General features: G+C 30.8%; 76 protein-coding genes. 22 read left to right on the forward strand and 54 right to left on the reverse strand.

The window, feature by feature from the left end:
* The 8 genes from N5D90_RS09485 to N5D90_RS09520 all read right to left on the reverse strand — a co-directional run.
* Positions 1-380, reverse strand: a 380-nt coding sequence (locus tag N5D90_RS09485; protein WP_280062295.1) for a LytTR family DNA-binding domain-containing protein, incomplete at its 3' end; no start/stop codon positions are given.
* 26 nt (positions 381-406) lie between these two features.
* Complete coding sequence (locus tag N5D90_RS09490) at positions 407-1,450, reverse strand: sensor histidine kinase (RefSeq protein ID WP_280062296.1); 1,044 nt, start codon at positions 1,448-1,450, stop codon at positions 407-409.
* Between the two features lie 80 nt (positions 1,451-1,530).
* Positions 1,531-2,121, reverse strand: a complete 591-nt coding sequence (locus N5D90_RS09495; RefSeq protein ID WP_280062297.1) for a porin family protein — start codon at positions 2,119-2,121, stop codon at positions 1,531-1,533.
* 207 nt (positions 2,122-2,328) lie between these two features.
* On the reverse strand, positions 2,329-3,195 hold the full coding sequence (locus N5D90_RS09500) for a DMT family transporter (RefSeq protein ID WP_280062298.1): 867 nt from the start codon (positions 3,193-3,195) through the stop codon (positions 2,329-2,331).
* Between the two features lie 1,060 nt (positions 3,196-4,255).
* A complete protein-coding gene (locus N5D90_RS09505; protein WP_280062299.1) occupies positions 4,256-5,407 on the reverse strand; it encodes a cytochrome-c peroxidase in 1,152 nt (383 codons plus the stop codon).
* Positions 5,408-5,413: 6 nt separating this feature from the next.
* Positions 5,414-6,847, reverse strand: coding sequence for a DUF6850 family outer membrane beta-barrel protein (locus N5D90_RS09510; protein WP_280062300.1), 1,434 nt, complete (start codon positions 6,845-6,847; stop codon positions 5,414-5,416).
* 108 nt (positions 6,848-6,955) lie between these two features.
* On the reverse strand, positions 6,956-8,182 hold the full coding sequence (locus N5D90_RS09515) for a DUF4876 domain-containing protein (protein WP_280062301.1): 1,227 nt from the start codon (positions 8,180-8,182) through the stop codon (positions 6,956-6,958).
* A 20-nt stretch (positions 8,183-8,202) separates the two neighbouring features.
* Positions 8,203-10,977 carry a TonB-dependent siderophore receptor gene (locus N5D90_RS09520; RefSeq protein ID WP_280062302.1) on the reverse strand — a complete coding sequence of 925 codons (2,775 nt, stop codon included), beginning with the start codon at positions 10,975-10,977 and terminating at the stop codon, positions 8,203-8,205.
* Positions 10,978-12,006: 1,029 nt separating this feature from the next.
* On the opposite strand from N5D90_RS09520, the gene N5D90_RS09525 reads away from it, so the two are divergent.
* Positions 12,007-12,396 (forward strand): hypothetical protein, encoded by a 390-nt coding sequence (locus N5D90_RS09525; protein WP_038336715.1) that lies wholly within the window; start codon positions 12,007-12,009, stop codon positions 12,394-12,396.
* Between the two features lie 317 nt (positions 12,397-12,713).
* Entirely contained in the window at positions 12,714-14,210 is a 1,497-nt protein-coding gene (locus N5D90_RS09530) for a hypothetical protein (protein ID WP_038336714.1), read from the forward strand.
* 602 nt (positions 14,211-14,812) lie between these two features.
* Here the strand turns inward: N5D90_RS09530 and N5D90_RS09535 are convergent.
* Positions 14,813-15,817 (reverse strand): hypothetical protein, encoded by a 1,005-nt coding sequence (locus N5D90_RS09535; protein ID WP_280062303.1) that lies wholly within the window; start codon positions 15,815-15,817, stop codon positions 14,813-14,815.
* 131 nt (positions 15,818-15,948) lie between these two features.
* Here N5D90_RS09535 and N5D90_RS09540 point away from each other — a divergent pair, with 131 nt between their 5' ends.
* On the forward strand, positions 15,949-16,761 hold the full coding sequence (locus tag N5D90_RS09540; RefSeq protein WP_280052025.1) for a WG repeat-containing protein: 813 nt from the start codon (positions 15,949-15,951) through the stop codon (positions 16,759-16,761).
* Positions 16,762-16,795: 34 nt separating this feature from the next.
* Here the strand turns inward: N5D90_RS09540 and N5D90_RS09545 are convergent, their stop codons facing one another.
* The 3 genes from N5D90_RS09545 to prmC all read right to left on the reverse strand — a co-directional run bounded on the left by N5D90_RS09545 (position 16,796) and on the right by prmC (position 18,891).
* Complete coding sequence (locus N5D90_RS09545) at positions 16,796-17,362, reverse strand: GNAT family N-acetyltransferase (protein ID WP_280062304.1); 567 nt, start codon at positions 17,360-17,362, stop codon at positions 16,796-16,798.
* 54 nt (positions 17,363-17,416) lie between these two features.
* A complete protein-coding gene (locus tag N5D90_RS09550; protein ID WP_180904616.1) occupies positions 17,417-17,944 on the reverse strand; it encodes a hypothetical protein in 528 nt (175 codons plus the stop codon).
* 122 nt (positions 17,945-18,066) lie between these two features.
* Positions 18,067-18,891 carry a peptide chain release factor N(5)-glutamine methyltransferase gene (gene prmC / locus N5D90_RS09555; protein WP_038336710.1) on the reverse strand — a complete coding sequence of 275 codons (825 nt, stop codon included), beginning with the start codon at positions 18,889-18,891 and terminating at the stop codon, positions 18,067-18,069.
* Positions 18,892-18,983: 92 nt separating this feature from the next.
* Here prmC and N5D90_RS09560 point away from each other — a divergent pair, with 92 nt between their 5' ends.
* Entirely contained in the window at positions 18,984-19,316 is a 333-nt protein-coding gene (locus N5D90_RS09560; protein WP_160279610.1) for a DUF3060 domain-containing protein, read from the forward strand.
* An 88-nt stretch (positions 19,317-19,404) separates the two neighbouring features.
* On the opposite strand, the gene N5D90_RS09565 is transcribed toward N5D90_RS09560, so the two are convergent.
* Positions 19,405-20,421, reverse strand: a complete 1,017-nt coding sequence (locus N5D90_RS09565; RefSeq protein WP_038336707.1) for a PTS transporter subunit IIC — start codon at positions 20,419-20,421, stop codon at positions 19,405-19,407.
* A gap of 80 nt (positions 20,422-20,501) precedes the next feature.
* On the reverse strand, positions 20,502-23,963 hold the full coding sequence (locus N5D90_RS09570; RefSeq protein ID WP_280062305.1) for a methylmalonyl-CoA mutase family protein: 3,462 nt from the start codon (positions 23,961-23,963) through the stop codon (positions 20,502-20,504).
* A 599-nt stretch (positions 23,964-24,562) separates the two neighbouring features.
* Between N5D90_RS09570 and N5D90_RS09575 the strand changes: the two genes are divergently transcribed.
* On the forward strand, positions 24,563-25,048 hold the full coding sequence (locus tag N5D90_RS09575; RefSeq protein ID WP_280062306.1) for a hypothetical protein: 486 nt from the start codon (positions 24,563-24,565) through the stop codon (positions 25,046-25,048).
* Position 25,049: 1 nt separating this feature from the next.
* On the opposite strand, the gene N5D90_RS09580 is transcribed toward N5D90_RS09575, so the two are convergent.
* Positions 25,050-25,727, reverse strand: a complete 678-nt coding sequence (locus N5D90_RS09580) for a uracil-DNA glycosylase (protein ID WP_280062307.1) — start codon at positions 25,725-25,727, stop codon at positions 25,050-25,052.
* Between the two features lie 59 nt (positions 25,728-25,786).
* Positions 25,787-26,368, reverse strand: a complete 582-nt coding sequence (locus N5D90_RS09585) for a TIGR00730 family Rossman fold protein (RefSeq protein ID WP_038336732.1) — start codon at positions 26,366-26,368, stop codon at positions 25,787-25,789.
* 129 nt (positions 26,369-26,497) lie between these two features.
* On the opposite strand from N5D90_RS09585, the gene N5D90_RS09590 reads away from it, so the two are divergent.
* Both N5D90_RS09590 and N5D90_RS09595 read left to right on the forward strand, forming a co-directional pair.
* The gene (locus N5D90_RS09590; RefSeq protein WP_038336702.1) at positions 26,498-28,645 is read left to right on the forward strand and encodes an endonuclease MutS2; all 2,148 of its coding nucleotides are present in this window, start codon (positions 26,498-26,500) and stop codon (positions 28,643-28,645) included.
* Complete coding sequence (locus N5D90_RS09595) at positions 28,620-29,147, forward strand: hypothetical protein (protein ID WP_280062308.1); 528 nt, start codon at positions 28,620-28,622, stop codon at positions 29,145-29,147. Before N5D90_RS09590 ends, N5D90_RS09595 begins: the two co-directional genes overlap by 26 nt.
* A gap of 45 nt (positions 29,148-29,192) precedes the next feature.
* On the opposite strand, the gene N5D90_RS09600 is transcribed toward N5D90_RS09595, so the two are convergent.
* Entirely contained in the window at positions 29,193-29,912 is a 720-nt protein-coding gene (locus tag N5D90_RS09600; RefSeq protein WP_280062309.1) for a GLPGLI family protein, read from the reverse strand.
* A 342-nt stretch (positions 29,913-30,254) separates the two neighbouring features.
* Here N5D90_RS09600 and N5D90_RS09605 point away from each other — a divergent pair, with 342 nt between their 5' ends.
* From N5D90_RS09605 to N5D90_RS09625, 5 genes are all read left to right on the forward strand, one after another.
* A complete protein-coding gene (locus N5D90_RS09605) occupies positions 30,255-30,881 on the forward strand; it encodes a peroxiredoxin (protein ID WP_038336698.1) in 627 nt (208 codons plus the stop codon).
* 158 nt (positions 30,882-31,039) lie between these two features.
* Positions 31,040-31,357 carry a co-chaperone YbbN gene (locus N5D90_RS09610; protein ID WP_280062310.1) on the forward strand — a complete coding sequence of 106 codons (318 nt, stop codon included), beginning with the start codon at positions 31,040-31,042 and terminating at the stop codon, positions 31,355-31,357.
* Complete coding sequence (locus N5D90_RS09615; RefSeq protein ID WP_038336694.1) at positions 31,338-31,589, forward strand: DUF6952 family protein; 252 nt, start codon at positions 31,338-31,340, stop codon at positions 31,587-31,589. The genes N5D90_RS09610 and N5D90_RS09615 overlap by 20 nt, the downstream gene beginning before the upstream one ends.
* Positions 31,590-32,070: 481 nt before the next feature.
* Positions 32,071-32,502: a hypothetical protein gene (locus N5D90_RS09620; RefSeq protein WP_280062311.1), complete on the forward strand. Its 432-nt coding sequence runs from the start codon at positions 32,071-32,073 to the stop codon at positions 32,500-32,502.
* Between the two features lie 326 nt (positions 32,503-32,828).
* Positions 32,829-34,268: an NAD(P)/FAD-dependent oxidoreductase gene (locus N5D90_RS09625; RefSeq protein WP_280062312.1), complete on the forward strand. Its 1,440-nt coding sequence runs from the start codon at positions 32,829-32,831 to the stop codon at positions 34,266-34,268.
* A gap of 48 nt (positions 34,269-34,316) precedes the next feature.
* Here the strand turns inward: N5D90_RS09625 and N5D90_RS09630 are convergent, their stop codons facing one another.
* The 16 genes from N5D90_RS09630 to N5D90_RS09705 form a co-directional block, all read right to left on the reverse strand.
* Positions 34,317-34,949: a hypothetical protein gene (locus tag N5D90_RS09630; protein ID WP_038336689.1), complete on the reverse strand. Its 633-nt coding sequence runs from the start codon at positions 34,947-34,949 to the stop codon at positions 34,317-34,319.
* A 191-nt stretch (positions 34,950-35,140) separates the two neighbouring features.
* Positions 35,141-36,874 carry a DUF262 domain-containing HNH endonuclease family protein gene (locus tag N5D90_RS09635; protein WP_280062313.1) on the reverse strand — a complete coding sequence of 578 codons (1,734 nt, stop codon included), beginning with the start codon at positions 36,872-36,874 and terminating at the stop codon, positions 35,141-35,143.
* A gap of 168 nt (positions 36,875-37,042) precedes the next feature.
* Positions 37,043-37,906: an aminoglycoside 6-adenylyltransferase AadS gene (locus N5D90_RS09640; protein ID WP_003013318.1), complete on the reverse strand. Its 864-nt coding sequence runs from the start codon at positions 37,904-37,906 to the stop codon at positions 37,043-37,045.
* A 174-nt stretch (positions 37,907-38,080) separates the two neighbouring features.
* Positions 38,081-38,827, reverse strand: coding sequence for a hypothetical protein (locus N5D90_RS09645; protein WP_280062314.1), 747 nt, complete (start codon positions 38,825-38,827; stop codon positions 38,081-38,083).
* Between the two features lie 6 nt (positions 38,828-38,833).
* Positions 38,834-39,271 (reverse strand): aminoglycoside 6'-N-acetyltransferase, encoded by a 438-nt coding sequence (gene aac(6'), locus N5D90_RS09650; RefSeq protein ID WP_280062315.1) that lies wholly within the window; start codon positions 39,269-39,271, stop codon positions 38,834-38,836.
* Between the two features lie 907 nt (positions 39,272-40,178).
* Entirely contained in the window at positions 40,179-40,874 is a 696-nt protein-coding gene (locus N5D90_RS09655; RefSeq protein ID WP_115000071.1) for a hypothetical protein, read from the reverse strand.
* Positions 40,875-41,181: 307 nt separating this feature from the next.
* Positions 41,182-44,289, reverse strand: coding sequence for a CusA/CzcA family heavy metal efflux RND transporter (locus N5D90_RS09660; protein ID WP_280062316.1), 3,108 nt, complete (start codon positions 44,287-44,289; stop codon positions 41,182-41,184).
* A 3-nt stretch (positions 44,290-44,292) separates the two neighbouring features.
* Complete coding sequence (locus N5D90_RS09665; RefSeq protein ID WP_280050932.1) at positions 44,293-45,384, reverse strand: efflux RND transporter periplasmic adaptor subunit; 1,092 nt, start codon at positions 45,382-45,384, stop codon at positions 44,293-44,295.
* Positions 45,385-45,388: 4 nt separating this feature from the next.
* On the reverse strand, positions 45,389-46,639 hold the full coding sequence (locus N5D90_RS09670) for a TolC family protein (RefSeq protein ID WP_280062317.1): 1,251 nt from the start codon (positions 46,637-46,639) through the stop codon (positions 45,389-45,391).
* Positions 46,640-46,711: 72 nt separating this feature from the next.
* Positions 46,712-48,049, reverse strand: coding sequence for a HAMP domain-containing sensor histidine kinase (locus tag N5D90_RS09675; RefSeq protein WP_280062318.1), 1,338 nt, complete (start codon positions 48,047-48,049; stop codon positions 46,712-46,714).
* A 3-nt stretch (positions 48,050-48,052) separates the two neighbouring features.
* A complete protein-coding gene (locus N5D90_RS09680; protein WP_280062319.1) occupies positions 48,053-48,730 on the reverse strand; it encodes a response regulator transcription factor in 678 nt (225 codons plus the stop codon).
* Between the two features lie 144 nt (positions 48,731-48,874).
* A complete protein-coding gene (locus N5D90_RS09685; protein WP_280062320.1) occupies positions 48,875-49,702 on the reverse strand; it encodes a 5'-nucleotidase, lipoprotein e(P4) family in 828 nt (275 codons plus the stop codon).
* 56 nt (positions 49,703-49,758) lie between these two features.
* Positions 49,759-50,310 carry a hypothetical protein gene (locus N5D90_RS09690; protein ID WP_280062321.1) on the reverse strand — a complete coding sequence of 184 codons (552 nt, stop codon included), beginning with the start codon at positions 50,308-50,310 and terminating at the stop codon, positions 49,759-49,761.
* 58 nt (positions 50,311-50,368) lie between these two features.
* A complete protein-coding gene (locus N5D90_RS09695) occupies positions 50,369-50,545 on the reverse strand; it encodes a hypothetical protein (RefSeq protein WP_280062322.1) in 177 nt (58 codons plus the stop codon).
* A 249-nt stretch (positions 50,546-50,794) separates the two neighbouring features.
* Complete coding sequence (locus N5D90_RS09700; protein ID WP_181816338.1) at positions 50,795-51,343, reverse strand: acyl-CoA thioesterase; 549 nt, start codon at positions 51,341-51,343, stop codon at positions 50,795-50,797.
* A 23-nt stretch (positions 51,344-51,366) separates the two neighbouring features.
* Entirely contained in the window at positions 51,367-52,869 is a 1,503-nt protein-coding gene (locus N5D90_RS09705; RefSeq protein ID WP_280062323.1) for a GH3 auxin-responsive promoter family protein, read from the reverse strand.
* Positions 52,870-53,218: 349 nt separating this feature from the next.
* Here N5D90_RS09705 and N5D90_RS09710 point away from each other — a divergent pair, with 349 nt between their 5' ends.
* A complete protein-coding gene (locus N5D90_RS09710) occupies positions 53,219-55,465 on the forward strand; it encodes a tetratricopeptide repeat protein (protein WP_280062324.1) in 2,247 nt (748 codons plus the stop codon).
* Between the two features lie 83 nt (positions 55,466-55,548).
* Here N5D90_RS09710 and N5D90_RS09715 read toward each other — a convergent pair whose 3' ends face one another.
* From N5D90_RS09715 to N5D90_RS09810, 20 genes are all read right to left on the reverse strand, one after another.
* Positions 55,549-56,448 carry an AraC family transcriptional regulator gene (locus N5D90_RS09715; RefSeq protein WP_280062325.1) on the reverse strand — a complete coding sequence of 300 codons (900 nt, stop codon included), beginning with the start codon at positions 56,446-56,448 and terminating at the stop codon, positions 55,549-55,551.
* Positions 56,449-56,506: 58 nt separating this feature from the next.
* Positions 56,507-57,394: an urea transporter gene (locus N5D90_RS09720; protein ID WP_280062326.1), complete on the reverse strand. Its 888-nt coding sequence runs from the start codon at positions 57,392-57,394 to the stop codon at positions 56,507-56,509.
* A 16-nt stretch (positions 57,395-57,410) separates the two neighbouring features.
* On the reverse strand, positions 57,411-58,193 hold the full coding sequence (locus N5D90_RS09725) for an urease accessory protein UreD (RefSeq protein ID WP_280062327.1): 783 nt from the start codon (positions 58,191-58,193) through the stop codon (positions 57,411-57,413).
* A 1-nt stretch (position 58,194) separates the two neighbouring features.
* The gene (ureG, locus tag N5D90_RS09730) at positions 58,195-58,833 is read right to left on the reverse strand and encodes an urease accessory protein UreG (protein ID WP_038336646.1); all 639 of its coding nucleotides are present in this window, start codon (positions 58,831-58,833) and stop codon (positions 58,195-58,197) included.
* A 21-nt stretch (positions 58,834-58,854) separates the two neighbouring features.
* On the reverse strand, positions 58,855-59,544 hold the full coding sequence (locus N5D90_RS09735) for an urease accessory protein UreF (RefSeq protein ID WP_280062328.1): 690 nt from the start codon (positions 59,542-59,544) through the stop codon (positions 58,855-58,857).
* An 11-nt stretch (positions 59,545-59,555) separates the two neighbouring features.
* Positions 59,556-60,056 carry an urease accessory protein UreE gene (locus N5D90_RS09740; RefSeq protein ID WP_280062329.1) on the reverse strand — a complete coding sequence of 167 codons (501 nt, stop codon included), beginning with the start codon at positions 60,054-60,056 and terminating at the stop codon, positions 59,556-59,558.
* A 5-nt stretch (positions 60,057-60,061) separates the two neighbouring features.
* Positions 60,062-60,694, reverse strand: coding sequence for a hypothetical protein (locus N5D90_RS09745; protein WP_280062330.1), 633 nt, complete (start codon positions 60,692-60,694; stop codon positions 60,062-60,064).
* A gap of 82 nt (positions 60,695-60,776) precedes the next feature.
* On the reverse strand, positions 60,777-62,498 hold the full coding sequence (ureC, locus tag N5D90_RS09750; protein WP_280062331.1) for an urease subunit alpha: 1,722 nt from the start codon (positions 62,496-62,498) through the stop codon (positions 60,777-60,779).
* Positions 62,479-62,868: an urease subunit beta gene (gene ureB / locus N5D90_RS09755; protein WP_280062332.1), complete on the reverse strand. Its 390-nt coding sequence runs from the start codon at positions 62,866-62,868 to the stop codon at positions 62,479-62,481. Before ureB ends, ureC begins: the two co-directional genes overlap by 20 nt.
* 18 nt (positions 62,869-62,886) lie before the next feature.
* Complete coding sequence (ureA, locus tag N5D90_RS09760; RefSeq protein WP_038336653.1) at positions 62,887-63,189, reverse strand: urease subunit gamma; 303 nt, start codon at positions 63,187-63,189, stop codon at positions 62,887-62,889.
* 712 nt (positions 63,190-63,901) lie between these two features.
* The gene (locus N5D90_RS09765; RefSeq protein WP_280062333.1) at positions 63,902-64,684 is read right to left on the reverse strand and encodes a DUF2490 domain-containing protein; all 783 of its coding nucleotides are present in this window, start codon (positions 64,682-64,684) and stop codon (positions 63,902-63,904) included.
* Positions 64,685-64,711: 27 nt separating this feature from the next.
* Positions 64,712-67,141, reverse strand: a complete 2,430-nt coding sequence (locus N5D90_RS09770; RefSeq protein WP_280062334.1) for a TonB-dependent receptor — start codon at positions 67,139-67,141, stop codon at positions 64,712-64,714.
* Positions 67,119-67,673 (reverse strand): GNAT family N-acetyltransferase, encoded by a 555-nt coding sequence (locus tag N5D90_RS09775; RefSeq protein ID WP_280062335.1) that lies wholly within the window; start codon positions 67,671-67,673, stop codon positions 67,119-67,121. Before N5D90_RS09775 ends, N5D90_RS09770 begins: the two co-directional genes overlap by 23 nt.
* 7 nt (positions 67,674-67,680) lie before the next feature.
* Positions 67,681-68,448 carry an ABC transporter ATP-binding protein gene (locus N5D90_RS09780; RefSeq protein WP_280062336.1) on the reverse strand — a complete coding sequence of 256 codons (768 nt, stop codon included), beginning with the start codon at positions 68,446-68,448 and terminating at the stop codon, positions 67,681-67,683.
* A complete protein-coding gene (locus N5D90_RS09785) occupies positions 68,448-69,461 on the reverse strand; it encodes an iron ABC transporter permease (RefSeq protein ID WP_038336659.1) in 1,014 nt (337 codons plus the stop codon). The genes N5D90_RS09780 and N5D90_RS09785 overlap by 1 nt, the downstream gene beginning before the upstream one ends.
* Positions 69,451-70,473 carry an ABC transporter substrate-binding protein gene (locus N5D90_RS09790; RefSeq protein WP_280062337.1) on the reverse strand — a complete coding sequence of 341 codons (1,023 nt, stop codon included), beginning with the start codon at positions 70,471-70,473 and terminating at the stop codon, positions 69,451-69,453. Before N5D90_RS09790 ends, N5D90_RS09785 begins: the two co-directional genes overlap by 11 nt.
* Positions 70,474-70,476: 3 nt before the next feature.
* Entirely contained in the window at positions 70,477-70,941 is a 465-nt protein-coding gene (locus N5D90_RS09795) for an urease accessory protein UreE (RefSeq protein WP_280062338.1), read from the reverse strand.
* Between the two features lie 12 nt (positions 70,942-70,953).
* Positions 70,954-71,673, reverse strand: coding sequence for a hydrogenase nickel incorporation protein HypB (gene hypB / locus N5D90_RS09800; protein ID WP_052217937.1), 720 nt, complete (start codon positions 71,671-71,673; stop codon positions 70,954-70,956).
* A 24-nt stretch (positions 71,674-71,697) separates the two neighbouring features.
* Positions 71,698-72,045, reverse strand: coding sequence for a hydrogenase maturation nickel metallochaperone HypA (locus N5D90_RS09805; protein ID WP_038336663.1), 348 nt, complete (start codon positions 72,043-72,045; stop codon positions 71,698-71,700).
* A gap of 87 nt (positions 72,046-72,132) precedes the next feature.
* Positions 72,133-72,459: a hypothetical protein gene (locus N5D90_RS09810; protein ID WP_280062339.1), complete on the reverse strand. Its 327-nt coding sequence runs from the start codon at positions 72,457-72,459 to the stop codon at positions 72,133-72,135.
* A gap of 281 nt (positions 72,460-72,740) precedes the next feature.
* Here N5D90_RS09810 and N5D90_RS09815 point away from each other — a divergent pair, with 281 nt between their 5' ends.
* The 7 genes from N5D90_RS09815 (at position 72,741) to ribD (ending at position 79,690) form a co-directional block, all read left to right on the forward strand.
* Positions 72,741-72,947 carry a helix-turn-helix transcriptional regulator gene (locus N5D90_RS09815; RefSeq protein WP_115000022.1) on the forward strand — a complete coding sequence of 69 codons (207 nt, stop codon included), beginning with the start codon at positions 72,741-72,743 and terminating at the stop codon, positions 72,945-72,947.
* Positions 72,948-73,216: 269 nt separating this feature from the next.
* The gene (locus tag N5D90_RS09820; protein ID WP_280062340.1) at positions 73,217-73,954 is read left to right on the forward strand and encodes a DUF4290 domain-containing protein; all 738 of its coding nucleotides are present in this window, start codon (positions 73,217-73,219) and stop codon (positions 73,952-73,954) included.
* A 24-nt stretch (positions 73,955-73,978) separates the two neighbouring features.
* Complete coding sequence (gene murA, locus N5D90_RS09825) at positions 73,979-75,289, forward strand: UDP-N-acetylglucosamine 1-carboxyvinyltransferase (protein ID WP_280062341.1); 1,311 nt, start codon at positions 73,979-73,981, stop codon at positions 75,287-75,289.
* Positions 75,290-75,299: 10 nt separating this feature from the next.
* Positions 75,300-75,977 (forward strand): DedA family protein, encoded by a 678-nt coding sequence (locus N5D90_RS09830; protein WP_038336669.1) that lies wholly within the window; start codon positions 75,300-75,302, stop codon positions 75,975-75,977.
* A complete protein-coding gene (locus tag N5D90_RS09835) occupies positions 75,974-76,711 on the forward strand; it encodes a shikimate dehydrogenase (RefSeq protein ID WP_038336671.1) in 738 nt (245 codons plus the stop codon). The genes N5D90_RS09830 and N5D90_RS09835 overlap by 4 nt, the downstream gene beginning before the upstream one ends.
* A gap of 54 nt (positions 76,712-76,765) precedes the next feature.
* Entirely contained in the window at positions 76,766-78,628 is a 1,863-nt protein-coding gene (locus tag N5D90_RS09840) for a DUF349 domain-containing protein (RefSeq protein ID WP_038336673.1), read from the forward strand.
* Between the two features lie 9 nt (positions 78,629-78,637).
* Positions 78,638-79,690 (forward strand): bifunctional diaminohydroxyphosphoribosylaminopyrimidine deaminase/5-amino-6-(5-phosphoribosylamino)uracil reductase RibD, encoded by a 1,053-nt coding sequence (gene ribD, locus N5D90_RS09845; RefSeq protein ID WP_280036294.1) that lies wholly within the window; start codon positions 78,638-78,640, stop codon positions 79,688-79,690.
* A 16-nt stretch (positions 79,691-79,706) separates the two neighbouring features.
* On the opposite strand, the gene N5D90_RS09850 is transcribed toward ribD, so the two are convergent.
* Positions 79,707-79,961, reverse strand: coding sequence for a hypothetical protein (locus N5D90_RS09850; RefSeq protein ID WP_038336677.1), 255 nt, complete (start codon positions 79,959-79,961; stop codon positions 79,707-79,709).
* An 89-nt stretch (positions 79,962-80,050) separates the two neighbouring features.
* On the opposite strand from N5D90_RS09850, the gene N5D90_RS09855 reads away from it, so the two are divergent.
* Entirely contained in the window at positions 80,051-80,656 is a 606-nt protein-coding gene (locus N5D90_RS09855) for a YigZ family protein (RefSeq protein ID WP_038336679.1), read from the forward strand.
* Positions 80,656-81,485 (forward strand): acyltransferase (locus tag N5D90_RS09860; RefSeq protein WP_280062342.1); only part of this gene is annotated, 830 nt, incomplete at its 3' end. The genes N5D90_RS09855 and N5D90_RS09860, both read left to right, overlap by 1 nt.

Below are 81,485 nucleotides of genomic sequence, written 5' to 3' on the forward strand. Positions count from 1 at the left end.
ATAGTCCCATGTTTTATTTTTTCGTTAAGTACAAATGTTTGATAAGCTTTATTAATCGCTTGATAAAATCGGTTGAATGCAATTGGTTTGAGTAAATAATCAACGACTTGCAATCGAAATCCTTCAAGCGCATATTCGGAATAAGCGGTAGTGAAAATACAAAGTGGTGGATTTTCGATTTGTTCCAAAAATTCGAGACCAGAAAGATAAGGCATATTAATATCCAAGAAAATTAGATCAATTGTGCTTTCTGTAACATATGTAGTTGCTTCTAGAGCTGTTGAACATGTTTGTATAATTTCTAGAAAATCAATTTGCTCCGCCATATCTTTGATATGCTGACGAGCCAAAGGTTCATCATCAATAATCAAACATTTCATTTTTCTTGAAATTAGAGGTGTTGTAGTCATGTTGAAGATAAATTAATCGTTAAATCGACTTTATATAATTGTCCATTTTCTGTAATATTTAATTGATGAGCAGCAGGATAAATTAAATTTAGTCTCTTTTTTACATTTTGTAATCCAATTCCACCTACATGTTTAGATTGAATAGGAATTTTAGCATATGTATTTTCGATACTCAAATGAACTTGATTGTTATTTTCGCTGCAATTTATTTTGATAAATCCTTTATAATCAAGAACTCTACTTACATATTTAAAAGCATTTTCTATAAAAGGCACCAATAACAAAGGAGCAATCATCGCTTTTTTATTCATTATTGCGAATGAAGTGAAAACATCAATTTCATTTCCCCAACGTAATTTTTCTACATCTATCAAATCTTTTAAATACTGAATTTCATTCTCTAATATGACTTCGTTTTTGTTGCATTCATAAAGTTGATAACGTAAAATATCCGAGAATTTGAGTAGTAAGAATGATGCCAATTCGGTATCTTTTTTTAATAAAATATGAATATGATTCAATATATTAAACATCACATGAGGATTGACTTGATCTTGTAATAATTTGAGTTGATTTTCTAAATGATCTTGTTGAAGTAATATATGATCACGCTCAATTTTTCCATGTTCTTGATAGAAACGAATTCCACAAGCTGTACCAATTATTAATAAAGATGCAGGTATAGAAAGATAAAATCCTTTCCACAATATAGGAATGTGATCAGAAAAATGAATTGGTAAAGGTTCTTTTGAGCTAACACTGATATAGGTAAAAACAAAAGAGTTAAAAATAGACAATGTCAAAATAAAGAAAATTGAAAGAATCAAAAACTGTTTCATTTCCTTCTTTTGCAATGCTTTTGGAAGTAATTTTTCTGTAAGATAATAGGTTAATATAATCGAATAAAATAATATTGCAATCGTTTGTAGTAAGGCATCGTATTTTGAATCATTTGCTTGGAAGTTAAGCCAAAGTGTAATGCCCAATACAATCCAGAAAATGGTAATGAAAAGATGCTTTTTAAAGAATTTAAAATTCATTGTATTTAAAGTAAATTAAAAAAAATAAAAGAAACCACAATAGGTATTGCAGTTTCTAAAATTAAGTATTGTTATTCGAATTAAAACAAAAAGTAGCCAATTCCAATCGAAAAACTTTTAGGTTTTGATTTGAAATTTTTACTCACATTGGATAAACTATTTTCATAGCTAAAGTCAATCGATAATCGCTGAATATCGAATCCTAATCCTGCGATTAAACTAATCGATGATTTATCAAATTTAGAAAAAGCTTGTTTGATGTCATCTGCTCCAGTAATTTCTTTTCCGAAAGAATAACTATAAAGTCCACCTGTAAAAGCACGTAAATTAAATTCGTTTGTATTTACAATTTTATATCCTATTGTGACAGGAATATCAATAGAATTCCAACTTAGTTTCGAGCTTTCAGTCTCTCCTTCAAAACTAGTTTTTCTTTTATTAAACAACGTTTCTCCTTGTAAATAAGCACTTCCTAAATCTAATCTAGCCATTGCACCAGCTTGATATCCGAAACTGTATTTTCCTTCAAAACTTTCTGTAGAAGAGATATTGGTTAAATTTCCACCAGCCTTTATACCCAAATGGATTGGTAATGATGTCTGAGCTTTTACATGTATTGAACATGAGATACAAGACAATAATAAACCGAATAGAACAATTTGTTTTTTCATTATACGAATTTTTATATTTCTGAGACAAAACAACGAGGAAGTTTTTGATGTAAAAATTCAATTTGATGAATGGTAGATTACCATAGATATATGGATGATGTAAGCTTATAAAAGTAAATACTGAATCCTTAAATTGACTGAATTAAAACAAAATTTATTTCCTTTAAAATCTTATTATTCTAAATTGAACTGCAAGAGGTTTTAAAATTATTTGTTTCTAAGTGAAATAAATGTTTGTAGAACTACAGAGAGTATCACAAAAAATAATCCAACATAAAACGAAATATTCACTTGTTTTCCTTCGTCAAAGAACCAAAATGCTATTATTATCGCATATATAGGTTCTAGATTAAGACTTAGATTAATCGTAAAAGCAGACAACTTTTTTAATATTTCAGTGATTGAAACATACACTCCTACTGTGCAAAAAAGAGCCAGTATAATTAAATAGAATGTATCTTTTTTTACAGGAAAAATATTTTCTACAGGAAAGAAATACAAATAGGCAGGCAATAAAACGCCTAGTCCAATTGTTCCTCCAATCATTTGGTAATAATTGATAAGCTTAGTATCGTAGCAAATTGTCAACTTTTCATTATAAATGGTATAAAGCGAAGCAAACAAAGGCGAAATAATACCCAATACTATTCCTATCCGATAAGAGGCATCAAAACTAAAAATCAAGCTAATTCCAAATAAAGTCAATAAACTTAAGAGTAATTCTGATAATTTGAATTTCTTTTTATTGATAATAGGTTCAAGAATAGCTGTAAAAAAACTTGCCATACAATAACATACAACGCCAATTGAGATGTTGGAATATTTGATACTTCCATAAAATAAAACCCAAGAGAACGTAATGAATATACCAACTTTGGCTATTTTAAATTTTTCTTTTAGGCTAAATTTGGTATTAATCTTAAACAGTTTTACAATAAAAAATAAGATGATTGCAGAGAAAAATACTCTGTACCATGTTAACAAACCTTCGTTCAAAGAAATAAGCTTTCCGAATACACCTGAAAAGCCGAGTAATATCACACTAAGATGTAATAATAAATATGAATTTTTCATAAAGAATTGTCTCTCCATTCCTTTTTTCGAGAAATGAGAATTTATAATATTAATTGAGAATTTGAGGCACAGCGAAACAACCGACTAAATTAGCCAGCGCTGTACTTCTTTAAAATCTTGAAGTAATATTAAGCTCTTGGAGGAGGAAGACAACCTAGTCTGTTCATATCTTGTTATTGTAGTTGTAAATATACTAAATCATTTATAGGAAAGCGAAACTATTTATTGCCATTGGCTGCTGTTTTATATTTCGTTATTTATCGTCTAAGTCTTTGATACAATGTTTTGCAAATGCCATTCTATACATCTAAAATTGTAAATCAAAAATCTGTAATGTTCACTTTATCCTCAATCTTAGACTTAATACATTTTACAACCCTCTCAATACTAATATCTCATATCTAACACTCATCTCTACACTCCCCTTGCCTCTCTCGAGAGGGGAATTATCCCCTTGAGAGGATTATAGGGGCGGTTTTTTTTACGTTTTATGGTCTATGCTTAACGTTTTATGTATTTTTTAGTTTTACGTGATACGTATTAAGTTTTACGTTTTTATTCTTATAAACATTCTAATTCATTTTTAATAACGAATTTTATCATTCTAGAGCTGTCGAAGAATCGCATCCAACATGTTATCTTAAGGTATTGAGGAATTTTCTTTCATTTTTTGAGCGCAAAAAACGAAACAAAAAACGCTTGTCTTTGATTTTCGACGGTCAAAATTAGTTTCAGTCATTCAATGTTTTAAATCATTTGCTACGCAAACAGTAAAACATTTTAATCATGACTTGCAACTTTTTGACACTCGCCTCCAAATCATATGACATTTTCTTCATCCTTTTTCAATATTCAAATTCGCTTTTAACAACGGGTTTTGTCATTCTGAGCCTGTCGAAGAACCGCATCCAAATTTGTTATTCTTAAGACTTATAATACAACGTTTTGCAAACGTCACTCGACTTAAAAAAAGAGAAACTGAAATGATTACATTGTTTCATTGCTTTTCATTCATAAGTTTTGTTACAACTTATTACTTAAAACTACTTAGAAAAAATATTTATTCAAGAGGAAATTTCGGACGATCCATTTTAAATTTAGAACCATTTAAGGCTTCTAAAAAAGATTTCAAGGCAGTTTTTTCCTCTTTTGTCAAGTTCAAAGGTTGCAGTAGTTGGTCTGTATATGGATATAAAGGATCAGCCGCTTTTTTTTCTGGAGTAGGATCTATCATGTGCATTCCGCTGTTGTATACATTAATCAATCCGTCTAAATCATCAAAAAATCCGTTATGCATCCATGGTCTGGTATTTAATAAATCACGTAAAGATGGCGTTTTAAATTTCCCAACATCATCTGCATTTTTTGTAATTTCATATCGTCCCAAGTCTTGAAACTTTCGCTTATAATATGTCAATCCAATATTATGAAAAGATTCGTCTGTTAAGTATTTTCCATTATGACAATTCATACAGCGTGCTTTTGTGCGAAACAAATGCATGCCGTAAATCTCCTGATCTGATAAAGCTTTATAATCTCCATCTATAAAACGATCAAATCGACTGGGTTGACTTTTTATGGTTTTTTGAAAACTTGCAAGTGCTTTTGCTATTCTTTCATTTGTTATAGTTTCGTCATCAAAAGCATCTTTAAAAAGTTTTTTATAACCTTTGTATTGATTTATTTTTTCTGATAATTTACTTAGATCCATATCCATTTCATGGAATGCTGATAATGGTCCACTAACCTGATCTTCTAATGTATTAGCGCGTCCATCCCAAAAGAAAGAAGTTCTTTCTCCTATATTGTACAAAGATTGAGTATTTCGAGTACCTTCTAAATGATTATTTCCTAAAGATACTTTTCTTCTATCTGTCCAACCCATTTCTGGATCATGACAAGAGCTACATGATATTTGATTAGAACCTGAAAGTTTAGGATCAAAAAACAACATTTTACCTAATATAACAATTGGTTGATCTTGTGTCACAAAATATGCTGAATCTCTTTTTATAGAACTAAATTCTTTCCATTCTACTCCTTTATCAATAGTTGGTTTAGGCCAAAAGCTGATATTCTTTTTATAACTTTCTACAATATCTTGGATTGTAGGATCCTGTAGATAGCTAAGATCATTTTTTACAATAGGGGCAAAACTTAGTAAAAAGTAAGAACAAAGTATGATGAAAGTAACAACTAGTTTTATTTTCATTTTATATTAGAATGTAATTCCTACCATAACAGTAGAAAAGTTATTATTTTTTGATTGAATTCTTGAATTACTAAATCCAGTCTCTACAAATAAAGCAGGTATTTTTTCTACTTTGATGTCATATCGTAAACTAGCTCCTATCGTTTGAATATCACTTGCTAAATAATTATAATCTTGATTAATCCAATTGTTCAAAAAAGATAAATCGATCGTTGCTAATGCATTTTTAGAAGAAGTGACAGATTTTATATCAAAAAATGGTCGAAAAATTAAAGCCTGATTATTTGCTATTTTATGTTTATAATCAACAATTAACCCAATTATTGAGTACTCAAATTTTTGTCCACTATATGGATTTATTCGCTGCTCTTTTATTTCTTGCATACGAAAATATGGCAGGGCTGATAAGCTAAATTTCTCTTTGTTTAGTGAGTATAATAACGAAAAACTAGTTATCGTCTCATCTCTTTTATACGACAATCGCTTGTAGATTTGTTCTAATAATTGTGTATTATTCGTATAACCATATTCTTTTCCTGTTGTTTGGTTGGACAAATAATTTAGTTTTACACCTAATCTATGATCAGCAATTTGGAAAAATTTTGCTCCTTCTACTTCAAAATAATCTTTATTCAAATCAGATAAGTCATAAAACCTATTGCTAGTTCCTTTATAACTTTTTAGCATATTAGATTGACCAATATGAGCCAAAATATAAAAATCCTTTCCTTCTTTATGATTAATTCCTCCACCAAACTTAAAACCATATTCTTCGTGAACTGTTGTTAATGAAGTTGTACCCCCACTGAATAGACTGTTGTAAAATCCAAACCCTGTCATTTGATACACTAATGACTGTCCTATTTTACTTGCAAACCTAACTTTACTATTTTGTAAATATCGTTCACCTTCAGCATATAATGAAACATCGAAATTACGGTAAAAAGCATATTTAAGTCCTATTTTCAAATTCAATTCTGAAGTCGTATTATTTATTCTAGGATCTCTAGCTCTAGCTCCCAATTGCGCATTATAACTGGCTTGAGCACCTAAGGTTACTTGATTAAATTTTTGAGCATAACCACCTGAAAACTGGTATTTTTCAATTTCTAAATCTCCTCCAACAGAATCGGATGAAATATATGGAGCTACTCGATCAAAATCTAAATTCTCATTATATTTTATACGTTTTGTTTTTAGATTTTGATAAGAAGCACTACCCCAAAGTACTTTATTTTTATTCAGTTTCTGATAAGAATTAGTAATCACACCAAATCCTTGTTTTTCTGATCCGTTTTGTTGTCGATATATTTTATCTTTTTGATTGTAATAATCCACATATAACTCTGAAAATGAAGAAGAACTATAATCCAGCATATTAGCTGGATTATAGAAAATATTTACTTTAAAATCTCTTTCAGAATCATATTGATTCTTCAAATTTTGAAAAAGTGAAAGACTGTCTTGTGCACTTACATAATTTGACGTAAACAAGATAATCAATAAAAAACGAAAGCTATTTAAAATTTTCAAAACAAATTATTTTAATTAATGAACAATTCCATTTTTTAAACTTGGTTCAGAGTTTTTGATAAAATCTACCGTAGAATTATTTGTGTCTTTATAAACATTTTTTCCATTTTCCATTTTTCCTAAAATGTTTCTACGAACAGATTTTCCTAAACGATTGGCATCATTCCAAAACTCTCCAATTCCTGTCCAACCTGCATCAATTGTAGGTGATGTCAAGATATGTAAAAACTTATCCGGTACACTATTATTCATTCCATCTACGATCCATGAGTTAGGGATTTCGTATGTATTTTTCTTTGTAATGTTACCTGCCGAATTAACATATTCATAACTATACTTATATTTTTCTAAGAAAGTCGTTGAACTTTCTCCTTCTGGAAAACGAGCAATTACATAAGATTCTACTCCACTACTATGTAAGAAAAACATATTGTAATTCATTTGCGAATAAACAACACTTACGTTAGGCACGCTAGGATTATCTACTTGCCCTAAAGCAGGATTTTCTGATGGAAACTCAAAATTCGCCTTGCTCAAATCAAAAGCTGTGCTCGTTATCGCATTATGATTGACAGCATTATCTGCAATTACAATAAAATCACCTGGTTGTACAGGATAATCTGTTCCATTTCCTGGTAATACCACTACTCCTTTTACTGCAAACGCTGTATTTGGATGATAAGGCGTAACGTTATTATCTACTTGCGTTAAGAATTCTGATTGCGCTAAAATTAATTTATCTGCATATAATACTTTATCCGTATTATTTGTGATTTTAAAATAACGGCTCGAATTATAATTTTTTCCTTCTGGTGTTTTAACTCCTGTATAAAAAGCCTCTTCGATAATAAAATCTTCATTAAACTGTTTTACAAACAATTCGATAGTTAGATTTTCTGCTGTATTCTTAACATCTATTGCTGATGAACCACCCACTTTTACCTCTTCATTAGCTGTTGTAACAACTGTACCATTCACTGTAACTTTATAAGATCCTTTAGGTAATTCTAGTGTATATGCGTTGGTACCATCTATTGTTTTAGTAGACGTTGCACCTGTATTTAATTCTTTTACTTCAACTTCTAAAGTTTTATATGTAGAAATATTTTCTCCTTTAAATGATAAAGTCAACGTACTATTTTGTACGATTTCTGTACCAAAATCATCATCATTAGAACATGATACCAATGTATAAGAAGCTGAAATAGCTAAAAAACTTAGTAATAAAACTCTTTTTTTCATATGTTTCTATTTAATATATTTTAAAAATTATAATTCATTTCAACACCAAAATAAGGTGTACTCTTATTTACCATCTCTACTTTTACATTATTAAAATAATAGGGATTTATATAGTTGTATATTTGATTCACAAACATTGAAGCTCGTAAAGCTTTGTAAATACTTTTTGTGACCTTAAAATTGACATTAATTGTATAACTTTTCTTTTCAGATAAAGGTTCTGAAGTTGCAATATTTCTTTCCAAATGCTGTTTGTATATATCCGTTTTATCAGCTTCTGTATAAGGTTTTACCATTCCGTCCAAATCAATATAATACGTTGGAAATGCGATAATTTTTTCTTTAATATTATGATCAAAAATAGAACCTTGTACAGATGCTGAAAATGTTAAGTCTAAACTTGGAATATACGTATCCATCATCAAGTTATAATTTAGATTTGAATTAGTATATGATTTATCATTTTCATAAATTCCTATATATGGGAAAGACCCTATGACTCCTCCTATAGACACACTTGGTTTTTCATAAATAGGAATATCATTGTAATATTTTGTTTTAAACCAAGCACCACTTAAGGTAAATCGTGTATTAATACCTTTGAAACGTGGTGTACTATACTGAAATTCTATACCTTCTTTATCCGTCACACTTCCGTTCTCTATCGTTGTAAAAGCTGAATGTTCTCTTACAATAGTGTATGGCACATTTGTTAAATCTGGTCCGTTTGCTGTCCAATTGTTAAGATCTACTTTCGTAGCATCATATTTTTTATATGAATTAACTCTGAAATTATTGAATGGTCGAAAACCATTGTTCATATTTTCTTTGTAATAGGTAATCGAGAAGTTATGTTTATTATAAGAAAAATCTGCTCTAACTTCTTGCTTAATATTTTTTGCTGCAGTTATATTTTTATTTTCTAATGATTGCACATACGTCATATAATTTATGTAACGATAACGTGCATCATCATGATAATAATTTAACTGAACATAGTCTGTAAACTGTTTATTAGGATATAAATAATAAGTTGTTGGTTGCTTATAAAACAATCCGTATCCTAATGTTAAATCAATTTGAAGTGGTTTTCCTGCAATCATAAATTGTGGTAATCCATACTGAAAATTAAGACGTGGTTCTGCAAAAACCTTATCGCTTATCGTATAAGATTTATCCACACCTAAAAGCTTACTTATACGTAAACCTCCATATAATGTAAATGAGTGTTTATTTAATTTATAATCGATACGATCTCCTATAAAAGCAGCAATATTTTGTGTTGCAGGAATATCACGAAATGCTCTAGGACGCGTAGTCATACTAGGAGATGGAGGCTGTGTAACATCATACACATCTCCTCTACCATTATTTTTGCTATAACGCCAATCTAATCCAAGTTCGTAAGTGTTAATTAAGCCTATAAAACTCTTTTTACCAGATGTTTGTAATTGCGCGTTCAAATCCAAAGGTTTACCATCTGTCATATAATCAGATACAAAACTAGTTGCTGCAAAAATCCCTACACTTTCTCCTTCTTCAGTTGATAATGGTAAGGCTCTTGGTCCCGAATATTGTATGAATTGTCTTTGTTCTATACGATCAAAACCTTGTCTAATAGATGTATTTAGAGTTACTAAATCAAAAAATGATTTTTTAGGAAGTTCGTATGTAAAATTATTTGTAACTGTAAATTTTCTTGTATAAGATTTATACCTATCTGTTGGTGCATAAGCATTATCTGGATCAATACTAACATTATCTAAAGTGCTAGAAAAATCTAAATTAGATCTCCATCTCAACGGATTATTCCATAATTTAGTTTTTAAATCAGATCGCAATGATGCTGTAACACGCTGATAATTCTCTTGATCATCGCTTGGATCTTCTTTCGCGTTTAGGAAATCGACAGATGTATTTAACTTCCAGTTATCGCGTAGACTAAATCCTTTACCTACATAATATTGTTTACTAAAACCATCTACTTTAACACGTGCTTGTAAAGGAGTTACACCTATTTTTCGTTCTATTTTAATTAATCCAGACGTCAAGTCACCATAAGCAGCCGACGGAATTCCTCGTATTATCTCTACTTTTTCTATGTCATTCGTCGAAATGCTTCGCATATCAATCCCTGTCGAAATCGTATTTCTACTTTTTGGAGCTGAAGAAAATGCAAGTTGATTTAACGAACGTTGCATATCCGAATTGGAATTGATAATATTGTCATCAACCATAAACTGTACTCCTAAAGACGATGTTTCATAACCACCTACAGTTGGTCTTTCAGAACTTTCTCTAATCAAAGCAACATTAGTCGTTGTAAGATTAGGTTGTTTGGCTAATCCACCAGGTAAAAGCTCCATCAAATCAGAAAAACTAGATGGTTGTAGATGTTCCATCGCTTTTCTATCTATTACAGATTTAGATGTCAATCCTTTGTCTTCTTTTGCAGTAAAAACAACTTCTTGTAAAGCAATTTCTTTAGAGACAAGCACATATGTTAACGTTCTGTTTTTGGTAAGATCTATGCTAACATTTTTATCTTCATATGCTATATGAGAAATTTTTAAACTATAATTACCAATTGGTAAAGTTATTTCGGCAACTCCATTTTTATCTGTTCGAATAGATTTACTATTGTTGATAATGACATTTACATCTTGTAATGCTATACTATCACTGTCTATTACATGTAATTTTAATTGCTGATTGATATTTTGAGCATTTGCATTTGCACTAAAAACTACAACTACAAGCACATATCTAAACTTCTCCAATAAATTACCTAACATTCTCTTCTCAAATTAGAGTGCGAATATAGAATTATTCTAAATAATTAACAATTTATTTAGACTAATTATTAATAAAGGCTGAAAAAAGGACCATTACATGAACAATTTTGTATTGATAGAATTTATCATTATTAAGATACTAGATTTCTCATCTGTTCTCACTTCTTCGGAATGACAACTCGGATTTTGTCATTCTAGGCTTGTCTCAGAATCTCATACTATACTTTCTAACCACAATAGAAATATAGATTTATTAAGTTCTACTTGATACGCTTAACATTTTACGTGTTTTTCTTTCTTGCTGTCACATTGAGTGGATTTCGTTTAATAGAAAAAGAAAATAGTATCTAATTTTCTTTTTTTCTTTTTTTCTTTTTTTCTTTAAACTTTTAACTTAATGCAAAATTTGATTTTCGACGATCAAAATTAGTTTCAGTCACTTAATGTTTTAAATAGAAATTTAGCGGGTTCAGAATTATTTATGAAACCAAATGATATGCTAAAATTTGGAAAATTGGTTTTGAATAAAGGGGAAATATGAAAATAATCAAATTGTTTCTTCAAAATGGATTGAGGAATTTACTTCTGAACAAGTAAAATTAGATTCTTGGGATGTTTTACCAAATGCAAATGGTTACGGCTATTATTGGTGACGAATAAAAACAAACGGACATCAAGTTTTTGTAGCAATTGGTTGTGAAGGACAAATGATTTGTATTATTCCCGATTTATAAATGGTAATTGTAACAACTTGTTTTCTTAATTATAAAAATAGAGGAAGAATAAAACCGAAAAGACTACACGATTTTATTGATGAAATAACGAAATAAAAAAGCCTGAAGGTAGTATTAATACTGGTTTTGATTAGATTGCTGTTTTTATCTAATACCTCAAAAGCTATCCATATTTGTATTTTTTGTAGCTTTACAAATAATGGAACAGCTTTGGCTTCGTTTGGCTCTGAATTGTATATTTGCTTAACTTAATCCGCACTTCGCCAATATTTCCATTTGAAAAACAAACGCAACAATGAAAGACAAATTCAGAAAAGCTGTAGAAAACAAAGACGAACAAGAACTTATTAAGTGTTTAAATTTTAACAATTTAGATAAGCTTGACAGCAATTGTTTCGAGTATCTTGAAAAAGCTCTAAAGGAAACTTGTCATAGTCAGCACGAAGATTTAGTCAACACAATTTACTTAGAAAATTTGAGAGACGATAGACTTGTTGAACCGATTTTAAATATTGCGATTGATAGAGAACATTTCCGATGGTATGATGATGAATTGGAGGCAACTTTGAGAAAATGTGTTCATGCGCTAAAAACAATTAACTCAGACATTTCTAATAGTGCTATAGAAAAATTAAAAGAATTAAATAATGAAAACGTAAAATATGTGCTTGAGATGTACAAATGAAACAGCATATAACAAGATAACTGTTCACAACTCCAATTTCAGGTACAAAAACACGGAATAGTATAAATAACAACCTTTTTAAAAGTGATTTTAAAGAGGTTGTTTATTTTACACAACATGGTATACAATATAATTTTATTTGTATATTTGAGTTAAATTTCACTAAATGAAAATATAGATGATTTACTACGAAAGTCACCGTATTTTACTTCGTTAAAAAAATATTGGTTGTAATATTTAAACAAAAATTTTGTTAATTATTTAGTATTATCCTTTATTTATTATTGTAAAAGTATTTTTTCACCTAATTTATAAGAATGCAGTATATTAAAATATTTCTTTTTTTTTCAATTGGCTTTTTGTTTTCTTGTTCAAACGACGACGATAAGTTAGATATAAAAGATGATGTAACAAAAGAAAATCTAGCTCCAAGAAACTTTGAGATAACAATTAAAGATGTGACACATTCTAGTGCTAAAATAATTTGGAATGCTGCAATCGACCCCGATAATGATCCTGTCAAATATGATATTTATCTAGAAAATGTTAAAATTTTTTCAGATATAAATAATTTGGAGGTTGAATTTCAAAATCTAGAAGAATTAAAAAATTACTCTGGTTATATAATAGCAAAAGACAGCCATGGTAATGAAACAAGAGAATATTTTAAATTTATAACTTTCAAATATTATCTTAAATTTATGAAAGATTATGATTATGGTCCAAGTAAATTTCATGGAGAATTATCATCAATTACCTTAACAGAGGATAATCATTATTTGGTTTCTGGCATATTCTCTCGTTCGGTATTCGTATTTAAAATTAATGCTGAAGGTGATTTAATTTGGAATAAATATTATACTTTTTCAGATCCAGATTTTTATCAAACATTAAATAAACCTGTTGAAATAATAAATTCTAATAATGGATCTATTTTTACTTACCAACACTATATAGTTCAATTAGATAAAGATGGAAATAAAATTTGGCAAAAAGATTTTAGAGAAATATACGGATACAATCAGTACATTTTATTAGAATCTTTAAAATATGATCAACAAAATAATTTGGTTGTTGTTGGAAATCATATGAGTTCAGAGTTTATGGATGACATAAAGGGTGTTGCAGTTAAATTTTCTCCAAATAAAAACATATTATGGCATAAGTCATACGAATTAGATTATTATAATAATATTTTAGATTTAGCATTTGATCAAAATAATAACATAATGATGTTTGGAGATACTCGCCTTGAAGATCAAAATGGCACATATTCTAATGCTAAATTTTGGTTGTTTAAAATTGATACGAATGGTAATAAAATATTCGAAAAAAAATTTGGTGATGGTTATTGTTTTCCAATAAAAATAATTAATACAAAGGATAACAATTTCATTATTCAAGGACATTGGTCGGGAGCTTATGACAAAAGATTTGATCTTATAAAAAAAATTGATCAAAGTGGTAATTTTATATGGGAACACACTTTCCAATCAGATGAAATTGTACAATTTTCGGTTACTGAATTATCAAATTCAGATATTTTGGTTACAGGTCAAGATTCTTATAATCGATCTATGGGATTCTCAAATATAAGATACATTAATTTATCTCCAGATGGTAAAAAGCTATGGCAAAAAACAATTGTTTTTGATTATTCATACACAGGAGGTGTTGATGTCTTAGCGACAGATGATGGTGGTTTTACTATGATTTCAGATTTTGTGAAGATAGATTATAATTATTACTCAATGTACCCTAATGCTAAAATTCTTTTATTAAAATCTGACCCTTTTGGAAAGATAACAATGTAAATTTATTTTAATAACGAATTAACATATCAACATTGTTTAAAAGTCAAGTTTCTATTTGGCATTTTATTTAATTTTTTGCCATAAAAATCAAAAGGAAATCCGTAAAATTTTAAAGAATACACATGTATTATTTTCTGAACTTTGCAGATAAAATATCGAACGGATTTGGAGAAGAAATACAATATACAAGAGTTTGCCGAATACACCAATATAAAAGTCGTTAAGAATCATCAGATACACTCATAGATAAGATATGCATCCCAATTCCGAAAACAATCAGAGCCTATCAGATTGATTTCTAACTATTGGCTATTAATGTTTTTTTCAATAATCAAAATACTCTTTTCAAAAGCGAACGATGTCATTCTGGACTTTCCTCAGAATCTCATCATATTTGTTATTCTTAACATAATAGATTGCTCATCCGTTCTCACTACCTCGGAATGAAAATAGTTTTTTTCATTCTGAGGTAATGAGAAAATTAATCTTAACCTGAGTCTTAAGATCAATCCTATACTACACCCCGTATCAATAGGGGATTTATTTTAAAAACTATCCCCTTGAGAGATTGTAGATGTGTTTTTATTACAATATAATTTGATTTACTGCCAAATGTACTTCTCTCCTAAAGCTAATGTAGATTTTATAATGTAGTTTCCTTCATCATTTTTCTCTGTAAGAACTAAAATAGGATAATATTCACCAGCAGGTATTAGTTTCGTTATATTAGAAGTAAAACTTAATTTTTCAGCTTTGGTATTTCCTGAAACTGGATAGACATCAAAATTTAATAATTCAAATCCATCAATTTCTTTTTCATTAACTATATTTTGTTTTGAAAAATAAACCAATAGCTTTAATTTATTTGTCGGTTTAGAGTTTAAATTTTGAATTGAATTGTTGATTCCATCTACGGTAACCATCAAAGTATTAAAATCAATTTCTAATTTCCAAATACCTGCTAATTTTAATTTTTTATTGGCATTTTCAATATCTAAAGAGCTTTCTACAGGGGTATAGATATCAGATAAAGTGGCATCTATATCCTTTGTTGAAGCCAAAGTATTATCTTCTGTTACTTTTGGTAATTCAACATTTTGTATAACTTTATCTATCAATATATTATTAGATTCTAATGAAATTTTATTGCTTAGTACTTTATAGTTCAAAATAGAACCAGATTCTTTTTCTTTCAATAATAAAATTGGTGTATATTCTCCTTGCGATAAAGCTTGTACATCAGCCCCTTTGAATGTTACAATCACATTATTGAAACTAGTTCCGTTACCTTCTAAATTCCCTAATTGTGCATTTGTATTGATTTTATTCGGTAAATTATATAAATCTACAGATGTTTTTGATGGAGCAAAATATAAATCAAGAAATAAAGTCTGACTTGTTTTGTTAGAATAATTTGTCAATTTTCCTCCAGAAATTTTATAGTTAGATGTATTTCCGTCGTTAGAAATTTTCCATATTCCTTCAAAAGAATAATCTTTATTAATTGTAGTTGGTAAATTAGTAATGTTTATACTATCTTGTTGAGCAGCAACAAAACTACTCGCCATAACAGTTGTGGTTAAAAATAGTTTAGTAAAAATATTCATAGGTTATACTTTAAGCTTTCTCACAAAAATAAGAATTAAATTTACAAAAAGTGTTTAAAATCGGATATTTTAAAATTTATATATAAACTATTAATTTTTGATTAATTAATTTTGCGTCGAATTATAGAATTATGACTAAAATATCACCAAAAGATACCGACCAATTTGACGATTTTGTTCACAAGGAAACAACGACATTTGAAGAATTAACTGTTTTCGATCGCAACAATTTGGCACCAATATCTATTGATAATCAATTTGGTTTAATAGATAAAGAAGGAAATGTAATTATTCCATTCGAATATCAAAAACTTGTGCTCACAACTGTTAATGCCTACAGCGCGCAAAAAGAGAATAAGTGGGGAATTATAACAAAATCTAACCAAACTTTGATTCCGTTCGAATATGATTTAACGAGTGATTTTATTGAGAATATTTGTGCTGTAAAAAAAGACGGAAAATGGGGTTTTATTGATTTATTAAATCAAGTTGTGATCCCGTTCGAATATGATGGTTGTACAGATTTTAGAGCTGGTTTGGCTGGAGTTGAAAAAGAAGGAAAATGGGGAATGATTAATAAAAATAATCAGTTGATTATAGCTTATCAATACGAATATTTAACACCTGTCGATCAAAATTTTGCAACTTTTGGAGAAGCTACTTCACTAAAAATTGAGCGTCCAGATATATTAGCTTATTTTCCATATTTCTTATCAAAAGAGAATTATTTGATGCATTTTGGTTTAATTTCTACCAAAAACGAACTAATTTTAAGTCCAATTTCTGAATTACCTATTTTAGAAAGCTTCGAAAATCAAGCAGTTATTCGTCAGAATTATCAATTAGGTTACTTAAAAGATGGAAAAGATTTTGTGAAATTTGAACAATTTACAATCGATCCGTACGAAGAAAAAATCTTAACTCAATTAGGGGTAATGAAATAAAAAAAGAGCTTTTCTGAAAGCTCTTTTTTATTATCTATTGTTTTGGTTTGTATTGCATATGTTCATGATTTTCGTTCATCAACATTTTTTCTCCAACCACTTCAAAACCTTTTCTTTCGTACAATTTTTTCGCATTCGGGTTTGTAAAATCAACCAATAAACCTAATGTTTTGCCTTGCTTATTTCCTATTTCATCAATCAAATAATCCAATATTTTAGAACCTATTCCTTTTCCTCTAAAATCTTCGGAAACTGCAATGGTATCAATATATATTTCACCTGCTTGTGTTTCATCTTGCGGATGAATAATTTGGTTATAATCATTTTTCAATAATTCTAAAACAGGTTTTCGAAGTTCTTCTAATTTTCCTCCATCATAAAAAGTTGTTGTTCCAGCAAATTGCTTATCATATTCTACAACAACTGTATTTTGATAACTATATTGATTTTCTTCTTGTTCAATTAATTTTTTCAAGAAGTTAACTCCTTCTTCATAATCTGTTTTTCCGATAAAATCATAAACGATTTTATCCATTGCTAACATCATCAATTTTGCAATTGATAACGCATCTGTCTTTGTTGCTTCTCTAAAATTTAACATAAAAAAATAGCCTTGAGATTTCTCAAGGCTAAGTTAGCAATAATTATTTTGAAATTATTTCGCTTTTAATTTATCTAACGTATTGTTATATCCTTCTTTTGCTTTTTCTCCAGCTTCTTTCGCTTCTGCTTTCACATCTTTTGCTGCCGCATTAATATCAGCTTTTGCATCTTTTGCAGCTGTATTGATATCTTCTTTTGCTTGATTAGCTTTTGCATCTACTTTATCTACTGCATTATTCACTCCATCTTTTACATCTTGAGCAGCATTATTTACAGCAGCTTTTGCATCAATCCACGCTTTATTAGCATCGTCATAAGCTTTTTGTGCAGCTTCTGTTGCAGCTTTATCACCTTTCGCTTTTGCTTCATCTAAAGCTTTTTTTGCTTCATCTACTTTCGCTTTTGCATCAGTTTCTGATAATGTAGTTGTTGTAGTTGTCGTTTCTTTGATAACAGCCGTAGAATCGTTCGCTAATGAATCTACAGTTACATTAGTTTCAGTTGTTTTTGAAGTTTCTTGTTTACAAGAAGTAGCAAATGATAATGAAGCAACTGCCACTAATACAAATAATTTTTTCATAGTTGTTTATTTAATTGTTTTAATAATAGAATCAATTCTAACAATTTTAATACCAAATTGCGAACGATTATTGAATTAAAATTAAATCTTTTCAGAAAATAAAACAAGATTTTTATAAATAATTATTGATTAGAAGCACTTAACATACGATCATTTCCAGAAATATCTTTGTGAATAATTACATTTTGATAAAACTTTTGGAATAATTGTTTTGTTTCTTCTCCCAAATATTGATTGATTTCGCAATAAATTTTTCCATTCTCTTTCAAATGATTTTTAGCAAAATCTATTACTCTTTCATAAAAAATTAAAGCATCATCATTTTCAACAAAAAGCGCCAAATGAGGTTCAAAATTTAAAACATTTTGATGCATTTCTTCTTTTTCAAGATTTCGGATATAAGGAGGATTTGAAATAATCACATCAAATTTCTGGTTTAATTGAATGTCCTCCAGTAAATTATTCTGATAAAAATTTATATTAACTTTTAAAGTTTCAGCATTTAATTGTGCTATTTTCAAAGCATTTTCAGAAATATCTAATGCAGAAAATTTTGCATTTGGAAATAATTTTGCCAACGAAATAGGAATACATCCTGTTCCTGTCCCTAAATCAATCATAGAAATATCTTGATTTTGAGCATAATCATTTCTAATTAATTCGACCAATTCTTCCGTTTCAGGACGAGGAATTAATGTATTCTCATTTACAAAAAAGAAATCATTATAGAAAAAAGCTTTTCCAGTAATATGCTGTATCGGTTGACCTTTTTTTAATTGTTCTATATCGGATAAAATTTCAGTCGTTAATTCAATTTCAACTTGGCTAGATAAATCAAGATTCAACTTATCTTCTACATAAATCATGAAAATATGAGAAGCTTCTTCTTTATCATATAGTAATTCCAATTTATCTAAAAACAATTGTTTTAGCTCAACTAAAGTCATTCTGTTAAATTTTTGTAAAGTTAGATTTTATTAATTGAAAGTGCACGATTCTTGATTTCTAAAAAGTAACCAAAAAATAAATCACAATGAAAATGAATAAATTATTATGTGCTGTTACGATGTTATTTATTAGTCACCTTTCTTTTGCACAGATAGAAATTGATGGAAATAATAAAAAACTAACGTTAGATTGTAAGGGACAAAAAGTAGAAGTTGGTGGAAGTGGACATGTGATCAATTTGAAAGGAGATTGCACTAAAGTTGAGATCATGGGAACAAATAATACAATATCTGTTAATGGATTAACTTCTGCTGAGTTAGCTGGCGAAGGAAATACATTATATTATCGTAAAGCTTTATCTAAAAATGGTAAATTACCTCAAATAATTGAGGGAAATAACAATACAATTATCAAAAAGCAGTAAAAATCTTTTCATTTATTATGTCTTTAATAGTTAGAATCTCTTTCTTAATTGTATTATTAAAGAAAGGGATTCTTTATTATTTTAATGTTTAACCCAACTTCATATCACCGTCTTTTATCCAGTTTTTCTTTTTCATAAAAATGTAAATTAAATATGAAATAATTGCTGGAGCAATGATTTGCAAAATCAAGATTGACGTTAATATATATGATGTATCGTATTTCGATTTCATAGCATTGAAAGTTCCTATTTGACCAACTAAACCGCAAGAACCCATCCCCGATTCTAAAGCTGTATTTTCCATATTGAAATAAATAATTGCAATTGGACCAATAATAGCTGAAGCCAAAGTTGGCGGAATCCAAATTTTCCAATTTTTATAAATATTAGGTACTTGCAGCATACTTGTTCCTAATCCTTGCGCTAAAACACCTTTCAAACCATTATCTTTAAAACTGATTGTTGCAAACCCAATCATTTGAGCACAACAACCTATTGTTGCAGCACCAGCAGCTAAACCATCTAATTCTAACATTAGACACAGAGCAGCCGATGAAATTGGCAAAGTCAAAACCATACCAACAATTACAGCAATTACAATTCCCATTATCAAAGGATTTGAATCGGTTGATAGCATAATTATTTCACCAATCCATTTCATCATTTGTTGAACAGAAGGACCAATGATTTGTGCTAAAATTACTCCAACCAAAACAGTAATAATCGGTGTAATGACAATATCTATTCGGGTTTCGCCTGCAACCATTTTTCCTACCTCAACCGCTACAATTGTCGCGATGAAAACGCCTAAAGGCCCACCTAATTGATACGCTGCAATTCCTACAACTGCTGACGAAAATAACACCAATTGAGGTGCTCGTAAACTATAAGCAATCGCCAATGCAATCGCAGGTCCTGTCGCTTGATTTGCAACTGGCCAAACAATATCAGTTAAAAAAGAAACATTTAATTCTTCACCAATGGTTTTCAAAATTGTACCAACCAATAAAGTTGCAAATAAACCATAAGCCATTGCGCCCATTGCATCGATAAAATATCGTTTTGCAGAAATTTGTATATCTTTTTTGAGTAGGAAATCTTTCATGTTTGAAATTTACAAATTAATTAAAAATAAATAAGCCTTGTCTTTCGACAAGGCTTAAAACAATATTATAACTATATTTCTTACATATTTCTACGATACTGTCCACCTACTTCGAACAAGGCAGAAGTAATTTGTCCTAACGAACAAACTTTGGTAGCTTCCATCAACACTTCAAAAATATTTTGATTATTAACAGCTGCTTGTTGCGCATCTTCCAATGCACTTTCAGCTTGTTGTTCATTAATTTTATTCAAATTTTCTTTAGTTTGAATTTGGAATTGTTTTTCCTCCTCTGTCGCACGAATTACCTCCGCAGGAACCACTGTTGGCGAACCTTTTGAACTTAAGAACGTATTTACACCAATAATTGGGAACGTTCCGTTGTGTTTCAATGTTTCGTAATACAATGATTCTTCCTGAATTTTAGAACGTTGATACATCGTTTCCATCGCTCCTAAAACGCCTCCACGCTCTGTAATACGATCAAATTCTTGTAAAACTGCTTCTTCAACTAAATCTGTTAATTCTTCGATAATGAACGAACCTTGAATTGGATTTTCGTTCTTTGCTAAACCTAATTCTTTGTTGATAATCAACTGAATAGCCATTGCTCTACGAACCGATTCTTCTGTTGGCGTTGTAATTGCTTCATCATACGCATTGGTATGCAATGAGTTACAGTTGTCATAAATTGCATATAAAGCTTGTAAAGTTGTACGAATATCATTGAAATCAATTTCTTGTGCGTGCAATGAACGACCCGAAGTTTGAATATGGTATTTTAACATTTGCGCACGTTCATTAGCTCCGTATTTATTTTTCAAGGCTTTTGCCCAAATTTTACGTGCCACACGACCAATTACCGAATATTCTGGATCGATACCATTCGAGAAGAAAAACGATAAGTTTGGTCCAAATGCATTGATATCCATTCCACGAGATAAATAATACTCAACATACGTAAATCCGTTTGCTAACGTAAAAGCCAACTGCGTAATAGGATTCGCTCCTGCTTCTGCAATATGGTAACCCGAAATAGAAACCGAATAGAAATTACGTACATTTTGGTTAATGAAATATTCTTGCACATCGCCCATTAAACGTAACGCAAATTCAGTTGAAAAGATACACGTATTTTGTGCTTGATCTTCTTTCAAGATATCTGCTTGAACCGTTCCACGAACTTGAGCTAATGTATTTTTCTTGATTTCAGCATAAACATCCGCAGGTAAAACCTGATCTCCCGTTACACCTAAAAGCATCAATCCTAAACCATCATTTCCTTCTGGTAAATCACCATTATAACGAGGTCTTTCCAAACCTTTGTCTTCGTAAATAGCTTTGATTTTTGCTTCAATTTCAGTTTCTAAACCATTTTCTTTGATGTATTTTTCACAATTTTGATCGATTGCAGCATTCATAAAGAAACCTAACAACATAGGTGCTGGTCCATTAATCGTCATCGAAACTGAAGTTGCTGGATGCGATAAATCGAAACCAGAATATAATTTCTTCGCATCATCTAAACAACAAATCGAAACTCCGGCATTACCAATTTTTCCATAAATATCAGGACGATGACCTGGATCATTTCCGTATAATGTTACCGAATCAAACGCTGTAGACAAACGCTTTGCAGGCATTCCTTTCGAAACATAATGGAAACGACGATTGGTACGCTCTGGCCCACCTTCTCCCGCAAACATACGCGTTGGATCTTCTCCTTCACGTTTGAAAGGATATAATCCTGAAGTAAAAGGAAACTCTCCCGGAACATTTTCTTGTAAAACCCAACGTAAAATATCGCCCCAAGCTTCGTACTTTGGCAACGCAATTTTTGGAATTTGTAAGTGTGATAAAGACTCAGAATGTGTCTGAATTTTAATTTCTTTATCACGTACTTTAAATGTATAAACTGGATTTTTATATTTATTTACCTTTTCATCCCAAGTCGTGATTACTTCCCAGTTGAAAGGATCTAAATTCATTTTTAATTTATCAAATTCAGCTAAAAGAACTTTAACTAAATCAGCATTTTCAGTTCCAGAAATCTCGATTCCATGTTGAGAAATCGTTGGTTTTTTTCCAGAAAGTGTTTCAATTGTTTTAAAGAAACCATATAGTTTTTGCGCAACATCTCTCTGCGCATTTGCACGAACATCATATCCACGATTATTCTCTGCAATCTCAGACAAATAGCGCGTTCTTGATGGTGGAATCACAAAAATCTTTTCAGACATTTCTTTTGTAATTTGAAAAGATGATTTCAAATCGGCACCTGTTTTTTCAACTACTTTATCAATGATTGATTTGTATAATTGATTGGTTCCTGGATCGTTAAATTGAGAAGCAATCGTACCAAAAACAGGCATTTCATCAGGATTCACATCCCACAAATTATGATTGCGTTGGTATTGTTTTTTTACATCGCGCAAAGCATCTAAAGCACCACGTTTATCGAATTTATTAATCGCAACAATGTCAGCAAAATCTAACATATCAATCTTCTCTAATTGCGTTGCAGCACCAAATTCTGGCGTCATGATGTACAACGAAGCATCAGAATGATCTAAAATTTCGGTATCTGACTGACCAATTCCAGAAGTTTCTAAAATAATCAAATCATATTTCGCCGCTTTTAACACCTGAATTGCTTCCTCTACATATTTCGATAACGCTAAATTTGATTGACGAGTTGCCAACGAACGCATATAAACACGAGGATTGTTGATAGAATTCATACGAATACGATCACCTAACAAAGCACCACCCGTTTTCTTTTTCGATGGATCGACAGAAACCAAAGCAATTGATTTTTCTGGAAAATCAATCAAGAAACGACGAACTAATTCATCTACCATAGACGATTTTCCTGCTCCACCTGTTCCCGTAATTCCTAAAACTGGTGCTGATTTATCAGCAACTTTATCGAAATCAAATGCTTTTAAAAAGTCTTCTTCACGATTTTCAGCCAACGAAATTAATCGCGCAATCGTCGTGATGTCTTTATCTTCTAATGATTGATACACATCTTTTCCTTCTGGTAATTCTAATGATCCTGTCGGAAAATCTGCTTTCTCTACCATATCATTAATCATTCCTTGTAAACCCAATTCGCGACCATCATCAGGAGAGTATAAACGTGTAATTCCATAATCCATCAATTCTTTAATCTCTGATGGCAAAATTACACCTCCACCTCCACCTACGATACGGATATGACCTGCTCCTTTTTCTTGAAGCAAATCGTACATATATTTGAAATATTCGTTGTGCCCCCCTTGGTAAGATGTCATTGCAATTGCATTTGCATCTTCCTGAATCGCTGTATTTACAACATCTTCAACCGATTTATCGTGACCTAAATGGATCACCTCGCAACCCGTTGCCTGAATAATGCGACGCATAATGTTAATCGACGCATCGTGCCCATCAAACAAAGCCGCTGCAGTTACAATACGAACTTTATTTTTGGGAGTGTATACTTCTTGTATTGGATGTACAAACTTTTCCTTCTTTTCTTCTTGAGTAATTTGTGACATTTATTTGTGATTTTGATTTTTTTATGACTCTTGCTAAGATAACATAATTTTAAACGTTATTAAAAGTATGAAATTATCATATTTAATAAAATAGTTTTAATTTATTAATAAATCACTAATCTTTCTTTTGATTTATTCACAATATATCATTAACTTTAAAGAGACTATTTAGAACTCTCATTATGAATACTTATTCCCTAAAAAACCTTTCAGACCTGTCAAGACTAGATGAACAAATGATTGTTTTATGGAATAAAAAGTTCAAACTATTTAACGAAGATAAGATTGATAAAAATTCACTATTTAATCATGATCACTTAAAAAAATTAATTATTATATCTTTTTTAATTGAATCAAATAAAAAAAATACAGTAGAAAATTTAAGTATAAAATCACTTTCAGAAATACAAATTTTATCCGAATTTGAAATTCAAAATTATATCCAGAAAAACAAAAGTTATGAACCAATTATTGAGTTATTAATCTGTTCTTGTTTTTCATATGATACACGTTTTTTTGACACCATTCTTACACTTTGTTTCAATAAAATTGGAATCGAAAAATGTTGTATAGACATAGTTTTCCCTTTTTTAAGTAAAATGTCTATCATTCTGGAAAAGTATACTATTCAAGAATCGGTTATTTCTTTTTCTAAAAATCTAATTAGAAAACATCTTTTTTATTTAATTAAATCAATTCCATATTCAGATCAAAATTCTCGTAAATGGCTTTTATTTTTACCTGAAAAAGAAAATGATGATTTAGAATTAATTTATACTTATCTTCTTTTAAAAATTAATACCGAAAAAGGAATTTATTTAGGCGAAAATCAAAGTTTAAATTCTATTTTAGAATGTATTGAGAATACTCAAATTACACATATTTTTATTTATATCTCTAAAAATTATGACTCTTTTTCTCTTGCAATTTATCTCGAATCAATCAAGAAAAATCTTCCAAATATTACCATTTTTGTGGCAACATATGCTGTTCTAAAAGATAAAATAACTGAAAAAGTTCCGTATATAAACGTAAACAATCCAACTGCTTTTAATTCTTATTTACAAAAAATTATGACGATGTAAATTATTTGTTTTTGATTTCCCAATTTATAGGTTGTAAGTTCTTACTTTTCAAAAAATCATTAGTTTTCGAAAAAGGTTTGCTCCTCCAAAAACCTCTGTAAGCTCCTAATGGAGAAGGATGAGCAGATTCTATAACAAAGTGTTTATTTCGGTCTATTTTTGCTCCTTTTTTTTGAGCATAAGCTCCCCAAAGTATAAAAACTAAATTTTCTTTTTGATCAGAAAGCTTCTGTATTACAGCATCTGTAAATATTTCCCAGCCTTTTTTCTGGTGCGAACCTGCCTTAGAAGCTTCAACCGTCAAAGTTGCATTTAATAATAATACACCTTGTTTAGCCCATGTTTCCAAATTTCCAGAAGTCGAAATTCCTATTCCTAAATCATCATTCAACTCTTTATAAATATTTTGCAAACTTGGAGGTAATTTAATTCCATCGGCAACCGAAAAAGACAAACCATTTGCTTGTCCAATCCCATGATAAGGATCTTGACCAATTAAAACAACTTTAACATCATCAAAAGGCGTATAATCAAATGCAGAAAATATTTTGGATGCGAGAGGATATATTGTTTTTGTTTTATACTCATTTCGTACAAAATCTGTCAATATTTTAAAGTAATCTTTTTCAAATTCATTCTTTAAAACTTCTTTCCAAGAAACATCTAATTTCACATCCATATTATTCTTTTATGGAAACAAAATTATTCTTTTTATACTTGCTGGAGTAATTTTTCAAACTAAATCTGAGATTCATTTATCCATTTACCAACTGTAGGAGCTTTATAATTTTTTAATTTCTCAAATAAAAGATCTAGATCGTCACTAACAATTAGCATATCATAATTTTCTTGTTTTAAAAAACCTTTGGTAACCATACTTTTAATAAAAAGTAAAAGATCATCAAAAAAACCATCTATATTGTAAATAGCAATTGGTTTTTTATGTAATCCTAATTGAGCCCATGTTAACATTTCGAAAAACTCTTCAAGTGTTCCAAAACCTCCAGGTAAAGTTATAACACCATCAGAAAGTTCATTCATTTTCGCCTTACGTTCATGCATAGAATCTACTAAAATAAGTTCACTTAATCCTTTATACTCAACTTCAATTTTCTTCAAAAAGTTTGGTAAAACTCCAATAGCTACACCTCTATTTTCTAAAACTGAATCTGCTATAACTCCCATTAAACCTACATTAGCTCCGCCATAAACAAGTTCAATTTTATTTTCTGCTAATTTTTGACCTAATTTATATGCTTCTTCTTTAAAAATCTTATTTGAGCCATTACTTGACCCACAAAATACTGTTAATCTCTTCATTCCATAAATATAAAAATCAATATCCATCAAAATATAAATTATAGATTTAATAAATCATTAAATCTATATGTAAATAGTATTATCTGTCATTTATTTCTAACTAAAGAATTTATCCGTAATTTTGCGTTAATGCAAATATCAGAACAAACTTTAAAAGATTTAGAATTTAATGCGGTTCAGAAAGAAATCGCAGAATTTGCTTATACAGAAAAGGTTGAAGCGTTTATTTTTAACTTAAAACCTTACCAAGATCACCAACTTTTGGTGCAAGATTTACAAACGACAAACGAATATTTAACAAGTTTCGAGACGGGAAATCGTTTTCCGTTTTCAGAATATTATATTTTAGATGAAAATCTAAGCCGATTAGAAATCGAGAATTATTATTTGCCTGCAGAAGAATTCTTCAAAATCAAGGCAAATACGCTTCAAGTGAACGAAATCTTGAAATATTTGACAGCTTTCAACGAATATGCACCTGTTTTATTCGAGAAAGCTTCAACGATTACTTACGAAAAAAATATCGTGAAATTAATCGATCAAGTGTTCAATAAATTTGGAGAAATCAAAGACGATGCAAGTCCAGAATTGAAAATTGTGCGCGATCGTTTACGTCATTTGAATGGGCGAATTACCGAATTATTCAATAAATCAATGTCTTATCATTCGGATTATTTAGATGATATTCGAGAATCTGTCGTTGGAAATCGTCGCGTTTTGGCTGTAAAATCGGCTTTGAGAAAACGTGTGAAAGGGCAATTTTTAGGTACTTCAAAAACTGGATCGATTACTTTTATTGAGCCAGAAAGTGTACAAAATCCTCGTCGCGAATGGGAAGAATTAAAAGAAGAAGAAAAACATTTGGTGATTCAGATTTTGTTAGATTTAACTGCTCAAATTGCGGAATACAAACCAAATCTTGAAGAATATCAAACGTTTTTAGAATATATAGATTTTACACAAGCGAAAGCAAATTATGCTTTTTTGATTAATGGAATTTTACCTCAACTTTCTGAGAATCGAATTATCAAATTAGTCGATGCTTATCATCCTGTTTTATTTTTAAACAATAAAAGAAAAGCTCAAAAAACGATTCCGCAGAGTTTAGAGATTAACGAAGATTGTCGTATTATCATTATCTCTGGTCCAAATGCTGGAGGAAAATCAATTACGTTAAAAACAATTGGTTTACTTCAAATTATGATTCAGAGTGGTGTTTTAGTTCCTGTAAAAGATGAAAGTCAATTTGGATTCTTTAATCAAATTTTTACAGATATTGGCGATAATCAATCGATTGAAAATCATTTATCAACCTACAGTTATCGTCTAAAACAAATGTCATATTTCTTGAAAAATGCTGATGATAAAACGTTGTTGTTAGTTGATGAATTTGGTACAGGTTCTGATCCAGAATTAGGTGGAGCTTTAGCGGAAGTTTTCTTTGAAGAGTTTTATGAACGTAATTCTTTCGGTGTTTTTACAACACATTATACGAATATCAAATTGAGCGCAGAAAGTTTGCCAGAAGCGATAAATGCTTGTATGTTGTTTGATAAAAAAACATTGGAACCACTTTATCGTTTGGAAATTGGACAAGCCGGAAGTTCGTTTACTTTTGAAGTTGCTGAGAAAAATAAAATTCCATTTCGTTTGATTAATCGTGCAAAGAAAAAAGTTGAAAGCGAAAAAGTGAGTTTGGATAAAACAATTTTGAAACTTCAACAAGAAAAATTTGAAATTCAGAAAACAAAAGATCATGTTGAAGAGTTGCGCGAAACTAATATTGAACACAATGAAAAGTTAGAGCAAACAAACGAAAAAATTCAACAAAAACTATATGATTTTCAGCAATTATATGATCGCGAACAAAAACGTTTGAAACTTGGAGAACGAATTTCTGACATGGCTGATTCTTACTTGAAAACGAAAAATAAAAAGCAAATGATTTCGAATTTCTTGAAATTAATTGAAATGGAAAATTCGAAAAAGACGAAAGAAGTTCAGCAATTAAAGAAAATCGAAAAAATTGTAGAGAAAGAAGTTAAGCGCGAATTAAAAGAAAATTCTGAAACGATTTCTCAACAAAAACATGTGATCGAAAAGAAAGAAAAAGCAGCTACTCAAAAGAAAATTGATGCGTTGAAAGTTGGTGATCGTGTCAAAATTCATGGTTCGTCGAGTGTTGGAACAATTGATAAAATAAAAAAGGAAATTGTTTTTGTAAATTATGGTTTATTTACAACTCAAATCAATGTTAACGAAGTGTATAAAATCTAATATGATCAATAAAAAAGTAATAACGTTCCTCCTATTCCTTGTTTTTTCTAATTTTAGTTTTGCTCAAACAAATCAAAATTGGAATTGGTTAATCGGAAATTGGGAAGGCGTTGGTAATGGAAAACCTGGAGAAGGAAAAGGCGTTTTTTCTTTTGAATACCAATTGGATCAAAATGTAATTGTTAGAAAAAGTCATTCCGAATATCCTTCGCGAGATTCTAAAAAAATGACAGTACATGATGATTTATTGGTTGTTTATTTAGATGAAAATAAAAATTTATCAAAAGCCATTTATTTTGATAACGAAGGTCATGTTATCAATTATTCGATTACTTATACCGAAAAAACGATTACATTTCTGAGTGAAACAAAACCCAATCAACCTACATTTAGATTGATTTATTCGCTACTCGAAAATAAAGAAGTTAATACAGCTTTTGAAATTTCGATGGATGGAAAAAATTTCAATACCTATATCGAAGGAAAAAGTAAAAAAATATAAACGAAAAAGGTTAGTGAATTCACTAACCTTTTTCGTTTTAATATCTTAATCTTTCTCTATGCCTTGATTTATTATTCCTCCAGATTTTCCCATCGATTTCTCAATCTCCTTATCATATTCTTCCTTGGTTACTTTCTTTGATTTATTCGGCAATTCTATTTTACCTGCGTATGGTTTTACATCAATTGCCGTAAAACTAACATTTGTATCCATATCACTTGTAAATGGTAATTTGAATTTAATTTTTAAAATTAAACCTGGTAATCCATTAAAACGAGAAGGTCCATCTCGAAAAGGTAAATCTGACGCATACCATGCTTCTATTGTTTGTGTTGGATTTGTATATGTTGCTTTTCTGACTTTGTAACCTAAAATTGTTGACTCTTCTTTACTTAATACCCAAGGAAAGGTCTGGATAGAATCTTTGATGAATAGTTTAGGTTTCATTTTATTGTTCTCATACAATTCTTTCGAGTTAAAATCTTTATAAATATTAGAACTAACATTGCTTAATAATCCTACAGAAATTCCACGACCTTGTTCATTATTTATACGTTCAATCTCCGTAAAGTTAGAATTTGTAGCATTTACAAATAACTCAAAATAATATCGTTTATTTTCTGAATTAACAAGCATTTCTTCCATTCTAGCTGATGTTTGTTTTATATTACTTCTATCAAATTCTTGACGAACTTCATATTCTACACGAACAGCATCTTGGGCAAATCCAATTATTGGAAGTATTAAAAATAAATATTTTAGCATATTATAGTGTTTATTATTCTACTAATATAGAAATAAAATTTGATTCATTTTAAATAATCATCAACATAAGCAATATCATTCTTTAAGGTAAATAATCTTCGTAAATTAGCGTAGAGATAAGATAAAAAGGCTTGTTGTATTGAATTTCAATAGAATATTAACTCAATAATTATTATTAATCATATATCATAAATATAATTTATAGTTTAATCTATATTTGAAATTGAAAATATATGGACAGTTTAAAATATCAGTCTAAATTTGCATCAGTAAAAGAGATAAAAACTGTAACAAGTTTTATCAAATCGAGAAGTAAAAAACAAAATATAAAAAATTAAAATTATGTCATTAGTAGGAAAAAAAGCGCCTTTATTCACAGCGCCAGCAGTAATTGATGGAGACGAAATCGTAGAAAACTTTTCAATGCCAATCGGAGAAAAAAACATCGTTTTATTCTTCTACCCAAAAGATTTTACATTTGTTTGTCCAACAGAATTACACGCATTCCAAGCTAAATTAGCTGAATTCGAAAAAAGAGATGCTGTTGTAATCGCTGCTTCTTGTGATTCAGAAGAAACACACTTAGCGTGGTTAAACACTGCTAAAGATAACGGAGGTATCGAAGGTGTTACTTACCCAATCGTTGCTGACTTAGCAAAAACTATCGCTATGGATTACGGAGTTTTAGCTGGTGAGTATGTTTACAATGAAGAAAATGATTCTTTAAAATTTGAAGGAGCTCCAGTTGCTTACCGTGGTACTTTCATCATCGACAAAAACGGTGTTGTTCGTCACGAAACAATCAACGATTTACCATTAGGACGTAACATCGATGAGTATGTACGTTTATTAGACGCTATTTTACACGTTGAGAAATATGGTGAAGTTTGTCCAGCAAACTGGGAAGAAGGAAAAGATGCAATGAACGCTACTAAAGATGGTGTAGCTTCTTACTTAGCTTCTCACTAAAAATAACTTGAAAATCTTTTGATTTTCAAAATTCACGAAGAGGCTGTCTAAAAAATTTGACAGGAGATTTTAACGAATTCATTTTCAATAAAAATCACTAAGATTATACCTTAGACAGCCTTTTTTATACTCAATTTTTAACCATAAAAATTAATAAAATGTTTGCAGAATTAGAACAAGATAACTTAGCACAAGTAGTTGCTGATAACAATATAGTAATTGTACAATATGGTGCTGGATGGTGTGGAAACTGCCGTTTAGTAAAACCAAAATTCAAAAAATTAGCGGCTGAATATGAAGGTCAAGCTGAGTTTTTATATGTTGATGCTGAGAAATTAGTAGAATCAAGAAAATTAGCTGAAGTTCCAAATTTACCAACTTTCGCGGTATTTAAAGGAGGACAAAATGTAGGACAAGTAACTGCGTCTAAAATTGATGCTGTAAAAGAATTGATCAATGAAGCTGCCGGTATTTAAAAATTTAGCAAAAAACGTTTCTATTGAAGCAATGGAAACAGCTTTAGAAGTTTTGGAAGTTTATGCTGATTCTCCAGCTGTAAAAGAGCCAGAACAAGAAGTAATTGGAGAAATGATTTCTAACATTTGTGGAGCTATGGAAATGAAACAAATGATGGAAGAAGAAGGTTTGGATGAGCGTACTGCAGCCAATACTTTTATGCAACGTGTAATGGGTTCGATTGATAAATAATTTTATCAATTAATTCATATAAAAGAAAAGGATTTCAATTGAAATCCTTTTTTGGTTTTGTATCTTAACATTTTCGATTAAAGAAAGTAAACTAATAAACCTAGATTAACTATTACTTTTTAGAAAATAATTATCACAAAAATTTCTAATAATACAATTTATCTATCAATTCCTAATTCAGGATTAAAATCACTCAATAATTTCTTTTCTATCCTTCGTATTATTTTAATAACAATATTTTGAAATCTATGCAATTATCCTTATTAGTAAATTTATCTACAATTAAACATTACTTTTTCCGTTATGGAAAGATATATTATAATAAAAAATGAAATCAAAATTTACAACACTTCTCTTGGGTATCTCATTAATAACCTTAACAAGTTGTGCTTTATCTAATTCTGTCAAGCAAATTAATTATCAATCGAACCTAAAAGTTAGTGATAGACTATCTTCTAGTAAAATTGTTAAAATTGACGAAATGAAAGACATGAGAGGATACAGTGATGAAAAGGTTATTTTTTACAAGAAAAACATGTACAATCAAACGATGTCAGGTGCATATATGGCGGAAAAACCAATTTCAGAAATTTTAACCGAAGCTATAAAAAATGGTTTCAATGAAAAAAATATTTCAGTTAACGGTAGTAATGATTATATTCTAAAATCTGAGTTACAAAAATTAGATTATGAAGCGATTTCTGGATTCTCTACTGTTCAGTTAATCCCAGAAATTACAGTTAAATTTCAATTGGTTGACAAAGATGGAAAAGTTGTTTGGACTGACTTAATTACAGGAAAAGCAAACACAAAAGGTGCTAAATTTGAAAAGTTTTTACCTCCAGCAATCGATAATCTTATTCAACAACTTGTTAATAATCAAGACTTTTTGAATAATGTTATAACCGAGTAACATCATTTATTTTAAGAGTTACAATTATCTCAAAAATATCATCAAACCTCGTTTAGAAATAATTAAACGAGGTTTTTCATAGAATAAAATATCTTACATTCAGATTTCTGCACTAAATCATAACTTCTTTTTCAATTTGAAAATAAACAAGAAACTGAATATAAATTACAAAAAATGATTTTCTAAGAACAAATTATTTATCGCTTTCACAAATAGAGCTTGGTAATTCAAAAAATTAGAATAGTTTTAGTAATTTCCAAAATATAATATCAAACAATACACAGAATAAAATACAGTAAATTGTATTTTTGCAAAAATTTTTAGAATTGAGTAAACAAATAAATTGGACAAGCTGCAAGAATTGCAATGGACTTGGAAAAAAAAGTCAAGGAGTTTCGAAAAAGAAACTATTGCGTTACGAAGCTGCCCTTGCTCAATCAAAAAAAAATAAAAGCAATAGCACTATTCCTAACAAACCAAAAAGTTCGATGCAAATATGCACAACTTGCTTAGGAACTGGTCTGACAGCAACAGAAGAACTTCCCTTACCAAATGAAAACGATTATCCTCACATTGCAATTGTAGGTGCTGGAATTGGTGGAATTGCGTTGGCATTGGCATGTTTGCATCGTCAAATTCCTTTTACACTTTTCGAGCGTGATCGCGCTTTCAACGATCGTTCGCAAGGTTATGGATTAACGTTACAACAAGCGAGTAAAGAACTAAAAAAGTTTGGAATTACAACTTTAGATGAAGGTATTGTTTCTACGCTGCATTTGGCACATACCATAAAAGGAAATGTGATTGGCGAATGGGGAATAAGAAAATTGCAAGACAAAGAAGCTATTGAAGCGAAAAACAAGAATAAACATACCAATATTCACATTGCAAGACAATCTTTGCGTTTGGCCTTTTTAGAGCAATTGGGTGGTGATAAACAAGTTTTATGGAATCATCAATTAACTGATTTTAAAATTGATGACAAAGTCGAATTAACGTTTGATGTTGATGGAATTCAAAAACATTTTAAAGCTGATTTACTTGTTGGTGCAGACGGCATACGTAGTTCGGTGCGTCGATTGATTATCAATGAAGATAAAAATCCATTGAGATATTTAGGTTGTATTGTGATTTTAGGAATCTGTAAACTAAATGCTTTAAAAGATTTAGATAGTCATTTGTTAGATGGTGCAACAGTGTTTCAGACCGCAAATGGAACGGAACGAATGTATATGATGCCCTATGACAAAGAATCGATTATGTGGCAATTTAGTTTTCCAATGTCAGAAGAAGATGCTAAAAATTTAAGTAAAAAAGGTTCTGAAGCCTTAAAAACAGAAGTTGCGAAAAGAACGCATTGGCACTCTCCTATTCCAGAAATTATCGCAGCTACCGAAGCTAAACAAATTACGGGATACCCTGTTTACGACCGAAATTTATTAACGCCAAATTTATTAGAAAACGCAGGTCCTGTGACTTTAATAGGTGATGCAGCACATCCGATGAGTCCTTTCAAAGGGCAAGGTGCCAATCAGGCTTTGTTGGATGCTTTGTTTTTGGCTCAAAAAATAACCTCAGCTTATCATGCGCAAAATAAACAAGTCAATCTACGTGAAGAAGTTTTACAGCCATACGAAAATGAGATGATGGAGCGAAGCAGCGTTAAAGTAAAAAAGTCAGCAGATGCAGCCAAATTTTTACATTCAGATATCGTACTTCAAGAAGGAAATGTAACCTTTGGTTCCAAGTGGACTTCCAGTTTGTAATTCATAAAAACTGACTTTGGATTTTGATGATAAAATATAATGTAAACCTTATTTATTACAGATATCCAATACATATTGTATCTCTTTTGATTCTTTATTCTTTATCATTGGAAGAATGTTTTTACAATTCTTTTTTAAATTTTTCTTATCGTAAATAATAATATATGATAAAAGCTTATCCGTTGAATATTCTGAATTCTTAATAACATTATTAAATTCTCTTAATTTTTTAAATGCTTCTTTTTCAGTCCATGTCGTTTCCTCTCCATAAAGCTCTAATAACGTACTGTTTAACGTATAATTCACAACCGAAGAATACATTTTAGAAACCAAGTCTTCTTTACCTCCTAAACACCCATAAATCCTATCAAACTCTTCATTGTTTTCTAACTGATATTTAAAAATGTCATTTACTGATTGTAACTTTCTATCAACTGCTTCCGTAGAAAAATATGCTTTTACAATTGTTTTTCCATTTATAGCTAAGTATTCTACCTCCTTATCAGTTGCTATTTTTGATGCTTCAAAAAATAAATCGTAGACTTTACTATTTGTTCCCCAATAGCCTATATTTGAACTTTCGTATCTATCAACAATAGATAAACTATCCACAAAAACTTTAAGTTCTGGAGAAATTTGACCAAAAGAAAATATTGGAATTATAATTAATAAAATCTTCATATTAAATTTAATATAACGTAAAAAGTCTTACAAACAACATACTAAATTGAAAAATAACATGAAACATAAGTTTATCTAATCCAATAAATAAATATGAGATAAAAGCAGCGGCGCATAAATATTAAAAATCCTTCTATTATACATTTAACCCCGCATTTTGCCAATACAATGTTAGCAGAAGTGGCAATTCCTTATATACTCCAGCGGTCAAACACAAATTTTGAAATTTTTTTCCCTCTTTCCTTAATTGTCTTTTCATTCCATTCCTCATATTGGAACAATTGTCTTTCAGATTCCAAATTTGATATTTGATAAATACTTTTTTTCTGAATGAATGTTTTATTACTTAATTTAGCATTATCATACGTTAGAACTAAATTTCCAAAAGTGTGATTGTTAGTTATCTCTGCGAAACCAGGTTGCAATTTCTGCGGATAAATATGTTCAATGCTAATTTTTTTGTTATTTAGAAATTCTTCTAAAGTTCCTATTTCATAAGAATATTTTTGGTCTTTTTGTAAATAAGTTTCATAATCATACAGAAGAAGTTTAATTATATTTTCTTGTAAATCTAGATAAGCAGACTTTTGTAAAATTGAATTACGAATTTCGGTTTGATTCGAATTTTTAAACACCAAGCTCCGTAGTTGCTTTTTTAATTCTGTAAAATTTAATTTACTAGAAAAAACTTTATGAGCAAACTCATTTATTAGAGAGCTTCCTGTGTTTGATTTCTTGTTTCCAAAGACATAAACTTTTAAGCAGAAAATTTCCAATATTTCGCAGATTGGAACTAGAAATTCTTTTTTAAAACCTTTATGCGAAAGTATTGCCAAAAATAAAGGCAAAAAAGTATCAAATTTTCCTTTCCCCAAAATACTTAAACGAAATAGTGCAATGTTTACATCATTATTCTCAAAACTCCTATTTAAAAGCATTGCATAATTAGAAGCACTTTTGTGTAATAAATTAGAAAAATTCTTAATTTCAGTTACTTTTTTTTGTATATCATTTTGATATTTGTCGAATAGCCCTCCAATTTTTAATACGTCTTTTTGAGAAATCATTTCTTTTATTCTCTGATGTATATCATTTAAATTTCTTGTCTCACCTTTATGTAAAATGTAACAATCTTTTAAAAATTGGTTTTCTAATTTTATTGAATCCCCGTTTTCAATATGCATTAAGATAGAAAAAATTTCTCCAAACTTTTTATTTAAATCTTTAGCTAAATCTTTCTCATTTAATTTATGAGATAAATAGATTAAATAGTTTTTTATTTTGTCCATATCAGACAGAGGTAAACCTCTGTCATTCATAGTTTCGAATATTAAACCAACTTCACTTTCTTCTTCTAACTCAAATACATTTATTTTAAATTTAGAAAGTAAGTTTCTACGAATTTCTATTAAACTTTTTAATGAAGAGTTTCTAAAATATTTATCAAAAAAAACTCGAGCATTTAAGAGGTTTTTTTGACTTTTAGTTTTTGGATTAATTTTAGATAAATCATTAATCTTTTCTTCATTAATTATATAATTATAAAATTCTTGGTCTTTTTTACTATTTAACCTTAGCAAGGTTTGCCCTTTATCAAAAACAGGTTTGATTATTTCTAAATCTGCTTTTGCAGAATCAATTTCTTTAATTCTGTAATATAAGCTAGCTAAGAAAAGATGAATCGTTGTAATTCTTTGTTGTCCATCTACAATATCATAAACAGTTTTATCACTAATACCAAATTGTTCAACTCCAGTTTTTATAAGTGTTACAGTTCCAAAGTAGTGTTCACGAATATGTTGAACATCAGATAAATCATTTACAAAATCGGTTAATTGTGCATTATTCCAAGAATATCCTCTTTGATATTCAGGAATAGTAAAAATACCGTAGTTCAAAAATTTATCAAGTGAGTCAAATTTCATGGTTTATCTGTGTGTGGTTATGCGATTTCTGCTAACGTGCCGCGTATTGGCGATGGGCGGGATTTTTAGCACTGAACTTTAATCGAAGAACAGAAGTTGAATTTTGCACTTCCGTTGATACGAAGCCGTTCAGCCCGCCTATTGCCAATACGATGTTGTACGACGTAGTTATGTTTTGGGTTTTAGTCCAGCTAAATATTTTCGTATGTCATTTTCTAATTTATCCGGGTATTTGTACTCTAATTTTTTTGACAATTCAGTTCCTATTTCTGAAACTAAATCAGTCATTGAAAATAGAGCAGTCCAATTTTCCTTTATATCGCTCCCTGAAAATGTTTGTTCTGTTTTAGCCCACATTTCCTGGTTAAGATACTTTTTGAAAAGTCGTCCATATTTATTGGTCGTTATGTTCCAATTGTGTTCACTTGCAATGTGCCATTCAATTAAAGGAATTAAATATTCTGTGCGAATAACGGTTTCCGACATAAATTTCGCATAGAATATTTCATCTCTCACAAGACACTTTGCCACGTAAGTTGTGTCCCACCAAAAATCGTTTATTAGATTTTGAAACTCTTTTTCAGACGGTTTTTTGATAATGGAAATTTGATAAGTTGGTTTCAGCATTTGCTTTGTAATACCATCTTTATCAATTAAAATTTTATAACCAATATCCCAATCTTCTGGTAATTCTTTCTCTTGCGTTTCCTTTATAAATTTTGATTTGCTGTAAAGTTTAAAATCTACTTTCACACCGTCTTCATAAAGTAGCATTTTCATTGCGTGTTTATGGTTAAAACAACTTTCGTCTTCTTCAATCATAGCAATTGGATTTCCGAATTTAAGCGTCCAGCTTTTGTCTGAAATGTAATTTGTATTATCCTCAAAAACAAATTCAATGTCTAAATCACTAAATTCGTCAACAAGTGCTAAAGGATTTACAAGTGAACTTGTCAGAAGAAGAACTCTTACATCTTCGTTTTTCTCCGACCATTCTATAATTGTTCTTAACTTTTCTTCTCTGACTTTCATTTTGTTTGGTTCGGTTTTACTATGTCGTACAACGTTCCGCGGCTTGCAGAAGTGGCGGATTAAAGAAGCCTAAACTTTAGGTTTTGCAATGACGACAAAGGTACAAAACAAACTTTAAATTAAGCCCAAAACCCGCCATTTTTGCAAACCGCTGTTGGTGGCAGGTTTATTTTTCTATGTTATTCCTTTCCCAAGAGTCAAACAAAAAGCAATGTAAATTATAATAACTATCAACTCTAAAAAGTAATTTGGTTTGGATTTGTAACTTTCTTCAAAGGAATTCTCTCCAAATTTTAAAAATAAAATTGGTAATGAAGAAGCCATTTCAAGTAAGCCTTCTAATGCCGAATGTAGTCTGTCTGATTGAAAAAAAAGTCCTGCAACAAACGCTGCAACAGAAGCAAATATGAATGAATAGAAAATATTTTTTTTCGTTAAAGGCTCAATGTGTTGTTCATTATTTTTAGTGCTTAAATAAAAATTCAAAACTCGTAGAATAATAAAGTAAAATAAAATTCCTGTAAAAATTAATAAAATCTTTGCGTAAGGTTCTCCAACAACTTCTTTTACCGCAAAAGTCCAATCGCCTGTTTTACTGATTGCTGAATGTAAAATTGTCCCCGAAAGCCAAAATAAATTATAAGCTGTTACTTGAAATAAAAATAATTTGTCAAAAGATTTTCTTGTTAGAATATAAAATGTAAAGCCACCGAAAATTAAATTTGCAATAGGTCCACCAATGTCCACGAATATATTCCCTGGACTACTTTTAAAATAAACACTCGTCAATAGTTCAATTTTGTTTCCAATAATTAAAGAAGTTCCACCGTGTCCTATTACTTCGTGTATAATGTCTGCAACAACATAAGATAAAATTCCAACTGTTGCCAAATAAAATAGTTTGCTTTTTTGTTTGCTCATTTTATTCTATAAATCTTTGATGAAACAAACAATACGCTCTATCTCTGCAAAACCAATCTGTTTATGAAAATCAATACTTACTGAATTAGTAATGTTAGTGTCAGATGCTATTTGATTATAACCTTTTTGTTTTGCCCAATTTTCAGCATAGTTCATTAGTTTTTTTGCAATGCCTTTCTTTTGAAAATCTGACTTTACATAAATTCCCTCAACATACGCTATTGGCAAGTCTTTTGCTCCTTCTACATAATCATTTCGGCTACTTAAATGTAAAAAAGCAATATAATCACCTGCTTCTTTGCAGAGATAACAAATTTCACTTTCTGAACCTAATATCCTTTTATAATTTTCAAATTCTTCGTCAAACTCACAATCAATCCAAAGTTCTAAAACAAGTTCGGTTAGCTGTTTAAGATTATCTATTGAAAGTTGCTCTATTTCCATATTTTAGTTACAATAATTTTATTTTCTCTGTTCTGTAAAAAACTTGCCACCAACATTGTTTTTTCACGAAACTGATCTAGCTTTTGTTTCGTAAAAAATCACCTATATCTGCATTTCGTAAAATTAGAAGCAAATATAATTATTTTTTTTGTAAATAAGATATTTATAAAAACAATATTCATGTATCACGAAATAATTTAATGTAGAATGTAATAATGAATGTATGGATAGCGAAACAAAGTATTCTTGCATCATTTTATTTTTATAATTTCAATTTCCTCCCACTTTTGTTCGTGTTTTCTTCGACCGTTCTTCGACGAGAATGCCGTTTTTCCGAAGATTCGTCGAACAATGGTCGAACAATGGTCGAACAAGACCAAAATTGACCAAAAATTCAACTTCTCTCTAGCTCTTATAAATAGGAGGTTAGCAAGGTTTTTATTTTGTTATATTACTATTATTGTGTAAAAAGCAACTGGACAAAAGTGGACAAATGCGGGCAGAGCAGGGCAAATGCGGGCACAAAATTGTGTTTTTGTAAATGGTGTTGTTTCTGTTGCTAACTTTATGAATATTAATCATAAAAACTTCCAGTTATGGCAGAAATTAAAAAAGGAATCCTTGGTGGATTCTCAGGAAAAGTAGGAACTGTAGTAGGCGTTAATTAAAGTGATTTTTCGGTACAATGCTCTGATTAACGGCGTAGAAGAGTGAAGAAAAATTGTATCGAAAATAGAATTTTATAAATGTTGTTCAAATTTATTTTAACCACATAGAAACATAGTTTTAGCAATGATGACTTGTAAAGATTAGTTGAAAATACGAATAGGTAAACAACTAATTTCAACGCAAAATCATTTGGTTTTATGTTTCTATGTGGTTATTTTTGAAGAATATATCATAGCTACTATCTTTCTGTCTTTGATTTGAACCAATAATATTCATTATCCTCAAGTAAATATTTTGCTTGTTCTGCATTTTCATTTTTACTTCGTTTAATTTTTTTAATTATTGGTTTTATTTCTTCTTTATAATTTTCAAGTGTTAATCCAGCACAATCTGTTTTGCCAAAACGTAAATATCTTAATGCAAGACTCTGTCTTTGTTCGTCAATACTTGAAAGTGCTTCTTTAATTGCATTAAGACGTGTCCAACCATTTTTATTTTTATCCCACCACTTTAAAACTCTGTCAGCAAGCATTAGTCGATAAATTATAAGTTGTTCTCTTGGAGTTTTATCTTTAAAGTCAATATCGTGACTACCAGTTTGTAAATACGAAGTATAATCTTGTTTATGCAAACTCATTAACTTATCTTCATTAATTGTCAAGTCACGATAACCAAAATTCTGAAATGTTATTTCTTCTAATAACCAAGCGGCTCTAACAGAAATCCAATCAATGTCATAATTTACAATCCAACCATGTCCGTAAAATTTTTCTGCTCCTGGATAAATTAGGTCAGCAGTATTATTAAGCTTTACGAATGAAGTATCTTTAAGCAATTCAATAAGTTCAGGAATAGCATCTTTTTGATAGTTCACAATACTATCTTTAACTTTATAAATAGCACTAAAATCAGAATGTTTTAATTCAGCTATCATACCGTCCAATCGTTTCTGTGAAAAGCTTACAGTAAAAGTCAAAAGTAATATTATCGTTATGTAATGTTTCATAAAACTGCTAGTAACATTATTTTTTAAGAAATCAAGTTTTGTGATGTTTCGTATCATTATACTCAAATATAATTATTTTAGTGAATAGATTTACAATCTTAATTTTTTTGCTTCCACAATATACTACTCTTGCACACTTTGCGTCAAGAATAAATAAAAACATTTAACAAAAAAGAGGTTTCTACCATTTGGTAAAAACCCCTTTTCAATAATAATAAATAAAAAGAACAATAAATTATTTCAGGAACTTATTTTCATGTTCTTTTCTATAAACAAAATAAAACACTACAGGCAAAACGGTAAACGATAAAACCAAGCAAATGATTAATCCACCTACAATCATAATGGCTAATGGTTTCTGAATTTCAGAGCCCATTCCGGTAGAAAGTGCTGCTGGTAATAGTCCCATCGATCCCATTAAAGCAATCATCACAACAGGGCGTATTCTACTTTTAACACCATTAACTATTGCTTCTTTTAATTGCATTTTATGCTTTAAATTATCTCGAATAACACCAATTAGAACAATTCCATCAATTGTTGCTACTCCAAAAAGAATAATAAAACCTATTCCCGCAGATATACCAAAAATAGTTCCTGTTACCCAAAGCGAAATAAATCCTCCAATAAAAGCAAAAGGCAGTGTTAATGCAGCTATCGCTGTATCTTTTACATTTCCGAAATTAGTATACAATAATAATAAAATCAAAACTAAAGAAATGGGAACGACCATTGCTAATTGTTTTGCTGCGCGCTCTTTACTTTCGAATTCACCAGCCCATTCCATGTAATTTTCTTTCGGTAATTTAACTTCTTTGGCCACTACTTTCTTCGCTTCATCGATTGTACTTCCTAAATCACGACCTTCTATACTGAATCCTACACCGATATAACGGCTATTTCCTTCTCGATAAATAAAAGCAGGTCCTGTTTGATAACCAATTGTAGCTATTTCCTGCAAAGGAACATTGTTCCCGTTACTTGTCGGAATCAAAATATTTCCAATTTTCTCAGGAGTATCTCTATAAGCTTCTTGAAAACGAAGAATAACATCAAACTGTCGATCATTTTCATAAAACTTAGTAGCTGCTTGTCCACCAATTGTCATTTCAATTACTGCCTGAACATCCGCTGTACTAATACCATATTTCGCCATTTTTGAATCACTCAATTCTATTCTAAGTTCAGGTAATCCAATATTTTTGTAAACATTGATATCCGTTATTCCATTTACTTTTTCGATAGATGAAGCTACCTTATTTGCATATTTTTCTAAATCATACAAATCATCACCAAAAATCTTAATAACTAATGAACTTTTTACACCTGCTACATATTCTTCAACATTATCTTGAATGGGTTGCGAAAATCCAAATACAATTCCAGGATAATGATTCAGTTTATCTCGCATCTCTTGAATAATCTCTTCTTTTGAAACCTTGCGCTTCCAATCTTTTTTATCTTTTAATTGAATATTAAACTCAATATTGAAGAATCCTGTTGGATCTGTTCCATCATTTGGTCGACCTGTTTGTGTTAAAATAAAATCAATTTCATCACAATCTTTCTGCATCAACTCTTTCATCTCTTTTGTTAATCGAGTTGACTCTTGTAAATTGACACTATTTGGTAAAGTTGCACGAATGTAAATTGCTCCTTCATTCAATTTCGGAAGAAATTCTGATCCATAATGTGAGAACTTAAACAAACAAAGAGCTAAAATCCCTAAAAAGATTCCTATTGTTGCTTTTTTATAACGAAATGCAGTTTCATATAATCCAAAAATAGTTTTCTGAAAAAATCGAGTAATAAAGTTCTCTTTCTCCTCCATATTTTTCTTAAAAAGCAACTTACACATTGCAGGAACATAAGTTAGACTCAATATTAAAGATCCTAATAATGCGTATCCTAATGTAAATGCTAAAGGAGAGAACATTTTACCTTCCACTTTTTGGAATGAAAATATCGGTAATAAAGCGACAATAAGAATAAGTAAAGCAAAGAAAATATAAGAAGCTACACTTCCGGCGCTTTTCTTTATAACACCCATTTTACTCATTTTTGCGAAACGTTCGGCTCCTACTTTATGTTGCATTGTAGCTAAAGCAACAAAAACTGTTTCTACAATTACCAAAGTTCCTTCTAACAACAATCCAAAATCCAATGACCCCATTGAAATTAAATTCGCTGGTAATCCTTGTATTTTCAACATAATAATTGCGAACAAAAAAGAAAGCGGAATAACCGAAGCTACAATAAATGTTGATTTCCAATTATATAAAAAAACAAAAACAATTAATGAAACCAATAAAATACCTTCAATAATATTTTTAGAAACCGTATGTACTGTATTATCCACCAATTTTGTACGATCTACAACTGTTTCAATTTTTACATTATCTGGTAAAGTTCTTGTATTTAATTCTTCAATCTTTGCTTTCAGATTTCCAATGACTTCTGATGGATTTTCTCCTCGTAGCATAATAACGATACCTTGAACCATATCATCATTTTCATTATAACCAACTTGTCCCAATCTAGGTTTATTTGAAACAACAACATCTGCTACATTTTTGATAAGAATTGGTGTAGAACCATTTAGAGCAACAGTAATATTTCCTATATCCTCTATCTTATCTAACAAACCAACACCACGAACTACATAAGCTTGATCTCCTTGCTGAATAACATCTCCACCTACATTTATATTTGATTTAGAAACTGCTTCGTAAACATCTAAAGACGATAAATTATAATTTTTTAATTCGGTTGGATTGATTTTAATTTCATATGTTTTTTCTTCTCCACCAAAACTTACAACATCTGCAACTCCTGATACAGAAAGTAATTCACGTTCAATTACCCAATCCTGAATTGCTGTAACTTCCTTTATTGGTAAATCACTTTTTATTACATAACGAAAAATTTCTCCTGTAGCACCAGAAGGTGGTTCAATATCTGCATCGGCTCCTTCTGGTAAATCAACTCCACTTAATTTATTAGACACATATTGTTGTGCATAAAAATCATCTACACCATCTTCAAACTGAACAGTAACAACAGATAATCCGAAAAGAGAAATAGAACGAATATTTGATTTATGCGGAATACTATTCATTACTTTTGAAACTGGTAAAGTCACCAATTTTTCCATTTCCTCAGCACTTCTTCCTGGCCATTGTGTTATGATACGAGCTCTAGTATTCGTTACATCTGGAAATGCTTCTATTGGTGTATGTTTTAAAGAAAATATACCTGCAAAGAGTAATGCAAATACAGCAAATAAAACAAAGGTTGTATTTCGTAACGAAAAAGTTACGACTGATTGTACTAACTTTTTCATTTATTATTTATTTAATTCCTCAAATATCATTAGGGCGTTTCGAGAAATAACTTTCTCATTTGGTGCAAACTTTTCGCTAACAAATGTGTATTCCTCATTCTGACCAATCGTCGTAATTTTTCGGATTTCCATTGTACAATCATTTTTATATACCACCACATATTCCTTGTTGTTCTCAAAAACTTTGGCTTTGTTTGGTATCGCAAATGCATTTCCAACAATATTTTGTTTATCGATAATAATATCTGCACTCAAACCTGGCATCAAGTTCAAATCTTGATTTTCCAATACAACACGTGCTTTCAAAACGTGTTCATTTTCATCAAACACATTGTATATTTTATCAATTTTCCCAACATAAATGCGGTCAGGATACGCCATAGATTTCACTTTTACAGCATCACCTTTTTTTACATATTGCAGATTATTTGCGTAAATATTTACCATTACCCAAACCTGTTTTAGATTTGAAATAGAGAAAAGATTTTCATCTGAATCAGAAATAATAGACTGACCAACGCTCATGTTTTTCTGAACGATATAACCATTTTTAGGTGATAAAATCTGGAATTGACCATTGCCAACTGCACGATACATCTTCAAGGTAGCATTGATTTTATCAATTTCAATTTGCGCTGATTGTAATTCGTGTTCTGCCTCTGTAACTTCGGGCTGAGAAGCCATTCCATCATTCAACAATTCTTTTTTCGACTTAATTTGTTTTCGAATCAAATCCATTTGATTTTGATGATAACGCTTTTGCTGTACCAAATCTAGTACTTCGTTCGATTTTACAACTGCCAAAACTTGACCTTGACGCACATAATCGCCTAATTCAAAGTTCACTTTATCTACCACTCCTTGTAGCAAACTTTTAAAGCCAACTAAATCATTTTCGTTATATTCAATTTTTCCTGACAAGGTTAATTGTTCGTGAATTGGTTGCTGCAAAACTGGTACAATTTCGGTTGACTTTTTCAATTGCTCGTTCAAACAAAATTTGTTTTCTTTTACCACTTCTTTCTCGGTTTCTTGCTTGTTACAACTACTTAAAACCAAAGTAAAAGCAGCTAAAAAATAAAAAGTTTTTTTCATCATTTTATAAATCTTGTCCAACGATATAATTTAGTTCTTCGAATGTGTTTTGATAATTTTCCAATAAATCCAAATAAGCTTTTTGAGATTCGCGATAAGCCTGCGTAAAATCAATAAATTCTAATAAAGTGATTTGTTTATTTTGGAGATGTTTTTTATAATTGTCAATCATAGTTAATTGCTCTTGATTGTTCAATTTTTTCCATTGAATAAGTGCTTTATCCAATTGACTAATTTGATTTTGAAGTCGATCAATCGAAATATCTAATTCAGAATTCAAGGCATTTTTGGTGATTTGTTGTTGATTCAGTACAATTTCAGAAGCTTTGATGTTTCCTTTATTCGTATTAAAAATCGGTAAATCAATGCTTACTCCAACACCAACAAAATCGCGCATAATATTTCCACCTCGATCATAAATTACTTGAAAAGCCAAATCTGGTGTACGTTGTGCTTTTTCTAAAATCAATTGTTTTTCAGCTAAATTGATTTCATTCTCTTGTTTTTTTAACGCTATATTTTGCTCTTTCGCTAATTGTTTAGCATTAAATGGAATTGATTTGGAGTGAGAATTGAATCTTGAAAAATCGATTTCATTTACATTTAAATCTGAGTTTTGCGTTAACAATCGAAGTTTATTGATGTATTCAATTTCTTGATTTTCTAGCTCAATTTGATCTTTTTGTAAACCAATTAATTCGGTTTGAAGTCTGTAAAAATCTGCTTTTGGAACATTTTTTAAATCTGCTTGTCGCTGATATTGCGTCATCATTTGTTCAAACAAATCAACGCTATTTTGCAATTCTTTTTTTTCAGATTGAATACGCGCCAACGAAAAATATGTTTGTCTTAATTCTTTTTTCAGCTCACGCAACAATTCCTCATACTCAAAAAGTGCCGAATTCTTCTCTAATTCTTTAATTGCAACACGCTTTTTTCGTTTACCTGCGGTTTCAATTAATTGCTCTAATTCGACAGAAATTTGTTGATTTTTCCCGTATTTACCGAATAAATAAGGCTGTTCTTCTACATTATAAGTTTTCCAAAGATTAACCTCAGAAATACTCAACGTTGGATTTTGCCATAATTTCTCCTGAATAATTTCAGCATCAACTCTGTCAGCATTGAATTTATTCGCAATGAGTGCATAATTTTTTTGTAAAAAAGCGGCTTCTAGATTGTCCAACGTTACGTTTTGCGCCTGTGTTTGCATCGCAAAAATAATTGGAATTGCAGTATAATAGATCTTCTTCACTTCTACTCTTTTTGAAAATTCAAAAGTAAAAGTGTAAGATTAAGGCGAGTTTTAAGTTAGATTAAAAGTAGATTAGAAAATGAGTTTAACAATCGTTCCTTTAGGTTTATTTGGAACAATTTCGATATCAATTTGATGAAGTGTAAAAATAATATTCGCCATCGAAAGTCCAATACCTTTTCCTTGAAAATCTTGCGTGTTTTTTCCTCGAAAAAAGTTTTGTTTAATTTGTTTGATATCGGTTTCTAAAATACCAATTCCCAAATCGGAAATATGAATTTGTAAACGGTGATTGATTTCCAAAAACTGTACTAAAATCGGTTGATTGTTCGAATATTTTATCGCGTTACTTACTAAATTATTCAACGCAACTTCTAATAATTTTTCGTTTCCTTGAATGGTTAACAATTGATTATTTTCGACTTGTAAATCCACATTTATACGTGCTTGATGATACAAAATAGCATTTTCAATCACTTGCCAAACTACCTCATCAATTCGAATTTGACTAAATTCAAAACTCGTTTTTGCACCCGAAAGTAACATCATTTGATCTAACGTTTCTTGCAAATCATTCGTATATTGTTTTAATTGCACAATCACACTTTCGTATTCTTCTAGCGTTCTTTTTTTATGATTAGTTACCTCAAAAGTCCCTAATAATGCTGTAATTGGAGTTCGTAATTCGTGTGAAACATAATCGATAAAATTCTTTTGTACATTAAAAGTTTGCGCCATTCGATCAATAAAATGATTGTAGGTTTTGATTAAATCTTCAATCTCCGCATACGACTTATTGAGCTTTAAAGGTTCAGTAAAATTCTTTGCATCACGCTCTTTTATTTGCTCAATAATTTTTGTAATCGGTTCATAAGCAATTACTCCTAAAAAATTAGAAAATAGATAAATAAAAATCAACCCAACCAATGAAACCGAAATCAAAATTTGAAGTAACGATTGCATTTGTTCGTTAAATTCTTGTTTAGATTCACGCGTGATTACAACAAAATCACCTTCATTATCACGATAAAAAATTCCGTTATAAAAGAAATCTTTACTTGTAAAAAAATCTGATTTATTGGCACGAATATTTTCTATAAAATTGGTTGAAATATCTTTATTAGACGACATATTTCCATTGTATTTTTTGTTGTTATGATCAACAATTAAAATATTTTTTCGGGAAATCGTCTTCTCTAATTGATTTTTGATATTATTATGTTCTAAAACAGGTAATTCGTCCTTTTCTAAATAATAAATAGAAGCCAAAAGTGTCTTATTCTGCAATGATTTGATCTCTTTTTTCTCCATTTCGGTATAAAAAGAAAAATAAATAATTGTAGAAACAATCAAAATAATGATACTAAAAATAATGACTGAATAATGCGCTAATCGATGTTTTAACTTCATAATTTAAGCTTTAAACATATAACCAACGCCTTTTACTGTATGAATATATTTCATACCATTTTTCTCTATTTTATTACGCAAATACGAAATGTAAACATCCACAACATTGGTGTGATTATCGAATGTTATTCCCCAAACAGCATTTAAAATTTGGATACGAGTAACGGTTTTATCTATATTTTCGATTAAATAATTCAACAACTTAAATTCACGAGGAGAAAGCTCTGTTTCTTCTTGATTGACAAAAACTTTGTATTGATTCAAATCGATTTCTAAGTCATCAAAAATCAATTTATTTTCAGGAATTTCTTGTGAACGAAACTGATTACGACGCGTTAAAGCTTTGATTCGCGATAATAATTCGTCGAAATGAAATGGTTTTGTAATGTAATCATCTGCACCATAGTCCAAAGCCGAAACTTTATCTTGAACTGTATTTAATGCACTTAACATCAAAATTGGAGTGAATATTTTTTTGTAACGAAGTGTCTGTACAAGCTGAATTCCATCCATTTTTGGTAACATAATATCGCAAATAATCAAATCAAACTGAATCGTAAGAAATTCATCTAAAACAGTTTCGGCATCTTTACAAAGCGTAACCAAATGTCCATTTTCTTCTAATCCTTTGATTAAAAAATCGCTTATTCGCTTATCATCTTCGATTACTAAAATTTGCATACACTTTCCATTTTTTCAAAATTAATGAAATTGAATAAGATGAGATGAATGTAAAAAGTTTTCTAATTGGATTTTAATTTTTACAATTTTAGAAAAACAAAAAAAACTGTCCGATTAAGACAGTTTTCATTGTTAATTTATTCTTTATTTCACAGGAGTTTCTCTCGCTGCTTCGTATATAATCGAATCTCTTTGCTCTTGAGTCAAATCATATTTGTAATCAAATATTGCAGATTCCCAATCTCCATATCCAACATTAGGCAATACAATAAATCGTTTTCCAAATTCAGATTTTAAAGTTTCTACGGCTGCCGCTCTTTCTTTTTCAGATTTATGATTATCAAATAAAGAAGAAAAATCTGTCAAACTATCTCCCAACAATAAAACAATGTCATAATCTTTCGAAATATTTTGACGACGTGCTTCTTTACTGCTTTCTTTGCTTCTCAAAATCAAATTCTGAGCACTTTGAATTGGATAATTGTATTTTTCTAAATTTGCTAAAGTTCCAGGACGTTCCACTTCGTATCGATTTGTAACGTAAAAAATCTGAACACCTCTACTCGCCGCATACTGAAAAAAGTCTAATGAACCAGCCAAAGGCGTAGCAATTCCTTTCGACGTCCAATTTGCCCAAGTTTCTTGTGACCACGTTTTTCCTTGACGCGCCATTTCTACGGCATAGTACGAATTATCCAAAAAAGTTTCGTCAATATCCGTTACAATCGCCAAAGGTTTTGCACCTTTATTCGCAATTGCTTCATCCAATCTCATTTTAGCAACATTATAAGCTTGCTGGCTTAAGGCTTGATATTCAGCGGCACGTTGTTGAAAAAACGCGGCATAAATTTTACCATCAACTTGCAAACTTTTTTGCTGAACTTGTTGTTGTTCAGTAACTATTTTTGGTGTTTGACAAGCTGTTAATCCAAAAAGCATCAAGCTTCCAATCATCAATTGTATATGTTTCATATCTCTAAATTCTGAAATGCAAAATTAAGCCTTACAATTCAAATCAAAAAATCGGATTACTGAATGTATTTAATCGATTCGAAAGTTGTTTGATGAAAATAATTTTTGAACTGATGATGTTCTCCATTAATCTCTATATCGATCTCTAAATAATCATTTTGGTTAAAATGAATTAAATCTGTTTCGAAGAAATAAATATTTCGAATAACGTGAGATTCGGGTAAAATGGTATTTTTCAATAAAATATCATTAGTTCCCATTGCCAATTCTCCATAAAATGTAACATCTGCTTTGATCTTTTTTTGAGAAGAATTTGAATAAAAATCAGCTTCTACGATATTTATACGAACTGTTTTTTCAGTGTTATTTTGAATAGAAATTAAGAATTCTAATGTATTTTTTTTCTTTGTTACCGAATTTATTTTTACTTGAAATTCTGAAATGTGTTGATTAGAATCATCAATCAAATCATCATTTTTTCCAATTTCTATAAACGATATTTTTGGTTCTTCTTCTTTCGGAAGTGGTTTTTCTATTTGAGCTGTTTTTAGTTTTTTGTAAATAACAAACAGCACTAACAATACAAGTAAAATGAATAAATATTTCATTCTACAAATTTAAAAATTAAATCGTTTTTCTGATTTCGAAAAAAGGATTTGTTTCGCTTTAGACAATTTTTTTTCTGAAACGAAAAGCACAAAAAGCTAAAACAAGTACACTTCCTGCTACAGCCAAACTAATAGGATTTGAAGATTTAGAGCTATTTTTACTAAAATTTGTTTGTATTAATTGACTATTTAAACCAGAAGATTGAGCAAATGAAATAGTTGTACTTGCTATCAATAGTAATAAAAATTTGAAGAGAGTTTTCATAATAATGAATTAAATAAAAAGTTTGGTTTTGGTATTAAAAATTTATAAAACAAATACAATGCCTAATTTTCTTAAAATCAAATAATTTTCAATTTAGTCATGACCATTCAATAATCTTTTTTTTTTGAGGAGGATAAATCACAAACACTTATTTATCAACTATATAAAAAAACTCAATCCATTTACTGAATTGAGTCCTTTATTTATGATGTAAAAACTTTAATCTAGTTCTATTTTAACAAAATGATTGTCCAATAAATGATCAATTAAATCTTGTGATTTATAATCAATCGAATTTTTCACTTGCTCTTTTGCTTTTGTATGTTCTTCAATTCGATGCAAAGCTTTATAAAAGCGTCGAACTTCGTTCAGATTCTTCAAAATTAATTTTGGAGCTTCAGCTTTTTCTCCATTTTCTTCCTTACAAATCATCGTAAAATAAGACGAATTACAATGTTTAATTTCGCCTGTTTGAATGTTTTGACTTTCTACTCGAATTCCTACAACGATTGACGTTCTTCCGACATAGTTAACCGATGCTTTTAGGGTTAATAATTCTCCTACTTCTACTGGCGTTAAGAAATCTACTCTATCCACAGATGCCGTGACACAGTACTTTCCAGAGTATTTGGAAGCACATGCGAATGCAATTTGATCGAGTAGAGAAAGAATGAATCCACCATGTATTTTTCCACTAAAATTGGAATGTGATGGAAGCATTAATTGCGAAAAAGTTACCAATGAACTTTTTACCGTTTTGTAAATCATTTTATCTATTGTTGTGTGTGTGTTCAATTTGTAGTAATTAAGTTTAAATTGTAAAATTCATCTGCAATTTCGCGATTATTAGACAAACGAGGAACTTTATTTTGTCCACCCAATTTCCCTATCGATTTCATGTAATGTTGAAAACCTTCTGTTTTAACCTCAGAAACAACAAGAGGACGCAAAATATTTCCCGTAATCAAATCATCATAATATGTATTTTGATGACGCATTTGCGTATCCAATTCTTGATTAAAAATTGTTATATCTTCTGGTTTTTGATCAAATTCTATTAACCATTCGTGATAAGGCAAACCTTCTGTTGGATTGACTTGAGGCGCAACTGTAAACTCATTTACACTCGCTGGATATTTTTCTAAAGTTTTTTGCAAAGCCTGCTCCACTTCGTGACCAATTACATGTTCACCAAAAGCAGATGTATAATGTTTGATTCGACCAGAAACAACAATTCTATAAGGTTTTATCGAGGTAAAACGAACTGTGTCACCAATATTATATCCCCACAAACCTGCATTTGTATTGAGAATTAGCACATAATCTTTTCCAATTTCAACATCTTTCAAGGAAATTCGGGTTGGATTTTCATCAAAAAATTCATCAACTGGTACAAATTCATAAAAAATTCCGTTGTTCAATAAAAGCAATAAATCATCACTTTTTTGTGAATCTTGATATGCAATAAACCCTTCTGAAGCAGGATAAGTCTGAATACAATCTATTTTTCGACCAATTAATTGATTCACTTTATCGCGATATGGTTCATAATTTACACCTCCTGTTACCATTAATTGTAAATTCTTAAAAATCGACTGAACGTTTTCTTTTCCAGAAACTTTAATCAATCGTTCAAAATACATAATCAACCAAGGCGGAATCCCAGATATCAGCGTCATATCAGCTTTCACCGTTTCATCCACTACTCTATCCACTTTCGTTTCCCAATCTTCAATCACATTTGTTTCATAAGACGGCAAACGATTTTTTTGCAAATAATTTGGAACAAAATGCGCACTAATTCCAGAAAGTCGACCAATTTTCAATCCGTTTTTATCTTCGAGAATTGGACTTCCTTGCAAGAAAATCATTTTTCCGTCAACAAAATTAGAATTCTTTGTTTCATTAATATAAAACAATAAAGCATTTCGAGCAGAATTTATATGCGATGGAACAGACTCTTTTGTAAGCGGAATATATTTTGCACCAGAAGTTGTTCCAGAAGTTTTAGCCAAATAAAGAGGTTTTCCAGGCCAAAGAATATCAGGTTTCCCTTCAATTACCTCATCAAAATAATGTTTCAAACCTTCATAATCGTTGATTGGAACTTGCGATTTAAAATCTTCATAATTTTTGATTGATTCAAAATGATGATCAACTCCAAACTTTGTATTTTTTGCAGCAACAATCAATTCATTTAGAATTTTGTCTTGTGTTTCTAGCGGATTATTTATCCACCTTTGTTCTTTATTGACAATGTATTTTGCAAAAATTTTCGCTAAAAAAGCTTTCATGCTGTTCCTTTAAAACATTATTATTGGTCGAATTTAAACGAATATTCTAAATAATTTAACAACAATTGCAATGATTTTTCTTAGTCAAATCACTAATTACATTAAAGCTAAAACGTTAGCTATCATTTTATAATCATCCCGTAAAAAGTCGCTTCTCTATTATTTCTATTCCACATAAAATTATCTTATTTTTTCGAGGGATACAAGATTTTTTCTAATCGAACGTTTTATTGTAGATTTGTTTTTATTCGCTATCATGAAAAAGATTGTACTGAGTATCTTCGCCGCAAGTTTTTTAATCGGCTGTTCTACGCAAAAAAATAGTTTCAAAAACCGACAATATCACAAGATGACATCGTGGTTTAATGGAGTATTCAATGCTGAGGATGAGTTAGAAAAAAAGAACACAGAACTGCAAACAAATTATGTAGAAAATTACTCGAAGATTTTACCTGTTGGAATAGAATATTTTTCTGTTTCGGATTCTGCCAATTTAGGTGGATTTAATACACCCAATTTTGGTATTGGAGGTGGAAATCGAAATAATCAAGATAAAGTAGAAAAACCTGTAGGATTTGCTGCTGTAGAGGCAAAAGCTTCTAAAGCTATCGAAAAACATTCAATGTTAATCAAAGGAAAAGAAAATAATCCTTTGATGGGACGCGCTTATTTATTGATTGGAAAATCATTATTTTATCAAAAAAAATACTTTGAAGCGCTTGATGCTTTAAACTATGTTGTTAAAAATTTCAAAGATTCTAAATATGCTCAAGAAGCGCATGTTTATAAGACGGTTGCTGAAATAAAAGGTGGAAATTACTTTGATGGAGCCGAAACTTTGCAAAAACTTTATGAAAACGACCCGTATAAAAGCAAAGAATTAAAAACAATGATTGCGCGAACGTATGCTCAATTTTTGATTGATCAAAAAAAGTACGAAGAAGCACTTGATCCATTACAAAAAGCCGAATATTTTTCTACAAATAAAGATGAACGCGTTCGTATATTTTATACGTTAGGACAAGTTTTTTCTAAATTAGGAAAACAACAAGAAGCTGGTGAAGCTTTCACGCAAGTTTATAAAATGAAGCCTGGATTTGATATGGAAATCAAATCGCAATTGGCGATTGCAGCTAATTTTGATCCAAAAATTAATAATTACGGAAATTACAAGCAAAACTTGTTAGACATCGCGAATAAAGGAATTTATGCATCGAAGAAAAACGAGTTATACTACGGAATTTCTGAAATGGCTTTCCGAGCGGACAAAATGGATGATGCTGTAGAATATGCAAAATTGAGTTTGAAGGAACCAATGTCTGATCCTTATATTCGTGGGCGTGCTTTCGAAAATTATGGTGATATAAAATTCAAGCAAAACGATTATGTTTATGCTTCGGCTTATTATGATTCGGCACAAACGAGTTATAATTTACCAGAAGATCAAACGCGTATTCAGAAACGAAATGATGTTTTGAAAAAATTGATGGAGAAACATTATTTAGTTCAGAAAAATGATTCAATTCTAAAACTTGCTGCACTTCCAAAAGAAGATCAATCAAAATTCTTTACAGATTATATCGAAAAATTAAAGAAAAAAGAAGAAAAGCAAGCCATAGAAGAGCAAAAAGAAATGGAAACTTTTCAGTTAGAGAATAAAACGGCAAGTTTCACAACGAGTTTTAACAATGCTGATAAAGGAAAATTCTATTTCTATAATCAAAACTTAAAATCAACTGGACAGCAAGAATTCCAACGTATTTGGGGAGGAATTTCCTTAAAAGATAATTGGAGAAATTCGAATGCGATAAGTACTGCAATTGAGGATAAACAGAATGAATTGACAGGGCAAATTGCTGCTGGTGATCCAAGACGTTTTGAACTTGATTATTATTTAGATCAAATTCCAACTTCTCAAAAAGCTTTGAATGACTTGAAAGTTGTGAGAGATACAACTCAATTGTCTTTAGGGACTGGATATTTTGATATTTTCAATAACGCTGAGCTAGCTGGAAAAGAGCTGAAAGCCTTGGTTGCTTCGCCTCCAAAATCGGAAGATGTGTTATTAAAAGCGACTTATCAATTGTATCGTATTTATAAAAATCGTGATCAAAAATTAGAAGATGAATACAAGAATATCATTCTAACAAAGTATCCAAATACAATTTATGCAGGCTATATTCTTAATCCAGAAGTTGAATACATTACAGCTGAAACAAAAGAAGCTTTAGAAGCTTACAAAGTTGCTTATGCATTGTATCAAGATAAAAAATATGATGAAGTTAAGAAAAAAGTACAAGAAGCAATTGTGAAATTTCCGACAGAAATTATCGTTGCTAAATTTGCTTTATTAAATGCTTATGCGATCAAACAAACTGGAAAAGATAGCGATTTTGAGCAAGCTTTAGAAATTGTAGTTACCGCTTACGATGGTACTGAAGAAGCAAAACAAGCAAAACGTTTGTTGGAAAAATTGCGTAATCCTAAGAAGAATGTGGAGGAACCTGAAGCTACTCCTCCTAAAGCTCCAAAACAATTGGATAGAAATGAAAATATTAATATTAAAGAAGATACAAAAGCTAAAACAGCAAAATAATATAAAAAAAAGAGTTAATCTAGATTAACTCTTTTTTTTATATTATTACTTGATTTTTCTAATAATCATCTAAATCATTTTTCTTAAAAAACGGGATTCTTAGTAGATTGAGAATTCCAGATTTGTTCTCGGTATTCTTTCGGTGTAATACCTGCGACTTTTTTGAACAATTGTGTGAAATGTGAAGCGGTCTGAAAATTAAGCTCAAAAGCAATTTCAGAAATTCTTTTACTTGAATGCAATAATGCTTTGCTGTAATTAATATCCGTTTCGTTAATCCATTGTTTCGGCTTCTTTTGCGTAATATCTTTCACACATTTGTTGAGATAATTTTCTGTTACAAATAATTTATCTGCATAAAAAGTTACTTTCTTTTCTTCTATATGATGTTTAAAAAGCAAATCTTTAAACTGCAGCGAAAGCTCCATTGGACGTGTGGTTGTACTCGGAATTTCCTTGTAATCGATGTTGAGCAATTTTAATAAAACAACGTGTAACATTGCTACAATTATTTCATTAATCTCAAGGCTATTCAAGAAAATTTCTTGTTCCATTAAAACCAATAATTGATGAACGGTTTGAAAAGTAACTGCATCGAGTGATAAGTAAGGCGACATCAAGAAAATACTCGATTTATATTTTGGCAATTCTAATTCAGATAAAATATGATTTTCATACGCCAAAAAGAAGCCTTCTACATCATCAGACATTTCTACAGTTGCCGTAATTGTTCCTTGTTTTATAAAAATTATTTCATTTGCATTTACTACGTATTCTTTGTTTTCCAAATATTGCTTTATGCTTCCTTTGGTCACAAACATGATAAAATTAAACGTTGTTCGATACGGAATAACGGGCATTAAAATATCTTTCAGATAATACTCTAATCGATACAATTGTATATCCTCATTATTTCCTAAAACTTGATGGCTAAGATGGGCTAGAAATAGTTCTTTGTATTGTGAGTTTGATATCATTTCCATGGCAATGCTTTTTTAAAATGAAACTGTTTTTATTGTTCGAATTTTATGCCAAATTACATTATATTCCAAAAAATCGATCAGCGTTCTTTTTTATAAATAATGTGCACCAAGTTCCTACAACAAAAGGAAATGTAAGAACTCCTCCAAATGATGCGAAAATATTGGTTTTAACAAATAAAACATCAATCAAAACAGTGATAAAAACACCTAATAAAACCCAAAAACCATCTATTCGTTTGGTTCCAGCAAATACAATTGCCGTTAAAACAGCATTAAATCCAAATAATCCCATGTGAATTTGTTCTACTGGTTCTCCAAATAAATTTGAAATTTCTGCACTAAAAATTGAAGCTGCTAAACCGTACAAAGCCGCAGCGGGTGAACCAATAAAAACGGCAATAAAAAAGATGATACCAGACATTGGACCACCTTGAAAGATTACTTCTCCGAAACCATTTGTTGATGTAAACAAATCGTTTGTTTCTAATAAAGTTTGAGTATTTCCTGCAGTTGCAGGTCCTATTGTTGTAAAATGATGAATTCCGAAGATTAAACACCATGTTAATAGAATAAATGGTAAAGTAAAAGCTGGAATATTTCTTTTGATAAAAAAATGTTGAATAATCGCTGCTAATGCAGAAGCAACCACCAACAAAATCCAGATAAGAAAAGTAGAGTCGAACATAATTGTTAATGCAACACCCACTAACGCTGCACTAAATCCATATAAACCAGCGTTGATTTCTTCTTTGTCGTATTTCATTAAGATTGCTGTAATTGTCCCAACTGTTGTCGAAACAATTGCGCCAATTCCTCCTTCTATACTTCCTAAGAAAATACCAATCAAAAACAATAAACCTGTACTACTGTTTTCTTGTAACATGATTTGTCCTAAACCTTTTAGAACTTGATCTATAAATGGAACTTTCGTTAAAATTTTGTCCATGATTTTTTATTTGTTTCTATAATTCCCAAAGTAAATCTTGGGCAGCCAAGAAATAATTATACATTGCTTCTCCTCCTTGACTTAAAGCTCTTATGACGAAACCATTTCCGTCCAAAACAGAAATCCCAATTTCTACATTCGTATGTTTTTTTGCAGTTTCTAATAATGTTTCTACCAACGTAACTTTATCCGTTTCTGGTTTTGTACTAAAGAAAATAAAACTTCCTTGATGTGTATAATTTTCTAAAATACCAATACTGCTAATCGGAATTAAATCGGGCTGAATTAAGACATTATCTTTGACTACTAATTTGTTTTGATGATAGATTTTAGTCAAATTCTGAAAACGTTTTAACTTAAAAACTTCTCCCGAATGTTTGCGTCCACAAGTAATAATCTCACTAATAATAATTTGACTATTCTCTCCAATTGTAATAGCAGCGCTACTTTTGAAATTAGAGTTTTCATGAGGAACAACTGGATGCGGCACATATGCAAACGACGCATTGTTGTGTATATTAATCGTTAACTTTTGCGTTGCTTCGTCATCCATATTAAACAATCGTTGGTATGATTGTGATTGCAACTGAAGTGCTGCATTGTCTTCTACATCAATATTCAGAATATATTCGTCGCCATTCAAAATTCCAGGCGAAGAAGTCATCGTCATTTGATATAATTTATTATCTAATTTTCGTTGCCCAACAGATACAACACGGAAGGGTTTACCGACGTACAAATTTTTGACAAACGATTTACCTTCCTTGTATCCTGCAACAATATCTAATCTACATTCCATCTTATCTCAAAAGATTTGGTTCTTCGATTTCTTCTAAAAGTGCATATTTTTTAATCCAACCAATCACGCTATCCAAACCTTCTTCTGTTTTTAGGTTTGTAAAAACGAAAGGTGCTCCATTTCTCATGCGTTTTGTATCGCTTTCCATCACTTCTAAACTTGCTCCTACGTGTGGCGCTAAATCTATTTTGTTGATGATTAATAAATCTGAACGTTGGATACCAGGTCCTCCTTTTCTTGGAATTTTTTCTCCTTCTGCAACATCAATAATAAAAATCGTCACATCAGCTAAATCTGGGCTATACGTTGCTGCTAAATTATCTCCTCCACTTTCGATTAAAATCAATTCGATATCAGGAAAACGATCTGCTAATTCATCAACTGCTTCCAAATTCATACTTGCATCTTCACGAATCGCTGTATGAGGACAACCTCCAGTCTCTACACCAATAATTCTATCTTCTGGTAAAAGACTATTTTTTGCCATAAATTTTGCATCTTCTGAACAAAAAATATCGTTTGTGATTACTCCTAAATTATAATCACTAAACATTTTTCGACTTAATTTTTCTAATAAAGCTGTTTTTCCAGAACCTACAGGTCCACAAACTCCAACTTTGATATATTTTCTATTTTCCATTTTGAATATTGTTTATAAAATTTATGACATGTATAAGCGAGAATATAAGCGTTCGTGTTGCATACATCTGATATCAAACGATGTGTTGCATAAGCCTACATATTCTCTATCTAATTCTATTGTTTCTTTGGCTGTTTGAGAAATTGTTTCGTACAAATCGAACATTAAATCTTGTCCATCCAATTGTCCCAAAGGCACTAATTTTACTGCGTTTGTTACAATTCCAGAAGCCGAAGTGTAGTAAAAAGCAAACAAAGCTTCGTAAAGTGGAATTTGCAATAAACTGGTATAAATTCCGAAAACAATCGCGTAATTAGAATAAGCGATGTTTTGTTTGATGCTGCGCTCGTATTCTTCAACAAATTCTGATTCTACGCGACGTTTGAAAATTTTGATTAAACGCAAACCTAATTTCTGACTTGCTTGTCTGATTTCTTTTGGCGCTTTTAGAGCAGAACATTCTTCATCTAATTTCAAAATTTCTTTCAAATCTGAATGTTGAGTTGCTTCGTAAGCTAATTTTACAAAAGCACCATCATTATATTTCAGATTATATTTCATCATATTTTCTACAAACTCTTGCGCCGTTTGTTTGTTATTGACGATTCCATTCTGAATATAAGTTTCTAATCCATTCGAATGTGTATAAGCACCAATCGGTAAAGTAGGATCAGAAATATGTAATAAACTTGCTAAAAATTCTTGTTTCATTCTTTATCTTTTTACGATAATTTTATTTTCAGATTTTTTGTAGACATTGAACCTCCTACTTTGGTCTCGCGATGATGATCTACATTGGCATTCAATAGATGTAGGAGTTTTAAATCTTGAACTTTTGGATTGTAGCCAGATGATTCTAACCAGCGAAAAATGGTCAATTCGAAAGGCATAAGCAACAAATCATTTTCATTGTAAAGTGGTAAATGTTTGTTTCCTATTTCGTGGCAAAGTGCGCTCATTTCGAGAATAGATTGAGGAGAAAGTACAATCGTTTTGGTTTCTAAAACATTCACAACAATTGCCGTTTCGTCATCTATAAAAAGAATATCACCATCGTGCAAACGTTGTTTATCTTTCAAAAATTTGATCGCGACATCTTTTCCACCCCTTGTTCTTTTGCGTTGAATTCTTTTGGTTGTTTCGTACCAATCCAAATCCAAATAATCAATTGATTGTGAAATTGATTGTTCCGCAACAGTTCCTATTCTCTCATTAATAATCATCTTGCTTAATTTTTTCTTCTAAAATCGATATTTTTAGATACGCCCATTCCAAATGCAGAGCCATTAACTCCAGCAACAGATGTTTTTGTCCAACCTTCTTTTGATTTTGTTTCTAACAGCGAAAAATCTGCAAATCTAAATTTCAATCCCCAGCCGCCGCCTAAAACAATTCCAATCATAGGATAACCTCTCAATCGAAAACCATTAAAATTTTCCATAGATGCTGTTGTTTCAGACAATTGTTGTCCCCAAACATAATGCACATCAAAATGCGCAATTAGCGTAAAATATTTACCAAGCGCCAAGGACGGACTATACCAAATCCCTGTTTCATTTTGTTTACTTACAACTTGATAATTGACATTATCTTCGGTATATGCGTAGTTAATCCCAATCGCATCATTATTATTGAAGAAATACCCTATTCCAATCGGAGCACTTGAGACGTTGCTGCTACGACCAGATGGCGACGTAACTTTAGAATAATCCAATGAACCATATAGTGAAAATTGCCCTTTTGGACCTTCATCATTGTCTTTCAATCTCATTCCTCCTAAGATTTGCCCGTTCATTTTCCCTGAAATCAATGACATTCCAATTACTGCAATTGAAAAAACTATTTGATTAAAATTTATCATTTATACTTAAAAACCTGATTTTATTATTTCATTAAAAATATTTGAAAAGGCTCAACACATTGTCTGAGCCTATTTTTAATGATTAGAATAAATAATACAATTGAGCTAAAGGAACTACTTCCGATGGTTCGCATGTAATATATTCTCCGTCAACATATACTTTATAATTTTCTGCATTCACTTCGATATTTGGTGTTTTATCGTTGTGAATCAAATCTTTTTTACCAATATTTCTACAGTTTTTAACAGGTAAGAAAACTCTGTTCAAATTATAGCTATCAATTGTTCCGTTATCGATAGAAGCCTGAGAAACAAATGTGATATTCGTTTTCTGAACTGCTTTACCGAAAGAACCAAACATATTTCTGTAAATAACTGGTTGTGGAGTTGGAATAGATCCGTTTGGATCTCCCATTTTACTACCTGCGATAAATCCTCCTTTCAAGATCATTTCTGGTTTAACACCAAACATAGCAGGTTTCCAGATGACTAAATCGGCAATTTTACCAACCTCAACAGATCCAATATAATCTGAGATTCCGTGTGCTATTGCAGGATTGATTGTATATTTTGCGATGTAACGTTTTGCGCGGAAGTTATCATTGTCATGACCTTTATCTTCTTCAATTTCTCCACGTTGATCTTTCATTTTACTTGCCGTTTGCCAAGTTCTTGAAATTACTTCTCCAGGACGTCCCATTGCTTGAGAATCTGAACTCATGATACTGAAAACACCCATATCATGTAAAATATCTTCGGCAGCAATTGTTTCTGGACGAATACGAGAATCAGCGAATGCTACATCTTCAGGGATATTTTTACTCAAATGGTGACAAACCATTAACATATCCAAGTGCTCATCAATCGTGTTAACTGAATAAGGACGAGTTGGATTTGTAGACGCTGGTAATACATTTGGATACATCGCGGATTTAATGATATCTGGCGCGTGACCTCCACCAGCTCCTTCTGTATGGAATGTATGAATAACACGACCATTGATCGCTTCCATTGTATCTTCTAAGAAACCACCTTCGTTTAATGTATCTGTGTGAATCGCAACTTGTACATCATATTTATCTGCAACTTTCAATGCTGCATCAATTGTAGATGGTGTTGCACCCCAGTCTTCGTGAATTTTTACTCCTAAAGCTCCTGCTTCTATTTGCTCTTCAATTGGCTCAACAGTTGCACAGTTTCCTTTTCCGAAAAATCCAAAATTCATTGGAAAAGACTCAGTCGCTTCCATCATTTTTTGAATATTGAATTTTCCTGGCGTAACCGTTGTTGCATTAGAACCGTCATTAGGTCCTGTACCTCCACCAATCATTGTTGTAATACCACTGAATAAAGAAGTATTGATTTGTTGCGGAGAAATGTAGTGAATGTGTGTATCGATACCACCAGCTGTCACAATCATTCCAGCTCCATTGTGTACTTCTGTCGAAGCTCCGATAATCATTCCTTCAGTAATTCCGTCCATTGTATCTGGGTTACCAGCTTTACCAATACCAACGATTTTACCATCTTTGATTCCGATATCTGCTTTTACAATTCCCCAGTGATCAATAATAATTGCACGCGTAATACAAAGGTCTAAAACACCTTCTGCACGCAATTTTGTAGAGTTTTGTCCCATACCATCACGTACAGTTTTACCTCCTCCAAAAATTGATTCATCTCCATAATGTCCAAAATCATCTTCAATTTCGATGATAAGATTTGTATCTCCTAAACGTACTTTATCTCCCGTTGTAGGGCCTAAAATATTGGCGTATTGTTTTCTATCTACTTTCAAGCTCATGTTCTAATGTTTTAAAATTGTGAGATTTCATATTCTCTAATGCTTGTTGTTTTTGCTCGTCTGATTCTATAGAACCTTGAACTAAATTGCTGAATCCGTACATTTTTTTGTCACCAGCGATCTCTACTAATTCAACTTCCTTTTCTTCTCCTGGCTCAAAACGAATAGCTGTACTTGAAATAATGTTTAATCGTTTTCCGAAAGCAGCTTCACGATCAAAAAGCATCGCTTTATTTACTTCGAAAAAGTGGAAATGAGAACCAACTTGTATTGGTCGATCTCCTGTATTAATCACATTAATTTTTACCGTATCTCTACCTTCGTTACAAACGATTGTTCCTTCTTTTACAAAAATTTCTCCTGGTATCATTTTCTTTTATTTTTAGAATTAACGAATAGGATTATGAACCGTTACCAACTTTGTTCCGTCAGGAAAAGTCGCCTCCACTTGTACATCGTGTATCATTTCTGCAACTCCTGGCATTACATCGTCAGTTGTTAAGATGTTTGCACCTTCTTGCATCAATTCTGCAACTCGTTTCCCATCTCTTGCACCTTCCAAAATAAAGTGGCTGATAAGCGCAATAGATTCTGGATAATTTAATTTTACGCCTCTTGCTTTACGTTTCAACGCAAGCTCTCCAGCAGTATGTAACATTAGCTTTTCTAATTCGCGTGGTGTTAAATGCATTTTTTTATTTTTTAAAAAATTAGATATTTATCCTACACATTGATGTAAACAATTTGTGTATGAATATGTTGAATTTTGACAATAAGAATCCTTCATTGCTTAGCTAAAAACAACGAAATCTATTGTAGATTAATAAAAATTAATTATTTGTAATCGATTTGTAGCGAATGAAATAAGACGTATTTCGGTAAACTTTTTAAAGTCTTGACTTCAATTGTTTCCGATATTTTTTGATAAAAGGTTTGATGAAAATAAATAGTCAAAAAACGAACAAACAAATCACAATCGAATGTAAAAATTTCTGATTCTGATTTATTTTCATCAACTGATAATAGATTGAAATTATCAAATTGAGTAGATAATTTTTTTCCACAATCTATTTGTTCTGTGTGTTCTCTATGCGCCTCGACAAGACTTCTCGTTTGAGAAAACTTCGAGATAATTATTACGATCGTAATAAATAACATTAAAAATACTATAGAGAAAACCTTTTTCATTACTGATGTAAAATTAGACGTTTTACTTTGTTCGTTTCTTACTTAAAAAATCAGATAAATATTCAAAAACGTGACAATTTCATTCTTTTTGACTATTCTAAAACCTTTGATGAATAATACTTAATCTTACTTAAAAATGATTAATCTACTCATTTTAAATAATTTAATTATTTATTAAAATAAATCATTATCATTCAAAATCACTTATTTAATTTCTACGGAAGCTTCCAAACCAAATCAACTGCAACATAATGCACACCCGATTTTGCTTCTGAATAATTCCTAATCAAGTTGTTAACATAACCAATATCCATCGTCAATGGAGAATTCGGAATTTGGAACATATAATAAAGCCCCAAACGCGTTTCTTTGTACGCATATTTTGTCCAATGTTTTTCCACATCATTCATATAACTCGTCGCAAACAAGCCTTCGGCACTAAGCGCTAAAGATTGCTTATTCTTTTCAGAAATTGGATACGTTAATTGCGATTTTACACGTGTTCTTAACTGAAAGTTTTCATCAACTTCATTAAAATCAGCATCAAAAAACTTTCTGAATTCTTGTCTAATTGTATTCTTCCATTTAAACTTTCCTAAATTCGCAGTATACGCATAACGCCCATAAACTCTAAACTCCTGCTCTATTCCTTCTTTGTGAAAAGGCGCTTCAGAATCAAATTCATTTTGACGACGATAACTTATCGCATAACTATATTGTTGATTTGGTTTGAATTTATTGTAAATCTCATAATTCAAGACTAAAATCGCAGGTTTATCAACTGGATTATAATTATCTGGTGAACTTTTTCGTCCCATTCCAACATATGCAACCGCATATTTATTTCCTGTAGAATCTAACTTATGTTGCACACCAAAAGCAGCCCAAGAAGCGGTTTTAGCTTTCCCTAAACCTGGAGGACTTAGTTGTCCAAAACTATTACTAATCGTGAATAAAAAGGCAGCAACAATACTTATTTTACGTGTAATTGAAATCATTTTTGTGTTTTGTTTGTTTTATTTTTTTTAGAATGAATAGCTTAACGTAGCCATCATATTACTTGGAGATCCAGGAAAAACTCTAGTGTAATCAATTCCTCCTTGGAAATAATATTTATCGAAAATATTATTGAACTGTACTGAAATTTTTAATGGGTTCAAATCATAATAAATTGCAGCATTCACCACTGTGTAATCTGGCAAAAATCCCCACTCAGCATTCCCTTGTGCATCTTTCCCAACAGAATTTTCCATACGTCGATCGCTAACATAAGAAGCGCCAAGACCAAATCCTAAACCTTTGAAAGTATCATGTAAAACCGAATATTTCAGCCATACATTCGCCATATTTTTCGGTGCATTTGGCAAAGGCATTCCAACTTCCGAAGCAACAGAAGAAGCTTTAACCTCTGTATCTGTGTACGTATAATTGAAACTCATTTGTAAATTACGATGCAATTGTCCACGTAGATCAAGCTCCAAACCTTTCGAAGAAACTTTACCCGATTGACGATAAACAGGGAAACCAGCATCACTCAATTGTCCTGTTGGCATCATCATATCATTGCGTTGAATTTGATAAAGTGCTAAATCTATTTGTAATTTTTTCTTGAAAAATTCTGTTTTCAATCCTGTTTCTAGTTGGAAACTTCTCTCTGATTTGAATGGTTTATCAGCACCGTAATTTTTGTAATTCGCTACATAATCGGTAGCAATTGGCACATAACCTTGCGAATAATTAGCGAAATAATTTATTGTTGCCGTTACTTTATACGTTAATCCCACACGAGGTAACCATGTATCTTGAGTTGCTGAATAAGGCGTTTTTGGATCTGCACTTTCCGATGTATAATGCTCATAACGCAAACCAAATAACATTTCTAATCGATTAAATTTTACTTGATCTTGTACATAAACACCAGTTGTTTTGTAAGAACTCAAAAATGGAAAAGATGCTTGTTTTAACCATTTGTAAGAAGATAAATCTTTCGATTCGTAAACTGGATGATTCAAATCAAATGTCAACGGAACAATTTCTCCATTCACCTCTTTGCTTCTCGCCTCTTTCTGCTGATTGTCCGCATCTGGCTTATATTGCGCATAATCAACACCAAAAATTATATTTTGTTTTACTTGTCCTTTTTGCAATTTATAATTCAAAAAAGCAACAGCATTATCTGTATAATCAGTTGCTTCACGAGACAAGAAACGCATGTTTACAATTGTGTTGTAAGGCGTGTCTGCAAAGCTATTCAACGTTCTGTGTTCGTTTAATTTTTCTTTATAAATTGATTTCGAATAATTAAGCGTTAATGATAAATTTTCTAAAATCTTTTGTGTCAATTTTGTACGAAACGAAAATGTTTCTGTTTTGAAAAAATCTGATGGTTGAGACAATGTAAAAGAACGATTGATTGCATATAAATCTGTTTGTTTCACGCCCATTCCACGATCCAAATAGCCATCAAAATTATCGTAAGTTAAATCCACATCGATTTGTGTTCCTTTTCTTGGTTTGAACGTAAAAGATGGCGCAACCGAAACTATTTTTTGATTGTTATTTTTTCTGAATGTTTTACTTGTTTGATAACCTGCATTCAATCGATAAAATAAATTATTACTCAATGGTCCACCAATATCCAAGGTTGTACGTAAAGTTTCAAAACTTCCTGATGAAAAACTAACAGCTCCTTTAAAATCTTCCAATGTTTTTTTAGTCACTAAATTGATTGTTCCACCTGGCGCAATATCACCAAATAAAGTTCCTCCCGAACCTTTCAAAACCTCAATTCTTTCCAAATTGATAGTCAAAGGAGAATTGAAATAACTTGTTCCATAACCAAAACCAGAACGTAAACCATTCACCAAACGCAAACTATTTCCGTATCCGCTGCTAAAACCTCTCAACGTATAATCGTCATAAGAAGAAGCTTGATTAACTCCCGATAAATCATGCACCATATCCGAAACTTTGAATGCTTGTTTATCATCCATCAATTGGCGATTCGCAATGCTAATTGTTTGTGGTAAATCTTTCAGATTTCCATTCAATTTTCCATCAAAAGTGATCGTATGTTGATAATATGAATTCTTTTTGTCCGAACTAATTAAAACTTCTCCTAATTGCGTTGATTCCTTTGATAAATAGATTTTAAGACCAGTTTGCTCATTCCAATTTTGTTTTGTAATCACAAAATTTGTTGAATTCAAACCATCAGCCATAATCGAAATTATCAACGGAAGTTGAACTTCTTTTTCGAATTTAAACTCTCCATTTTCAGCAGTTTTTACGTTGTATGTGTCATTTTCGATCGAAATAATTGCATTCGAAATTGGTTGATCTTCTTGATTAAGAACTTTACCAAAAATCATTTTTGCTTCTTGTGCAGTAGCTGTTATTCCAAGAAAAATGAAAAAACTGAACGTGATAATTTTATACATGAAAGATATTTTCATTTTGAGAAATATTATTTTTTAATTCAATTGTACCAATCTCTTTTTGCATGTGATAAGTCGGAAAATTTGATTCTTCGCAAAACATCATCAAATCAAAACCTTGTTTCAACCAAAATTCATATGCTCCTGGCAAACTTGGATGCGTGTGCAAATACAAACGATGAATATTTTTTTGATGCGCTTGTTTTTCCAATTCCTGAAACAATTGCGTTCCCAAACCAAATCGACGATAAGCTGGTTCGACAAACAAACGAGCAACCTCAACCGTTTTTTCTTTACCAACAGAAAGATGAGGAAAACGATAATCGAAAGGCATCATACCGATAACGCCAATAATTTTACTGTTTTCATCACGCGCCTGAAGAAAAATTCCAGTTTGGTTTTCGATGTAATTTGATATAAAATTCAACAAGTCTTTTGGAACAATTGTTGGATCTAATGTTGGAAATAAATCGCGTCTAAACTCGATCACATAAGGCAATATTTCTTCGACCTGATGAGTTTCAACAGGTGTAATTTTTATATTTTTCATTCAATTTTTATTTTAATTGTGGCACAAACAATTGTTTTCCTTGATGAGTTAAATTCAACAAAGGCAATTGATACGTTTCTTGCAGAATATTTTTAATTTCTTCTTGATTATAATTTTCTAAATCAACCAATTGATGATTTTTCATCATATAAAATTGATCACCATACATAAATGCCAAATTAGGATCATGCATCACACAAAGCACTGTTTTTCCTTGTTTGACAAGTTCTTGTAAGGTTTCTAAAACCAAAACTTGGTAATGTAAATCCAAGTGATTCGTTGGTTCGTCTAACATCAAAACATCTGGATTTTGAACCAAAACACGACACAACAACACCAATTGTCTTTCTCCACCAGAAAGCGAAGTATAAGCTTTGTCTTTTAAATGCCACAAATTAAACTTCGTTAACATTTCTTCGACAATTTGATAATCTTCATTCTTTGGAGAAAACCTCGAAAAAGAAGCGCGACCTGTCATTACCACATCAAAAACTTTGAACGGAAAAGTAGTTTGATGAAACTGCGTCATAAAGCCTAAACGAAGCGAAGATGATCCAACTTTTATCTTTTTGCGTTCTTCATTTCCAATGAAAACATTTCCGTCGTATTTCTTATCCAAACCTGCGATGATATTAAACAAAGTCGATTTTCCACTTCCGTTTTTTCCCATCACAACAGATAATTTTGCTTCAGAAAAATTGACATTTACATCATTCAGAATTTTATCTTTTCCGTAGGTAAACGATAAATTTTGTATATTAACTATTGCTTTCATTAGTTCCAATTTGCTGCGTTTTTTCTCATCAGATAAATAAAAATTGGTGCACCAATCAACATTGTAAAAACACCAACAGGAATCTCAAAAGGCATTACCGTTCTCGAAAAATCGTCAATTACTAAAAGAAGAGTTCCGCCAATACTAATATTTGCCCAAACCGTTTTTTCGTTATTTGGTCCAAAAAACATTCGACTAATATGTGGAACGATTAATCCAAATAAACTTATCACACCAACTGCAGCAACACAAGCGGCTGTAATTAAGGTTGCAACTCCTATCAAAATAACCTTCAAAAGTCCTGGTTTTACCCCAACTGCAAGCGCTTCTTCGTCACCCAAAGACAATAAATTAAGTTTCCAACGGAATAAAATAATAATGGTTAAACCAATTAAAATCGGATAAAAAGCTATTTCTACTTTTTCCCAAGAAGCTGTATGTAAATTTCCCATCGTCCATTGCACAATCATTTGCAGTTTATAAGGATCACTGATGTATTGTAAAAGCGTCAAAACGGCTGTAAAAACTCCAGAAATTATCATTCCTGATAAAACCATATTGATTAACGAACTTTTGACGTTTGTTTTAGATATTAAATACGTTAATAATACAGCGCAAATTCCAAATACAAATGCTGATATATTGATTGATAACACAGGAACAACCATCGCTAAAGCTGCTCCAACAGCAGAACCAGATGATATACCTAATGTAAATGGATCTACAATTGGATTTCTGAAAATTGCTTGTAAAACGTTTCCAGAAGATGCCAAAGCTGCGCCAACAATAAATGTTAATACAATACGAGGTAAACGAACTTGCCACAAAATAGTTTCTATACTTGATTGAGGTAAATTAGTTGTTCCCGAAATTAACTTGCTGATTGCAGATGAACTGTAACGAATCAACTCCGAAATACCTACAAAATTCGTTGCGCCCATTGTCATAGAAAGGATGACAACCGTAAGTGGTAAAATCAAAAGTAGACCGTAAGATTTCAATTTAGATTGCATTTTTCTTGTATAAATCTGGTTTTTGGTACAATTGCATGATATCGTTTTGCACCTCTTTGTTTAATTGTTCAGTCGAATAAGCCGAAGGATAGCACCAATTGCGAAGTTGTTTGGCAAATAATAAAAACTTAACCGTATGCGGATCGTAATAAAACGCAGGATTCATCGCGAAAACTTGTTTAGATTTTACCGCTGGCAAAGCATCCAATTCTTTTAGTTGATACACCTCATCAAGGCTCGAATTCCAAAGTACAATCAAATCAGGATTCCATTTATAAATAGATTCTGCACCAACATTTGGCGATTCCATTTCCAACGGACAAGCATTTTCTGCACCCGATAATTTGATCGCTAAATCTAACAAAGTTCCTTTTCCAGATGTCGAAAAAATACGTCCTTTCGACCATGCGTAATAGACTTTTTTAGGCTTTTCGTTTACAGGAGTTTTCAACTTTTCAGCTTCAGCTTTTACATATGAAACCACTTCTTCAGCACGTTGTTTTTTTCCTAATAAAGTTCCCATTCCAAGCAATTCTTTGTAAATTTTATCTTGACTTAAACTTGAAACCGTAAAAACAGGAATATTTAGTTCTTCTAATTGCTGAATTGTTTCGATATTTTGTTCATAAACAATCGCTAAATCTGGCTGTAAACCAACAATTGTTTCAATATTACTTGATCCTCCACCAAAAGTTGGCGTCGCAATTGTTTTATTTTTGATTCGCTCATCTAATTTTGCATAGAACTCAAATTTATCTTCATTCTGAAAAACTTGTTGCGGAATTCCAACCACTTTATCTTCGGCGTGCAACATGTAAATTTCGTCCAAAGAAGGTTCAAAAAGTACAATTACTCGTTTTGCTTCTTGTGGTAACGAAACTATTTTTCCACGGCTATCTTCCGCCTTTATTTCACCTTGTTGTTCACTCTTTTTTGAAGAAGAATGACAACTTTGAAAGAAAATAAAGAATGATAAAACAAGGGTTATGCGATGAAATATTTTACAATTCATGGTTTAATTTTTTACCAAATTTTTTAATAAAAATTCACTGATTAATTGTGCTTCGACAAGTTGTATTTTGTCTTGATAACGAGTCAAAAGTTGCTCGTACATACGACCATCATAAGGAAGCAAAAGTTGATTATCGTCGTCGTTTTTCCAGTAAATAGGAAGGTGACGATTGCCAACGAAGTAACAAAAATCAGCGGCATCGGACTTCGACTTTGCAGAAAACTGAATACACAAACAAGGTTTTATGTAAACTGAAGCTATTAAATTGTTTTCATAAAATAATCGATCGCCGTTCTGCCACTCATTTTTAGTTTGTAATCGAAGTTCTAATGTCAAACCAGCAGTTGTTTTTCGCGTAATTTTCTGTTTTCGAATCTCAAACCATTCAATCGTTAATTGATCCAAACCATTTTCTACTTGTTCAATTTTTGACTGAATTTCATCTATAATAACCAACTGATTTTCCATTATTTCGATGTATTATTTTTGTTGTGCAGCTTCTTTTTTCAACTGAACTTTCTCTTTCAACCATTGACACCATTCGTCAATTCCTTCTCCATTCAAGGTACTAATTGTTTGCACTTCTAAGTTTGGATTAACCTCTCTTGCATCTTTAGTAACCGCCTCGATAGAAAAAGGTACATATGGCAATAAATCTGATTTAGAAACCAACATCAACTCACTTGTTAAGAACATACGTGGATACTTTTTTGGTTTATCATCACCTTCTGTTGTAGCAATAAGTGTTACACGATAATCTTCACCTAAATCAAAAGCAGATGGACAAAGAAGATTTCCTACATTTTCGATAAATAATAAATCTGTTCCATCCAAATTAATGTGATCCAAAGCTTGTAAAATCATTTGCGCTTCGATATGACACATTCCACCTGTTACAATTTGCAAAGCATTAATTCCTACTTCGCGCATACGAACTGCATCACGCTCCGTTTCTGGATCACCAACTAAAACAGAAATATTCAATTCTTTACCCAAACGTTTTCCAATTTCTTGTAACAACGTTGTTTTTCCTGATCCTGGAGACGAACAAACATTGATGATACAAACATCTTTCAGACGTTCGCGAATCGCATTTGCAACATAATCGTTGGCTTTTAATAAATGTAAAGTTGTGTTGTCGCATTGAACAGATCCTACTCTATTCCCAAGACTTTTTGGATTTTGTGTATTTGTTGACATAATTGAAATATGTTTAATTAATGATTATTTATTTTTAAAGATGACTTGCGAGATAAAAAGCTCATTTCCTTTGACAATTGTACTGGATGGTGTTGAACAATCTTCGCAAACAAATTTGTGATATTTAACTTCGAAATTCTTGTGACAATGTTCGCAATACGCCACAATTTCATTGACTAAAACCTCTAACTCGATTTCATTATAATTTTGGTTATCAGCTATAAATGCATCAAATGCATTTTGGATTAAAACAGGTTGAACATTTGATAAAAGCCCAGCTGTAATTTGAACTTTTTCTATGTCTTCTATCTTCGAATCATAGTGCTCGTTCAACGTATCAAATATGTCTTTGACAATACTTAATTCGTGCATAATTTTTAATTTTTGTGAATAGGTTTCCTCTTTCTAAACAAAATGAATGCTTAGAAAATAGTTATGTATAAGAAAGTTTTATGTTTATCAGATAAATGGTAAACCGTAGATATAATGCCTCAACAGGCAAATTTTATTGGTTGAAGTAGAAAATAAATCAGAAAAAATACGAACACAAATCTGTTGATTAAAATTAAACTTAACATCTGCGTTGATAAATTCATCAAAAGAAAAATCATTGATTTTTAAATCTTCTACAGTAAATGTAAATCCTTCAATAGTGCTATTTGTATTATCACATTTTATTGTCTCTTTTTCTACTTTTTGATGCGCAGAAGATTGATTTGTTTTGTTAGAAAAACTAAACAGAACAATCAAAAAAAGGACAGAAAATATGTGAAAAATCGTTTTCATTTACGATTGTAAAGGTACTACAACATTCTACCTAAAGGATTATTCAAAATAGAGGATAAATGTTCAAAAACGTTACAAATCAATAAAAATTAATTAGCTTACAAAAACAACAATTAAATTGTTTATTAATACATTTTTATTGTTTTACAATAAATTTATTTTGTAATTCAAAATATTTCTATTTAATTTGAAAAATAAATTATTACTAAATATGGAAACTAAATCTAAATTTTATTTAAAAATATTCAAATGAAACTAGAAAACGATTTAACGATATAAATATGGCAATTATTATCAATTTAGATGTCATGATGGCAAAACGTAAAATGTCTTTGAATGATTTGAGTGAAAAAGTTGGTATTACATTATCTAACTTATCTATTCTAAAAAATGGAAAAGCAAAGGCTATTCGTTTCGAAACTTTGAATGCAATTTGCAAAGCTTTAGGTTGTAAACCAGGTGATATTATTGACTATACGGAAGATTAAAACAAAACCCAAAATTCTATATTATTAAAAGAAAATACTATATTTGTTGACAACCAAAAGGTTTTAACTTAATTTTCCTTGGTGATAGAGATTTTTAACTATTTTGAATTAAAATAGACAAAATCTTGTTTTACGGTTTATCTTCTTCCGACTATAACCGTTTTTTTGAGGAATAAAATTTAATAAAAAATTAGCAATCAATACACCTTTTCTACCCAAATAATCGGATAGAATTTTGTAAATTTGTAACCAATACATTAGAAAATTTAATGGAATATAATACACTTCGTTCGCAATTGATTATTCCAGAATATGGTCGTCATATTCAAGAAATGGTAAATCATTGTAAAACAATAACAGACGAAACAGAACGCAACGGATTTGCCGAAATTATAATTGAAGTAATGGGAGAATTAAATCCTCACTTGCGCGATGTACCAGATTTTCAACACAAACTTTGGGATCAACTTTTTATAATGGCAGAATTTGATTTGGATGTAAAATCTCCTTATCCAATTCCGACAAAAAAAGATACGGTAAATAGTAAACCAAATAAAGTAGACTATCCAAAAAGCATCTATAAATACAGATATTACGGAAATAATATTCGTAAAATGATTGATGTTGCTGTAACGTGGGCAGAAGGTGAAAAACGCGAAGGTTTGTACTTTGCGATTGCCAATCACATGAAAAAATGTTATTTACTTTGGAATAAAGATACAGTTGACGATCAAGTTATTTTTAATCATTTGTACGAATTATCTGATGGTAAAATTGATTTGAGAAAAGTTGATGATCATTTGGTTTCACCTGATCGTTTGAATTCGAATAATAATCATTCAAACAACAATCAAAACAATAGAAGTTACCAAAACAATAATCGTAATCATCAAAATAACAACAATCGAAATAATAACCAAAATTCGAATAATCGTCAAAACAACAATAACCGAAATAATCAAAATAACAACAATCGAAACCAAAACGTTCGAAACAATAAAGGTTAAATCAAAACTATTTAATACAACTAAATGGCTACATTTCAAATAAAGGGAGGGAAACCTTTGAAAGGAGAAATTACTCCGCAAGGTGCTAAAAATGAAGTACTACAAATTTTATGTGCGGTTTTATTAACCAATGAACAAGTTCGTGTTAAAAATATTCCAGATATCCGAGATGTCAATCGTTTGATTGAAATTTTGGGTGATTTAGGCGTAAAAACACAAAAAAATGGAAAAGGAGATTTCACTTTTCAAGCTGACGAATTACGATTAGATTATTTAAAAGGAAAACAATTTCGCAAAGATGGTGCTGCCTTACGTGGATCGATCATGTTAATGGGACCACTTTTAGCTCGTTTCGGAGAAGCTTTTATGCCAAAACCAGGAGGAGATAAAATTGGACGTCGTCGTTTAGATACGCACTTCGAAGGTTTCTTTGCTTTAGGAGCAAAATATCGTTTCAATCCTGACGAAGATTTCTACGGTGTAGAAGTGGACGAAAAAGGATTACAAGGTTCTTATATGTTATTAGAAGAAGCTTCTGTAACTGGAACTGCAAATATTATTATGGCTGCAGTTTTAGCGAAAGGAACAACAACCATTTACAACGCTGCATGTGAGCCTTACATTCAACAATTATGTAAAATGTTGAACAGAATGGGTGCTAAAATTTCTGGAATTTCTTCGAATCTTTTAACGATTGAAGGAGTTGAGAAATTAGGCGGAACTGAACATACATGTTTACCAGATATGATCGAAATTGGATCTTGGATTGGTTTAGCAGCAATGACAAAATCTGAATTAACAATCAAAAATGTTTCCTGGGAAAATTTAGGTGTTATTCCAGATGTTTTCAGAAAATTAGGAATCAAATTAGAACGTCGCGATGACGATATTTATATTCCAGCTCAAGAACATTACGAAATCGAGCGTTTTATTGACGGTTCTATTTTAACTATTTCTGATGCGCCATGGCCAGGATTTACGCCAGATTTATTGTCAATTATTTTGGTAATTGCAACACAGGCAAAAGGAAGTGTTTTGATTCACCAAAAAATGTTCGAATCTCGTTTATTCTTCGTGGATAAATTAATTGATATGGGTGCCCAAATTATTTTATGTGATCCGCACCGTGCAACAGTAATTGGTCTTAATCACGAAACGCCATTGAAAGGAGCCGAATTAACTTCGCCAGATATTCGTGCCGGTATGTCTTTATTAATTGCTGCACTTTCTGCGAAAGGAAAAACTGTTATTCATAATATCGATCAAATTGACCGTGGTTACGAAGATATCGATGTACGTTTACGTGCTATTGGAGCTGATATAATTAGAGCTTAAAAAATAAAAAATGCAATCTATTATTGAGTTTATCACCAATTTTGTTCAACGCCCAGACAAGGTATTAATGGACATTATCAATAATTACGGTTATTGGATATATGTTATTTTATTCCTGATAATTTTCGCCGAAACTGGTTTAATTATCATGTCATTTTTAATGCCTTTTTTACCTGGAGATGCACTAATCTTTTCGATTGGAATGATTGCGGCAAGCGATGATCAAAACCATTTGCATATCGAATATATTATTCCATTACTGATGGTTGCAGCAATTCTTGGTGATAACGTAAATTATTATGTTGGACGCAAATTTGGGGGTTGGATTTTAGGACGAAAAGACTCGTGGTTTCTTAAAAAGAAACATATCGAAAAAGCAACAGAATTTTTTAACGAAAATGGTAAAAAAGCAATTATTATTGCTCGTTTTATGCCTGTAGTTCGTACTATAATTCCATTTATTTGTGGTGTTACAAACCTTAATTATCGCACATTTATTACCTATAGTTTTATAGGCGCGGTGCTTTGGGTTGGCGTTATTTCGCTTTTGGGACACACATTAGGTCAGTTTGACATTGTAAAAAATAATTTAGAGAAATTCATTTTCGGAATTATATTATTGGCGAATATGCCGTTGATTATCCGAATCGTGAAAGCTCAATTCAATAAAAATAAAACAGAAGAATGAGACAATTTGGATTAATCGGAAGAAATATTTCCTATTCATTTTCTAAATCTTATTTTGCTGAAAAATTTAAAAACGAGAACATTGTAGACGCTGTCTACAATGTTTTTGATTTACAGCAAATCGATGAAGTAGAAAAAGTATTCGAAACCGAAGGTTTAGTGGGCTTCAATGTCACAATTCCTTACAAACAAGAAATCATTCCATTTTTGGACGAATTATCGCCAGAAGCCAAAGCAATTGGTGCGGTAAATACCGTTTTGATACAAGATGGAAAACGAATCGGGCATAATACAGATTGTTACGGTTTTCACCATTCGATAGAACCTCTTTTAGAACCTCATCACAAAAAAGCGTTGGTTTTAGGAAATGGAGGCGCTGCAAAAGCGGTTTTTTATATTCTTGATTTATTGAAAATTGACTATAAAATTGTTTCGAGAACAAAAACCGAAAATCATTATTCTTATGATGAATTGAATGAAGAAATCACTCATAATCATCAAATTATTGTGAATTGTTCGCCAGTTGGTACTTTTCCAAATACTGAAAACGCTCCACTTCTACCCTATCAATTTATCAACGAAAATCATTTATTGTACGACTTAATTTACAATCCACCATTGACAAAATTTTTAGAAAATGGTCAACAAAATGGAGCCAAAATTAAAAATGGTCACGAAATGTTGGTTTTACAAGCTGAAAAAGCTTGGAAAATTTGGAATAATCGTACAAAATAGACTTGATATTGTCCTCAAATTTTATTAGATTTGAGAAACAAAACTTATTTTCTTATGAATACTGAAATGGATAACCTGCAAAATGCAGACGGAGAACAATTACCTAAACCTGCAACTACAAACGACTCTAACACGGAATCTTATAAAACCGAAGAGTTAACGAACCAAGAAAAAATAAGCGATATTTCGTTCAAAGATTACGAAACATTTAGTTTTGATGTTTTGATTAACGAAGCAAAAAATCTATTGAGTAAATATGATGTTCAAGAGATTCGCGAGCATTTTAATCAAATTCGTGATGCATTCAAAGCTAAATTAGAAGAAGATGAAGCTGCGAAAAAAGAAGCTTTCTTAAGTGAAGGTGGTGATGAATTAGATTTTAAATACGAAACATCTTTTAGAGCAAAATTTAACGCTGTTTACAACGATTTCAAAAATCAGTTAGCAGTTTTTCATAAAGAAAACGAAAAAAAGGAATCTGATAATTTAAAAGAACGTTTAGAAATTATTGACGAATTAAAAGCCTTGTATCAAGAACCAAGTGATTCTTCGGCGGCAATGTTCAAGAAATTTCGTGAGTTAAAAACTCGTTGGCACAATGCAGGAAGAATTCCGAGCAAAAATGCTGAAAATGTATTCAAAAATTATTTTTTCCATCTAGATAATTTCTACACGTATTTGGATATGAATAAGGAATTGCAAACCTTAGATTATGCACATAATCTTGAAGTTCGTCAATCGATTATTAAACGTGCGGAAGAATTAATTGGAGAGCAAAACGTGCAAAAAGCTTTGAACGAATTGCAATATTTGCATCGTTTATGGAAAGAAGAAGCCGTTCCTGTACAAGAAGATTTGCGCGAACCAACGTGGCAAAAATTCAAAGAATTAACAAATAAAATTCATGACCGTAAAGGTGAATTGAATGAAAAAATAAAACAAGAGCAAAAAGATAATTTAGAAAAGAAAAATCAAATTATCGTTCGTATCAAAGAAATTTCTGAGCAAGCAACAACAAAATCGCATGGCGATTGGCAAAAAGCTATTTCTGAAATAAACTCTTTGCGTGAAAATTTTATCACAATTGGACGTGTTCCGAAAGATAAAAATTCTGCAACTTGGGAAGCTTTCAAAGAAGTTACAAGACAATTTAATCACATCAAAAATGATTTCTATAAAAATCTAAAATCAGAACAACAACTGAATCTTGAAAAGAAATTAGCTTTGTTAGAAATCGCAAAACAACATACGGAAAGCACGGATTGGAATGCTTCTGTACAAGTGATTAAAAAAATCCAAAATGATTGGAAAAAAATTGGTCATGTTCCAAGAAAAAATTCAGACAAAATCTGGAAAGAATTCAAAGATACATGTAATCAATTCTTTGATCGTTACAAAAAACGTCACGAACAAGCGAATCAAAAATTGGAACTAAATTTCGAAAAGAAACAAGCTTTCTTAAACGATTTCAAAAATCAAACGATTTCTGAAAACAAAGATGAGGCGTTGAAACAATTAGAAGAAATTCAACATAATTGGGCAAGTTTAGGAAAAGTTCCATCAGAAAAAATTTCAATCAATCAAGAATTTACAGATGTTTACCACAAAAAATTAGATGCTTTAAATCTTTCTAAAAATGAATTGAACGATTATAAGTTAAAATCATTTGTCAATAAAGTAAAATCTGGAAATAATGGAAATTTATTGGATGATGAGATTAGAAAAACACGTAAAATAATTGAGGATTTAGAAAAAGAGATTAATCAATTGGATAATAATGTACATTTCTTTTCGAATGCAAATGAGAACAATCCTTTATTAAAAGATGTTTACAAGCAAATTGACGATAAACGTAAAAAATTAATTGAAGCAGAAATCAAACTGAAAACATTATTCAATATTGATTTTAATGCATAATTTTTAGGCATGACACAACAATCTATCGATGAGCAATATATGGCTCGTTGTATACAAATTGCAACAAACGGGTTAGGAACAACATATCCTAATCCGTTTGTTGGTTCTATTATTGTACATAACAACAAAATTATAGGCGAAGGCTTTACGTCAGAATATGGTGGACCACACGCCGAAGTGAACGCAATTAATTCGGTTAAAAATCAAGAATTATTAAAAGAATCTACGTTATATGTTACGTTAGAACCTTGTTCACATCATGGAAAAACACCTCCTTGCGCGGATTTGATTATAGAAAAAGAGATTCCAAAAGTAGTAATCGGAACTCTAGATCCTTTTGCGAAAGTAAATGGACAAGGTTATTTGCGTTTGCTGAAAAATGGTGTTGATGTAACTTTAGGTGTTTTGGAAAAAGAATGCATCAAACTTAATAAACGTTTTATCACTTTTCATCAGAAAAAACGTCCATATATTATCTTAAAATGGGCACAAACAGAAGATGGATACATGGGACGCGATGATGTACAATTATGGATTACAAACCAATATACAAAGCAATTAGTGCATAAATGGCGAACAGAAGAACAAGCTATTTTGGTTGGAAAAAACACAGCTTTAATTGATAATCCGCAACTTAACACGCGATTATGGGAAGGAAATAATCCGTTGAGAATTGCGATTGACAAAAACTTAGCGATTCCGAGAAGTTTCCATTTATTTGATCAAACACAACCTACTGTAATTTTCAATTCGATTGAAAATTGTTCTGAAGAAAATTTAGAACTTGTTCAATTAGATTTTACACAAAAAATATTGCCGCAAGTAATGGATTATTTGTACGAAAACAATATTCAATCCTTGATTATTGAAGGTGGAAGTGATACCATACAACATTTTATTGATGCTGATTTGTGGGATGAAGCACGAATTTTGAGTTCGGATACTATTTGGAATGAAGGAATTTTAGCTCCTCGACTGAAAGGAACTCGAACTGAAAAACATCGCTTTTTAAATGATGAATTAAATATTTTCGAAAATAGAATAGAAATTGAAGAACCTTAGAAATGAGGTTCTTTTTTTATCTTTTATCAATTATTAAATCAGTTTCTAATATCCAAAGAGAGTTTTTGATAAGATTATGATTATTAAGATTTAATTCATCTAAATCATTATCAAATAACACTAAAACTCTTCCTTCAAATAAATCATTATTTATTTCAATAACTTTTCCACTTTCTCCAATTAAAATCCAATAATGATTTTCATCTCTTAAATTATTTGTATTCTTTTTTCCTAAAAAAGTATTTAAAATTACTTTATCATTCAATTTCATTCATAATTTTTTTCATCACTCATAAATATAAAACCTTTTTTCGTTAAAAGTACTATTTAAACTATCTTTGCGGTACTTTTCAATACAACATGACGGACAATTATCGTACAATCGAGAAAGCGGTGGAAGATGTAATTTTCAAAGAATTGGGTAGTAAGTTTATTAATTTTGCTTATCCAGTTGAAAATGAAGATGACATCAAAATTTATTTGGATCAATTGCGCGAAATTCATCCCGACGCCAATCATCATTGTTATGCGTACGCACTTGGAATTGATGGTAAAAATCATCGTGCAAATGATGATGGAGAGCCAAGTGGTTCGGCTGGTTTACCTATTTATAATCAAATTTTATCAAGCGAAATCACTAATGTTTTGATTGTTTCTGTACGTTATTTTGGCGGAACAAAATTAGGAATTCCTGGTTTGGTAAAAGCGTATAAATATGCGGCACAAGTTGTGTTGGAAGAAGCAAATATTGTAGAAAAATTTGTTTCGAAACGTGTAAAAATGGTTTTCAATTATGATCAACAAGGAATTGTAGAACGCAATGTCGATCGGATTTCTGGAGAGATTAAAGACAAGCATTTTTCTGATAAATGCATGTTTACAATTTCGGTAAGAGAAAGTAAATTGGACGAATTTATTCGCATGTTTGACGAATATTATCAAATGGAAATTAAAATTATTGACTAATGCTAAATAGCTTAACTTCTTTACGTTTTTTCTTTGCTTTTGTTGTTTTCTTAAGCCATTTAACGTTTGTAAAAACCGATTTAGCTTGGTATAATTATCTAAAAAATAACGTCTTTTTCGAAGGTTATCTTGGTGTTGGTTTTTTCTTTATTTTGAGCGGATTTGTTTTGGCGCTTAATTACGAAAAGAAAGTAATCGACAATCCAAATTTTGATAAAAAGAAGTTTTATATCGCGCGAATCGCTCGTATTTATCCGCTTCATGCCCTAACCTTTTGTGTCATGTTACCGTTTGTTATCATCAATGTTTGGCAAGGTTATTTTCATTGGGATATTGCAGGTGCAAACTTATTTTTATTACAATCTTATATTCCTGTAAAAGACTTTTATTTCTCTATTAATAACGTTTCATGGAGTATTTCGACCGAATTATTTTTCTATTTAATGTTTCCTTTTTATGTGATTTGGTTGCATAAATTTCCGAAACTGAAATATATTTTATTACTAATTATTCCGATTATCATTTTTGCTGAACCTTATTTCAGAACAAATATGAAGTTGGAAAAAGCAATTTTTTACATCAATCCAATTGTTCGCAGTTTCGATTTTATTTTAGGAATTATTACCTGTCAAATCTATAAAAAGATAAAAGATACGCCTATCAGTTTTTCGAAAGGAACTTTAATAGAAATCGCTGCAATTACGGTTTTGGCAATCTTTTTTTACTTCCACAATGATGTTGCGAGAGCTTTTCGTTATGGAATTTATTATTGGATTCCGATGGTTGGAATTGTTTTAATTTTTGCTTTACAAAAAGGTTTCTTTTCGAA

Origin of the sequence: Empedobacter sp. GD03797 (assembly GCF_029842105.1) — a bacterium.
GTDB classification, from domain to species: domain Bacteria; phylum Bacteroidota; class Bacteroidia; order Flavobacteriales; family Weeksellaceae; genus Empedobacter; species Empedobacter falsenii_C.

What these genes read in the sequence shown, in the direction of transcription:
- N5D90_RS09850 (WP_038336677.1), bottom strand. Translation starts at nt 79,961, where the DNA reads ATGAAATTGAATGATAAAGTAATTTTAAATACTTTTTTAGGAAAAAAG.
- N5D90_RS09710 (WP_280062324.1), top strand. Translation starts at nt 53,219, where the DNA reads ATGACATCGTGGTTTAATGGAGTATTCAATGCTGAGGATGAGTTAGAA.
- N5D90_RS09815 (WP_115000022.1), top strand. Translation starts at nt 72,741, where the DNA reads ATGGCAATTATTATCAATTTAGATGTCATGATGGCAAAACGTAAAATG.
- ureB (WP_280062332.1), bottom strand. Translation starts at nt 62,868, where the DNA reads ATGATACCAGGAGAAATTTTTGTAAAAGAAGGAACAATCGTTTGTAAC.
- N5D90_RS09605 (WP_038336698.1), top strand. Translation starts at nt 30,255, where the DNA reads ATGTCATTAGTAGGAAAAAAAGCGCCTTTATTCACAGCGCCAGCAGTA.
- N5D90_RS09830 (WP_038336669.1), top strand. Translation starts at nt 75,300, where the DNA reads ATGCAATCTATTATTGAGTTTATCACCAATTTTGTTCAACGCCCAGAC.
- N5D90_RS09720 (WP_280062326.1), bottom strand. Translation starts at nt 57,394, where the DNA reads ATGGACAAAATTTTAACGAAAGTTCCATTTATAGATCAAGTTCTAAAA.
- N5D90_RS09645 (WP_280062314.1), bottom strand. Translation starts at nt 38,827, where the DNA reads ATGAGCAAACAAAAAAGCAAACTATTTTATTTGGCAACAGTTGGAATT.
- N5D90_RS09715 (WP_280062325.1), bottom strand. Translation starts at nt 56,448, where the DNA reads ATGGAAATGATATCAAACTCACAATACAAAGAACTATTTCTAGCCCAT.
- N5D90_RS09820 (WP_280062340.1), top strand. Translation starts at nt 73,217, where the DNA reads ATGGAATATAATACACTTCGTTCGCAATTGATTATTCCAGAATATGGT.
- N5D90_RS09680 (WP_280062319.1), bottom strand. Translation starts at nt 48,730, where the DNA reads ATGCAAATTTTAGTAATCGAAGATGATAAGCGAATAAGCGATTTTTTA.
- N5D90_RS09595 (WP_280062308.1), top strand. Translation starts at nt 28,620, where the DNA reads ATGTTAACGAAGTGTATAAAATCTAATATGATCAATAAAAAAGTAATA.
- hypB (WP_052217937.1), bottom strand. Translation starts at nt 71,673, where the DNA reads ATGTCAACAAATACACAAAATCCAAAAAGTCTTGGGAATAGAGTAGGA.
- N5D90_RS09600 (WP_280062309.1), bottom strand. Translation starts at nt 29,912, where the DNA reads ATGCTAAAATATTTATTTTTAATACTTCCAATAATTGGATTTGCCCAA.
- N5D90_RS09690 (WP_280062321.1), bottom strand. Translation starts at nt 50,310, where the DNA reads ATGAAATATTTATTCATTTTACTTGTATTGTTAGTGCTGTTTGTTATT.
- N5D90_RS09655 (WP_115000071.1), bottom strand. Translation starts at nt 40,874, where the DNA reads ATGATAGCTGAATTAAAACATTCTGATTTTAGTGCTATTTATAAAGTT.
- N5D90_RS09795 (WP_280062338.1), bottom strand. Translation starts at nt 70,941, where the DNA reads ATGGAAAATCAGTTGGTTATTATAGATGAAATTCAGTCAAAAATTGAA.
- N5D90_RS09745 (WP_280062330.1), bottom strand. Translation starts at nt 60,694, where the DNA reads ATGATAAATTTTAATCAAATAGTTTTTTCAATTGCAGTAATTGGAATG.
- N5D90_RS09490 (WP_280062296.1), bottom strand. Translation starts at nt 1,450, where the DNA reads ATGAATTTTAAATTCTTTAAAAAGCATCTTTTCATTACCATTTTCTGG.
- N5D90_RS09705 (WP_280062323.1), bottom strand. Translation starts at nt 52,869, where the DNA reads ATGAAAGCTTTTTTAGCGAAAATTTTTGCAAAATACATTGTCAATAAA.
- N5D90_RS09615 (WP_038336694.1), top strand. Translation starts at nt 31,338, where the DNA reads ATGAAGCTGCCGGTATTTAAAAATTTAGCAAAAAACGTTTCTATTGAA.
- N5D90_RS09520 (WP_280062302.1), bottom strand. Translation starts at nt 10,977, where the DNA reads ATGTTAGGTAATTTATTGGAGAAGTTTAGATATGTGCTTGTAGTTGTA.
- N5D90_RS09675 (WP_280062318.1), bottom strand. Translation starts at nt 48,049, where the DNA reads ATGAAGTTAAAACATCGATTAGCGCATTATTCAGTCATTATTTTTAGT.
- prmC (WP_038336710.1), bottom strand. Translation starts at nt 18,891, where the DNA reads ATGACTTTAGTTGAGCTAAAACAATTGTTTTTAGATAAATTGGAATTA.
- N5D90_RS09530 (WP_038336714.1), top strand. Translation starts at nt 12,714, where the DNA reads ATGCAGTATATTAAAATATTTCTTTTTTTTTCAATTGGCTTTTTGTTT.
- ureA (WP_038336653.1), bottom strand. Translation starts at nt 63,189, where the DNA reads ATGCATTTAACACCACGCGAATTAGAAAAGCTAATGTTACATACTGCT.
- N5D90_RS09590 (WP_038336702.1), top strand. Translation starts at nt 26,498, where the DNA reads ATGCAAATATCAGAACAAACTTTAAAAGATTTAGAATTTAATGCGGTT.
- N5D90_RS09785 (WP_038336659.1), bottom strand. Translation starts at nt 69,461, where the DNA reads ATGCAATCTAAATTGAAATCTTACGGTCTACTTTTGATTTTACCACTT.
- N5D90_RS09565 (WP_038336707.1), bottom strand. Translation starts at nt 20,421, where the DNA reads ATGAAAGATTTCCTACTCAAAAAAGATATACAAATTTCTGCAAAACGA.
- N5D90_RS09545 (WP_280062304.1), bottom strand. Translation starts at nt 17,362, where the DNA reads ATGTTAAATTTTAGAGAAGCAACAAAGACAGATGCGTTATCAATTGCA.
- N5D90_RS09790 (WP_280062337.1), bottom strand. Translation starts at nt 70,473, where the DNA reads ATGAATTGTAAAATATTTCATCGCATAACCCTTGTTTTATCATTCTTT.
- murA (WP_280062341.1), top strand. Translation starts at nt 73,979, where the DNA reads ATGGCTACATTTCAAATAAAGGGAGGGAAACCTTTGAAAGGAGAAATT.
- N5D90_RS09740 (WP_280062329.1), bottom strand. Translation starts at nt 60,056, where the DNA reads ATGATTATTAATGAGAGAATAGGAACTGTTGCGGAACAATCAATTTCA.
- N5D90_RS09515 (WP_280062301.1), bottom strand. Translation starts at nt 8,182, where the DNA reads ATGAAAAAAAGAGTTTTATTACTAAGTTTTTTAGCTATTTCAGCTTCT.
- N5D90_RS09685 (WP_280062320.1), bottom strand. Translation starts at nt 49,702, where the DNA reads ATGAAACATATACAATTGATGATTGGAAGCTTGATGCTTTTTGGATTA.
- N5D90_RS09855 (WP_038336679.1), top strand. Translation starts at nt 80,051, where the DNA reads ATGACGGACAATTATCGTACAATCGAGAAAGCGGTGGAAGATGTAATT.
- N5D90_RS09500 (WP_280062298.1), bottom strand. Translation starts at nt 3,195, where the DNA reads ATGAAAAATTCATATTTATTATTACATCTTAGTGTGATATTACTCGGC.
- ribD (WP_280036294.1), top strand. Translation starts at nt 78,638, where the DNA reads ATGACACAACAATCTATCGATGAGCAATATATGGCTCGTTGTATACAA.
- N5D90_RS09580 (WP_280062307.1), bottom strand. Translation starts at nt 25,727, where the DNA reads ATGGATGTGAAATTAGATGTTTCTTGGAAAGAAGTTTTAAAGAATGAA.
- N5D90_RS09700 (WP_181816338.1), bottom strand. Translation starts at nt 51,343, where the DNA reads ATGATTTACAAAACGGTAAAAAGTTCATTGGTAACTTTTTCGCAATTA.
- N5D90_RS09630 (WP_038336689.1), bottom strand. Translation starts at nt 34,949, where the DNA reads ATGAAGATTTTATTAATTATAATTCCAATATTTTCTTTTGGTCAAATT.
- N5D90_RS09775 (WP_280062335.1), bottom strand. Translation starts at nt 67,673, where the DNA reads ATGAAAAATATAAAAATTACACCTGTTGAAACTCATCAGGTCGAAGAA.
- N5D90_RS09620 (WP_280062311.1), top strand. Translation starts at nt 32,071, where the DNA reads ATGAAAGACATGAGAGGATACAGTGATGAAAAGGTTATTTTTTACAAG.
- N5D90_RS09805 (WP_038336663.1), bottom strand. Translation starts at nt 72,045, where the DNA reads ATGCACGAATTAAGTATTGTCAAAGACATATTTGATACGTTGAACGAG.
- N5D90_RS09610 (WP_280062310.1), top strand. Translation starts at nt 31,040, where the DNA reads ATGTTTGCAGAATTAGAACAAGATAACTTAGCACAAGTAGTTGCTGAT.
- N5D90_RS09735 (WP_280062328.1), bottom strand. Translation starts at nt 59,544, where the DNA reads ATGAAACAAGAATTTTTAGCAAGTTTATTACATATTTCTGATCCTACT.
- N5D90_RS09535 (WP_280062303.1), bottom strand. Translation starts at nt 15,817, where the DNA reads ATGAATATTTTTACTAAACTATTTTTAACCACAACTGTTATGGCGAGT.
- N5D90_RS09725 (WP_280062327.1), bottom strand. Translation starts at nt 58,193, where the DNA reads ATGGAATGTAGATTAGATATTGTTGCAGGATACAAGGAAGGTAAATCG.
- ureC (WP_280062331.1), bottom strand. Translation starts at nt 62,498, where the DNA reads ATGAGCTTGAAAGTAGATAGAAAACAATACGCCAATATTTTAGGCCCT.
- N5D90_RS09665 (WP_280050932.1), bottom strand. Translation starts at nt 45,384, where the DNA reads ATGAAAAAAACTTTTTATTTTTTAGCTGCTTTTACTTTGGTTTTAAGT.
- N5D90_RS09640 (WP_003013318.1), bottom strand. Translation starts at nt 37,906, where the DNA reads ATGAAAGTCAGAGAAGAAAAGTTAAGAACAATTATAGAATGGTCGGAG.
- N5D90_RS09765 (WP_280062333.1), bottom strand. Translation starts at nt 64,684, where the DNA reads ATGATTTCAATTACACGTAAAATAAGTATTGTTGCTGCCTTTTTATTC.
- N5D90_RS09560 (WP_160279610.1), top strand. Translation starts at nt 18,984, where the DNA reads ATGAATAAATTATTATGTGCTGTTACGATGTTATTTATTAGTCACCTT.
- N5D90_RS09635 (WP_280062313.1), bottom strand. Translation starts at nt 36,874, where the DNA reads ATGAAATTTGACTCACTTGATAAATTTTTGAACTACGGTATTTTTACT.
- N5D90_RS09525 (WP_038336715.1), top strand. Translation starts at nt 12,007, where the DNA reads ATGAAAGACAAATTCAGAAAAGCTGTAGAAAACAAAGACGAACAAGAA.
- N5D90_RS09575 (WP_280062306.1), top strand. Translation starts at nt 24,563, where the DNA reads ATGTCTATCATTCTGGAAAAGTATACTATTCAAGAATCGGTTATTTCT.
- N5D90_RS09835 (WP_038336671.1), top strand. Translation starts at nt 75,974, where the DNA reads ATGAGACAATTTGGATTAATCGGAAGAAATATTTCCTATTCATTTTCT.
- N5D90_RS09840 (WP_038336673.1), top strand. Translation starts at nt 76,766, where the DNA reads ATGAATACTGAAATGGATAACCTGCAAAATGCAGACGGAGAACAATTA.
- N5D90_RS09660 (WP_280062316.1), bottom strand. Translation starts at nt 44,289, where the DNA reads ATGAAAAAGTTAGTACAATCAGTCGTAACTTTTTCGTTACGAAATACA.
- N5D90_RS09570 (WP_280062305.1), bottom strand. Translation starts at nt 23,963, where the DNA reads ATGTCACAAATTACTCAAGAAGAAAAGAAGGAAAAGTTTGTACATCCA.
- N5D90_RS09780 (WP_280062336.1), bottom strand. Translation starts at nt 68,448, where the DNA reads ATGAAAGCAATAGTTAATATACAAAATTTATCGTTTACCTACGGAAAA.
- N5D90_RS09540 (WP_280052025.1), top strand. Translation starts at nt 15,949, where the DNA reads ATGACTAAAATATCACCAAAAGATACCGACCAATTTGACGATTTTGTT.
- N5D90_RS09550 (WP_180904616.1), bottom strand. Translation starts at nt 17,944, where the DNA reads ATGAAAAAATTATTTGTATTAGTGGCAGTTGCTTCATTATCATTTGCT.
- N5D90_RS09495 (WP_280062297.1), bottom strand. Translation starts at nt 2,121, where the DNA reads ATGAAAAAACAAATTGTTCTATTCGGTTTATTATTGTCTTGTATCTCA.
- ureG (WP_038336646.1), bottom strand. Translation starts at nt 58,833, where the DNA reads ATGGAAAATAGAAAATATATCAAAGTTGGAGTTTGTGGACCTGTAGGT.
- N5D90_RS09770 (WP_280062334.1), bottom strand. Translation starts at nt 67,141, where the DNA reads ATGAAAATATCTTTCATGTATAAAATTATCACGTTCAGTTTTTTCATT.
- N5D90_RS09505 (WP_280062299.1), bottom strand. Translation starts at nt 5,407, where the DNA reads ATGAAAATAAAACTAGTTGTTACTTTCATCATACTTTGTTCTTACTTT.
- N5D90_RS09810 (WP_280062339.1), bottom strand. Translation starts at nt 72,459, where the DNA reads ATGAAAACGATTTTTCACATATTTTCTGTCCTTTTTTTGATTGTTCTG.
- N5D90_RS09585 (WP_038336732.1), bottom strand. Translation starts at nt 26,368, where the DNA reads ATGAAGAGATTAACAGTATTTTGTGGGTCAAGTAATGGCTCAAATAAG.